The sequence below is a fragment of the Streptomyces sp. MNU76 genome, assembly GCF_020982545.1.
GTDB lineage: Bacteria > Actinomycetota > Actinomycetes > Streptomycetales > Streptomycetaceae > Streptomyces.
Map to the genome: position 1 here is coordinate 114,109 of NZ_JAJKLK010000024.1, position 115,343 is coordinate 229,451.

The following is a 115,343-nucleotide window of genomic DNA, read 5'->3' on the forward strand; positions in this document are numbered from 1 at the left end:
CCCGGAGATCTCGTCCACGACCGAGGCCATGGTGTCGAAAGCGGCCACCAGGCGCCGAAACGTGTCGGTCGCCATATCCCGCTCGAAGTTTTCCGGACTGGTCACCGAGATGACCTCGAAGTATTCGTGGGGCGCATTCGCATTCGCGTCAGCATGTGTCGAGACGCGGTGCACTGCAAAGGAATGCAGGCTTTTGAGGTCGGCGGCAGCGCGGTAGTCGCTTTCCCGCACCCAGGTCTCGAACCGGGCGGGGTCGACGCCCTCGTGGAGCCGGATGCGGTGAACGATGACATGCATGATGTCCTTGCCTCTCTGCTCAGCGCCTGTTTTCCCGGCGGCGACTGCCCAGGCGCAGTTCGCGGGCGATGTTGTTCTTCTGGATCTCGTTCGTCCCGGAGAAGATCCTGGCCGGCAGGGCATCACGCAGCAGGGTTTCCGCCTCGCCGTCCAGGAGGCCCAGCGCGCCGCGCAACTGGATCGCGTCGAGGCCCAGTTGCACCGCGGCCTCGCTGACCGCGAGTTTGGCGAGGGCAGGGCCGACAGTGCTCTCGCTTCCCGCGTCGATTCCGCGCGCCGACCGGTACAGCATCAGCCGGGCCGACTCGTACCGCGCCAGCATGTCGACGACCCGGTGACTCACCGCCTGGAATCCGCCGATGACCGTGCCGAACTGCTCCCGCTGCCGCACGTGATCGATCGTGGAGTCCAGGACCCGCCGCATCACGCCCAGATAGATGCCGAAGAGGCAGGTTCGCTCCCATTTCATCGACGTGGAGAAGACGACCGCGCCCGAGCCCTCCGAACCCAGCACCTGGGCCGCGGGCACCACGCAGTCCGTGAAGCGCACGTCCGCCATCGGCGATCCTCGCAGCCCCACCTTGTCGTAGGTCGGCCCGACGGTCAGGCCCGGAGTGTCGGCGGGCACCAGGAAGGTGGTCAGGCCGAAGAAGCCGCCCCCGGCCCGGGTGGCTGCCTGCACCACGAAGAGGTCCGCCACCGGGGCGTTGGTGATGAAGCACTTGCTCCCGTTGAGCAGGTACTGGTCCCCGTCGCGCAGGGCGGAGGTCTCCAGGCTCAACGCGTCGGAACCGGCCGCCGGCTCTGTGACGGCATGGGCCGCGATCGATTCCCCGGAACACAGGGCCGGCAGCCAGCGGTTCTTCTGCTTCTCGCTGCCGAACTCCACGACGGGCATGACGGCGGCGAACAGGTGTGCTGCCATGGAGAAGGCGAAGCCGGTGTCGCTGCTTCCCTCACCGAGCGCCTCCATCATCGCCGCCGCCGCGACGGCGTCCAGACCGCTGCCGCCGTACTCGACCGGGACGCTGCTCCCGGCCAGTCCCTGCTTGCCGGCCAGCTGCCAGCGGCGGCGGAATTCGTCCGGGTCGGCGGTGGCCGGCCCCGCGAGTTCACGGCGGGCGAACCGCACCACCATGTCGCGCATCTCCCGTGTCTGCGGGTCGAGTTCGGGGTCGAAGTACACGTTCATCGTGGCCTGCCCTGGTATTCCTCAAGGAGAAGGTGGTAGTTGATGCCGCCGGTGCCGAAGGAGCTCACGGCAGCCCGCCGCGGACGTCCGTCCGGGGCCTCCCAGGGCGCGGCATCGGTGCGGATACGCCCGGGAACGCGATCGAGGGCCAGTTCGGGACTGAGGGTGCGCAGACCGGTGTTGGGTGGGACGGTCGCGGTACGCACCGCGTGCAGCGCGCGCAGCAGTCCGGCCCCGCCGGCCGCCGCGAACGTATGGCCGAAGAACGACTTGGCGCTGCCGATGTCCAAGGGGCGCCGACGTGGTACGGCACCGTAGACCTGGGCCACCGCCGCGATCTCCACTCGGTCGCCGACGCGCGTGCCGGTGCCGTGCGCCTCCAGATAGTCGACGTCGGAGGGTTCGAACTCGACCTGGTCGAAAGCCTGGAGCATGGCCGAGGCCTGGCCCGTGATGTCCGGAGCGATCAGCGACCTCGCGTCGTTGGAGGCGCCGATGCCGCGCAGCAGGCCGTGGATCGGGTCGCCGTCCCGGAGCGCGTCGTCGTACCGCTTGAGCAGGAACAACGCGCAGCCGTCTCCGGGTGAGAAACCGTCGGCGGCCTCGTCGAAAGGGGTGATCCGCCCGTGCGACAGCAGGCCGAGCGAGGAGCACAGCACCATGTCGCGGGCGTTGCAGGGCAGTTCCACACCACCGGCCACCGCGTAGTCGACCGCCCCCGAGCGCAGTCTGCCGACAGCCAGGTCCAGCGCGGCGAGTGACGAGGCGCACGCCGCCTCCACCGCCACGGGCACGGCGTCCAGGTCGAACTCGTTGGCGATCAGTGCCGCGACACCGCTGGCCAGGCAGCCGTCGAGCGCGTGTGTGAAGTCCGTGCCGGCCACGGTCCGGTCCCTCACGAGCCGCAGCACTTCCCGTCTGGTCCGGGCGGCCAGCGCGCCGAGGGTGTCCAGGCCCTCGGCCACTTGTTCCAGTACATCGACGCAGAGCAGGGAGTTGAGGCGGCGCTCGTTGTGCAGCCCCAGGTTGCTGCCGACCGCCACCAGACCGGAGCCCGGCGGGCCGCCGGGCGGGTACCCGCGCCGGGCGAAGAGTTCGGCGGCGACGTCGAGCGCCACCCGCTGGGCCGCGTCCAGCGCGGCGTAGCGGCTCGGCGGGAGACGCAGACCGGGCGGCGGCCCGTCCGGCACCGGCACGGACGCACCCTGGTCGGTGTAGGAACGGTCGAGGCTGAGGGCTCCCGGCGCGTAGTAGATGCTCCGGTCGAAGACGTCGTCCGGCACCGGACCGACCATGCTGCGACCGGCCAGCGTGCGTGCCCAGAACGCTTCGGCATCCGGGCAACCGGCGAAGCGTCCGGCGAAACCCACCACGGCGATCGGTATCGGCCCGTCCCTGCTCACCGTCCCGGCCCCGGTGACCGCCCGGAGATCCTCGGCCGACGCACCGCCACCGCTGTGCGGGGTGCCGTACTCCTCCATGACGACATGGGCCACGGTCCCGGTCAGCGACGAACCGACGAGCGCCGCCCGGCGCGGCCCGCCGCCGGACGGCGCCGGCCAGCCCTCGGTCCCGGGCACCGCGCGCAGGGCACCGCCGTGCGGCATCCGCGACCGCGTGCCACCGCCGGGCAGCCTGCGGTGATGCAGCGCCAGCGCGATCTTGCTGAGGCCGGCGAGTCCGGCGTTCGCGAAGGTGTGCCCCAGCCGGTCCCGGACCGAACCGACCGCCACGGAGCCGGGCGCCGCGCCGGTGAACGAGGCAGTGAGCGCCCGCTGCTCGGCGTGCGACTCGCCGGCGACGCCGGACCCCGCCGCTTCGACGTACTGCACCGCCTCGGCCGCCGCCGCACAGGTCGTACGTCCCGCGACGGCCGCCTCCTCCCACAGCCCGTCCCGGTCCGGGTAGCGGAAGGCGCCGGGGCGCCCCTCGTGCCGCAGGACACACGACCGCACGGTGGCGTACACACGGTCGCCGTCCTGTTCGGCGGACGAGAGGCGTTTGAGCAGCAGTGCCCCGACACCCTCGCTGAACGGGCCCGTGTCGCACGGTGCCGTGGCACCGGTGGACTCCTCCTGCCCCAGCCCCTTGGCGGCGAAAGCCCGCGCGACGAAAGGGCCCTCGTGGCGCTGCCCGGTGATGAGCAGGACGGCGTCCGACAGACCGGCACGCAGACTGTCCATGGCGTACGCGAGGCCCAGGTACGACGTGACATCGGCGGACTCCAGCGCCAGCGTCCTCCCACGCAGCTTGAAGGCGGACGCGACCCGCGCCGGGATGGAGCTGACGAGCTCGCTCACCCTGTCGTGCGGCGACGCGCCGAGCCGCCGTATCAGCGCGGCGCGGAACTCCTCGGTGGTGTCCGCGTTCGTGTCCGACGCGTGTCCGCCGTGCTCCGCGAGCGTCCGCCCCAGTTCGACGGCGTAGCGAGCGCCCTCGATCCGCAAGGCGTTGGCGTACTGGCGGTCCAGGCCGAAGCAGGTGCCCACCGTGACATCGACGCGATCCGAGGGGAGCGGTCGCCGGTCATAGCCCGCGTCCTGAAGACACTGGCGGGCCGCCTCCAGAGCCAGGAGCTGCATCCGGGACATCGTCCCCGTCTGAGCGGGTGGAATCCCGAATCCGGCGACATCGACCTCGATGTCGCCGAGTCCGCCCGCGGCGGGAGCGGGGGCGCCGTCGGTCGCCGGGGCGGTCAGCAACCGCCAGTACTGCTCGGCCCCCCGAGCAGCCGGGTACAGCGCCCCGATGCCGACCACCGCGATCGCCTCGGGAATCACCGAGGGACCGCGCCCTTCGGAACGCACACGCGACCCAGAGGCCATGACGAGACTCCCACTCTCTGTTCCGCAGGACGCGGCGCTCAGGCGCCGTCGATGCGCCGCCGACCGCGGAGGGCGGCGCGGCGTGCCGGCCCCTCACACGAGGCCGGCATGCGCCAACGCGGGATCCTGAGCCAGGATCTCCGCGTGCCGGCGCTGGAGCAGTTCCCCGGGCCTGATGCCCAGTTCCTCGTCGAGACGCTGCCGGGCCAGCCGGAACTGCTCCAGGGCGTCGCTCTGGCGCCCGACCTGGTACAACGCCAGCATGAGCAGATCGCAGAAATGTTCCCGCAACGGGAACTGGGCCACCAGCCGGTGCAGTTCGGCGATCGCCCGAGCGTGGTCTCCGAGCATGATGCGAGCCCGCACCTGATCCGCCAGGGCGGAGAGACGTCTTTCCTCGAACAACCGGGCGGCGCTGCGGCAGCGCAGCCCGTCGCCCGCGTCCAGCAGGGCCGGACCACGCCACAGGAGCAGCGCGGAGTCCAGCAGACGAAGTGCCCGTTCGGGGGCGTCGGCCAGCGTCGTCGCGGCCTGGGACGCCAGGTCGAGAAACCGATGCCCGTCGATGTGCTCGCGCGGGACGTCCAGGACGTAGCCGTTGGGTACGGAGCGCAGCACGGTGGTCCCTGAGCCGTACCGCCCGCCATCGCCCCTCAGCACCCTGCGTACCCGGGTGGCATGTGCCTGCATGGCGTTGCGGGGATTGCGGACGGTGTCGCCCGACCAGAGTTCGTCCGCCAGATCCGTATGGGAAACCGCCTGGCCCGCTTCCAGGGCGAGGACGGCGAGCATGGTCCGGACTTTGCTGGATCCCACACCGTGCGGATGACCGTCCGTGAACACGGATATCGGACCGAGAAGATGGATAGCCACAACGTCCCCTCGCATGCTGGTACGTGATTTCATCGGCGATGGCCGACCATGCATCCCTCTCGCGACTACTGACCCGCGGTCAGCGAGTCATTCACAGCCGCTCCATCGTCGCAGGGTGCTCGGAGCAAGGTCATCGGTCGACCGGACCGATTCGGATCTGCACGGAAGAATGAGGCAGCAGGCGTGTGTCGACTCTTCATGGAGGGATGCGCCCCCATCTCAACAGAAGATGTAGACGGACGCGTTCCGCTTGGAGGACTTCGGCGAACAGGCGGGTACCGAGCGCCGCCACCCCTACGTCCTCGCCGAGCTGCACCCGCCCGTACCCGAGGCCGAGCCTGACAGGCAGGGGGACACCCTCGGGGGGCTGCAGCGGATGATCGACGCGGCGCACGGTCGTCGCGCAGTTCCGAGCCGCCTGCCTGGCCCGCCCGGACGAGAGAGATTCCAAGCGGTGGCGGCCGAACTGAAGGCAGAGAGTGCGGAGTTCAGCGGATTGTGTGAGCGGCGGGACATCGAGGAGGCCGGGCAGATCCGCAAGGAGATGAACCACCCGGTGCTCGGGTTGCTGTGCTTCGAGTGCAGCGTGATGCGGCTGCCGGCGCGGCCGGACCCGTCGATCGTGCTGCACACGCCGCTTCAGGAGGCGGACGCCGCGGGCGAGCCGGAGTGGCTGGCGTCGCCAGAGGGGCGGCGCGGGGCGATGTACCCCGTGGGGGGACAGTGGCGGTGCCGCTTCGCCGGGGCGTGGCGTGATCGACAGCAACCACAGCCGTGCCCACCACCCGCCCTCTCGGCGCCTGGCGCCGAGGTGAGCCGGCGCGACCGGCGCCAAGGGCGCCGCGAAGCTCGGCGGCGCCCTTCATGGGGAGGGTGGCGCGGTCGCTCAGGGGGTTCCGACTGCCAGGGCTTTGAACTCTCTGGGGAGGTCCGCGCGCCTGGTGACGTTGAGCTTGCGGTAGACGCGGGTCAGATGCTGTTCCACCGTGCTGATGGTGACGCACAGTTGGTCGGCGATCTCACGGTTGGAGTTGCCCAGGGCGGCCAGGGACGCTACCCGTCGCTCCGCCGCGCTCAGGGGATCGCGTGGAACGGTGCCCGGGTCGGGCGGTCTCTCCTCCCTGCCGCGCGGCGGCAGAGAGGGCTGCAGATGTTCGGCGCCGCACACATCGGCCAGGTGCAGCGCCTGGTACAGCGCTCGCCGTGCCTGTTCCGCCTCACCGATCGCGCGCTGCGCGGAACTCAACGCGGCCAGTGCCCGGGCCAGTTCGAGCCTGTCCCCGGTGAGCCGCAGGACACTGACTGCTTCCAGCAGCAGGCTCGCCCGGCGCCGCGGTTCGGCTATCTCGGCGAGCAGGCACATGGCGACGCCGCGGCTGCGGGATTTGGCGCTGCCGGGGCGGGCCAGCTCCGCGTCCGCGAGTCGGCGGACCTGGTCCCGCTGCCCGAGGCGCAGATGCGCGGCCGCCGCGCCGCTGCGCCAGGGCAGGAAGGACGGCAGATCCATGTCCCAGGCGCGGGCCTGGTCGCCGCAGCGCAGAAAGTCGTCCAGGGCCGCGTGCACCCGGCCCGCGGCCAGGTGGTGATGGCCCCGGGCGTAGAGATACTGCAGGCCGTACCGTGACTCGGAGATCGCGTCCGGTACCGAGTGCCGCAGGTACTCCTCGGCGACGTCGTCCGCCCCCATGGCGGTCGCGGCCAGGACGAGCGTGCTCAGCGGCGCACCGACGGCGACTCCCCAACTGCGGGGCGAGAGGTGGGTCATGGCGGAGCGGGCGAGGGTGCAGGCCTCGTTCAGATCGCCCTGTCGCAGGGCCAGTTCGGCGCGGATCGCGGTGAGCTTCGCCTGCCAGGTGGGCACCTGCCGGGCGGTGGCCTCCTGCAGGAGCTTGGCCGACCAGACGGAGGCCTGGCCGAGCCGGTCCGCGTAGACGAGCGAGAGCAACGCCGACTCCAGCGCGTACAGACTGCTGTCGTCCAGGGGGCAGGAGCGCAGCACCTGTTCGGCGCTCCAGGCGCTGGACTCGTCGCCGCCGTTGCGCAGTGTCGAGCCGAGGACGGTCTCGGCGAGCAGGACGGGTCTGGCGGCCGTGGGTTCCCTGCTGTCGCGGATGCCCGGGCCGTCCTCGGCGGCGGGGAGGAGAGGCACCATCGTGGGGTAGCGGTTCCGCAGCCACTCCCTGTTTTCCGTGAACAGGCCGTGGGGGCCCGGGACCTTCGGGCCCAGCGCGCGGATCACCTCGGCGGCCTCGTCGAAGCGCCCGTGCCACAGCAGGGCACGGGAGAGCGGCACGGCCAGCTGGGCGGGCAGGACGCCCGTCAGCAGCGCTTCGGACAGCGGCCCCAGACGGGGCATCACCATGGAGGGGTTGAGCTGCCACTCCAGCCGCGCGAGCATCATCGTCGTGAGCGCCTGCTCGCGTGCGTCGTCGGAGCCGGACAGCGCCAGTTCCAGGCACTCCAGGGCGAAGCCGACGTCGCCGCTTTGGCGCGCCTGCTCGGAGGCGTCCATCAGCACGGGGACTGCCCAGCAGGGTGGCACGTGTCGCGCGGCGACGAGATGCCGGGCGACCGTGGGTGTCGGAAGTCCCTCATGGTGGAGTAATTCCGCGATGTCGAGTCGCTGTTGGGTGAGAACGCCCCAGGGGATGTCGTCCAGGACGGCCGACCGTGCCGCCGGATGACGGAATCGGTTGCCGTCGACGAGCCCGGCGGCCTCCATGTGCCGCAGCGCGTTCGCCACCGAGGACGGACCGAGTTGGAGCAGGCGGCCTATGCGGTCGGGGGAGGAGCAGGAGTCCAGCAACGCCATCGTGCGGGCCACGCCGAGGACGTCCGGCTCCCGGCCGTGCAGACAGGCGAGCACCGCTTGCGCGAACTCCTCTCCCGCGGGCGGGACTTCGGACCCGGCGTCGCCGTCACCGGCACCGTCCACCAGCCGGTCGCGGTGGTCCCTCAGCAGAGCGTGGACGAGCAAGGGGTTGCCGCCGCTGAGGGAGTGGTAGGCGGGGCCGAGGGCCTGTGCCTCCTCCGTGCCTAGGGCCTTCTTCGTGAGCTCGGTCGTGCCCTCCGGGGACAGGGGAGCCAACCGGACACGCCGGTAGAAGGGATGGCGGAGCAGTTCGGTGCTCAACAGCGGGGGACAGTGGCGGGCACTGTCCGGGCGGCTGAGCACCAGCATCACGGGCGCGGATCTGGTGTGCGGGAGCAGTTGGAGCAGACAGCTCAGGGAAGCGGAGTCGGTGTGTTGAACGTCGTCGACGCAGAGCAGCAGGCCGCCCGCCCCGGCCGCGTGCAGCAGCGCACGGCACAGGCCGCGGGCGACATGGGCCTGCAGGGCGGCCGACTCATGACGGGCGGGCGGATCGGAGGCGAAGCTGTTCTCCAGGACGGTCATCTGCGTACGCAGCTGGGCGGGCAGCGAAACGTCCCGGACGAGTTGATGGACGATACCGAACGGGACGTCTCGCTCCTCTTGCCGGCCGACTGCTCGCAAGACCTCGGAACCGGTCGCGGACGCCTCCTCGGCAAAGGCATAGAGCAACTCGGACTTGCCGATGCCTACGGAGCCGCTGACGAGGACGACGTGTCCATTGCCGCGACGGCTGGCCGCGAGGAATTCGTGTAACGTGAACAGTTCATCTTTGCGGTCGATCAGTATCATGCGTGTACTCTTTGCAGCACGTCGGAATTCTATTCGTAAACCGGCGAGTAAATTTCCGGAGGCCTGAAGTTTCTTTGCAGAGTCTTAGTAGAGCCCCTCGGGAGCCGACGAAGTGGTCTGTAGTGGAGTCACATTTGCGACTCCGTCGGACGGCCATCTCGAGCCGGTGTCGTAACGCAGCGCCTGGTCGCGTTCGAGGATGTTGGGAAGGAACAGGTCTTCGTGCAGCACGGTCAGTCGAACCTGTCCTACGGTGCCGTATTCCACCGCCGTTGACCAGTCCTCTTTGCGTACGACATTCATTGTCACCTGCGGGTAATTCGGAACATAGGGCATGAGTTCGGCGTTCTGCTCGACGGGCAGGCCCGCCGCGTTGCCGAAAGTGTTGCCGTAGCTGCGACCGCAGATGCCGTCGTCCATCGCGGCCTCGAAGCCGCGGTACATGTCCGGGCTCAACTGCGTGCCGCTCAGCCGCACCCCCCGCAGCGGTGCGACCAGGTCGGGATGGCGGCGCACCAGCGCCTGGAAGAGCGCGGGGGTGGTGTTGAGGTAGTCGATCCGGCCGTGGGTGAGCACGTCGGCGACCTGCTCCAGCAGGTGGGTGGTGTACTCGGCCGCGTCCGCCAGTCGGCCGGCCCGGATGAGTCGCTTGACCCAGCGCGGGTCCATGTCGACGGCGTACACCTGTCCGGCGTACAGATCCGACACCTCCCACACGCCGTTGCCGATCAGATGCGGTCCCGTGGGGGTCGCCTGGAGCCAGGTCCGCCCCTGGGCGAACCCCTCGGTGACGAAGGACCAGCGGCGCCACGCTCCGCGGTGCAGCAGCATGGCGGGCGTGTAGAAGACCCGGCAGGGCGTGCCGGTGGTGCCGCCGGTGTCCCAGACGCGGCCGGTCAGCGGGCGCGGCACGGCGAGCGGTACGAGGTCCGTCGGGTCCTGGGAGCGCAGGATGTCCACCGGAAACGGGCCGAACGCTGCGAGCTGCTCATAGCGGGTGATGTCCCGTGCGTCGAAGTCGAGTCGGGCGGCGCGCCGCAGCCAGTACGGGCTGCCCGTCTCCGGGTGGAAGTGCCGCGCCACCACTTTCCGGGTCCATGCGTCGAGGTCGGTTTCGAGCCAGCCCTCGATCAGCGTGTCGCACTCCGTGCCCCGCACGGCGGGCGACACGTCGGCCGGCGCGCTCACCGGGCCCGCGCCGGCGAAAGGTCTATGCCGAACTCGTACACACTGGTCAGCACCTGCTGGATGTGCTCCGGCTTGTCGACGTGCACCACCGGGAACGGGAACCTGAGAATGCCGTCCGGGATCGAGCCGCCCATGACGAGGCCGAGGCGCACGCCCTGGTCCTTCATCTCGTCGCAGACGTCCACCAGGCTGATCGGGTCCGTGGGGTTCCGGTCGAACAGATCCCGTACGTCCTCCGCCGTGGTCAGGGTCTTGCGCTCCAGGCAGGAGACCAGCGGCAGTTCGGGCGCCCTGAACGGCATCGCGTCGATGTACGGCGCCATGAACTCGCGGAAGTGACCGCGCAGCGGCGAGTGCACGGCGATCGGCCGGTCCGGCAAGGGGGCGACGGTGCCCGGCGGAAGGTCGGCCGCCAGCGCGTCCAGCGCCCTCCGCTCGCCCGACAGCATCAGGATCCGCATGGCCCCGTCGGCCGTCGGCCCGAAGTCCCCGGACAGATGCACCCCGGCCCGGCCCTCGCCCCGGTACGCCGCCACCAGATCGGCCTCGGCCGGCGCGAACGCCAGCGCGAGGCCCTGCTCCGGCTCCTCGGCGGACAGTTCGGGTGTGTGACGGGCGTGCGCCAGCATCTCGAACAGTTCCCGCCGCCCGATCGAGCCCGCCAGGCAACTCGCCGTCATGGCGCCGAGGCTCAGTCCGCCCAGCACCGCCGGGCTGAGCCCGTGCTCCGCCAGCACGTCGTGGATGCCGAGGGCGAGTGCCGTCTCACGGATCGTCCCGGCGCTCTGCCGCTCCTCCTGGGGCTCCGGCAGCTCCCCCTCGAGGATCTGGCCCACCGTGAGACCTGTCCACTGCGAGACCTGCTCGTACAGGTCCCACATCACGGGATGGGCCCCGTACATCTCCAGACCATGCACTTCCGTGCCGACTCCGCCGCCGAACAGAAAGCCCAATGTCATGGCCGACTCCCGCGTATCTCGAACAAGAAAAGACGTGAACAGGACATGGTGCACTCGGTGTGTCAACTGTGCGACAAGGCGGTCGAGACCACTGATGTGCAGCTACCGTACCCATCGCCCGGCCCCGCGAAAAGAGTCATCTGACTCTGTCTCGAGCCGCCGTCGGGTGTCGCGGGCCGCGCTATCGAAACGCTATGCGGGACTGTCAGAGTTCTTCCGTGGCCCGAGTAATTCCTCTTGCCCGGATGGCCGGGAAGCCGGAAATGGAAGAAATGCCGAACAAGGACGACGGGGATCCCCGCACGCCGATTGCGGTCGTCGGATACTCCTGCCGACTGCCCGGCGCGCCCGACCCGGAGACGTTCTGGCGGCTGCTCGCGACGGGCCGGCACGCCATCACCGAGGCGCCGTCCGACCGCTGGGACGCCGACGCGATCATGTCGGCCGGGGCGGCACCGGACGCCGAACGCGTGCGGTGGGGTGGCTTCCTCGACCGGGCCGACCTCTTCGACGCCTCCTTCTTCGGGATCTCCCCCCGCGAGGCCACCGCCATGGACCCCCAACAGCGCCTGGTGCTGGAACTCGGCTGGGAGGCCCTGGAACACGCCGGCATCGTCCCCGGCACCCTGGCCGACAGCCCGACCGCCGTCTTCGTCGGCGCCGCCACCGACGACTACGCGACCCTGCGCGCCCGCCTGGGTGCCGCCGGCATCACCCGTCACACGGCCGTCGGCACCCAGCGCACCATGATCGCCAACCGGCTCTCCCACGCCCTCGACCTGCGGGGGCCGAGCCAGACCGTCGACAGCGGCCAGTCCTCTTCTCTGGTCGCCGTCCAACTGGCCTGCGAGAGCCTGCGCGCCGGCGACTGCACGGCCGCCCTGGCCGGCGGCGTCAACCTCAACCTCGCCCTGGACGGCGCGCTCGTCGCCGCCGGCTCCGGCGCCCTCTCGCCGGACGGGCGATGCCACACCTTCGACGAATGCGCCAACGGCTATGTACGCGGCGAGGGCGGAGCCCTGGTCGTCCTCAAGACCCTCGACCGGGCCATGGCCGACGACGACCCCATCCGCTGCCTGATCCTCGGCGGCGCCGTGAACAACGCCGGCAGCGCCTCCTCAGGGCTGACCGTCCCCGACGAGAGCGCCCAGCGCGAGGTGATCCGGCTCGCCCACCGGCGCGCCGGGACCCGCCCCGACCAGGTGCAGTACGTCGAACTGCACGGCACCGGAACGAAGGCCGGCGACCCCGTCGAGGCCGCGGCACTCGGCGCGGCCCTCGGCACCGCGAGGACACCCGGCAGGCCCCTGGCCGTCGGCTCCGCCAAGACCAACGTGGGCCATCTGGAGGCCGCCGCCGGTGTCGTGGGCCTGCTCAAGGTCATCCTGTCCATCGAGTACCAGGCCCTTCCCCAGCCTCAACTTCACCGCCCTGCCCCCCTCGGTGCCCCTGGACCGCCTCAATCTGACGGTCCAGCGAACTCGCGCCCTGGCCCCACGACGACCTGCCGAGGACCGCGGGAGTGAGCTCGTTCGGCATGGGCGGCACCAACTGCCATCTGGTGCTGTCGGACTGGCGCGGCCGGGCACTCCCGCGGCCCCGACCCGTCGTACGCCCGCTGCCCGCCCCCGTCGCCCTCTCGGGCCGCGACGAGTCCGCCCTGCGCGCCCAGGCGGCACGCCTGCTCGGCCACCTCGCCGACCGCCCCGAACTCGGGACCGGCGAGATCGCGTACTCCTGCGCCACGACCCGTACCCACTTCGCGCGGCGCGCGGTCGCCCTCGCCACCGATCGCGACGACCTCCTCGCGTCGATCGCGGCCCTGGCCGAAGGCCGCCCCGCGCCGCGCCTGGTGGAGGGCACCGCACGCGAGGGCGGCCTCGCGTTCCTGTTCACCGGGCAGGGCAGTCAGCGACCCGGCATGGGCGCGGCGCTGCACGCCACCTTCCCCGTCTTCGCGGACGCCTTCGACGCGGCGTGCGAGGAGATGGACCGCCACCTCGACCGGCCACTGCGGGACCTGGTCCTCGACAGCGGAGGCACCCCCGACGCGGCCCTGCTCGACCGGACCCGCTACACCCAGCCGGCGCTCTTCGCCTTCGAGACCGCCCTCTACCGGCTGCTCGAACACTGGGGTCTGACTCCGGACGCCGTACTGGGCCACTCCGTCGGCGAACTGGTCGCGGCACACGCGGCCGGCGTACTGGACCTGCCGGACGCCTGCTCGCTCGTCGCGGCCCGAGGCCGTCTGATGGACGAACTGCCGGGCGGCGGCGCCATGGTGTCGGTCCAGGCGTCCGAGGAGGAACTCGGCCCCGAACTGGCCGAGTTCGCAGGCCGGGTCGCCGTGGCCGCACTCAACGGACCGGCCTCGACCGTGCTCTCCGGCGACGAGAGTGCCGTACTGCGCCTCGCCGGACGCTGGCGCGACCGCGGCCGCAGGACCAGACGACTGCGGGTGAGCCACGCCTTCCACTCACCCCACATGGACGGCATGCTCGACGAGTTCCGCCAGGTCGCCGAGAGTCTCACCTACCGCACACCGCACCTCCCCGTGGTCTCCAACCTGACCGGCCGGACCGCCACCGAGGACGAACTCCGCTCTCCCGACCACTGGGTCCGCCACGCCCGCGACGCGGTCCGCTTCCTCGACGGGGTCAGGACCCTGCACGCCCGCGGCATCGTCCTCCACCTGGAGATCGGGCCGGACGCGGTGCTCTCCACCATGGCCCGCGACTGCGCGCCCGACGGCGCCGACCAGCTCTTCGTCCCCGCCCTGCGGAAGGACCGCGACGAAGGGGCCACTCTCTGCTCGGCGCTCGCGGAGCTCCACGTGGGCGGCGCCACCGGGACCCTGAACCAGCTCTTCGCCGGCTCCCGAGCATGCCGCGTCGCCCTGCCCACCTACGCCTTCCAACGGCAGCGCTACTGGCTCGGCTCCCCCGGCGCATCGCTCCCGGAGGGCCCGGCCGCGCGGGAACTCCCGTCGCCGGAACCCGAGATGGCCTCCCCGACCGACCCCGGCGACCGCCGAACCGCATCGGCGGAGCTGGTGCGCGCACACGTGGCCCACGTCCTCGGCCACGACTCGCCCGACGCCGTGCGGATCGGCACCTCCTTCAAGGAACTCGGCTTCAGCTCGCTCATGGGCGTCGAACTGAGCGACCTCCTCAGCAGATCGACCGGCACACGCCAGCCCAGCACCCTGATCTACGACCACCCGACACCCGAGGCCCTGATCCGGCACCTCGGGAACGCGCCGGACGGCGACATCCCGGCCCCGGAGGCCCTCACCCAGGCGGGTGTGGGGAGCCGGTGGCGGTGGTGGGGATGGCGTGTCGGTTGCCGGGTGGGGTGGTGTCGCCTGCGGGCTGTGGGAGTTGGTGGCTGAGGGTCGGGACGGTGTGTCGGGGTTTCCGGTGGACCGGGGTTGGGATGTGGAGGGGTTGTTCGATCCGGATCCGGATCGGCCGGGGACGTCGTATACGCGGCATGGCGGGTTTTTGCATGATGCGGCGGAGTTCGATGCGGAGTTCTTCGGGATCTCGCCGCGTGAGGCGTTGGCGATGGATCCGCAGCAGCGGTTGTTGCTGGAGTCGTCGTGGGAGGCGGTGGAGTCGGCGGGCATCGATCCGCACGCGTTGCGGGGCAGCCGCACCGGCGTCTTCGCCGGCACCTTCACCTTCCGGGATTCCGACAACGGCGTCACGCTGCCCGACTCCTCCGAGGGGCGTCGGCTGACCGGTGGTGCCGCGAGTGTGTTGTCGGGTCGGGTGGCGTTTTCGTTGGGGCTTGAGGGTCCTGCGGTGACGGTGGATACGGCGTGTTCGTCGTCGTTGGTGGCGGTGCATCTGGCGGTGTCGGCGTTGCGGGCGGGGAGTGTTCGCTGGCGTTGGCGGGTGGGGTGACGGTGATGTCGTCGCCGGGGACGTTTGTGGAGTTTTCGCGGCAGCGTGGGTTGTCGGTGGATGGGCGGTGTCGGTCGTTCGCGGCGTCGGCGGGTGGGACGGGGTGGGCGGAGGGGTGGGGCTGCTGGTGTTGGAGCGGCTTTCGGATGCCCGTCGTCTTGGGCATCGGGTGTTGGCGGTGGTGCGGGGGAGTGCGGTCAATCAGGACGGTGCGAGTAATGGGTTGACGGCGCCGAGTGGGCGGGCGCAGGAGCGGGTGATCCGGGCGGCGTTGTCGGCGTCGGGTGTGGCTGCTGTTGATGTGGATGTGGTGGAGGCGCACGGGACTGGGACGCGGTTGGGTGATCCGATCGAGGCGCAGGCGTTGCTGGCGACGTATGGGCGGGAGCGGTCGGCTGGGCGGCCGTTGTGGTTGGGGTCGTTGAAGTCGAACATCGGGCATGCGCAGGCGGCTGCGGGTGTGGCTGGTGTGATCAAGATGGTGATGGCGCTTCAACAACGTGCGTTGCCGCGGACGTTGCATGTGGATGAGCCGACGCCGCTCGTGGACTGGGCCTCGGGTGGGGTCGAGTTGCTGACCGAGCAGCGGGAGTGGGAGGCGGTGGCGGGGCGTCCGCGCCGGGCGGGGTGTCCTCGTTCGGGATCAGTGGCACCAACGCCCACCTCGTCCTGGAGGAAGCGCCTCCCGCCCCGGAACCGGAAGCGACCCCCGAGCCGGCGCCCGGAACGGTCCTGTGGGCGTTGTCCGGCCGGACCGAGCAGGCTCTGCGCGCGCAGGCGCGGCGGCTGCGTGAGCATCTGAGCGTGACGCCCCGGGCGGGACTCGCCGACGTGGGCTTCTCGCTGGCCACCACGCGCGCCGCGCTGGAGCACCGGGCGGTGCTGGTCGGCGACGACCCGGACCGGATGCTCGTGGATCTGGCGGCGCTCGCGGACGGCGACCCGCCGTCCCGTGTGCCGTACGGCGTGCCGAGCGGAGGGAAGACGGCGTTCCTCTTCACCGGGCAGGGCAGCCAGCGCGTCGGCATGGGACGTGAACTCCACGCGCGGTTCCCGGTGTTCGCCGAGGCACTGGACGAGGTCTTCGAGGCGTTCGGCGACCGCCTCGGGCGGCCGCTGCGCGATGTCGTCCTCGCCGGGGCGGACTCCCCGGACGCCGCCCTGCTGGACCGGACCGTGTTCACCCAGGCCGGGCTGTTCGCCGTGGAGGTGGCCCTCTTCCGGCTCGTCGAACACCTCGGAATACGGCCGGACCGGGTGGCCGGACACTCGGTCGGCGAACTGGCGGCGGCCCACGCCGTCGGAATGATGTCGCTGCCGGACGCGGTGACCCTGGTCGCCGAGCGCGGCCGTCTCATGGAGGCGCTGCCCGAGGGCGGCGCGATGGTCTCGGTCCGGGCGCCGGAGGAGGAGGTCGCCGCACTGCTGCGCGGCCGGGAGACGCGGGTGGCGATCGCCGCCGTCAACGGCCCGCTCTCCTGCGTGCTCTCCGGCGACGAGGACGCGGTCGTGGAGATCGCCGGTGAGCTGTCGGCGCGCGGTCGCAGGACCAGGCGGCTGCGGGTCAGCCATGCCTTTCACTCGCCCCGCATGGATCCCATGCTGGAGGAGTTCCGCCGGGCGGCTCAGGGGCTCGACCTGTCGGCGCCCGCCGTACCGCTGCTGTCGGACATGACGGGACAGCCCGTCACCGGGCCGGCCGACGGCAGCCCGGCCGACGCGGACTACTGGGCGCGGCACGTCCGGGAGACGGTGCGGTTCGCCGATGTCGTACGCGCGCTACGGGCGGACGGAGTGACGACGTTCGTCGAGATCGGACCCGACGCCGTCCTGACCGCCATGGGCCGCGACTGTCTCCCCGACGACGAGGCTGAGGACGCCCGGGTGGAGTTCGTTCCCCTGCTGCGGCGTGACCACCCCGAGGAGCGGACCCTCGCGGAGGCACTCGCCCGGCTCCACGTCCGAGGCGTCGGCCCCGACTGGGCGGCGCTGTTCGCCGGCACGGGCGCCTCCCGCGTCGACCTGCCGACGTACGCCTTCCAGCGCAGGCGCTACTGGGCGAGCGCCGGACCGGTCACCGCCGGGAACGCTCCCGCGCTCGGCCTCGCCACCGGCGGGCATCCCCTCCTCGGTGCCGCGGTGCGGCCCGCGGACTCCGACACGCTGGTGCTCACCGGGCGGCTGTCCCTGGACACCCATCCCTGGCTCGCCGACCACACCGTCCTCGGCACCGTCCTCTTCCCCGGTGCGGGGCTCGTGGAACTGGCCCTGCACGCGGCCCGCCGCACCGGCTGCGACCTGCTGGAGGAGCTGACCCTGCAGGCACCGCTCGCGCTGCCGGACGAAGGAGCCGTCGAGCTCCAGGTCCAGGTGGCGGGGGCCGACTCCGACGGGCGGCGGTCCGTCACCGTGCACACCCGGCCCGCGCCGGCCGCGGCCCGCGACCAGGAGGACGGCGAGACGGACGGCGGCGACTGGACGCTGCACGCCGTCGGGGTGCTCGCCCCGGCCGCCGGGGCGGTGGCCGATACCGACCACTTCGCGAACTGGCCGCCCGACGCCGAAGCGGTGGACCTGACCGAGTGGTACGACGCGCTCGCCGCACAGGGCTTCGGCTACGGCCCCGCCTTCCGCGGGCTGCGTGCCGCGTGGCGACGCGGCACGGAGGTCTTCGCCGAACTGGCCCTCCCCGAGGAACAGGCCACCGCCGCGGCCGGGTACGGACTGCACCCCGCACTGCTCGACGCCGCGCTGCACGCCATCGAACTGGGCGCCCTGCCCGGCGGCGACGAGACCCGGCTGCCCTTCGCATGGAGCGGGGTACGTCTGGACACGGCCGGGGCCACTGCGGCACGCGTCCGGTTGGCACCCGCCGGACCCGACGCGGTCACTCTGGCCTTCGCCGACGCGGCGGGTCGTACGGTGGCGTCGGTGGGCGCGCTGTCGCGGCGGCCGGTCTCCGCCGAGCGACTCCGCGCGGCCCAGGGCGGGGGAGGCGACCCGCTGTACCGGGTGGAGTGGACTTCGCTGCCCGGCATCGCCGGTCCGGGCTCCGGCGCGATCCCCGAGCGGTGGGCGGTCGTCGGCGACGCGGCCGACGCGGCCCGCATGGCCGGAACACCGACGGCCGCCGGTGCCGAGGTCCCGACCCATCCGGACCTTCCGGCGCTCGCCGAGGACATCGACCGTACGGCGGCCGTCCCGGCCGTCGTCCTGGCACCGCTGACCGGCTCCTCCCCGGACGGTACGGACGCGGCACGGGCCGCCGGGCGTGCGCTGGCCCTGGCCCAGGGCTGGCTGGCCGACGAGCGTTTCGCCGCCACCCGTCTGGTCGTCGTCACCCGGGGAGCGGTCGCCGCGGGGCCCGACGAGGACGTGTCCGACCTCGCGCACAGCGCTGTCTGGGGGCTCGTCCGCTCGGCACAGACCGAGCACCCCGACCGGATCACCCTGCTCGACCTCGACGACGAACCCGCCTCACGGCGGGTCATGGCGGCGGCCCTCGTCGCCGCGGAGGCCTCGGGCGAAGCCCAACTCGCCGTCCGCGCCGGGCGCGTACTCGTCCCCCGCATGACACGTGCCACGACGCCCGCGCCCCCGGGGCCCGGTGAGGGGCCGTGGCCGGCGGACGGCACCGTACTGATCACCGGTGCGACCGGCGCCCTGGGCGCCGCCGTGGCCCGCCACCTGGTCACCGAGCACGGCGCACGCGACCTGCTGCTCGTCGGCCGACGGGGCGACGCCGCCCCCGGCGCCCTCGAACTCCGCCAGGAACTGGGCGGGTTGGGGGCCAGGGCCACCCTCGCCGCCTGTGACGTCGCCGACCGCGCGGCGCTCGCGGAACTGCTCGCCACGGTGCCCGCAGACCGTCCGCTGACGGCCGTCGTCCACGCCGCCGGTGTCCTGGACGACCGTGTCTTCGACGCCCTCACTCCTGAGAGCCTCGAAGCGGTCCTCCGACCGAAGGCGGACGCCGCCCGGCACCTCAGCGACCTCACCCGCGATCTCGACCTGGCCGCCTTCGTCCTCTTCTCCTCCGTGCAGGGCCTGCTCGGCGGCGCGGGACAGGCCAACTACGCGGCGGCCAACACCTACCTGGACGCCCTGGCACAACATCGGCGGGCAGGCGGTCTCGTGGCCACCTCACTGGCCTGGGGCCCGTGGGCGGAGGGCGGCATGGCCGCCGGGCTCGGCGAGACCGACCGCCGCCGGTTCGCCCGCGTGGGCATCCACGCGCTCACCCCCGGCCAGGGTCTGCGACTCCTCGACACCGCGCTGGCCTCCGGCGACGCCTGCTCGGTGCCGCTCGCCCTCGACACCGCCGCGCTACGGGCCGCCGGCACCGGCGTACCGCCGTTGCTGCGAGGGCTCGTCCCGGCGCGCATCCGTGAAGCGGCGGGCTCCGGCCCGAGCACGTCCGGCGAAGCGCCGGGCGCCCGGCTCGTGGCCCGGCTCGTCGAACTCGACGCCGCCGCTCAGGAGAAGCAGCTGCTCGCCCTGGTGCGGACCGAGGCCGCAGCCGTCCTGAACTACGACCGCGCGGAGACGGTCGACGCGCGCCGGAGCTTCAAGGAACTCGGCGCCGACTCCCTCAGCGCCGTGGAACTGCGCAACCGGCTCGGCAGGGCGACCGGACTACGGCTGTCCGCGACCGTCGTCTTCGACCATCCGACCCCCACCGCACTGGCCGGACGGCTCCGGGCCGAACTCTTCCCCGCCGCAGGCCCGGACGTCACGGAGAGCGGGGAGGACCGGGCACACGACACGGTCCCCGACGGACCGGATCCCGCGGCCGACGCGGAGGAACTGGCCGCCGAGGAACAACTGATCGACGCCATGGATGTGGCGGAACTGGTCCGGATGGCCCGCGAAGGCATCGAGTCCTGAACAGCACTGGGAGAAGAAAGCTCATGACCCGAACGCCGTCGTCCTCGTCACCTTCTTCGTCAGCTTCCTCCGACGCGACCGTCGTGGAGGCGCTCAGGGACGCCCTCAAGGAAACCGCCCGGCTGCGCCGCGAGAACCGGCAACTCCAGGCGGGTGTGGGGGAGCCGGTGGCGGTGGTGGGGATGGCGTGTCGGTTGCCGGGTGGGGTGGTGTCGCCTGCGGGGTTGTGGGAGTTGGTGGCTGAGGGTCGGGACGGTGTGTCGGGGTTTCCGGTGGACCGGGGTTGGGATGTGGAGGGGTTGTTCGATCCGGATCCGGATCGGCCGGGGACGTCGTATACGCGGCATGGCGGGTTTTTGCATGATGCGGCGGAGTTCGATGCGGAGTTCTTCGGGATCTCGCCGCGTGAGGCGTTGGCGATGGATCCGCAGCAGCGGTTGTTGCTGGAGTCGTCGTGGGAGGCGGTGGAGTCGGCGGGCATCGATCCGCACGCGTTGCGGGGCAGCCGCACCGGCGTCTTCGCCGGAATCATGTACCACGACTACGGACCCGCACTGCACGTACCCGCCGGAGGCGTGGACGGCCAGCGGCTGACCGGCGGTGCCGGCAGCGTTCTGTCGGGTCGGGTGGCGTTTTCGTTGGGGCTTGAGGGTCCTGCGGTGACGGTGGATACGGCGTGTTCGTCGTCGTTGGTGGCGGTGCATCTGGCGGTGTCGGCGTTGCGGGCGGGGAGTGTTCGCTGGCGTTGGCGGGTGGGGTGACGGTGATGTCGTCGCCGGGGACGTTTGTGGAGTTTTCGCGGCAGCGTGGGTTGTCGGTGGATGGGCGGTGTCGGTCGTTCGCGGCGTCGGCGGGTGGGACGGGGTGGGCGGAGGGGTGGGGCTGCTGGTGTTGAGCGGCTTTCGGATGCCCGTCGTCTTGGGCATCGGGTGTTGGCGGTGGTGCGGGGGAGTGCGGTCAATCAGGACGGTGCGAGTAATGGGTTGACGGCGCCGAGTGGGCGGGCGCAGGAGCGGGTGATCCGGGCGGCGTTGTCGGCGTCGGGTGTGGCTGCTGTTGATGTGGATGTGGTGGAGGCGCACGGGACTGGGACGCGGTTGGGTGATCCGATCGAGGCGCAGGCGTTGCTGGCGACGTATGGGCGGGAGCGGTCGGCTGGGCGGCCGTTGTGGTTGGGGTCGTTGAAGTCGAACATCGGGCATGCGCAGGCGGCTGCGGGTGTGGCTGGTGTGATCAAGATGGTGATGGCGCTTCAACAACGTGCGTTGCCGCGGACGTTGCATGTGGATGAGCCGACGCCGCTCGTGGACTGGGCCTCGGGTGGGGTCGAGTTGCTGACCGAGCAGCGGGAGTGGGAGGCGGTGGCGGGGCGTCCGCGCCGGGCGGGGTGTCCTCGTTCGGGATCAGTGGCACCAACGCCCACCTCGTCCTGGAGGAAGCGCCTCCCGCCCCGGAACCGGAAGCGACCCCGAGCCGGCGCCGGAGACCCACCCCGACACCTCCCCGGTGCCGCTGGTGCTCTCCGGCCGTACCCCGGACGCGCTGCGCGACCAGGCACGTCGCCTGCTGCCCCTGCTGCGGGACACCGCCGGGCCCGCCGCCCGCGACCTCGCCCACTCCCTGCTGACGTCCCGCTCGCTGTTCGACCACCGTGCCGTGGTCGGCGGGGACCGGCGGGCATGGGAGGAAGGGCTCGCGGCACTGGCCGAGGGCACGCCCGGCGCGGATGTGGCGCACGGCGAGGCCTCCGCCACCGGGCCGGTCGTGTTCGTCTTCCCGGGGCAGGGTTCGCAGTGGGTCGGTATGGCGGGGGAGTTGCTGGCGGAGTCGGCGGTGTTCGCGGCTCGGATGGAGGAGTGCGAGCGGGCTCTGGCGCCGTTCGTGGACTGGTCGTTGCTGGACGCCGTGCGCTCGGGGCGGGAGTGGGACCGGGTCGATGTGGTCCAGCCCGCCCTCTTCGCGGTGATGGTGTCGCTCGCGGAGGTGTGGCGGTCGTTCGGTGTGGTGCCGGACGCGGTCGTGGGTCACAGCCAGGGTGAGATCGCCGCCGCCGTCGTGGCCGGCGCGCTGTCCCTGGAGGACGGGGCCAAGGTCGTGGCCCTGCGCAGCAAGGCGCTGGGTGTGCTGGCCGGACGCGGCGGCATGGTCTCCGTGGCCCTCGCGCACGACCGCCTGGCCGACCTGCTCGCCGACCGCCCCGGACTGTCGGTCGCCGCCGTCAACGCCCCCTCCGCCGGGGTGGTGTCCGGCGACCCCGACGCCCTGGCCGCGCTGCTCGCGGAGTGCGAGGCCCAGGGCGTACGGGCCCGGCGCATCGACGTCGACTACGCCTCGCACTCCGCCCACGTGGAGGAGATACGCGAGACGCTTCTGGAGGCCCTGACCGGACTGCGGCCGACACCCGCCCACGTGCCGTTGTACTCCACCGTCGAGGGCGGCTGGCTGGACACCGCTCGGATGGACGCCGACTACTGGTACCGCAACCTGCGGGCCACCGTCGGCTTCGCACCCGCCGTCCGCACCCTCGCCGAGTCCGGGTACACGGGTTTCATCGAGGTCAGCCCGCACCCCGTGCTCACCATGGGCATCGAGGAGACCGTCCACGAGACCGGCTGCGAGGCCGTCGTGCTCGGTTCGCTCCGGCGCGACGAGGGCGGGCTGCGGCGCCTGCACCACGCGCTCGGCGAAGCCTTCGTCCGAGGGCTCCCCGTCGACTGGAAGCCGGCCCTCGCCGGCACCGGTGCCCGCCTCGTGGACCTGCCCACCTATCCGTTCCAGCGCCGCCGCTACTGGCTGGAGACCCCGCGGGCGTCGGACCCGGCCGCCCCGGCCGACGACGGACTGTGGCGGGAGATCGAGACCCAGGACTCCGCTGCCCTCGCCGACACCCTGGGGGTCGACCCCGGGGCGGTGGACGAGGTGGTGCCCGCCCTGTCCGCGTGGCGCTCCGAACGGATACGAGGGCGGCGTGCCGACAGCTGGCGTCACCGTGTGGGGTGGCGTCCGCTGACGCTCGCGCCGAGGGCGTCGCTGTCCGGGCGGTGGCTCGTCGTGCTTCCGGCGGCCGACAGCGGTGCCGATGTCCTGGCCGCGCTGACGGCGGCCGGGGCCGCACCGGTCCCCGTCGTCGTCTCCGGCCCCGACCAGGACCGGGAATCCCTGGCGACCTCCCTGCGTGCCGCGTCGGGCGCGGAGCCCGTGGCCGGCGTGTTCTCGTTGCTGGCCGAGGAGACGCGCCCGCACCCCGCCCAGCCCGACGTGCCCGCTGGGCTGTCCCTGACCCTCGCCCTCGTCCAGGCGCTCGGCGACACCGGGACGGACGCCCCGCTGTGGTGCGCGACCCGGGCCCTGGCGGCCGTGGGCGGCGGCGAGCGGCCGGGAGCGAGTGCGCAGGCCGCGGTCGCCGGACTGGGCCGGACGGTCGCGCTGGAACGGCCCGGCCACTGGGGCGGCCTCGTCGACCTGCCCGCGGCGCTGGACGAGCGGGCCGCGGACCGGCTGGGCGCGGTCCTCGCCACCGTCACCGACGAGGACCAGGTCGCCGTGCGCTCCTCCGGCGTGTACGGCCGCCGCCTGCTCCCGGTCGGTCCCGGCCGTCCGGCCGAGGCCCGCCACAGCCCGAGCGGCACCGTACTCATCACCGGCGGCACAGGAGGGATCGGGGCCCAGGTCGCCCGCGAACTCGCCGAGCGGGGAGCCGCCCACCTGCTGCTGCTCAGCCGCCGCGGACCCGACGCCCCCGGCGTGGACGCACTGCGCGACGAACTCACCGCGCTCGGCGCGCGGGTGACCGTCGCCGCCTGTGACGTCGCCGACCGCGCGCAGCTGACGGCGGTCGTCGCCGCGATCCCCGAGGAGGAGCCGCTCACCACGGTCGTGCACGCCGCCGGGGTCCTCGACGACGGCACCCTCGACGCCCTCGACCCGGCCCGCCTCGCCACCCTGATGCGCGTCAAGGTCACCGCCGCGCGCGCCCTGCACGAGGTCACCGACGGCATCGGTCTCGCCGACTTCGTCGTGTTCTCCTCCTTCATGGGCGTCCTCGGCAGCGCCGGCCAGGGAAACTACGCCGCCGCCAACGCCGCGCTCGACGCCCTGGTCGCCGAACGCCGCGCCGCCGGACTGCCCGGCACGTCCGTCGCCTGGGGCGCCTGGGCCGGCGGCGGCATGGTCGACGACCGGATCGCCGACCGCCTCCGCCGCCTCGGCATCACCCCCATGGAACCCCGGGCGGCCGTCCGGGCCATGACCGCCGCCCTCGCGGACCACGACGAACTCTGCGTCGTCGCCGACGTGGACTGGCAGCGCTTCCGCGAGGCCGTCGGGCTGCGCGCCACGGCACTGCTGAGCAGCCTGCCCGGAGCCGTCGGCGCGCGGACCCCGGCACCGGCCGGACCCGCCGAGCAGGACGGGCAGGTGCGCGGGGAGCTCGCCGCGCTCCCCGCCGCCGAGCGGTCCCGTCACATCACCGACCTCGTGCGCACGCACGCCGCGACGGTGCTGCGCCACGGCGCGGCCACCGACATCGCCCCCGGCCGGGCCTTCGCCGAACTCGGCTTCGACTCCCTCACCGCCGTGGAACTGCGCAACCGGCTCGGCACGGCCACCGGACTGCGGCTGCCCACCACCCTGCTCTTCGACCACCCCACACCCCAGGCACTTGCCGCCCATCTCCTCGCCGAACTCGCCCCGTCGGACCCCCCGGCCGAGGAGGCCGGCGCGGCTCTCCCCGGAACAACGGCCGCCGTCGACGGCGACCCGATCGCCATCATCGGCATCGGCTGCCGCTTCCCCGGCGCCGTCCACGGCCCGGACGCCTTCTGGCAGCTGCTCAGCGAGGGACGGGACGTCATCGCCGACTGGCCGGCGGACCGCGGCTGGGACACCGACCGGCTCTACGACCCCGACCCGGACCGCCCCGGCACCACCTACAGCCGGCGCGGCGGGTTCCTCCACGACGCCGGAGGCTTCGACGCCGCCTTCTTCGGGATCTCGCCCCGCGAGGCCCTGGCCATGGACCCGCAGCAGAGGCTGCTCCTGGAGACCTGCTGGGAGACCGTCGAACACGCCGGTATCGACCCGACCGCCCTGCGCGGCCGCCCGGTCGGCGTGTTCGTCGGCACCAACGGCCAGGACTACCCCGGCGTCCTCGACGGCGCGCCCGGCGTCTCCGAGGGCCACGTCATGACGGGCAACACCGCCAGTGTGATGTCGGGCCGGATCTCGTACGAACTGGGCCTCGACGGGCCCGCGCTGACCGTGGACACCGCATGCTCCTCCTCGCTGGTGACCCTGCACCTGGCGGCCCAGGCCCTGCGCCGGGGCGAGTGCGCGCAGGCCCTCGCCGGCGGTGTCACCCTCATGACCACGCCCAAGCTGTTCGTCGAGTTCAGCCGCCAGCGCGGACTGGCCCCGGACGGCCGCTGCAAGGCGTTCGCGGCCGGCGCCGACGGCACGGGCTGGGCCGAGGGTGTCGGCATGCTCCTCCTGGAACGCCTCTCGGACGCCCGCCGCGCAGGCCACCGGGTGCTCGCGGTACTCGGCGGCACCGCCGTCAACCAGGACGGTGCCAGCAACGGCCTGACCGCGCCCAGCGGGCCCGCGCAGCAGCGCGTCATCCGGGCCGCGCTCGCCGACGCCCGGCTCACGGCCGCGGAGATCGACGCTGTGGAGGCGCACGGCACCGGCACCCGGCTCGGCGACCCCATCGAGGCCCAGGCCCTCCAGGCCGTGTACGGGGCCGGACGGACCGCCGACGAGCCGCTGTGGCTGGGCTCGGTCAAGTCCAACATAGGCCACACCCAGGCCGCCGCCGGTGTCGCGGGCGTCATCAAGATGGTGCTCGCCATCGGCCACGGCGAACTGCCCCGGACCCTGCACGCCGACGAACCCAGCACCCACATCGACTGGGACACGGCGGGCCTACGGCTCCTCGGCGAGCCCACGCCGTGGCCCCGGACCGGCCGCCCGCGCCGCGCCGGCGTCTCCTCGTTCGGCATCAGCGGAACCAACGCCCACGTGATCGTGGAACAGGCACCCGACGCGGGCGAGGCGGGTGGCACGGGCGAGGAGGACGGCACGGCCGGAGAGACCGCGACCGGCGGCGCGGGGGAGACGCGACCGTCCACGGCCCGGACGCTGCCGCTGCTCCTGTCCGCCCGGACGCCCGCCGCGCTGCGCGCCAGGCGGCCCGACTGCTCGCCCACCTCGACACGAGCCCCGGCACGCCGCTGCCCGACGTGGCCCTGGCGCTCGTACGCGGACGGGCAGCGCTGGAGCACCGGGCCGCCGTGCCCGGGGGCGACGAGACGGCCGCACGTCGCGCGCTGGGGGCCCTGGCCGCCGGGACATCCGACCCGGATCTGGTCACCGGCCTGGCGGCACCCGGGCGTACCGCGCTGCTCTTCCCCGGTCAGGGAAGCCAGCGGGCCGCCGCCGGAGCCGCGCTGTACCGAGACGAGCCGGTGTTCGCCGACGCGCTGGACGACGTGCTCGCCCACTTCGCCCCCCACCTCGACCTGCCGCTGCGCGACATCCTGTTCGCCGCCGAGGGCGACGAGCGGGCCCCGCTGCTGCACCGCACCCGGTACACCCAGCCCGCGCTGTTCGCGCTCGAGGTGGCGCTGTTCCGCCTGCTGGACCACTGGGGAGTCGTCCCGGACCTGCTCATCGGCCACTCGGTCGGCGAGCTCGCCGCCGCGCACGTCGCCGGGGTGCTGGACCTCCCCGACGCCTGCGCCCTGGTCGCCGCCCGCGGCCGTCTGATGGACGAACTGTCCGGCGGCGGCGCCATGGTGGCGGTCGAGGTCGGCGAGAACGACGTGCTCCGTGTGCTCGGCGGACTCGGCCTCCTCGGAGGGGCCGCCGACGGCCCGGTCGGCATCGCGGCCGTCAACGGACCGGCGGCCACCGTCATCAGCGGTGACGAGGACGCCGTCCTGGGCGCGGCCGAGGAGTTCCGCCGCCAGGGCCGCCGGACCCGGCGGCTCACCGTGAGCCACGCGTTCCACTCCGCCCGGATGGACGGCATGCTCGACGCCTTCCGCGAGGTGGCCGAGAGCCTGACGTACGCCGAGCCCCGCATCCCCGTGATCTCCAACCTCACCGGTGAGCCCGCCTCCGCCGCCGAGTTGTGCTCCCCGGAGTACTGGGTGCGGCACGTGCGCGGCGCGGTGCGGTTCATGGACGGCGTACGGCGTCTGGTGGCCGAGGGCGCGACGACGTTCCTGGAGGCCGGGCCGGGGGGAGTGCTCTCCGCCCTGGTGCCGGCCTGTCTGCCGGAGGACGAGCCCGGTGTGGCGGCGGTTCCGCTGCTGCCCAAGGGACAGCCGGAGGGTGCCTCGGTCGTCGCGGCCCTCGCCCGCCTGCACGTCCGTGCGGTCGCCGTCGACTGGACCGCGGGGCACGAGGACACCGCCGCCCCGCATGTCGACCTGCCCACCTACCCGTTCCAGCACGAGCGGTTCTGGCCGCGCCCGGCCGCGGGGAAGGACGCGGACCGCGCCACCACGGACTCGGACCCCTTCTGGGACCTGGTCGGCACGGCCGACACACCGTCGGTCGCCTCGCTGCTGGGACTCGACGAGCGGGCGCCGCTCGGTGACGTACTGCCCGCGCTGTCCGCCTGGCGCGCGCGCCGGGACCAGGAGGCGGCCGCCGCCCGGCACCACTACCGCGTCGCATGGCAGCCGCTGGCCCTGCCCGCCCGCGTCCGGTTGTCCGGCTCGTGGCTCCTCGCGGTGCCGGACGACCCGGCGGTCACGGAGACGGCCGCCGCCGTGGAACGAGCCCTCGTGGAGCACGGCGCCGAGACGACCGTCGTCCGGATCGCCGTCGGCGCCGGCCGCGCGGAACTGGCCGAACGGCTCCCCGCCGGGGCCACCGGTGTGCTCTCCCTGCTGGCCCTGACCGACCTTCCGCACCCGGACCACGCGCCGCTCGGCGCGGGGCTCGCCCTCACCCTGACCCTGCTCCAGGCCCTCGGCGACACCGGCGGCCGCGCCCGGCTGTGGTGCGTCACGTCCGGCGCGGTCGGGGCGGGCCAGGACACGCCGCCGCCGTCGCCCGCCCAGGCCCGGGTGTGGGGACTCGGCAGGGTCGCCGCCCTGGAACACCCCGACCGCTGGGGCGGCCTGGTCGACCTCCCCGAACGGCTCGACCCCGCCGCCCTGCGCGGGCTGTGCGCGTGCCTGGGGGGCGTGGGCGGCGCCGACGCCGGTCACGGCGACGGTACGACGGACGGGCTCGCCGGTGAGGACCAGATCGCGGTCCGCCCGTCCGGCCTGCTCGGCCGGCGGCTGGTAGGCGCTCCGGAGGGTCTCCCGGCCGCCGGCGGCCGGGTCATCCCCGACGACGATGCCGCCGCCACCGGCGACGATGTCACCCCCGACCGCCAGGTCACCCCCGGCGCCGTACCAGCCTCCACCGGCTGGCGCCCCCAGGGAACCGTTCTCGTCACCGGCGGCACCGGCGGTATCGGCCGACACATCGCCCGCTGGCTGGCCCGGGAAGGTGCCGAGCACCTCGTGCTGGCCGGCCGGCGGGGAACGGCCGCCCCCGGCGCGGCGGCCCTCGTCGCCGAGCTGGAGCAGACGGGAGCCCGGGTCACCGTGGCTGCCTGCGACCTCGCCGACCGGGACGCGACGGCCGCGCTCGTCGAGCGGCTCCGGGCGGCCGGCGACACACCGCGCGCGGTCTTCCACGCCGCGGGCACCGTCTCCGACACTCCCACCGAGCAGTGCACCCCCGCACAACTCGACGCCGAACTGGCGGCCAAGGCCGACGGAGCCGACCACCTCGACGCACTCCTCGCCGACGAACCGCTCGACGCCTTCGTCCTGTTCTCCTCCATCGCGGGCACCTGGGGCAGCGGCGGCCAGGCCGCGTACGCCGCCGCCAACGCGCACCTGGACGCCCTCGCCGCCCGGCGCAGGGCCCACGGGCGCACCGCGCTCTCCGTCGCGTGGGGCCCCTGGGAGGGCACCGGCATGGCCGAGGGCGACGCCGGCGCCGGACTGCGCCGGCACGGCCTCGCCGGCCTGCGGCCCGAAACGGCGCTGACCGCACTCCGCCAGGCGCTGGACAACGGGCGCACCGAGGTCGTCGTCGCCGATGTGGACTGGCGGCGGTTCGTCCCCGTCTTCACCTCCGGACGCCCCAGCAGGCTCCTGGGCGCGCTGCCCGAGACCGCCGGGGCGGCCGGGGCCGCCGAACCCTTCGAGGGCGGGCCCGCGGCCGGCACCGCCGTACCCGAGGACCACGCCGCCCGGTGGCGCGACCGGCTGACGGCCCTCCCCGACGCGGAGGGCGACCGGCTCCTCGTCGAACTGATCACCACCGAGGCGGCGGCGATCCTCGGCCACGAGTCGGCCCAGCGGGTCGACCCCGAACGCCCGCTGCGCGACATCGGCTTCGACTCCATCACGGCCGTCGAACTGCGCAACCGGCTCGTCGCCGCCACCGGCTTCCGCCTGCCGGTCACCGGCCTCTTCGACCACCCCACGGCGACCGGCCTCGCCCGGCACATCCGTGAGGGCCTCACGGGCGCCGCACGGCCCCCCGCCGTCCCGGACACCACCGCACCCCGGCCCCGCACGCCACCGATCCCGCCGACGACCCGCTCGCCGTGGTCGCGATGGCCTGCCGCTTCCCCGCGGGCGTGCGTGCCCCGGAGGACCTGTGGCGGCTGGTGGCCGACGAGGTGGACGCCATCGGCGCCTTCCCCACCGACCGGGGCTGGGACCTGGACTCCCTGTACGACCCCGACCCGGACCGGCCGGGCACCTTCTACAGCTCCGGCGGCGGATTCCTCGACGGGGCGGGCGACTTCGACGCCGGCTTCTTCGGGATCTCGCCCCGCGAGGCGCTGGCCATGGACCCGCAGCAGCGGCTCCTCCTGGAGACCTCCTGGGAGGTGCTCGAACGCGCCGGGATCGACCCGCTGTCGGTCCGCGGCAGCCGCGGCGGCGTCTTCGTCGGCGTGGCCTCCCAGGGCTACGGCACCGGGCCGGGCACGTCGTCCGACGGCGTCGAAGGGCATCTGCTGAGCGGCAACGTCACCAGCGTGGCGTCCGGCCGGATCGCGTACACGCTCGGCATCGAGGGCCCGGCCGTCACCCTCGACACGGCCTGCTCCTCCTCACTGGTCGCCCTGCACCTCGCCGGTCAGGCGCTGCGCGCCGGTGACTGCTCCTTCGCGCTCGTCGGCGGCGCCGCCGTGATGGCGGCCCCGGACGTGTTCGTGGAGTTCAGCAAGCAGGGCGGTCTCTCGCCCGACGGCCACTGCCGCTCGTTCGCCGACGGCGCCGACGGCACCGGCTGGGGCGAGGGCGCCGGCATGATCCTGGTCGAGCGGCTGTCCGACGCCCGGCGCCTCGGCCACCCCGTGCTCGCCCTGGTCCGCGGTACGGCGGTCAACCAGGACGGCGCCAGCAACGGCCTCACCGCCCCGAGCGGCCTCGCCCAGCAGCGAGTGATCCGCGAGGCGCTCGCCCACGCCCGTCTCACCACGGCTGACGTCGACATGGTCGAGGCGCACGGCACCGGCACCGTCCTCGGCGACCCCGTCGAGGCACAGGCACTGCTGGCCACCTACGGCCAGGGCCGCCCGGCGGACCGGCCGCTCTGGCTGGGGTCGCTGAAGTCCAACCTCGGCCACACCCAGGCCGCGGCGGGCGTCGCGGGACTGATGAAGACCGTCCTGGCCATGGGGCACGCGACGCTGCCCAGGACCCTGCACGCCGACGACCCCACCTCCCGGGTCGACTGGTCCGGCGGAGCCGTCCGGCTCCTCGACCGGGCCCGCCCCTGGACGGCCCCGGCCGCCCCGGCGCGCCGGAGTCTCGGCGTTCGGCATGAGCGGCACCAACGCCCATGTGGTCCTGGAGGAGGCGCCCCCGGAGCCGGCCGTCCCGGAGCCGCCGACCGACGCTCAGGACACCGGCGCCCGGCCCGACGACCACGCGTCGCCCGCGCTGCCCTGGCTCCTCTCCGCCCGCTCGCAGCCGGCCCTGCGCGAACAGGCCGCGCGGCTGCACGCCCACCTCACCGACCGACCCGAACTGCGGCCGGCCGACGTCGCCCACGCGTTGGCGACCACCAGGTCCGCCCTCCCGCACCGGGCCGTCGTCGTCGGCACCGGCCGCCGTGAACTGTTGGACGCGCTGGCCGCCCTCGCGGACCGGTCGGCCGCGTCCGGAGCCGTCGAGGGACAGGCCCGCGGCGGCGGCCGTACCGTCTTCGTCTTTCCCGGTCAGGGTTCGCAGTGGGCGGGGATGGGGTCGGGTCTGCTGGATGCGGCTCCGGTCTTCGCGGAGCGCGTGGCGCAGTGCGAGCGGGCGCTGTCGCCGTACGTGGACTGGTCGTTGACCGATGTGCTGCGCGGCGAGCCGGGTGCACCGTCGCTGGACCGGGTGGATGTGGTTCAGCCCGCGTTGTGGGCGGTGATGGTGTCGTTGGCCGCGCTGTGGCGGTCCTGCGGTGTCGAGCCGTCGGCGGTGGTCGGGCACAGCCAGGGGGAGATCGCGGCCGCCGTGGTGGCGGGGGCGTTGTCCCTGGACGACGGGGCCAAGGTCGTCGCCCTGCGCAGCCGGGCCCTCGTGGCGCTGGCCGGGGCCGGCGGCATGGTCTCCATCGCCGTCTCCGAGGACCGGGCCCGCGCCCTCCTGGCCCCCCACGGCGACCGTGCCTGCGTGGCCGCCGTGAACGGCCCCGACGCGGTGGTGGTGGCCGGCCGGCCGGACGCGCTCACGGACCTCCTCGCGGCCTGCGAGAGGGACGGCGTACGGGCCCGGCGCATCCCCGTCGACTACGCGGCCCACTCGGACCAGGTGGCCCGGGTCCGCGACGACCTGATCGACGCGCTGGCCGACGTGACGCCCCGCACGGGCGGGACACCGCTGTACTCCACGGTCACCGGCGAACCCCTCGACGGATCGCTGCTGACGGCGGACTACTGGTACCGGAACCTGCGTGAACCCGTCGAGTTCGCGCGGGCCACCGCACGACTGCTGGACGCCGGATTCGACCTCTTCGTCGAGACGAGCCCGCACCCCGTGCTCACCGCCGGAGTCGAGGGAACCGCCGAACGGGCGGGCCGGACCGTCACCACCGTCGGGACGCTGCGTCGCGACGACGGCGATCCCGCGCGGCTCCTCGCCTCGCTCGCCGAGGCCTGGACCACCGGAGCCCCGGTGGCCTGGCCGGACGTCGTGGCCGAGGCCGCGCCCGGCGCCCGACCCGTCCCCCTGCCCACCTACGCCTTCCAGCGGACCCGGTTCTGGCTGCCCACCCCGGGCCGGACCGCCTCGGCGGCCGGCGCGGGCGGCGGCGCCGCACAGGACCGCTTCTGGGCGGCGGTGGACAGCGGCGACCCGGCCGGGCTGGCCGCCGCTCTCGGCGCGGACGCCGACGCCACGCCGGAGGGCTTCGCCCCGGCGCTGCGCGAGGTGCTGCCGGTGCTGTCCGGCTGGCGTCGCGCCCGGCTCGACCGGGACGCCGTACGGTCCCTCGGCTATCGGGTCCGCTGGCAGCAGGTGCCCGACCCGCCCGCCGCGCCGCTCGACGGCGACTGGCTTCTCGTCGTACCGAAGCAGCACACCGACGACCCGCTCGTCGGTGCGTGCCAGGACGCGCTGCGGCTCGGCGGCGCGCGGGCCCGTACCGTCACCGTCGACGCGGGCGACGCGGCCCGTACGGCGCAGGACGTCGCCGACGCCGTCGCGGACGCGGCCGGGCCGGTCTCCGGCGTGCTGTCCCTGCTGTCCCTGGACGAGCGTGCGGCGGCGGAAGGGGCCCCGGTGCTCGCCGGGACCGCCGCCACCCTCGAACTGCTCAAGGCCCTGGACGCCCTCGGCATCGACGCCCCGCTGTGGTGCGTGACCGGCGGCGCGGTCGCCGTCCGTCCCGACGAGCGGCTCACCCGTCCGGGCGGGGCCCAGCTGTGGGGGCTCGGCCGGGTCGTCGGCCTGGAGCAGCCCCGGCGCTGGGGCGGCATCGCCGACCTGCCGCCGAGCCCCGGCCCCGACGAGGCGCGCCGCCTCGCCGCCTTCCTCGCGGGCGGCCACGAGGAGGACCACCTCGCCGTACGGCCCACCGGCGCTCACGCGCGCCGACTCGTCCACGCCCCGGCCCCCGACGCCTCGACGGGCCGCGACTGGACGCCGGCCGGAGGCACCGCCCTGATCACCGGCGACACCGGGGTGCTGGGCGCGGACATCGCCCGCTGGCTGGCCGGTCGTGGCGCCCGCCAGGTCGTCCTGGCCGGGGACCGGAGCGCGGATCAGGTGGCCGTGGCCGCCCTGCGCGACGAACTCGCCGGACTGGGAGCCGAGTTGACCGTTCCCGACGGTGGGGACCCCTTGGCCGGCCCGCCCGGCGGGGCACCCCTGACCGTTGCCGTCCACCTCGCCCGCGCCCATGACCCCGGCGCCTCCCTCGCCGAACTCACCCCCGAGGACCTGGCGGGCGCCCTGCGTTCCGCCCTCGGCCCGGTGGCCGACCTCGACGCGCTGCTCGACGGCCACCCGGCACCGGACTCCGTCGCCCTCGCCGTGCTGTTCCCGCTGAGCGGTGTCTGGGGGGCCGCCCGGCGGGGCGCCGCCACCAGCGCGTACGCCGCCCTCGAAGCGCTGGTCCGCGACCGCCGCGACCGGGGGAACCGCTGCGTCACCCTCGCCCTCGGCGGCCAGGAACCCGCGCCCGCCGGATCCGACGCGGTGGAGCGCCCCCTGGACGCGGGCACGGTCCTCGCGGCCCTGCAGCAGTCGCTGGACCACGACGAACCCGCCGCGATCCTCGCCGACGTCCGCTGGGACCGCGTCGTGGCCGCCGTGCCCGACCCCCGAGCGCTGCGGCTGCTCAGCGAACTGCCCGAGGCGGCCTCCGCCCCGGGCGACACCACGCGCGACGACGAGGACGACGCGGCCGCCGAACTCGCCCGCCGGCTCGAACCGTTGGACGAACCCGCGCGACGCCGTCTGCTGCTCGACCTGGTGTGCGACCACGCGGCCGCGGTCCTCGGCCACACCGGCCGCCAGGCCGTTCCGGCCGACCAGGCGTTCTCCGCCGTCGGGTTCGACTCGATGCTCGCCGTGTCCTTCCGCAACCGGCTGCGCACGGCGACCGGCGTCCCCGTCGCCGCGACGGTGGTGTTCGACCATCCCACCCCCACCGCCCTCGCCGACCACCTGTACGACGGGTTGTGCGCCCGTCCCGGACCGGCCGTTCCCGCGCTCGCCGAACTCCGGGCGCTGGAGGCGGCCCTGACCTCCGCCGACCCCCGCGCCCAGGGCGCCGACGAGCTCGGCGCGCGCCTGCAGGACCTCGTACGGACCTGGGCCCGGCGCACGGCGCCCGACACCGGCCCGGCGGACACCGACGCGATCGGTTCGGCCAGCGCCGACGAACTGTTCGACCTGCTCGACAACAACTTCGGAATGGCCTGAGGAGCACCGCGAAGATGCCGGACGAACAGAAGCTTCTTGAGTACCTCAGGCGGGCGACCGCTGACCTCGGGCAGGCGCGCCAGCGGCTGCGCGAGGAGGAGGACGCCAGGCACGAGCCCATCGCGATCGTCTCGATGAGCTGCCGCTACCCCGGTGGCGCCGACGACCCCGAGCAGCTGTGGGACCTCGTGTCCTCCGGCACCGACGCCATCTCCGAATGGCCGGCCGACCGGGGCTGGGACACGGCCGCCCTCTACGACCCGGACCCCGACCGGCCGGGCACCTCCTACACCCGGCACGGCGGATTCCTGCACCGGGCGGGGGAGTTCGACGCCGCGTTCTTCGGCATGTCGCCCCGCGAGGCCCTCGCCACCGACCCGCAGCAGCGGCTCCTCCTGGAGACCTCCTGGGAGACGCTGGAACGCGCGGGCCTCGACCCGGCGGCCCTGAAGGGCACCGCGACCGGCGTCTTCGTCGGCGCCATGACCAACGGCTACGGCGACGGCTCCCGAGACCGGTCCGACGTCCAGGGTCTGCTCCACACCGGCACCGCCGGCAGTGTGATCTCCGGCCGGATCTCCTACACCCTGGGCCTGGAGGGCCCGGCGGTGACGGTCGACACCGCGTGCTCGTCCTCGCTGGTCGCCCTGCATCTCGCCATACGGGCGCTGCGCTCCGGCGAGTGCTCCCTCGCCCTCGCGTGCGGTGTCACCGTCATGCCGCACCCCGACCCCTTCGTCGCGTTCAGCCGCCAGCGCGCCCTGGCACCCGACGGCCGCTGCAAGGCCTTCGCGGCCGGCGCCGACGGCACCTCGTGGTCCGAGGGCGCGGGTGTGCTGCTGCTGGAGCGGTTGTCGGACGCGCGGCGCCATGGTCGGCGGGTGCTGGCGGTGGTGCGGGGCAGCGCGGTGAACCAGGACGGGGCCAGCAACGGTCTGACGGCACCGAACGGTCCTTCGCAGCAGCGGGTGATCCGGGCGGCGCTGGCGGACGCCCGGCTGCTGCCGGGTGATGTGGACGCGGTGGAGGCGCATGGTACGGGAACCCGGCTCGGGGACCCGATCGAGGCGCAGGCGCTGCTCGCGACGTACGGGCAGGACCGTGAAGAGCCGTTGTGGCTGGGGTCGTTGAAGTCGAACATCGGGCACTCCTCGGCGGCCGCCGGGGTGGGTGGCGTGATCAAGATGGTGCAGGCGATGCGGCACGGGATGCTGCCCCGGACGCTGCACGTGGACGCGCCCTCCCCGCAGGTCGACTGGTCCTCCGGCGCTGTCCGGCTGCTGACCGAGGAGCGTTCCTGGCCCACCGGCCCCGAGCGCCCCCGCCGCGCCGCCGTGTCCGGATTCGGTGTGAGCGGCACCAACGCCCACGTGATCCTGGAGGAGGCACCCCCGGCGGAGGACTCCGCCCCCGCCGGGACCACCGAGCCCGACGAGACCGCCGGGACCACCGAACCCGACGACACCACCCGGGCCACGGCGTCCGGTGACCCGATGCCCCTGCCGCTGGTGCCCTGGGTGCTCTCCGCCCGCAGCGAGGAGGCGCTGACCGAGCGGGCGCGGCAGTTGCTCCCCCTCGTCGAGCTGCTCGACGCGGACCCCGGCCTCCGACCCGGCGCCGTCGCACGGGCCCTCGCCACCGGCCGGTCGGCGTTCGAGCACCGCGCGGTGGTGGTCGCGGGCGACCCGGACGGCTTCCGTACGGGACTCACCGGCCTGGTGACCGGCGGCGAGGCCGCGGGTGTGGTCCGCGGTGTCGCGGGACCCGCGGGCCGCACCGTGTTCGTCTTCCCCGGCCAGGGCTCCCAGTGGACCGGCATGGCACTCGGCCTGCTCGACTCCTCGCCGGTCTTCGCCGCCCGGATGGCCGACTGCGAACGCGTCCTCGCCCCGCACGTGGAATGGTCGCTCGCCGCCGTCCTGCGCGGCGACGCCGGCACCCCGCCGCTGGACCGCGTCGACGTGGTGCAGCCCGCGCTGTGGGCCGTGATGGTCTCCCTGGCCGCGCTGTGGCGCTCGGCCGGTGTGGAACCGGACGCCGTGCTCGGCCACTCGCAGGGCGAGATCGCCGCCGCGGTGGTGGCCGGAGCCCTGTCCCTGGAGGACGGCGCCAAGGTCGTCGCCCTGCGCAGCCAGGCACTGACCGCCCTCGCCGGCCGGGGCGGTATGGCCTCCGTGCCGCTGCCGCCCGAGGACCTGACCGACCGTCTCCGGCAGTGGGACGGCAGGCTCTTCGTGGCCGCCGCCAACGGTCCGGCCGCCACGGTGCTGTCGGGCGACACCGAGGCGATCGACGGCGTGGTGGCCGAGCTCCAGGCCGAGGACGTACGGGCCCGCCGCATCCCCGTCGACTACGCCTCCCACTCCGCGCACGTCGAGGAGATCCGCGAACGGCTCCTGGAGTGCCTCGCGGACATCGAGCCGACGACCGGCCGGGTGCCGTTCTTCTCCACCGTGGACCTGAACTGGCAGGACTCCGGCGCGCTGGACGCCGAGTACTGGTACCGCAACCTGCGGCAGACCGTGCGGTTCGAGGAGGCCACCCGCACCCTGCTCGCCCAGGGCTTCCGCTTCTTCGTCGAGTCCAGCGCCCACCCGGTGCTCACCGTGGGCATCAGCCAGACCGCTGAGGCCGAGGAGTCCGAGGCCGTCGCCGTCGGCACCCTCCGCCGCGACCAGGGCGGCCTGGACCGGTTCCTGCTCTCCCTCGCCGAGGCCCACACCGGCGGACTGGCGCCGGACTGGGACACCCTGCTCGCCGGGCACCCGGGCGACACCGTCGACCTGCCCACGTACCCCTTCCAGCGGCGCAGGTACTGGCTGGAACGGCCTTCGGCCGACGCCGAGAACACCGCCGCCACCGACCCGGCGGACGCCGCCTTCTGGGAGAGCGTCGGCGGACAGGATCTCCCGGCGCTCACCACGACGCTCGGCGTCCGCCCCGAGGATCCGCTGACCGTCGTCCTGCCCGCCCTGGCCGACTGGCGCAGGCGGCGCGACGAACGCGCGACCGTGGACTCCTGGCGCTACCGGGTCGACTGGCGGCCCCTCGCCGACGCCCCGGCCGGCCGCACCGCCGCCGCCCCGACCGGCACCTGGCTCGTGGCGGTCACCGACGGCACGGAGGGCGACCCGGCGCGGGACGCCGTGGTCCGGGCGCTGCGCGAGGCCGGCGCCGTCCCCGTGCCCGTCGTCCTGACCGAGGCCCACGCCGACCGGGCCACGCTGACCGCGCACCTGTCCGAGGCGAGCACCGGCCCCGTCCACGGCGTCCTCTCCCTCGTCGCCCTCGACGAGCGCCCCCCCGAGCCACCCCCACCTTCCCCTCGGCCTCGCGCTCACCCTGACCCTCGTGCAGGCCCTGGGCGACGCCGGCGTCACCGCCCCGCTCTGGTGCGCCACCCGGGGGGCGGTCACGACGGGCCGCGACGACGCGGTGACCAGTCCCCGACAGCACATGGTCTGGGGCCTCGGCCGGTGTGCCGCGCTGGAGCATCCGCAGCGCTGGGGTGGTCTGGTCGACCTGCCCGACACGCTCGACGAGCGGGCCGCCGCCCGGCTGTGCGGCATCCTGGCCGGCCGGGACGACGAGGACCAGGTCGCCGTACGGCACTTTGGCGCGTACGGCCGGCGGCTGGTCCGCGCCCGGCCCGCCGACCCCGCCCGCGCGGACGCCTGGCAGCCGCGCGGCACGGTCCTGGTCACCGGCGGCACCGGCGGCGTGGGCGCGCACCTCGCCCGCTGGCTGGCCAAGGGCGGCGCCGAGCACCTCGTGCTGGTCGGCCGCCGGGGCGCCGACACCCCCGGCGCGGCCGACCTGACCGCCGAGCTGACCGCGCTCGGCACCCGGGTCACCGTCGCCGCCTGCGACGTCGCCGACCGCGACCGGCTCGCCGAGCTGGTGGCCGGGCTCGAACAGGACGGCTCCCGGATCAGAACCGTCATCCACGCCGCCGGCACGGGCCTGCTCGTGCCGCTGTCCGACACCGACCCCGACGAGTTCGCCGACATCCTCTACGCCAAGGTCGCCGGCGCGGAGAACCTCGACGCCGTCTTCGACCGGGACGACCTGGACTCCTTCGTCCTGTTCTCCTCCATCTCCGGCGTCTGGGGCAGCGGCGACCACGGCGCGTACGCCGCCGCCAACGCCCACCTCGACGCGCTCGCGGACCGGCGCCGCACCCGGGGCCGCACCGCCACCTCCGTGGTGTGGGGCATCTGGGACCCCGAGGGCGGCGCGGGCATGGCCGCCAACCTCGTCGAGGAGCAGCTGCGCAGCCGGGGCATCCCCTTCATGGCCCCCCAGGTCGCGCTGACCGGGCTCCAGCAGGTCCTGACCGACGACGAGACCGTCGTCCTCGTCACCGCCGTCGACTGGGACCGCTTCGCGCCCGTGTTCACCTCGGCCCGGCCCAGCCCGCTCATCGGCGACCTGCCCGAGGTCCGCCGCGCGCTCGCCGAGGAGACCGCGCCCGGCCAGGACGGCGACGACACCGCCTCCTCGCTGCGCGACCGCATCGCGGACCTGCCCCCCGCCGACCGCGACCGCCTGCTCACCGACCTCGTACGCGCCCACGCGGCCGCCGTGCTCGGCCACGGCTCCGCCGACGCCATCGCCCCCGAACGCGCCTTCCGTGAACTGGGCTTCGACTCGCTGACTGCCGTGGAGATGCGCAACCGGCTCAACGCGGCCACCGGTCTGCGACTCCCGCTCACCGTCCTCTTCGACTACGCCTCCGCCGACGCGCTCGCCCGGCATCTGCGCGGGGAACTCCTCGGCCCCGACACCGCCGCCCCGGCCGGACCGGCCGTCCCCGCACACGTGCCCGCCGACGCCGACGACCCGATCGCCATCGTCGGCATGAGCTGCCGCTACCCCGGCGACGTCCGCACCCCGGAGGACCTCTGGCGGATCGTCGCCGAGGGCCGGGACGTCATCTCCGCACTGCCCGCCGACCGCGGCTGGGACCTGGACGGCCTCTACGACACCGACCCCGACCGGCCCGGTACGACCTACAGCTCCGAAGGCGGGTTCCTCTACGACGCCGGGCAGTTCGACCCCGCCTTCTTCGGGATCTCGCCGCGCGAGGCGCTGGCCATGGACCCGCAGCAGCGGCTGCTCCTGGAGACGTCCTGGGAGGCCCTGGAGCGGGCCGGCATCGACCCCGCGTCCCTGCGCGGCGACCAGGTCGGCGTGTTCGCGGGCGCCGCCTACCAGGGCTACGGCGGCCTGAGCGACGTACCCGAGGAGGTCGAGGGACACCTCATCGCCGGCATCTCCACCAGCATCCTGTCCGGCCGGATCGCCTACACCCTCGGCCTCGAAGGACCGGCGGTCACCGTCGACACGGCCTGCTCGTCCTCGCTGGTCGCCGTTCACCTCGCGGCCCAGGCCCTGCGCTCCGGCGAGTGCTCCCTGGCGCTCGCGGGCGGTGTGACCGTCATGGGCACCCCGCTGTCCTTCACCGGCTTCAGCCGGCAGCGCGGTCTCGCCGCGGACGGCCGCTGCAAGTCCTTCGGCGCCGACGCCGACGGCTTCGGCATGGCCGAAGGCGTCGGACTGCTGCTCCTGGAGCGGCTGTCGGACGCCCGCCGCAACGGCCACCGTGTGCTCGCCCTCGTGCGGGGCTCGGCCGTCAACCAGGACGGGGCCAGCAACGGGCTGACCGCCCCCAGCGGCCTGGCGCAGCAGCGGGTCATCCGCAGCGCGCTGGCCGGCGCGGGCGTCGCCCCGGCCGAGGTCGACGTCGTCGAGGCGCACGGTACGGGCACCCGGCTCGGTGACCCGATCGAGGCGCAGGCGCTGCTCGCGACGTACGGCCAGGACCGCCCTGCGGACCGGCCGCTGCTGCTCGGCTCGCTGAAGTCCAACATCGGGCACAGCCAGGCCGCCGCCGGTGTCGCCGGGATCATCAAGATGGTCCAGGCGATGCGCCACGAGGAACTGCCCCGCACCCTGCACGCCGAGGAGCCGACCCCCAACGTCGACTGGTCCGTGGGCGCCGTGGAACTCCTGACGGAGCCCCGGCCGTGGACCCGGGGCAGCCACCCGCGCCGCGCCGGCGTCTCCTCCTTCGGTCTCAGCGGCACCAACGCCCACGTGATCATCGAGGAGCCGTACGGCGAGGAGCCGGGGGAGGCGCCCGAGGGCAACGCCCCCGGGGCCGCCGTGCCGTGGCTGCTCTCCGGCCGGACCCCGGAAGCGCTGCGCGAGCAGGCCGCGCGGCTGCACGCCCATCTGACGGACCGTCCGGAACTGCGGCCCCACGACGTCGGCCTCACCCTGGCCACCGCCAGGTCCGCCTTCGAACACCGTGCCGTCGTCGTCGGCGCCGACCACACCACCCTGCTCACCGGCCTGGCCGCACTCGCCGCCGGACAGAACGACCCCGCCGTGGTCCACGGCACCGCGGCCACCCCGGGCCGTACCGTCTTCGTCTTCCCCGGTCAGGGGTCGCAGTGGGCGGGCATGGCGGTGGGGCTGCTGGACTCGGCCCCGGTCTTCGCGGAGCGGGTGGCCGAGTGCGAGCGGGCACTGTCGCCGTACGTGGACTGGTCGTTGACCGATGTGCTGCGCGGTGAGCCCGACAGCCCGCCGCTCGACCGGGTCGACGTGGTCCAGCCGGTGCTGTTCTCGGTGATGGTGTCGTTGGCCGCGCTGTGGCGGTCGTACGGTGTCGAGCCGTCGGCGGTGATCGGGCACAGCCAGGGGGAGATCGCCGCCGCCGTGGTGGCGGGGGCGCTGTCCCTGGAGGACGGCGCCAGGATCGTCGCCCTGCGCAGCCGGATCCTGACCACGCTGGTCGACCGGGGCGCGATGCTCTTCGTCGCCCTCCCCGACGACCAGGTGCGCGAGCGGATGGCGCCCTGGGACGACCGGCTGTCCGTCGCCGCCGTGAACGGGCCCGCCGCCGTGACCGTCTCCGGCGACCCGGAGGCCCTGGAGGAGTTCGGCGACCGGCTGTCCGAGGACGGCGTCATGCGGTGGATGATCCCGGGCGTCACCTTCGCCGGGCACTCGCCCCAGGTGGACGGGTTGCGCCGGGAACTGCTGGACGCGCTCGCCGGGGTGACACCGCGCCGGACCGATGTCGCCTTCTACTCCACCGTCACCGGGGGCGCCCTCGACACCACGGCCCTGGACACCGAGTACTGGTACCGCAACCTCCGCGAGCCCGTGGAGTTCCACCACGCGGTCGCCGCGCTGATCGACGCCGGCCATGACACCTTCGTCGAGGTCAGCCCGCACCCGGTGCTGGCGGTGTGGGTGGAGAAGAGCCTGGAGGCGGCGGAGGTCGCCGGGCTCGTCACGGGCACGCTGCACACCGACGACGGCGGCCCCGGCCGGTTCCTGACCGCGCTCGCCGGACCGCACGTCCACGGTGTCCCGGTCAACTGGCGGGCCGTGTTCGCGGGCACCGACGCCCGCCCCGTCGAACTGCCCACCTACGCCTTCCAGCGCCGGCGGTACTGGCTGGAGCCGACGGCGGCGTCCGCTGCCGGGGAAGGCGGTGCCCAGCCCGCCGACACGGCCTTCTGGGACGCCGTCGAACGGCACGACCTGCCCGCCGTCGCCGCCGCGCTGAACCTGCCGGACGAGGACGCGACGGCCCGTGCCTCCCTCGACGGGGTGCTCCCCGCGCTCGCCGACTGGCAGCGCGGCCGCCGCGGCCGCACCACCATCGACGGCTGGCGCTACCACGTCACCTTCAAGCCCCTGCACCTCACCCCGGCACCCCGCCCTCACCGGCACCTGGTGGGTCGTCGTACCGGCCGGCGCCGCCGGCCACCCCGTGGTCGAGGGAACGCTGCGCGCCCTCGAACGGCACGGCGCCACCGCCGTACCGGTCGAGATCGGCACCGCCGGCACCGACCGGGCCGGCCTGGCCGCCCTGCTGGGCGCCGAGACCGCCCCGGACGGCGGCGTGCTCTCGCTGCTCGCCCTCGCCGAGCAGCCGTACACCGACGGGACGGCTCTGCCGACCGGGCTCGCCCTCACCACCACCCTCCTCCAGGCGCTCGGCGACGCCGGGATCAACGCCCCCCTGTGGTCCGCGACCTGCGGCGCGGTGTCCGTCGGACGCTCCGACGCCCTCACCGCACCCGCCCAGGCGACCCTGTGGGGACTCGGCGCCGTGGCCGGCGTGGAGTACCCGGAACGCTGGGCCGGAATGCTCGACCTGCCCTCCGACCTGGACGAACGCGCCGGCGCCAGGCTGGCCGCCGTACTGGCGGGTCTCGACGGCGAGGACCAGATCGCGATCCGGCCCTCGGGCGTCTACGGCCGCAGGCTCGTCCGGGCCCGGCCGGCCGAGGAGACGACGGCGGACGCCTTCGAGCCCGACGGCACGGTACTGATCACCGGCGGCACCGGCGCCCTCGGCGCCCATGTCGCCCGCCGGCTCGCCCGCTCCGGCGCCCGGCACCTGCTGCTCGCCGGCCGCCGCGGCCCCGACACGCCCGGTGCGGCGGAACTGGTCGCCGAACTCGCCGGCCTCGGCGCCGAGACGACGGTCGCCGCCTGCGACGCCGCCGACCGGGACGCCCTCGCCGCCCTGCTCGCGGACATCCCCGACGACCGCCCCCTGCGCACCGTCGTGCACGCCGCCGGCCTCCTGGACGACGGCGTCCTCGACACCCTCACCCCCGAGCGGGCCGCCGGGGTCCTGCGCCCCAAGATGGACGCCGCCCTCAACCTGGACGCCCTCACCCGCGACCTGGACCTCACCGCGTTCGTCCTGTTCTCCTCGCTCGCCGGCACCCTCGGCGGCACCGGACAGGGCAGCTACGCCGCGGCCAACGCGTTCCTGGACGCCCTCGCCGAGCAGCGGCGCTCACTCGGCCTGCCGGCCACCTCCGTGGCCTGGGGCCTGTGGGCGGGGGACAGCGCCGCCGACTCGGCCCGGGAACGGCTGGTGCGCAACGGACTGCCGCCGATGGACCCGGAGCTGGCGGTCACCGCCCTGGAACAGGCCATGGGCCGGGCCGAACCCAGACTGGTGCTCTGCGACTTCGCCTGGGACCGCTTCGCGCCGGCCTACACCGCCCTGCGGCCCAGCGCCACCCTGCGCGACCTGCCCGACGCCCGCGACATCCTGGCCGCCGGCGGCGCCGACCGGCAGGAGACGGAGGCGGACTCCCTCGCCGCCCGCCTCACGGCCCTGTCCGCACAGGAGCAGCAGGAGGAACTCGTCCGCCTGGTCGCCACCGAGGTCGCCGCCGTCCTCGGCTACCCCGACCCCGCCGGCATCGACCCCGACCGGGTCTTCAAGGACCTCGGCTTCGACTCGCTCACCGCGGTCGACCTGCGCAACCGGCTCTCCGAGGCCACCGGACTGCGCCTGTCGGTCACCCTGGTTTTCGACCACCCCACCGTCACCGCCTTGGTGGACCACGTACGGTCCGAACTCGGCGGTACGGCGCCGGTACCGGCCACCGCAGCCGCGGCGGTCTCCGCATCGGCGCCGGCCGCGGTGGCCGACGACGACGCCATCGCCGTCGTCGCCATGAGCTGCCGCTACCCCGGCGGCGTCACCACCCCGGAGGACCTGTGGCGGCTGGTGACGTCGGGCTCCGACGCCATCACCGAGTTCCCCACCGGCCGGGGCTGGGACCTCGACGAGCTGTACGACCCCGACCCGGAGAAGGTCGGCCGGACGTACGCCCGCCACGGCGGCTTCCTGCACGACGCGGACCACTTCGACCCGGCGTTCTTCGGGATCTCCCCGCGTGAGGCGCTGGCGATCGACCCGCAGCAGCGGCTGCTCCTGGAGATCTCCTGGGAGGCGTTCGAACGGGCCGGTATCGACCCGGCGTCGCTGAAGGGCAGCCGGGCCGGGGTCTTCGTGGGCTCCAGCTACCGCGACTACGGCTCCCGCGTCCAGCAGCCCACCGAGGAGATCGAGGGCTACCTCGGCATCGGCAGCGCGGGCAGCGTCGCCTCCGGCCGGATCGCCTACACCCTCGGCCTCGAAGGGCCGGCGGTCACCGTCGACACGGCCTGCTCGTCCTCGCTGGTCGCCGTGCACCTCGCGGCCCAGGCGCTGCGCGGCGGCGAGTGCTCGCTCGCCCTCGCGGGCGGTGTCACGGTGATGTCCACCCCCGGCGCGTTCATCGAGTTCAGCAGGCAGCGCGGGCTCGCCGCCGACGGCCGCTGCAAGCCCTTCGCCGCCGCGGCCGACGGCACCGCCTGGGCCGAGGGCGCCGGCATGGTCGTCCTGGAACGGCTCTCCGACGCCCGGCGCAACGGCCACCCGGTGCTCGCCCTGGTGCGGGGCTCGGCGGTCAACCAGGACGGTGCCAGCAACGGCCTCACCGCCCCCAACGGCCCTTCCCAGCAGCGCGTCATCCGCCAGGCCCTCGCCTCCGCAGGGCTCGACAGCGCGGATGTCGACGCGGTGGAGGCGCACGGTACGGGCACCCGGCTCGGTGACCCGATCGAGGCGCAGGCGCTGCTCGCGACGTACGGCCAGGACCGCCCCGCGGACCGGCCGCTGCTGCTCGGCTCGCTGAAGTCCAACATCGGGCACGCCCAGGCCGCCGCCGGCATCGCGGGCCTGCAGAAGATGGTGCTGGCCATGCGGCACGGAGTTCTCCCGCGCACCCTCAACGTCGACGCGCCGACCCCGTTCGTCGACTGGTCGGCGGGCGCCGTGTCGCTGCTCACCGATGACACCCCCTGGCCCGACCACGGGCAACCGCGCCGGGCCGCGATCTCGTCCTTCGGCGTCAGCGGCACCAACGCGCACACGATCCTGGAACACGTCCCGGACGAGCACATGCCGGACGGCGTGACGGCTCCGGTGGGCGCCGACGAGCGGCCCGCCGGGGAGCAGGACGAGACCGAGACCGGGGACGGCGACGGCGCGGCCGCCGTGGTGCCGTGGCTGCTGTCGGCGCGCAGCCGGGTCGCCCTGCGGGCCCAGGCCGGGCGGCTCCTGGAGCACGTCGACGCCCGTCCCGCCCTGCGTCCGGCTGACGTCGCGCTCACGCTTGCCACGGGCCGCAGCGCCTTCGAGCACCGGGGCGCCGTCGTGGGCGACAACCGCGAGGCGCTGCTCGACGGCCTCAAGGCGCTCGCCACCGCCGACGGCGCGCCCGGCGTCACCCAGGGCACGGCCATGGCGGGCCGGACCGCGTTCCTCTTCGCCGGGCAGGGCAGCCAGCGTGCCGGAGCGGGCGCCGAACTGTACGCCCGCCACCCGGTCTTCGCGGACGCCTTCGACGCGATCTGCGCCGAGTTCGCCCCGCTGCTCGACCGGCCGCTGCGGGAGGTGGCCTTCGCTCCCGCCGGGTCGCCCGAGGCGGCCCTGCTGGACCGCACGGAGTACACGCAGCCGGTGCTCTTCGCGGTCGAGGTCGCCCTCTTCCGTCTGGTCGAGCACTGGGGCGTGGTGCCGGACCTGCTGCTCGGGCACTCGATCGGCGAACTGGCGGCCGCGCATGTGGCCGGGGTGCTGTCGGCGCCCGACGCCGCCACGCTGGTCGCGGCCCGCGGCCGGCTGATGCAGGCCCTGCCCGAGGGCGGCGCCATGGTCGCGCTGACCGCCTCCGAGGAGGACGCCGCCGGGCTGCTCGCCTCCCACGAGGGCCGAGTCGCGGTGGCCGCCGTCAACGGTCCTGCCTCCGTCGTCGTCTCCGGCGACGAGGACGCCGTCCTGGACATCGCCGAGCGGTGGCGCGAACGCGGCGGCAAGGCCCGGCGGCTCACCGTCAGTCACGCGTTCCACTCGCCGCACATGGACGGCATGCTCGACGAGTTCCGGCGGGTCGCCGAGGGCCTGGACCTCCGGGCGCCGCTCATCCCCCTGGTCTCCGACGTCACCGGTGAACTGGCCACCCCCGAGCAACTGACGTCGCCCGAGTACTGGGTGCGGCACGTCCGTGAGGCGGTGCGCTTCCACGACGGCATGCGGCGGCTCGCCGCCGAGGGCGCCGTCACCTACCTCGAACTCGGCCCCGACGGCTCGCTGACCGCCATGGGACGCGACTGCCTCACCGAGAACCCGGCGGACCTCGCGGACCCGTCGGCCGCGGGCGCCCTGGTGCCGCTGCTGCGCAAGGACCGGCCGGAGTCCCGTGCCGTGACCGACGCACTCGCCCACCTCCACGTCCGGGGTACGGCGGTGGACTGGCCGACGGTGCTGGACGCCGGCGCCACCGGCACGACCGGGCGTGTCGACCTGCCCACGTACGCCTTCCAGCGCGAGCGCTACTGGCTGGAGGCCACCGCACCGGCCGGCGGCATGGCAGCCGCCGGGCTCCTCCCGGCCGACCACCCGCTGCTGGGCGCGGCCGTCCCGCTCGCCGACACCGACGGGGTCCTGTTCACCAGCCGGCTGTCGGTACGCACCCACCCGTGGCTGGCCGACCACGGCGTCTACGGCACCGCCCTCCTCCCGGCCACCGCCCTGCTCGAACTGGCGGTACGGGCGGGTGACCAGGTCGGCTGCGGTCAGGTCGAGGAACTCACCCTGGAGGCCCCGCTGGTGATCCCCGCGCGGGGCGCGGTGGTCCTCCAGCTCTCCGTCGGCGCGCCGGACGCCTCGGGCGCCCGGCCGGTCAGCGTCCACACCCGCGCCGAGGACGCCTCGTCCGCCGACCTGCCGTGGACCTGCCACGCCCGGGGACTGCTGGTCCCCGCCACCGAGGAGGCACCGGGCGACCCCGTGGTGTGGCCGCCGGCCGGCGCGGAGCCCGTGGACCTGGACGGGCTGTACGAGCGGTTCGCCGAAGGCGGTTTCGGATACGGGCCCGCGTTCCAGGGGCTGCGCGAGGTGTGGCGGCTCGGGGACGAGGTGTACGCGGAGGCGAGCCTGCCGTCCGAACAGCAGGCCGAGGCCGCGCGGTTCGGGCTGCATCCCGCGCTCCTCGACAGCGCCCTGCACGCGCTGATCTTCGGTGTCCTCGAAGGCACCGAGCAGGGGTGGCTGCCGTTCTCCTGGAACGGCATACGCCTGCACGCCTCCGGGGCCCGCGCCCTGCGCATCCGACTGACCCCCGCGGGCAACAGCGCGGTCTCGGTCCAGGCCACCGACACGGCCGGGCAACCGGTCGCCTCCATCCGGTCCCTCGTGCTCCGCCCGGTCTCCCCGGACCAGGTACGCGCCGCCCGGACCGCGCACCACGACGACCTGTACCGCCTCGAATGGCCCACACTGCCCCAGCCGACCGCCACTGCCGGCTCCGACACCTGGGCCGTCATCGGCGCCGAGGCACCCGACTGGACGGCTCACGGCATCCCCCGCTCCGCCACCGACCTCAAGGCGCTCTCCCGGGAGATCGCCGAGGGAGCCGTCCGGCCCACGGCCGTCCTCGCCCACGTCCCCGCCGCACCGGAAGGGCAGGGCAGGGCCGACGCCGTACGGCATGTCACCGGCCGGACCCTCACCCTCGTACAGGACTGGCTGGCCGACGACACGTTCGCCGACGCCAAGCTGGTGCTCGTCACCCGGGGCGGCGTCCCGACGAGCGCCGACGGCGACGCGCCGGACCTGACCCACGCCGCCGTATGGGGGCTGGCGCGGTCCGCGCAGACCGAGAACCCCGGCCGTCTCGTCCTCGCCGACATCGACGGGACGGAGGCCTCCAGAGACGCTCTCGTCGCTGCCGTCGCGTCCGGCGAACCCCAACTGGCGTTGCGCGAGGGCCGTGCGCACATCGCCCGGCTGGCCCGCGTACCCGCCGCCGAGCAGTCCCGGACACCCGACTGGGGACGCCCCGGCACGGTCCTGATCACCGGCGGCACCGGCGCCATCGGCTCCGTGCTCGCCCATCACCTGGTCGCCGAACACGGCGTGAAGCGCCTGCTGCTCACCAGCCGCCGGGGCCCCGCCGCCGAGGGCGCCGCCGACCTGGTCGTCGGCCTCGCCGCACTCGGCGCCCACGCGGAGGTCGTGGCCTGTGACGCCGCCGACCGGGACGCACTGGCCCGGCTGCTCGGCTCGCTGCCGGACGCCCACCCGCTGACCGCCGTCGTGCACGCGGCGGGGACCATCGCCGACGGGGTCGTGGACGCGATGACGCCGGCCCGGCTGGACACCGCCCTGCGGCCCAAGGTCGACGCGGCCTGGAACCTCCACGAGCTGACCGAGGGCATGGACCTGTCGGCGTTCGTGGTGTTCTCCTCCATCGCCGGGATCTTCGGCGGCATGGGCCAGGGCAACTACGCGGCGGCCAACGCCTTCCTGGACGCGCTGGCCCACCACCGCCGGGCGAACGGCCTGCCGGCCGCGTCGCTCGCCTGGGGCCTGTGGGCCAACAAGGGCGGCATGAGCGGAGGCCTCGACGAGGCCGACTTCCGGCGCATCGCCCGCGGCGGCATCGTCGCCTTCTCCCCGGCCGAGGGCGCGGCCCTGTTCGACTCGGCCAACGCCACGGGCGAGCCCGTCGTCCTGCCGCTGCGGCTGGACACCGGGGCCCTGGCCGCCCAGACCGGCACCGGCGGCGTCCCGGCGCTGCTGCGCGGACTCATGCGCCCGCCCGCCCGCCGTAGCGCGGCGGTCGGCGAGGCGGCCCCCGACGCGGCCGACACCCTGCGCCGCACCCTGGCCGGCCAGCCCGAGCAGCGGCGCGAACGGACCCTGCTCGACCTGGTGCGCGGGCACGCCGCCACCGTGCTCGGCTTCCCCGGCCCCGCCTCGGTGGACGCCGAACGCGGCCTGCTGGAACTGGGCTTCGACTCGCTGACCGCGGTCGAACTGCGCAACCGGCTCGGCGCCGCCACCGGCCTCAGGCTGCCCGCCACCCTGCTCTTCGACCACCCCACTTCAGCGGCCATCGCCCGCCAACTGTCCGTCGAACTCGCCCCCGAGAGCGCCGGACCCGATCTCGCCGCCGACACCGCGGGTCTGGCCGAACTGGGCCTGCTGGAAGGCGCCCTGGACAACGGCACGGCCAGGCCCGAGCTGCTCGGCCGGCTCGAGGAACTGATCAGCAGGCTGCGCCCGGGAACCGGTGGCGCGGCGCAGGACCGCCTGGAGGAGCGGATGGACACGGCCAGCGACGACGAGCTCTTCGAGTTCATCGACAACGAACTCGGCATGTCGTGACCCCCTGCCCCCATCCGCGCGACGGCGGCTCCCCACGCCCGGCCCTCCCGCACGAAGGCCCCGAAGGTGACGGTGCACAGTGACTGACGGCACGCTCAACGACGACAAGCTCCGCGACTACCTCAAGCGGGTCGCGGCCGACCTGCACCGCACCCGGCGCCGACTGCAGGAGGTGGAGGCCCGGCAGCAGGAACCCGTGGCCATCGTCGGCATGGGCTGCCGCTACCCGGGCGGCGTCGCCTCCCCCGAGGAGCTGTGGCAGCTCGTCGCGTCCGGCACCGACGCCGTCGCCGGCTTCCCCGCCGACCGCGGCTGGGACCTCGGCGCCCTGCACGACCCCGGCCGGGAGCGCCCCGGCACGACCTACGCCGCCGAAGGCGGATTCCTCACCGACGCCGCCGACTTCGACCCCGGCTTCTTCGGCATCTCGCCCCGCGAGGCGCTCGCCATGGACCCGCAGCAGCGGCTGCTGCTGGAGACCACCTGGGAGGCCTTCGAACGAGCGGGCCTCGACCCGGGCGCGCTGCGCGGCAGCGATACCGGGGTCTTCGTCGGCGTGATGTACCAGGACTACGGACTACGGCTGCGCCAGGTCCCGGACGACATCCAGGGGTACATCGGCAACGGCAACTCCGACAGCGTGGCCTCCGGCCGTCTCTCCTACACCTTCGGCCTGGAGGGCCCGGCGGTGACGGTGGACACGGCCTGCTCGTCCTCCCTCGTCGCCCTGCACCTGGCCGCCCAGGCCTTGCGCCGGCGCGAGTGCGGGCTGGCGCTGGCCGGCGGCGCCATGATCATGTCGACGCCGGTGCCGTTCGTCGAGATGAGCCGGCAGGGCGGGCTCGCCGCCGACGGCCGCTGCAAGTCCTTCGCCGCCGGGGCCGACGGCACCGGCTGGGGCGAGGGCGTCGGCATGCTCCTGCTGGAGCGGCTGTCCGACGCCCGCCGCAACGGTCACCCCGTGCTGGCCCTGGTCCGCGGCACCGCCGTCAACCAGGACGGCGCGAGCAGCCGTCTGACCGCCCCCAACGGGCCCGCCCAGCAGCGGGTCATCCGACGGGCGCTCGCCGACGCCGGGCTCACCCCCGCCGACGTCGACGTGGTCGAGGCGCACGGCACGGGTACGCCACTCGGCGACCCCATCGAGGCACAGGCCCTGCTGGCCACCTACGGGCAGGACCGGCCCGCCGACCGGCCCCTGCTGCTCGGCTCGCTGAAGTCCAACATGGGCCACACCCAGGCCGCGGCGGGCGTCGGCGGTGTCATCAAGATGGTGATGGCGATGAGCCGGGGCGTCGTGCCGCCCACCCTGCACGCCGAGCGGCCCACCCCCACGGTCGACTGGTCCTCGGGCGCGGTGGAACTGGTCACCGAGGCGGTGCCCTGGCCGGAGACCGGCGCACCGCGCCGGGCGTCCGTGTCGTCCTTCGGGATCAGCGGCACCAACGGACACGTCGTCCTCGAACAGGCCGGACCCGAGCCCGAGCCCGAGCCCGAGTCGGCCACGGCTCCGGGGCCCGACACCGTCGACGAGCCCGACACCATCGACGGGTCCGGCCTTCCGACCGCCTTCCCCTGGCCCGTCTCCGCCCGCAGCCGCGAGGCCCTGCGCGCCCAGGCCCGCCGCCTCGCCGCCCACCTCGACACGCACCCCGGACAGCGGCCCCTCGACATCGGCCACGCCCTGGCCACCACCCGGGCCGCCCTCGAACACCGTGCCGTCGTGGTCGCCGCCGACGAGGAGGGGTTCCTGCGAGGCCTGCGGGCCCTGGCCGAGGACACCCCCGAGCCCGGACTGGTCCGCGGGACCGGCGTCCCCGGAGCCGACACCGTGTTCGTCTTCCCCGGCCAGGGCTCGCAGTGGACCGGCATGGCGGCCGAACTCCTCGACACCGCCCCCGTCTTCGCGGAGCGGATCGCCGACTGCGCACGCGCCCTGGCCCCCCACACCGACTGGTCCCTGACCGACGTACTGCGCGACGCCCCCGGCACCCCGCCATTGGACCGCGTCGACGTGGTCCAGCCCGCGCTGTGGGCCGTGATGGTGTCGCTGGCCGCGCTGTGGCGGTCGTACGGTGTCGAGCCGTCCGCGGTCGCCGGGCACAGCCAGGGCGAGATCGCCGCCGCCGTGGTCGCCGGCGTGCTGTCCCTGGAGGACGGCGCCAAGGTCGTCGCGCTGCGCAGCAGGGCCATCGTCGCGCTCGCCGGGGCCGGCGGCATGGCGTCCGTGCCGCTGCCGGTCGACGAGGTCCGTGCCCTGCTGAGCGACGGGGACGGCCGGCTGTCCGTCGCGGCCGTCAACGGGCCCGCCTCCGTTGTCGTCTCCGGCGACCGGTCGGCGCTGGACGACCTGATCGACCGGCTCGCCGCCCGCGACCTCAGAGTCCGGCGGATCCCCGTCGACTACGCCTCGCACAGCGCCCACGTCGAGCGCATCCACGACGAACTGCTCCGGCTGCTGGCCGACATCACCCCCCGCCCCTCCGACATCCCCTTCTACTCGACCGTCACCGCCGAACCGCTCGACACCACCGGTCTCGACGCCGGCTACTGGTACCGCAACCTGCGCCGGACCGTCGAGTTCGAACAGACCACCCGCGCCCTGCTGGCCGCCGGCCACCACGTCCTCGTCGAGGTCAGCCCCCACCCGGTGCTCACCGTCCCGATGGAGGAGACCGCCCAGGCGGCCGGGGCCGACGAGGCCGTGGTCATCGGCACGCTGCGCCGGGACGACGGCGGCCGGGCCAGGTTCCTCTCCGCCGTCGGCGAGCTGTACGTCCACGGCGTACGCGTCGACTGGCGTGCCGCCTACGCCGGATGGCGCACCCGCCGGGCCGACCTGCCGACGTACGCGTTCCAGCGCCGCCGGTACTGGCTGGAGGACTCCGCCGCGCCCCAGGGCGACATGGCCTCGGCCGGGCTCGCCGCCGCCGACCACCCGCTGCTCGGCGCGGTCGTCGCCCTCGCCGACGGGGACGGACTGCTCCTCACCGGTCGTCTCTCCACCCGCACCCACCCCTGGCTCGCCGACCACGCCGTCCGCGACGCCACCCTGCTGCCCGGCACCGCCTTCCTGGAGCTGGCGGTCCGCGCGGGCGATCACGTCGGCTGCGGCCAGGTCGAGGAACTCACCCTGGAGGCCCCGCTCGTCCTGCCCCCGGAGGGCGGCGTCGCCGTGCAACTCGCCGTCGGCGCCCCGGACCGCGACGGGCGTCGCCCGCTGAGCCTGCACGCCCGCCCGGACGGCACCGACGACCTGCCGTGGACGTGCCACGCCCGGGGGCTGCTGGGTCCCGCCACCGAGGAGGCGGCCCCGGGCGATCCCGAGGTGTGGCCGCCGGCGGGCGCGGAGCCGGTGGAGCTGGACGGGCTCTACGAGCGCTTCGCGGAGGGCGGCTTCGCGTACGGGCCGGCGTTCCAGGGGCTGCGGGCGGCGTGGCGGCTGGGCGAGGAGGTGTTCGCGGAGGCGAGCCTGCCGTCGGAGCTGCAGGCCGAGGCCGCGCGGTTCGGGCTGCATCCCGCGCTCCTGGACGGCGCCCTGCACGCGACCGGCCTCGGCGAGGCCGCCGAGGGCCGGATGCCGTTCGTCTGGAGCGGCGCCGTCCTCCACGCACAGGGCGCGACCGGCCTGCGGATGCGCATCACCCCCGCCGGCCCCGACACGGTGACACTGCGCGCCCTCGACCAGGCCGGACGGCCCGTCCTGACCGTGGCGGGCCTGGCCCTGCGGCCGGTCGGCGCCGGGAGTTTCACGGCTCCGGCCGCCGGACGCCACCACGACTCCCTGTTCCGCCTCGACTGGACGCCGCTCCGCCCGGTGCCCGGCCCCACGGCGGCCTCCTGGGCGGTCCTGGGCCCCACCGAAGACACTCCGGGAGTCGCCCACCACGCGGACCTCGCCGCGCTCCGCGACGCCGACGGACCTCTGCCGGAGTTCGTCCTCGCCGACCTCGGCGTGGCCCCGGACGATCAGGCCGACGGGCTCGCCGACACCACCCGCACCGCGGTGCACGACGCCCTCGCCCTCGTCCAGGGCTGGCTCGCCGACGACCGGTTCACCGGGGCACGGCTCGTCCTCGTCACCCGGGGCGCGATCGCCGCCCGGCCCGGCGAGGACGTACCCAACCTGCCGCACAGCGCGGTGTGGGGGCTGGTGCGCTCCGCGCAGACCGAGCACCCGGACCGCCTCCACCTCGTCGACCTCGACCCGGACGCCGACCTGCCGGCCGCCCTCGCCGCCGTGCTCACCGCCACCGGCGAGACGCAGTTCGCGGTGCGCGGCTCCGAGGTCCTCGTCCCCAGGCTGGCCAGGACCCCCGTACGGGACGACGACGCGGCCCCGCCCCTGGACCCCGAGGGCACCGTCCTGATCACCGGCGGCACCGGTCTGCTCGGCGCCCGCGTCGCCCGTCACCTCGTCACCGGACACGGCGTACGGCACCTGCTGCTGACCAGTCGCAGCGGCCCGGACGCCCCCGGTGCGGCCGAACTGCGCGAGGAACTGGCCGCGCTCGGCGCGCAGGTGAGCGTCGTCGCCTGCGACGCGGCCGACGCGGAGCGGCTCGCCGAGGTCCTGGCCGGCGTACGGCATCCGCTGACGGCCGTCGTCCACGCCGCCGGAGTGCTCGACGACGGCGTGGTCTCCTCGCTCACCCCCGAGCGGGTCGACGCCGTCCTGCGGCCCAAGACCGACGCGGCACTCAACCTGCACCGGCTCACCGCCGGCCTGGACCTCGCGGCGTTCGTGCTGTTCTCCTCCGCCGCCGGTACCTTCGGCGGCCCCGGACAGGGCAACTACGCCGCCGCCAACGCCTTCCTGGACGCCCTGGCCCACCACCGCCGGGCCCAGGGCCTGGCCGGGCGGTCCGTCGCCTGGACGCTGTGGGAGCGGCGCAGCGCCATGACCGGGCACCTCGGCGACGACGAGGTCCGCCGTATCGCCCGCTCGGGCCTGCCGCCGCTGACCGACGCGCAGGGCCTCGCCCTCCTCGACTCCGCGCTCACCGTCGACGAACCGCTGCTGGTGGCGCTCCGGCTGGACACGGCCGCGCTGCGCGCCCGCGCCGAGAGCGAACCCGTACCCCGGCTGCTGCACGGCGTGGTCCGGCTGCCCGCCCGCCGCCAGGCCGCCCCGGCCTCCGCCACCGACGGTGACCGGGGCCCCTGGCCGAGCGGCTCGCCGCCCTGGACGCCCCCGGCCGTCGCCGCGAGCTCCTCGACCTGGTCCGGGGCAGGTCGCCGCAGTGCTCGGCCACCCGTCGCCCGAGGCCGTCGAGGCGGGCCGCGCCTTCCGGGACCTCGGCTTCGACTCGCTGGCCGCTGTCGACCTCCGCAACCGCCTCGGCAACGCCACCGGACTGCGGCTGCCCGCCACCCTCGTCTTCGACCACCCGACCCCCGAGGTCCTCGCGGCCCACCTCGGCGGCGAACTGCTCGGCGCGGACACCGGCCGCGTGCCGACCGCCGTCCCGGCCGCCGGCGGCGGGGGAGCGGCGACCGACGACGACCCGATCGCCGTCGTCGCCATGGGCTGCCGCTACCCCGGCGGCGTCCGCTCGCCGGAGGACCTGTGGCACCTGGTCTCCACCGGCACCGACGGCATCGCCGCCTTCCCGGCCGACCGCGGCTGGGACCTGGACGCCCTCTACGACCCCGACAGCGAACGCCACGGCACCTCGTACGCGCGCGAAGGCGGCTTCCTGTACGACGCGGCGGAGTTCGACGCGGGCTTCTTCGGCATCTCGCCCCGCGAGGCGCTTGCGATGGACCCGCAGCAGCGGCTCCTGCTGGAGACCTCCTGGGAGACGCTGGAGCGCGCGGGCCTCGACCCGGCGGCCCTGAAGGGCACCGCGACCGGCGTCTTCGTCGGTGTCATGCACCAGGACTACGCCGCCCGGCTCCTGCCCCACATCCCCGAGGAGGTCGAGGGCTTCCTGGGCGCCGGTAACTCGGGCAGCGTCGTCTCCGGCCGCGTCGCCTACGTCCTGGGCCTGGAGGGCCCGGCGGTGACCGTCGACACGGCGTGCTCGTCCTCGCTGGTCGCCCTGCATCTCGCGGTGCGCGCGCTGCGCTCCGGCGAGTGCGGACTCGCCCTGGCCGGTGGCGTCACCGTCATGTCCAGCCCCGAACTCTTCGTCGAGTTCAGCCGCCAGCGCGGCCTGGCCTCCGACGGCCGCTCCAAACCCTTCGCCGCGGCCGCCGACGGCGTCGGCTTCGGCGAGGGCGTGGGCATGGTGCTGCTGGAGCGGTTGTCCGACGCCCGCCGCAACGGTCACCGGGTGCTGGCCCTCGTGCGGGGCAGCGCGGTCAACCAGGACGGGGCCAGCAACGGGCTCACCGCGCCCAACGGTCCCTCGCAGCAGCGCGTGATCCGCGCCGCGCTCGCCGACGCCCGGCTCTCACCCGGTGACGTGGACGTCGTCGAGGCGCACGGCACCGGGACCCGGCTCGGGGACCCGATCGAGGCGCAGGCGGTGCTGGCCACCTACGGTCAGGACCGTGAACAGCCGCTGTGGCTGGGGTCGTTGAAGTCGAACATCGGACACACCTCGGCGGCCGCCGGCGTGGGCGGTGTCATCAAGATGGTGGAGGCGATGCGGCACGGGGTGCTGCCCCGGACGCTGCACGTGGACGCCCCGACCCCGCAGGTCGACTGGTCCGCCGGCGCGGTGGAACTGCTGACCGAGGAACGCTCCTGGCCCGCCGGCCCCGACCGGCCCCGCCGCGCCGGAGTCTCCTCCTTCGGCATGAGCGGCACCAACGCCCACCTGGTCCTGGAGCACGTCGACGAGGACGCCACGGAGCCAGCGCCTCCCGCGGAACCCGCCGTCCCCTGGGTCCTCTCCGGCCACACCCCCGAAGCACTGCGCGCCCAGGCCGAACGGCTCGCCGACCACGCCGACACCCACCCCGGGCACGGCGCCGCCGCCATCGGGCTGGCCCTCGCCACCACCCGCACCCGGCACGACCACCGGGCCGTCCTCGTCGGCGACCGCGAGCAACTGACCGCCGGACTGCGGGCCCTGGCGGCCGACGCACCCCTCGCCACCGTGGCCCGGGGCACCGCCACCGCCGTCGGGCGCACCGTGTTCGTCTTCCCCGGCCAGGGCGCCCAGTGGACCGGCATGGCACTGGACCTGCTCGACTCCTCGCCGGTCTTCGCCGCCCGCATGGCCGCCTGCGAGCGCGCCCTCGCCCCGCACGTCGACTGGTCCCTGACCGGGGTCCTGGCCTCCGCCACGGACCTGGAGCGGGTGGACGTGGTCCAGCCCGCGCTCTGGGCCGTCATGGTGTCACTGGCCGAGACCTGGCGGTCCTACGGGGTCGAACCGGACGCCGTACTCGGCCACAGCCAGGGCGAGATCGCGGCGGCGGTCGTCGCCGGGGCGCTCACCCTGGAGGACGGCGCCAAGGTCGTCGCCCTGCGCAGCAGGCTGCTGCGCGCCGTCGCCGGGAACGGCGGCATGGCCTCGGTGGCGCTGCCCGCCGACCGCACCCGCGAACTGCTGGCCGGCTGGGGCGAGAGGATCTCGGTCGCCGCCGTGAACGGCCCGCGCTCCACCGTGGTCGCGGGCGAGACCGTGGCCCTGACCGAACTCCTCGCCTCCTGCGAGAAGGACGGCGTACGCGCCCGCCGCATCGAGGTCGACTACGCGTCCCACTCCGCCGAGATGGACCCCCTGCGCGCCGAACTGCTCGACGTCCTCGCCGACATCACCCCCGCCACGGCAGGCACCCGGATGTTCTCCACCCTGGAGGCCGACTGGATCGAGGGGCCCGAACTCACCGCCGACTACTGGTTCCGCAACCTGCGGGGCACGGTCGAGTTCGAGCCCGCCGTACGGGCCCTGACCGGCGCCGGATACACCACCTTCGTCGAGTCGAGCCCGCACCCCGTGCTCGCCCCGGCCGTCCAGGAGGTCCTGGAGGACGGCGCCGTCACGGGCGTGGTCGTCGGCTCGCTGCGCCGCGACGACGGCGGCCGGGACCGGCTGCTGCTGTCGCTGGGCGAGGCCCACGTCCAGGGCGTGCCCGTCGACTGGCCTGCGGCCCTCGGCCGCACGAGTCGGCCGGTGGACCTGCCGACCTACGCCTTCCAGCGCACCCGCCACTGGCTCGACGCCCCCGTCCGCACCGGAGACGTCGCCGCCGCCGGGCTGGGCGCCACGGACCACCCGCTGCTGGGCGCCCGCGTCGATCTGGCCGACTCCGGGGAGCGGCTCCTCACCGGGCGGCTGTCGTCCAGGACGCACCCGTGGCTGGCCGACCACGTCGTCTCCGGGACGAACCTGCTGCCCGGCACCGCCTTCCTGGAACTCGCCCTGCGCGCCGCCGACGAGGCCGACAGCGCCCTCGTCGACGAACTCACCCTCCAGGCCCCGCTGATCCTCCCCGAGCGGGACGCCGTCCACGTCCAACTGCGCCTCGGCCCGCCCGACGACAGCGGCAGGCGCCCCCTCGGCCTGTACTCCCGGGCCGAGACCGACCCCGGCGCGGACTGGACACCGCACGCCACCGGCACCCTCGCCCCCGGCGACGGAGCCGACGGCCCGCCCGCGCCCGCCACCTGGCCGCCGGCCGGCACCGAGCCGGTCGACCTGGACGGCGTCTACGACCGTTTCGCCGAGGCCGGCTACCGCTACGGCCCCGCCTTCCAGGGGCTGCGCGCCGCCTGGCGCGACGGCACCGACGTCTACGCCGAGGTCGCGCTCGAACGGCAGTCGGACAGCGACGGTTACCTCGTCCACCCGGCCCTGCTGGACGGCGCCCTCCAGGCGTCCGCACTCCTCGACGACCGGCCCGGCCCCGCCCGGCTGCCCTTCTCCTGGAACGGCGTCACCGCCCACGCCACCGGGGCCGCCGCACTGCGCGTCCGGATCGGCCCGGCCGGGCCCGACGCCGTGAGCCTGGACGCCTGGGACCCGACCGGGCAGCCGGTGCTGTCCGCCGAGTCGCTGGTGCTGCGCCCGCTCTCCCCGGACCTGCTGGCGGCGGCCGTGGCGGGCCGGGACGGCCTGTACCGCCTGGACTGGACGCCGGCTCCTGGCGCCGGGGCCACCGCCCCGCTCACCGGCTGGGCGGACCTCGACGACACCGGCTCCGGCGCGCAGCCCACGGCGGTCGTCTGGACCTGCCCCACCGCCACCGGGCCCGCCGAGGCCGCCCGCGTCCGGGACAGCGCGACCGCCACCCTCGCCGTCGTCCAGCGGTGGCCGTCAGACCCCCGCTCCGGCGACGCCCCCCTCGTGGTCGTCACCCGCCACGCGGTCGCGACCGGGCCCGGCGGACACCTCGCCGACCCGGCACAGGCCGCCGCATGGGGACTGGTCCGGGCCGCCCAGACCGAACACCCGGACCGCTTCGTCCTGCTGGACCTGGACGATACCGCCGAATCGGCGGACGCCCTGCCCCGCCTGCTCGGCCTCGCCCTCGCCACACGGGAACCACAGCTCGCCGCCCGCGCGGGCAACCCGCTCGTACCCCGGCTCGCCCGGGCAGGGCGGCCCGGCACGCTGACACCGCCGGCCGGCGCAGCGGCCTGGCGGCTGGACACCACCGGAGCGGGCACCCTCGACGCCCTCGCGCTCGTACCGTCCTCCGAGGCGGATGCCCCCCTGGCCCCCGGCGAGGTCCGGGTGGCCGTCCGCGCCGCCGGCCTGAACTTCCGGGACATCGCGGTCTGCCTCGGCCTCGCCCCCGACCAGCGGATCCTCGGCAGCGAAGGGGCGGGCACCGTCCTGGAGACCGGCCCCGGCGTGAGCGACCTCGCCCCCGGCGACCGCGTGTTCGGTGTCTTCGGCGGCGCCTTCGGCCCCGTCGCGGTCGCCGACCGGCGCACCCTCGCCCCGATCCCGCCCGGCTGGTCCTACGCCCGGGCCGCCACCGTGCCCATCGCCTTCCTCACCGCCCACTACGGCCTGTTCGACCTCGGAGGCCTGAAGGCGGGGGAGACGGTCGTGGTGCACTCCGCGGCCGGCGGTGTCGGCATGGCCGCCGTCCAGCTCGCCCGGCACGCCGGGGCCGAGGTGTACGGCACCGCGAGCCCCGGCAAGTGGGACGTCCTGCGCGGCCTCGGCCTCGACGACGCCCACATCGCCTCCTCCCGCACCCTCGACTTCGCCGACCGCTTCCTCGACGCGACCGGCGGACGCGGCGCCGACGTCGTACTGGACTGCCTGGCACGGGAGTTCGTCGACGCCTCCCTGCGGCTGCTGCCGCGCGGCGGACGCTTCCTGGAGATGGGCAAGACCGACATCCGCGACGCCGACACCGTGGCCGCCGCCCACCCCGGGGTCCGCTACCGGGCGTACGACCTGGCGGAGGCGGGCCCGGAGCGGATCGCGCAGACGCTCGACCTGATCCTCGACCTGTTCCGGCAGGGCGCGCTCACCCCGCTGCCGCTCACCTGCTGGGACGTACGGCGGGCCCCCGAGGCGTTCCGGTACGTCGGCCAGGCCCGGCACACCGGCAAGAACGTGCTGCTGCCGCCCACCGCCCTCGACCCCGACGGCACCGCCCTCGTCACCGGCGGCACCGGCACCCTCGGCCGTCTGGTGGCCCGTCACCTCGTCGCCGAACACGGGATACGGCACCTGCTGCTGACCAGCCGCAGCGGCCCCGACGCCCCCGGTGCGGCCGAGCTGCGCGACGAACTGGCAGCGCTCGGCGCCGAGGTGAGCGTCGTCGCCTGCGACAGCGCCGACCGTGACCGGCTCGCCGAGGTCCTGGCCGGCGTGACCCGCCCGCTCACGGCCGTCGTGCACGCCGCCGGACTTCTCGACGACGCCGTGGTCTCCTCCCTCACCACCGAGCAGTTGGAGCGCGTCCTGCGTCCGAAGACGGACGCGGCGGTGAACCTGCACGAGCTGACCCGGGACCACGACCTCGCCGCCTTCGTCCTGTTCTCCTCCGCCGCGGCCCTGCTCGGCGGTGGCGGACAGGCCAACTACGCGGCCGCCAACGCCGCCCTGGACGCGCTCGCCGAACGCCGCCGCGCCGAGGGCCTGCCGGGCCTCTCCATCGGCTGGGGCATGTGGGAGGAACGCAGCGGCATGACGGGCCATCTCGGCGACGTGGACCTGCGGCGCATGAGCCGCAGTGGGGTCACCCCCCTGACCTCCGAGGAAGGGCTGGCCCTCTTCGACGCGGCCCTCCGCTCCGAGGACGCCTATCTGCTGGCCGCGCGACTGGACACCGCCGCGCTGCGCGCCGGCGGCGGACAGGACGTCCCGGCGCTGCTCCGCGGACTGGTCCGGGCGCCGCGCCGGCGGGCCGCCGCGGCGAACGGCGACGGCGGCGGCCGGGCCGCGGGCCTCGCCGAACGGCTCGCCGGGTTGTCCGAGGCGGACGCCCACGCCGCGCTGCTGGACCTGGTGCGTGGCCACGCGGCGGCCGTCCTCGGCCACCCCTCGCCCGAACTGGTCCAGCCCACCCGGGCGTTCAAGGAACTCGGCTTCGACTCCCTCACCGGCGTCGAGCTGCGCAACCGGCTGTCGTCCGTGACCGGCGTCCGGCTGCCGGCGGGCATGGTCTTCGACCACCCCACCCCCGACGTACTGGCCCGCCACCTCGCGGCCACCACCGGCCGGCCGGGCCCGGCCAAGGCGTCCGCGCCGCTCGCGGAGCTGGACCGGTTCGCGGAGCTGGTCGCCGGCCTCGCGCCGGACGCCCCCGACCGCGACCGGCTCTCCCAGCGGCTGCGCGAGGTGCTGGCCCGCCTCGAAGCCACCGAACCCACCGGACAGGTCACCGCGGACCACATCGAGTCCGCCACGCACGACGAGATCTTCGACCTCATCGACAACCAGCTGGGCATCTCGTGACGCCCCGGATCCACGTACAGCCGTTTCCAGGAGAAGGCGAGAACGCACAGTGAGCGACCGGACCGAGCAGAAGCTCCGCGACTACCTCAACCGCGTCACCATCGACCTCCAGCAGACCCGGCGACGGCTGCGGGACGTCGAGGAGCGCAGCCGTGAGCCCATCGCCGTCGTCGCGATGAGCTGCCACTTCCCCGGCGGGGTGCACAGTCCGGAGGACCTGTGGGAGCTGGTGGCGGACGGCCGCGACACCTACACCCAGATCCCCGCCGACCGGGGCTGGGACGCCGCCGGGCTGGCCGGCTCCGGCGTCCCCGTCACCGGGGCCTTCCTGGACGAGGCCGGTGGCTTCGACCCGGCCTTCTTCGGCATCTCCCCCCGCGAGGCGCTCGCCATGGACCCCCAGCAGCGGCTGATGCTCCAGACCTGCTGGGAGGCCGTCGAACGGGGCGGCATCGACCCCGTGTCGCTGCGCGGCAGCCGTACCGGCGTGTTCGCCGCCTCCATCGACCAGGGCTACATGTCGCTGGCCGACGGCGCGCCCGAGGGCGTCCAGGGCTTCCTGATGACCGGCAACGCGATCAGCGTCATGTCCGGGCGCGTCTCCTACGTCATGGGCCTGGAGGGGCCCTCGGTCACCGTCGACACCGCCTGCTCCGCCTCGCTGGTGGCACTGCACCTCGCGGCGCAGTCCCTGCGCAACGACGAGTGCTCGCTCGCGCTCGTCGGCGGCGTCAACGTGATGGCCCTGCCGGGCGCCTTCGTGGAGATCTCCCGCCAGGGCGGCCTCGCCGCCGACGGCCGCAGCAAGCCCTTCGCGGCGGCGGCCGACGGCACCGGCTGGGGCGAGGGCGTCGGCGTGCTGCTCGTGGAGCGCCTCTCCGACGCCCGCGCCAACGGCCACCCGGTCCTCGCGGTGCTGCGGGGCAGCGCCATCAACCAGGACGGCGCCAGCAACGGCCTGACCGCCCCCAACGGTCCCTCGCAGCAGCGTGTGATCCGCGCCGCGCTCGCCGACGCCCAGCTGACACCGGCCGACGTCGACGCCGTCGAGGCGCACGGCACCGGCACCCGGCTCGGCGACCCCATCGAGGCCGACGCCCTGCTCGCCGCCTACGGCCAGGACCGCGCCGAGGACCAGCCGCTGTGGCTCGGCTCCATCAAGTCCAACATCGGCCACACCCAGGCCGCGGCGGGCCTTGCCGGTGTCATCAAGGTCGTCATGGCGATCCGGCACGGCGTCCTGCCGCAGACCCTGCACGTGGACGCGCCCACCCCGCACGTCGACTGGAGCTCCGGCGGCGTGCGGCTGCTCACCGAACGCCGCGACTGGTCCGTCGCCGACCGCCCGCGCCGCGCGGGCGTCTCCTCGTTCGGCATGAGCGGCACCAACGCGCACGTCATCATCGAGCAGGCACCTGAGCCCGAGCAGCGGCCCGCCGACGAGCAGGCGCCCGAAGGCGGCCGGCAGAGCGCGGCCGAGTCGATACCGGGTGACGAGACACGTACCGCGCCTGACGCCGGGTCCGGTTCCGTGTCGGGCGCTGCACCCCTGCCGGCCGCCGTGCCCTGGCCGCTGTCCGGCCGCAGCCCCGAGGCGCTGCGCGACCAGGCCGCCCGGCTCGCCTCCTGGCTCGCCGACCGGCCCGGACTCCGCCCGGCCGATGTCGGCCACTCGCTCGCGACCACCCGCTCCGCCTTCGAGCACCGGGCCGTCGTCGTGGCCGACCGGCCCGAGGGCTTCCTGCGCGGGCTCGCCGCCGTCGCCGCGGGCACCAGCGCCGCCGAGACGGTCACCGGCCGCACCGGCGCGGGCGACGGCAGAACCGTCTTCGTCTTCCCCGGCCAGGGTTCCCAATGGGCCGGTATGGCCCGGGAGTTGCTGGACGAGTCACCGGTGTTCGCCGCCCGCATGGCCGCGTGCGAACAGGCCCTCGCCCCGCACCTGGACTGGTCGCTGTCGGCGGTCGTGCGCGGCGAGCCCGACGCGGCGCCGCTGGACCGCATCGACGTCGTCCAGCCGGTGCTGTTCGCCGTGATGGTCTCCCTCGCCGCCGTGTGGCGGTCGTACGGGGTCGAACCCGACGCCGTCGTGGGCCACTCCCAGGGCGAGATCGCCGCCGCGTACGTCGCCGGCGCCCTGTCGCTCGACGACGCCGCCCGCATCGTCGCCGTACGCAGCCGCGCCCAGCTGGAACTGTCCGGCACCGGCGGCATGGCCTCCGTGGCGCTGCCCGCCGACACCCTGCGGGACCGCCTGCGCGCCTGGGAGGGCCGCCTGTCGGTCGCCGCCGTCAACGGCCCGGCCTCCGCGGTCGTCTCCGGGGACCCCGAGGCCCTGGAGGAGTTCCTCCGCCAGTGCGAGGAACGCGAGGTGCGGACCCGGCGGGTCGCCGCCGACGTGGCGGGCCACTCCGCGCACATGGACCGGCTGCGCGACGGCATGCTCGACGCGCTCGCCGGCGTCCGGCCCACCGCCGCCACGATCCCGTTCTGCTCGACGGTGACCGGCGGATCCCTCGACACGACCGGCCTGGACGCCGACTACTGGTTCCGGAACATGCGGCAGACCGTCGAGTTCGACGCCGCCGTGCGCGACCTCGTCGGGCGCGGCCACAGCGTCTTCGTCGAGATCAGCCCGCACCCCGTGCTCACCGTGCCGACGCAGGACACCCTCGACGACCTCGCCGACCCCGACGCGGCGGTCCCGGCCCCGCCGACCCTGGTCACCGGTACCCTGCGCCGCGACGAGGGCGGCCTGCACCGGGTGCTCACCGCCCTCGCCCAGGTGCACGTGCACGGCGTGCCGGTGGACTGGGCGGCCGTGTTCGCCGCTCACCGGCCCGAGCGGGTCGAACTGCCGACGTACGCCTTCCAGAACCGGCGCTTCTGGCTGGAGCCGCAGACCCGTCCCGGCACCGCGCCGGAGACCGCCGACCCCGCGGAGGCCGCCTTCTGGGCCGCCGTGGAACGCGAGGACGTCGCCGCGGTCGCCGCCACGCTCGGGGTCGAGGCCGCCAGCTGGAGCGACGTCCTGCCCGCCCTCTCCGCCTGGCGCCGCGACCGCCGTGACCGGGCCGTCCTCGACGGCTGGCGCTACCACATCTCCTGGCAGCGGCTCACGGTCAAGGCCGCCGGACCGCTGCGGGGCCGCTGGCCGGTCCTCGTCCCGGACGGCCACACCGCCGACGCGGCGGTGACCCGTGCCGTCGAGGCCCTGCGCGAGCGCGGCGCCGACCCCGAACTCGTCGTCCTCGACCAGACCCACACCGACCGGTCCCGGCTCACCGACCACCTGCGCGAGCTGCTGGCCACCGGGCCCCACGCGGAGACCGCCCCCGCCGGAGTGCTGTCCCTGCTGGCCCTCGACGAGCGGCCGCACGAGGGCCTGCCCGCGCTGCCCGTCGGCCTGGCGCTCACCACCGCCCTCGTCCAGGCACTGGACGACCTCGGGGTCCGGACCACGGTGTGGTGCGTCACCTCGGGCGCCGTCCCGGTGCACGCGTCCGAGCCGGTGCCCCACCCGGTCCAGGCCCTCGTCTGGGGCTTCGGCCGCACGGCGGCGCTGGAGCACCCGAGCCTGTGGGGCGGTCTGATCGACCTGCCCGAGCAGTGCGACGAACGCGCCGGACACCTGCTCGCCGACCTGCTGGCCGGGGCCGGCGACGAGGACCAGCTCGCCGTACGGTCCTCCGGGGCGCACGCCCGCCGACTGGTCCGCGCCACCGCCTCCACCCCCGCGCCCTCGGCTCCCTGGCGGCCCTCCGGCACGGTCCTCGTCACCGGCGGCACGGGCGGGCTCGGCGCGCACGCCGCCCGCTGGCTCGCCCGAGGCGGCGCCGACCACCTGGTCCTCGTCAGCCGCCGGGGCGCAGACGCCCCCGGCGCCGACGAGTTGGCGGCCGAACTCACCGCCCTGGGCACCGGGGTGACCCTGGCCGCCTGCGACATCACCGACCGCGAGGCGCTCGCCGCGCTCGTCGACCGGGTCGCCGCCGAGGGCCACCCCGTCCGCGCCGTCCTGCACACCGCCGCGGCCGCCCAGCTGTTCCCCGTACGCGACGAGAACCCGGCGAGCATGGCCGCCACCCTGGCCGCCAAGGTCCAGGGCGCCGCCAACCTCGACGCCGTCCTCGCCGACACCGACCTCGACGCGTTCGTCCTGTACTCCTCCGTCTCCGGTGTGTGGGGCAGCGCGGACCACGCCGCCTACGCGGCGGGCAACGCCTACCTCGACGCCCTCGCCGCCCACCGACGGGGCCGGGGCCTCGCCGCCACCTCCGTCGTCTGGGGCATCTGGAGTGCCGAGGGCGGCGGCCTCGCCACCAGCGACCTCGAACGCGCCCTCCTCGAACGCGGCATCCCCTTCATGGACCCGCGGCTGGCCGTCGGCGGGCTCCAGCGCGTCCTGGACGACGACGAGACCGTCGTCGTGGTCGCCGACGTCGACTGGGCCCGCTTCGTGCCCGTCTTCACCTCCGTACGGCCCAGCCCCCTCATCGCCGACCTCCCCGACGTCCGCGCCCTGGCCACCGCCGAGGACCGGACCGACCCCGACCCGGACGACGCCGACGGCGCCTCCGCGCTGCGCCGCACCCTCGCCGGACTGGCCGAACCGGAGGTCCGCCGGACCCTGCTGGAACTCGTCCGCACCAACGCCGCCGCGGTCCTCGGCCACGACTCCGCCGACGCCGTCCTGCCCGACCGGGCCTTCCGTGAACTGGGCTTCGACTCACTGATCGCCGTCGAACTGCGCAACCGGCTCAACCAGGTCACCGGCCTGCGGCTGCGCGCCACCGTCGTCTTCGACTACTCCTGCGCCGCGCTCCTCGCCGAGCACCTGCGCAACGAGCTCCTCGGCGACACCGCCCCGGCCGCGGCCACGGCGGCCGTCGTCCCCGTCGCGGACCCCGACGAGCCCATCGCCATCGTCGCGATGAGCTGCCGCTTCCCCGGGGGCATCGACACCCCCGAGCGGCTGTGGCAACTGCTCGTCGACGGCGGCGAGGTGCTCTCCGGCATGCCCGCCGACCGCGGCTGGCCCCTGGACCGCCTCTACCACCCCGACCCCGACCACCCGGGCACCTCCTACGTCCGCGAGGGCAGCTTCCTGCACGACGCGGGCGACTTCGACCCGGCCTTCTTCGGTATCTCGCCGCGCGAGGCCGTCGCCATGGACCCGCAGCAGCGGCTGCTCCTGGAGACCTCCTGGGAGGCGTTCGAACGGGCGGGCATCGACCCGGCGTCCCTGCGCACCACCCCGACCGGTGTCTTCGCCGGCGTCAACTACCAGGACTACACCTCGCTCGCCGGCTCCTCGCCGGAGGGCGGCGAAGGACATCTGGTCGCGGGCGGAGCCGCCAGCGTGGTCTCCGGGCGCGTCGCCTACACCCTCGGTCTGGAGGGCCCGGCGGTCACCGTCGACACCGCCTGCTCCTCCTCGCTGGTGGCGACGCACCTCGCGGCGCAGGCGCTGCGCGGCGGCGACTGCTCGCTCGCCCTCGCCGGCGGTGTCGCCGTGATGGCCACCCCGGGCGTCTTCGTCGGCTTCTCCCGGCAGCGCGGCCTCGCCGCCGACGGCCGCTGCAAGGCGTTCGGCGCCTCCGCGGACGGCATGGGCCTCGCCGAAGGCGTCGGCGTGGTGCTCCTGGAGCGGCTCTCGGACGCCCGCCGCAACGGTCACCCGGTGCTCGCCGTGCTGCGCGGCAGCGCCGTCAACCAGGACGGCGCCAGCAACGGCCTGTCCGCCCCCAACGGCCTCGCCCAGCAGCGGGTCATCCGCCAGGCCCTCACCAACGCCGGGCTGACCGCGGCCGACGTCGACGTCGTCGAGGCGCACGGCACGGGCACCACCCTCGGTGACCCCATCGAGGCGGACGCCCTCCTCGCCACCTACGGGCAGGACCGTCCGCACGGCCGCCCGCTCCGGCTCGGCGCACTCAAGTCCAACATCGGCCACACCCAGGCCGCCTCCGGAGTCGCCGGAATGATCAAGACCGTGCTCTCGCTGCGGCACGGCGTCCTCCCGCGCACCCTGCACGCCGACGAGCCCTCCCCGCACGTCGACTGGGCCTCCGGCGAGGTGGAGCTGCTCACCGAGGCACGCGACTGGCCCGACACCGGCGCACCCCGCCGCGCGGGCATCTCCTCCTTCGGCTTCAGCGGCACCAACGTCCACGCCATCCTCGAACAGGCACCGCCCGCCTCCGACGTGGACGCAGAGGCAGACGCAGACGCAGGCGCCGGACCGGAGCAGCGGCACGCGCCCACCGCGCCGGTCGTGCCCTGGGTGCTGTCCGCGAGGTCGCCGCGGGCCCTGGCCCACCAGGCCCAGCGGCTGCGCAGCCACCTCGCAGGCGGCGGCGCCCCCGACCCGCTGGACACCGGCTACTCCCTGGCGACAGGCCGTACCCCCTTCGAACACCGCGCGGTGCTCCTCGGTACCGGCGGCGACGCCCCGTTGGCCGCCCTCGACGGGCTGGCCGGCGGCGAGGACACCCCGGGGCTGATCCGCGGCGTGGCCGACACCGACGGCCGCCGGGTGTTCGTCTTCCCGGGCCAGGGCGCGCAGTGGGCCGGGATGGCGGTGGAACTGCTGGACACCTCCCCGGTGTTCGCCGCCTCCATGGCCGCCTGCGAGCAGGCACTGACGCCGTACGTCGACTGGTCGCTCGACGCCGTGCTGCGCGGCGCCCCGGACACGCCACCCTTCGAACGGGTCGACGTGGTCCAGCCCGCACTGTGGGCCGTGATGGTCTCGCTGGCCGCGCAGTGGCGCTCCTGGGGCGTCGAGCCCGACGCCGTCCTTGGCCACAGCCAGGGCGAGATCGCCGCCGCCGTGGTCGCCGGGGCCCTCTCCCTGGACGACGGCGCCAAGGTCGTCGCCCTGCGCAGCCGTGCCATCCTCGCCCTCGCCGGGCACGGCGGCATGGTCTCCGTGGCCGTCCCGCGCGAGCGCGCCGTGGAACTCGTCGCCCGGTGGTCAGGGCGGCTCTCCCTCGCCGCCGTCAACGGACCGTCCGCCGTCGTCGTCTCCGGTGACACGGAGGCCCTGACCGAGCTGATCGCCGTCTGCGAGGAGGACGGCGTACGGGCCCGCACGATCGCGGTGGACTACGCCTCCCACTCCGCGCACGTCGAGCGCATCCGCGCGGAGGTGCTCGACGCACTGGACGGCATCACGCCCCTGGCGGGCCGGGTGCCGCTCTACTCCACCCTCACCGGCGACTGGCTCGACACGACGGAGATGGACGCCGGGTACTGGTACCGGAACCTGCGCGAGACCGTCGAGTTCGACGGTGCCGTGCGCGCCCTCGCCGACCAGCGCCACCAGGTCTTCGTCGAGGTCTCGCCGCACCCGGTGCTCACGACGTCCGTGCAGGAGACCGTCGAGTCCGCCACAGCCGCAGAGTCCGCCGAGGCCCCGCGGACCGTGGTGACCGGCACGCTGCGCCGTGACGAGGGCGGCCTCGCCCGCGCGCTCACCTCGGCCGCCGAACTGTGGGTGCGCGGCGTCCCGGTGCTGTGGCCGGTCCTCTTCGAAGGCACCGGCGCCCGCCGCACAGACCTGCCCACATACCCCTTCGAACACCGGCGCTACTGGCTCCAGTCCGACGGGCCGGCCGCCCCGTCGGGCACGACGGACGAGGCGGACGCGATGGACGCCGTGGACTCGGCGTTCTGGCGGCTCGTCGAGCGCGGTGACGCCGCCGAGGCCGCCGGTGACCTGGCGGTGGACGCCGAGACGCTCGGCACGGTGCTGCCCGCCCTGAACGCCTGGCGCCGCAGGCAGCGCGAGGGCGCCGCCGTCGACACCTGGCGCTACCGCGTCGACTGGCAGCCGGTCCCCGACCCGCCCGCCGCGCCCCTGTCCGGCACCTGGCTCGTGGTCCTGCCCGAAGGGCACGACGACGCACCGGGCGCCCCGCTCGCGCGGGACTCCGTGACGGCCCTCACCGAAGCCGGGGCCGACGTCGTGACCGTGCGGCTCACCGACGCGGACGCCGACCGCGCCACGCTGGGGGAGCGGCTCACCACCGCCCTGGACGGCCGCACCCCGCACGGCATCCTGTCGCTGCTGGCGATCGCCGGACGACCGCACCCCGACCACCCCGCCGTCTCCGCCGGTTCGGCCCTCACCCTCGTCCTCGTCCAGGCGCTCGGCGACCTCGGCGTCGAAGCCCCGCTGTGGTGCGCCACCCACGGCGCCGTCTCCACCGGCGACAGCGACCCGCTCACCGCCCCCGACCAGGCACTGATCTGGGGCACCGGCATGGTCGCCGCGCTGGAGCACCCCACCCGCTGGGGCGGTCTGGTCGACCTGCCGCCGACCCTCAACTCCCTGTCCCGCGAGCGGCTCCGCGCGGTCCTCGCCGGTGCCACCGGTGAGGACCAGCTCGCCGTCCGCTCCGTCGGACTGCTCGGCCGACGCCTGGTCCGCGCCCCCGCCCGCCCGGCACCCGGCCCGCGTGGAAGCCCCGGGGCACCGTCCTCGTCACCGGCGGCACGGGCGCCCTCGGCCCCCACCTCGCGCGCTGGCTCGCCCGCGGCGGCGCCGAGCACCTCGTCCTTCCCGGGCGGCGCGGCGCCGACGTCCCCGGCGCCGACGAACTGCGGGCCGAACTCGCCGAACTGGGCACCCGGCTGTCCCTGCCCGCCTGCGACGTCGCCGACCGCGCCCAGGTCGCCCGCCTGCTGACCGGGCTGGAGGAACAGGGCACCCCCGTCACCGCCGTGTTCCACGCCGCCGCCTACATCCAGTTGGCCTCCCTGGACGACACCCCGCTCGACGCCTTCGCCGAGGTCGTCGCCGCCAAGGCGGAGGGGGCCCGGCACCTGGACGAACTGCTCGACCGCGAACTCGACGCGTTCGTGCTGTTCTCCTCCGTCGCAGGCGTCTGGGGCAGCAGCAACCACGCCGCCTACACCGCCGGCAACGCCTACCTCGACGCCCTCGCCGAACACCGCAGGGCCCGGGGCCTGAGCGCCACCACCGTCGACTGGGGCGTCTGGTCGGCCGCCAACCCCTGGGCCGTCCGCGAGACCGTCGACGAGTCCGACTTCTACCGGGTGCAGAAGCAGGGCCTGCCGCTCATCGAGCCCGACCTCGCGCTCGCCGGACTCCAGCAGGCACTCGACGACGACGAGACGGTCATCGCCCTCGCCGACGTCGACTGGGAACAGTTCGCCGCGGTCTTCGGCTCCGTACGCCCCAGCCGTCTGCTCACCGGCGTACCGGAGGCCAGGCGCCAGCTGGAGGAGGCCGCGACTCCCGGCGCGAGTGCCGCCACACCGGCCGCCGACGTGCTGCGCGAGCGCCTGACCGGGCTGGCCGGGGCCGAGCAGCGCCGCGTCACCCTGGACCTCGTCCGCACCCACGCCGCGGCCGTCCTCGGTCATGACTCGCCGGAGGAGCTGCGGCCGGGCAGGGCGTTCCAGGAACTCGGCTTCGATTCGCTGACCGCCGTCGAACTGCGCAACCGGCTCCGCACCGCCACCGGCCTCCCGCTGCCCGCCACCCTCGTCTTCGACTACCCGTCCGCGGCCGTGCTCGCCGAGCACATCCGCGCCGAGGTGCTCGGCGAGCACCGGACGCCCGCCACACGCGAGCCCGCGCCCGCCGGCACCGCGGCGGCCGACGAGCCGATCGCGATCGTCGCGATGAGCTGCCGCTTCCCCGGCGGGGTGCAGACCCCCGAACAGCTGTGGCGGCTGCTGGAGGAGGGCGGCGACGTCGTCTCGGAGTTCCCGACCGACCGCGGCTGGCCGCTGGAGTCCATGTTCGACCCCGACCCGGACCAGCCCGGCACCAGCTATGTGCGGCACGGCGGATTCCTCTACGACGCCGGTGACTTCGACGCCGACTTCTTCGGCATCTCGCCGCGCGAGGCGGTCGCGATGGACCCGCAGCAGCGACTGCTCCTTGAGACCTCCTGGGAGACCTTCGAACGCGCCGGTCTCGACCCGGACCGCCTGCGCGGCACCGACACCGGCGTCTTCACCGGCGTCAACTACCAGGACTACGGCGCCTCCGTGGCCCAGACCCAGGAGAACGAGGGCCACCTCCTCACCGGCAGCGCGGCCAGCGTGATCTCCGGCCGGATCTCCTACACCCTCGGCCTGGAGGGCCCCGCCGTCACCGTCGACACCGCCTGCTCCGCCTCCCTCGTCGCGGTGCACCTGGCCGCCCAGGCGCTGCGCGCCGGGGACTGCTCACTCGCCCTGGCCGGCGGTGTCGCGGTGATGTCCAGCCCGGGCGCCATCATCAGCTTCGCCCGCCAGCGCGGCCTCGCCGCCGACGGCCGCTGCAAGGCGTTCTCCGACGCCGCCGACGGCATGGGCATGGCCGAGGGCGTCGGCGTGATCCTCCTCGAACGGCTCTCCGAGGCACAGCGGCACGGGCACCCCGTGCTGGCCGTCCTGCGCGGCAGCGCCATCAACCAGGACGGCGCCAGCAACGGCCTGACCGCCCCCAACGGCCCCTCCCAGCAGCGGGTCATCCGCGCCGCCCTCGCCAACGCCCGGCTCTCGGCGGCCGACATCGACGTCGTCGAGACCCACGGCACCGGCACCACGCTCGGCGACCCCATCGAGGCCCAGGCCCTGCTCGCCACGTACGGCCAGGAACGCTCCGACGGGCGCCCCTTGTTGATCGGCTCCCTGAAGTCCAACATCGGCCACACCCAGGCTGCCGCGGGCGTCGCCGGTGTGATCAAGACCGTCCTGGCGCTCCGGTACGGGCAGGTGCCGCGCACCCTGCACGTCGACCGGCCCTCGACCCAGGTCGACTGGACGGCCGGTGCCGTGGAGGTGGCCACCGACACGACCCCGTGGCCGGCGACGGGCCGCCCGCGCCGTGCCGGGATCTCCGCGTTCGGCATGAGCGGCACCAACGTGCACGCGATCGTGGAGCAGGCTCCCGAGGAGGCTCCTGAGCAGAGCCCGCAGGAGACACCCGACGAGGCGCCGGCCCGGAACGTCGCCTGGCCGCTCTCCGCCAAGTCCCCGGACGCCCTGCGCGGCCAGGCCGAGCGGCTGACCGCCCACCTGGCCGACACGCCGGGCCTCCCGCCCGCCGGCATCGGCCGGGCCCTGACCACCCGCACGGCGTTCGAACACCGCGCCGTACTGGTCGGCGACACCACCCGGCTGCCCGCCGCGCTGACCGCCCTCGCCGACGACGGCACCGCCCCCGACCTGGTCCGCGGCGTCGCCGGCACCGTGGGCCGCACGGTCTTCGTCTTCCCCGGCCAGGGTTCCCAATGGGCCGGTATGGCAAGGGAGTTGCTGGACGAGTCGCCGGTGTTCGCGGCCCGGATGGAGGAGTGCGAACGGGCACTGGCACCCTTCGTCGACTGGTCGCTGCTCGACGCCGTGCGCTCGGGCAGTGCCTGGGACCAGGTGGACGTCGTCCAGCCCGCGCTGTTCGCGGTGATGGTGTCGCTGGCCGAGGTCTGGCGGTCGTTCGGTGTCGTACCGGACGCCGTCGTCGGCCACTCCCAGGGCGAGATCGCCGCCGCCGTCGTGGCGGGCGCGCTGTCCCTGGAGGACGGCGCCCAGGTGGTCGCCCTGCGCAGCAAGACCCTCGACGCGCTGGCCGGTCGCGGCGGCATGGCCTCCCTGTCCCTCCCCGCCGACCGGGCCGAGGCCGCCCTCGCCCCCTGGGCCGGCGCCCTGTCGGTCGCCGCGCTGAACGGCCCCGCCACCACCGTGGTCGCGGGCGACTCCCAGGCCCTGGCGGCCCTGCTCGCGCAGTGCGAGGCCCAGGGCGTACGGGCCCGGCGCATCGACGTCGACTACGCCTCGCACTCCGAGCACGTCGAGGAGATCCACGGCATCCTCATGGACGCCCTGGCGGGCATCAAGCCGCTGCCGAGCGAGGTCCCGCTGTACTCCACGGTGGACGGCGGCTGGCTCGACACCACCGGCATGCACGCCGGTTACTGGTATCGCAACCTGCGGCAGACCGTCGGCTTCGACCCCGCCGTCCGCGTCCTGGCCGCCGAGGGATTCACCTCCTTCGTCGAGGTCAGCCCGCACCCCGTGCTCACCATGGCCATCGAGGAGACCACCGAGACCGCCGGACGCGAGGCCGTCGTCCTCGGCACCCTGCGCCGCGACGAGGGAGGCCTGCGACGCGTCCTGCTGTCGGCGGCCGAACTGTGGGTGCGCGGAGGCGCGGTCGACTGGACCGCCGCGTTCCCCGGCGAGAGCACGGCCGAGCTGCCGACGTACGCCTTCCAGCGGCGCCGCTACTGGATCCAGCCGCCCGCGGCGACGCCCCGCGGGCCCGGTGCCACCGGGCACCCGCTGCTCGGCACGGCCGTCGAGGTCGCCGACACCGGGGACCTCGTGCTCAGCGGCAGCCTGTCGACACGCACCCACCCCTGGCTCGCGGACCACGCGGTCTCCGGCGTGGTCCTGCTGCCCGGTACCGGTTTCGTGGAACTGGCCGTACGCGCCGGCGACGAGGCGGACTGCCCCCGGGTCGAGGAACTGACACTCCAGGCACCGCTGGTGTTCGACCGGGACGCCGCCGTCCAGATCCAGGTGCGGGTCGGCGCGCCCGACGACTCCGGGCGGCGCACCTTCGGCGTGTTCTCCCGGGCCGAGGACGGCGCCGGCACTCCGTGGACCGGGCACGCCACCGGTGTCCTCGCCCCGGCCGGGTCCACCGATGGGGCGGCCCACCCGTACGGCGCGGCATGGCCGCCGGCCGGGGCGGAACCCGTGTCCGTCGACGGCCTCTACGAGCGGTTCGCGGACGCCGGCTACGGATACGGCCCCGCCTTCCACGGCCTGCGCGCCGCCTGGCGCCTCGGCCAGGACGTCTACGTGGAGGTCCGGCTGCCGGAGGACCAGCACACGGGGGCCGCCGGCTTCGGGCTGCACCCCGCGCTGCTGGACGCGGCCCTGCACGGTCTGTGGCTGGCCGCACCGGACGGAGCCGACCAGAACGACGTGCCCGGCACCGCCAGGCTGCCCTTCTCCTGGGAAGGTGTCCGCCTGCACGCCTCCGGCGCGACCGAACTGCGCGTGCGGCTGAGCTACGACGACACCGGTTCGGTGGCGCTGTCCGCCGCCGACCCGGCCGGCCGGCCGGTCGCCGACGTCGAGGCGCTCGCCATCCGGCCCATCGCCGTCGACGCCCTGCGCGGCGCCGCGGCGCAGGGACGCGACTCGCTGTTCACCCTGGGCTGGACCGCCCTGTCCGCCACCACCGAGCCGCCCGTCGGCCGGTGGGTCGCCCTCGGCACCGGGCAACTGCTGCCCGAGACCCACGAGAACCTCGACGCGCTCACCGCCGCCGTGGACGGGGGCGCCGCCGTGCCCGACGTGGTCGTCACGCTCTGCCCGCCCGGCGGGAACAGCGCGGACGCGGCCCGTACCGCGCTCGCCGGCACTCTGCGCCTGCTGCAGACCTGGCTGGCCGACGACCGCTGGGCCGACACCCGCCTGGTCCTCGTCACCCGGGGCGGTGTCGCCACCGCACGCGGCGAGGACATCGGCGACCTGGCGGCCGCCGCCGTGTGGGGGCTCGTGCGCTCCGCGCAGTCCGAACACCCCGACCGGTTCGTCCTCGTCGACGCCGAGGACCCGGCCGAGGCGCTCAAGGCCCTGCCCGCCGCGCTGTCCGCGACGGAACCCCAGCTCGCGGTACGCGACGGACGGACCCTGGCACCTCGCCTGACCAGGACCCCGCCGCCGGATGCCGAGGCCGCGGCCGGCAAGCCGTGGGACCCCGAGGGCACGGTGCTCGTCACGGGCGCCTTCGGTGTCCTCGGCGGCCTGGTCGCCCGTCACCTGGTCACCGAGCACGGGGTACGCCACCTGCTGCTGACCGGGCGGCGCGGCGCCGACACCCCCGAGGCGACCGCCCTGGTCGACGAACTCACTGACCTGGGCGCCCGGGTGGAGACCGCCGCCTGCGACACGGCCGACCGAGACGCCCTGGCCGGGCTCCTCGCGGGTGTCCCCGACACCCACCCGCTCACCGCCGTGGTCCACTCGGCCGGCGTCCTCGACGACGGGGTCATCGGCTCACTCACCCCCGAGCGCCTCGACCGCGTCCTGCGCCCCAAGGCGGACGCCGCGCTCCACCTGCACGAGCTGACCCGCGACCTGCCGCTGGCCGCGTTCGTGCTCTTCTCGTCCGCCTCCGGCACCGTCGGCAGCTCCGGGCAGGGCAACTACGCGGCGGCCAACGCCTTCCTGGACGCGCTCGCCCAGCACCGTCGCGCCCAGGGCCTGCCCGCACAGTCGATCGCCTGGGGCATGTGGGCGGAGAGGTCAGCGCTGACCGGCACCCTCGACGAGGTCGACCTGCGGCGCATCGCCCGGGGCGGCGTGGGGGCACTCACCTCCGACGAGGGCCTCGCCCTGTTCGACACCGCGCTCGAACGGGACGACGCCGTCCTGGTCCCGGTCCGGCTCGACCTGGCCCGGCTGCGCGCCAGGGCGGGCACCGGCGCCGTACCCGCCCTCTTCCGCGTCCTGGTACGCGACGCCGCCCGCCGCACGGCCGCCACCGGCGGCGCCGTCGACGGGGCGGACGCCCTGCGCGGGCGGCTCGCGGGCCTGGCCGCCGACGACGCCCGCGCTGTCCTCGCCGACCTGGTGTGCGCGCACGCCGCCGACGTGCTCGGGCACGCCGGAGCCTCGGCCGTCGACCCCGAACGCGCCTTCCGGCAGCTCGGCTTCGACTCGCTGACCGCGGTGGAACTGCGCAACCGCCTCAACGCTGCGACCGGACTGCGGCTCCCCGCCACCCTGGTGTTCGACTACCCGAGCCCGGCGGCCGTCGCCGGGTACTGCGCCGACCGTCTCGCCCCGGCCGGCCCCCCGCGGGCCGCGGCGCCGGCCCCGGCCGACGACGAGATCACCCGCGCGCTGTCCACGATCCCGCTGGACAAACTGCGCGACTCCGGCCTGCTGGAGGCACTGCTGCGCCTGGCCGGACCGGACCGGGACGGCGGCACACCGGAGCCGTCCGAACGGACGGCCGACATCCAGGAGATGGACGTGGACGGCCTCGTACGGCTGGCACTGGGGAGCGAGAGTGCCTGACCGCGTACCGGCCCGGAACGGGATGTGAGGAGAGGGATGTCCACGGACAAGGTGGTCGAGGCGCTGCGCGCCTCCCTGCTGGAGAACGAGCGGCTGCGCGGCGAGAGCACACGGCTGCGCGACGAGTCCCGGGAACCGGTCGCGATCGTCGCCATGAGCTGCCGCTTCCCGGGAGGGGTCCGCACCCCGGAGGACCTGTGGCGGCTGCTCGCCGAAGAACGCGACGCGGTCAGCGAGTTCCCCGCCGACCGCGGTTGGGATGCCGCCGCGCTGTACGACCCCGACCCCGACACCCCGGGTACCTCCAACACCCGGGAGGGCGGCTTCCTGCACGACGCCTGCGGCTTCGACGCCGGCTTCTTCGGGATCTCGCCCCGTGAGGCCCTGGCCATGGACCCCCAGCAGCGACTCCTGCTGGAGACCTGCTGGGAGGCCGTCGAGCGCGGTGGCATCGACCCGCTGTCCCTGCGCGGCAGCCGCACCGGCGTCTACGCGGGCGTCATGTACAACGAGTACGGCGCCCGGCTGGCCCGAATACCGCAGGACGTCGAGGCGTTCATCGGCACCGGCACCGTGCCCAGCGTCGTCACCGGCCGGATCGCCTACACCCTCGGCCTGGAGGGCCCGGCCGTCACGATCGACACCGCGTGCTCGTCGTCGCTGGTCGCCCTCCACCTGGCCTGCCAGGCGCTGCGGGCGGGGGAGATCTCCCTCGCCCTGGCGGGCGGCGTCACGGTGATGTCCACCCCGAGCCTGTACGTCGGGTTCAGCCGCCAGCGCGGCCTCGCGCCCGACGGCCGCAGCAAGTCGTTCGCCGCGGCCGCCGACGGCGCCGGCTTCGGCGAGGGCGTCGGCGTGCTGCTCCTCGAACGGCTCTCGGACGCCCGGCGCAACGGGCACCCCGTGCTCGCGCTGGTCCGGGGTTCGGCGGTCAACCAGGACGGCGCCAGCAACGGCATGACCGCCCCCAACGGCCCCTCCCAGCAACGGGTGATCCAGCAGGCCCTGGCGGCGGCCGGCCTCTCGCCGGCCGAGGTCGACGCGGTGGAGGCCCACGGCACGGGGACCCGCCTCGGCGACCCCATCGAGGCTCAGGCGCTGCTGGCCACCTACGGCCAGGCCCGCCCGGCGGACCGGCCGCTGCTGCTCGGCTCGCTCAAGTCCAACCTCACCCACACCCAGGCCGCCGCCGGGGTCGGCGGCGTCATGAAGATGGTGCTCGCGATGCGCCACGGCCTGCTGCCCCGCACCCTGCACATCGACCGTCCCACCCCGCAGGTCGACTGGACCGAGGGCAACATCGCCCTGCTCACCACGGCCACCCCCTGGCCGGAGACCGATCACCCCCGCCGGGCCGGCGTCTCCTCCTTCGGCGCCAGCGGCACCAACGCCCACACCGTTCTGGAGGCGGCGCCCGCCGACCCGATACACCCCGGACACCGGGGAAACGGCCCCCGCCCCAGTCGCCTGGCTGCTCTCGGGCAAGGGCGAGGCGGCGCTGCGCGGCCAGGCCGCCGCCCTCCACACCCACCTCACCGACGACCCCGAGGCGCGTCCTGCGGACGTCGGCCTCTCGCTGGCCAACGGCAGGTCCCGCTTCGCCGACCGCGCCGTCGTCGTCGGCGACGACCGTCCCGCCCTGCTGTCCGGCCTGGCCGCGCTCGCCGACGGACGACCCCATCCGGCGGTCGTCACCGCCCGCGCCCAGCCAGGCCGCAAGGCCGTCTTCGTCTTCCCCGGCCTCGGCTCGCAGTGGCCCGGCATGGCCGCCGAACTGCTCGACGAGTCACCCGCGTTCGCGGCCCGGATGGCGGACTGCGCACAGGCACTCGCCCCGCACATCGACTGGTCGGTCACCGACGTCCTGCGCGGCGCGCCGGGCGCGCCGTCGCTGGACCGGGTGGACGTCCTCCAGCCCGTGCTGTTCTCCGTGATGGTGTCGCTGGCCGCGCTGTGGCGGTCGTACGGCGTCGAGCCCGCCGCCGTTGTCGGCCACAGCCAGGGCGAGGTGGCCGCCGCCTGTGTCGCGGGCGCTCTCACCCTGGAGGACGGGGCCCGCGTGGTGGCGCTGCGCAGCCGGGCGCTGGCCGGGCTCGCCGGTGGCGGCGGCATGGCCACCGTCGTGCTCTCCGCGGCCGAACTCGCTCCGTACCTGGAACGCCGCTCGGGCAAGGTCACGGTCGCCGCCGTCAACGGGCCACGCGTGCTCGTCGTCGCCGGGCCCGGCGACGAGGTCGGCGCCCTCGTCGACGAACTCTCCGCCGAGGGCGTCATGGCCTGGCGCATCCCGGTGGACTACGCCTCCCACTCGGACGACGTGAGCACCGTACGGGACCGGCTGCGCGAGGACCTGTCCTCGCTCGTTCCCAAGGCCCCGGCCGTGCCCCTGGTGTCCACGGTGGACGCCGACTGGATCGGTGCCGGCGACCTCACCCACGCGTACTGGTACCGCAACCTCCGCCAGACCGTCCGCTTCCACGACGCGATACGCCTCCTCCTCGACGCCGGGCACCGCACCTTCGTCGAGGTGAGCCCCCACCCGCTGCTCACCTACGGCATCGGCGACACCGCGGCCGACGCCGGCGCGGACGACGCCGTGGTGCTGGGCACCCTGCGGCGCGACGAGGGCGGTCTGCACCGGATGCTGCTGGCGCTCGGCGAGGCGCACGCGAACGGTGTGGCCGTCGACTGGCGGCGCGCGTTCGACGGCACCGGTGCACGCCGCACCGACCTGCCCACGTACGCCTTCCAGCGCACCCACTACTGGCTCGACGTGCCCGTGCACGTGGGGGACCCCGAGTCGGCGGGCCAGACGGAGACGGGGCACCCGCTGCTGACCGCCGCCGTGGATCTGCCGGACGGCGACGGTGTGCTCTTCACGGGGCGCCTCTCGCCGCGCACCCATCCGTGGCTGGCGGACCACGCGGTCTCCGGCACGGTGCTGCTGCCCGGCGTCGCCTTCGTGGAGATGGCCGCCCACGCCGCCGTCCACGTCGGCTGCACCACCGTCGAGGAACTCACCCTGGCCGCACCCCTGGTCCTCGCCGCCGACGAGTCCCGACGGCTCCGCCTGACCGTGGACGGGCCCGACCCCGAGGGCCGCCGGGCCGTGGCGCTGTACTCCCGCCCCGACGACCCCGAGTCCACCGAACCGTGGATCCGCCACGCGGGGGGCACCCTGGCCGAGACGCCCGCCTCCGTACCGGGTGACGCCGGCCGGTGGCCGCCCGGCGACGGCGCCGAACGCCTCGACCTCGACCACCTGTACGCGGACTTCGAGGCGGCCGGGGTCCACTACGGCCCGCTCTTCCAGGGCCTGCGCGCCGCCTGGCGGGTCGGCGACGAGATCCACGCCGAGGTGGCTCTGCCCGAGTCGGTGCCGGGGACCCGCGAGAGCGGCTTCGCCGTCCACCCGGCCCTGCTCGACGCCGCGCTGCAGACGGTGGCCCTGCGCCCCGACGGCACCCGGGGCACGGACCCGGGCCGCACGGGAGCCGTGCCGCTGCCCTTCTCGTGGCACGACGTGACGATCGCCCCCGCGGCCGACCCGGTCCTGCGGGTGGTTCTGAGCCCTGCCCCACAGGGTGGTGACGCCGTGTCGGTACGGATCACCGACCGCACCGGGCGCCCGGTCGTCACCGTCGGCGCGCTGACCCTGCGGGCGGCGGCGGGTGCTCCGGCCGCCGCCGAGCGGTCCCTGTTCCGCCTCGACTGGACCCGGCTGCCCGGCACCCGACCGTCCACCGGCACCTGGGCCACGCTCGGCACCTCCGGCGGCGGCCTCCTGCCGGCCGGCTTCCGGGCCGAGGCGTGCCCCGCCCTCGCCGACGTGCCCACCACGTCCGAAGCCGTGCTGGCCCTGTGCCCGCCCGCCGAGGGCGCGGGCCCCGAAGCGGCCCGCGCCACCGTGGGCGCCGTACTGAACCTGCTCCAACGCTGGCTGGCGGAGCCGAAGTTCACCGAAACCCCCCTCGTGCTGCTCACTCGTGGCGCGGTCGACCTCGACGGCGCCCCCGCGGACCTCGGGGGTGCCGCCGCCTGGGGGCTGCTGCGCACCGCCCAGCTGGAGCACCCCGGCCGCTTCGTCCTGCTGGACACCGACGGCGGCGACGGCCTCGAAGCGGCCCTCGCCACCGCCCTGGCCGAGGGCGAGCCCCAACTGGCTCTGCGCGACGGCACCTTGTACGCACCCCGCCTGGTCCGCCCGTCCGTCGCCGACCGGCCCGCCGGCTTCGACCCGGAGGGCACCGTCCTCGTCACCGGCGGCACAGGCACCCTGGGCGGACTGGTGGCCCGTCACCTGGTCAGCACTCATGGCGTACGGCATCTGCTGCTGCTCGGCCGCCGGGGCGCCGCCGCCGAAGGCACGGCCTCTCTCATCGAGGAGCTGAGCGCGGCGGGAGCCGAGGTCACCGTCGCGGCGTGCGACGTGGCCGACCGGGAGGCGCTCGCGGGCTGCCTCGCGGCGATCCCCCCGGAGCACCCGCTGCGCGCCGTGGTGCACACGGCCGGTGTGCTGGACGACGGGCTGTTGACCGCCCTCACCCCCGAGCGGCTGTCGGCCGTCCTGCGCCCCAAGGCCGACGGCGCCTGGAACCTGCACGAGCTGACCAGGGATCAGGATCTGACGGCGTTCGTCCTGTTCTCCTCCTCCGCCGGTGTCTTCGGCAGTCCGGGCCAGTCCGCCTACGCCGCCGCCAACGCCTTCACCGACGCCCTGGCCGCCGCCCGCCACCGGGCAGGGCTGCCCGGCACCTCCCTGGCCTGGGGCCTGTGGGAGCAGCGCACCGCTCTCACCGACGGCCTCGGCGACACGGACCTGCGGCGGATGGCACGCAGCGGGGTGCGCGCCCTACCGACCGAGGAGGGCCTGGCTCTGTTCGACGCCGCACTGGCGGGCGACGACCCCGTCCTCGTCCCGGTGGGCCTCGATCTGCGGGCCCGGCCCGGCGGCCCGGTGCCCCACCTGCTGCGGTCGCTGATCCGGACCCCCGCCGTACGCCGGCGTGGGCCGCAGACCGACGCGTCGCTGCGGCCCCGGCTGGCCGCTGTGCCGGAGGCCGAACAGGGCGAGATCCTGCTGCGGCTGGTGCGGACCCAGGCGGCCGAGGTGCTCGGCCACGCCGACCCGGACGCGCTGTCCGAGGGCGACGCCTTCCTGGAGAGCGGGTTCGACTCGCTGACCGCCGTCGAGTTGCGCAACCGTCTCGCCGCCGTGCTCGACCTGCGGCTGCGCCCCACCGCCGTACTCGACTCGGGAACCCCCGCCCGGCTGGCCGAGCACCTGCGGGCGGAACTGACCCGGAGCACCGCTCCCGGAGCCGGGCGACAGGCCGGTGAACCGTCGCACGACCCGGTCAGCGCCCTGTTCCGGCAGGCGTGCGAGGTGGGCCGGATCCACGAGGGCATCCAGATCCTCCAGCAGGCCGCGAGGCTCCGCCCCGACTTCGGGTCCGGCCCCGAGCTGCTGAGCTCGCCCGGACGGCGTCCGGAGCTGCTGCGGCTGCACGTCCGCGACGACGCGCCCGAACTGGTCTGCTTCGCCTCGGTGGTGGCGCTCGGCGGAGCCCACCAGTACAGCCGCTTCGCGTCCGCCTTCGAGGGCCGTTACGGCGTCAGCGCGCTGGACGCGCCGGGCTTCGCCCCCGACGAGCCGCTGCCCGCCGACATGTCCGCCCTGCTGGACTTCCAGACCGAGGTTCTCCTGCGGCGCCTCGGTGACCGGCCGAAGGTGCTGCTCGGCTCCTCGTCGGGCGGCACCCTCGCCCACGCCGCCGCCGCCCGCCTGGAAGCGCTCGGGGCCGGCCCGGCCGCCGTGGTGCTGCTGGACACCTATCTGTCCGGGGACGAGGCGATGACCCAGTTCGACGACGTGCTGGTCAGCGGCATGTTCGAGCGCGAGGACCGCGCCGCCCCGATGGACGGCACCCGGCTGACCGCCATGGGCCGCTACTTCCAGCTCCTGGACGACTGGGAGCCGCCCTCCGTCGCGGCGCCCGTGCTGCTGGTGCGCGCATCGAGCCCCCTGGCGGAGCCGGCACCGGACAGCGACGTCGACTGGCGTGCCTCATGGCCGTCCGCGCATTCCGTCCTGGACGTTCCGGGAAATCACTGGTCGATGATGGAAAAGCATCTCAAAACGACGGTCGAAGCCGTCGATGGATGGCTCGGCAGAACTGTGAAAAACGAAGGGGAGTGAAATGTCGGAAAACAATGCTGGTGGTGCCGAAAAGGCGCCTCACCTCACTGTCCTGGGCGCAGGCGTCATGGGTGTCGGCATCACCACGCTGGCGGTCGGACACGGTGTGGCGGTGACGCTCGTCGACGTCGACCAGGCCAAACGTGCGGAGGCGGAGGCCCGCATCGCCCACGAACTGCGGCTCGCGCGGCTGATGGGCGCACTACCGGACGACCTTCCCCCCGGGGAACTCGTCATCAGTGATTCCGTGTCCGACGCGGCCGGATCGACCGCTGTCATCGAGGCCGTCACGGAAATAGCGGAAATCAAGGAGAAAGTGATCGCGGAGGTTTCCGCGGTCGTTTCCCCTGGTACTGTCCTGGTGTCCAACACATCGTCCATTCCCATTGACGAACTGGCCTCGGCCGCCGTGCGTCCGGCGGAACTCGTCGGCACGCATTTCATGAACCCGTCCTATCTGATCCGCACGGTCGAGGTCATCCGCGGCGCCCGCACCGGCGAGGCCGCCATGGACTCCGTACGGGCCCTGCTCACCACCCTGCGCCGTCAGCCCGTCGTGGTCCGGGACGCCCCCGGCTTCGTGACCAGCCGGGTCCTGCACCCGATGATCAACGACGCGGCCCGGGTGGTGCAGGAGGGGACCGCGACCGCCGAGGACGTCGACGCCCTGATGCAGGGCTGCCTGGGGCACGCCACGGGTCCGCTGCGCACCGCGGACCTCATCGGCATCGACAACCTCGTCGACTCGCTGAACGTGCTGTACGAGCGCACCGGTGACAGCGGCTGCCGTCCGTGCGACCTGCTGCTGGAGAAGGTGCGGGCGGGCGACATCGGCCGGAAGTCCGGCCGTGGTTTCTACGAATACGAGGGATGAAAGTCATGACCATGCCATCCGAGGGCACCGTGGAGAAGGAACTCCTCGACTTCCTGCACGTCCGCACCAAGACCGTCTGGGAGGAGGACACCGACCTCTTCGCGGCCGGCGGGCTCTCGTCCCTGTTCGCCATGGAACTCGTCGTCCACCTGGAGAAGTCCTACGGCATCGCGATCCGAGGCGCCGACCTGCGGCTGGACAACTTCCGTACCGTCACGGGAATGGCGGCACTGGTCCGCCGTCTGCGCGCGGCAGCCGGGGACGGCGGTGAGTGAGCCCCTCGCCGAGGCGACGGCCTCGGTCACCGGCCTCGTCGGTGACCGGGCCGGTGACTGGGACCGCTCGGGTCTGCTCCCCGCCGAGCTGCTGAGAAAGCTCGGCGCCGCCGGGCAGTTGTGCACCGGTGTGCCCACCGAGTACGGCGGCCTCGGCTGGGACAGCCGCACCGGCGGCGAGTTCACCGCCCATGTCGGCAGCCTGTGCAGCTCCCTGCGCAGCGTCATGACCTCCCAGGGCATGGCCGCCTGGACCGTCGAACGGCTCGGTGACGAGGCGCAGCGCCGCGCGCTGCTGCCCCGCCTCACCTCGGGCGAACTGGCCGCCGTCGGCTTCAGCGAGAGCCAGGCCGGCAGCGATCTGTCGGGCATCGACACCCGGATCACCGTCGACGGCGACACCGTCGTGGTCGACGGCCACAAGGTGTGGATGACGGCCGCCCACTACGCCGACCTGCTCATCGTCTTCGGACGGATGGGCGACGGCGCCGCCGCCGTGGTCGTGCCCGCCCGGGCCCCGGGCGTCGACGTACGGCGGGTGGCCGACCCCCTGGGCTGCCGCGCCGCCGGACACGCCGAGGTCCGCCTCGACTCCGTACGCCTCCCCGCCGACAGCGTGCTGGGCGGCGAGGGCCTGTCCCTGCCGCTGCTCGTGACCACCGCCCTGGCCTACGGGCGGATGTCGGTCGCCTGGGGATGCGTCGGAATCCTGCGCGCGTGCCTGGCCGCGACGACCCGGCACGCCGCGTCCCGCGAACAGTTCGGGCAGCCGCTGGCCCGCCACCAGCTCGTCGCCAAGCACCTCGCCGACCTCTTCGTCGCGGAACAGGTCGCCTCCCGCGCCTGCGAACACGCCAGTCACCGCTGGGACAGCGGGTCCCCCGACATGGTCGTCGCCACCATCCTCGCCAAGCACGTCAGTGCCGGCCACGCCGCCCGCGGGGCCGCCTGCGCCGTACAGGTCATGGCGTCGGCGGGAGCCCAGGACGGCCATCCGGTGGCCCGCGCCTACCGGGACGCCAAACTCATGGAGATCATCGAGGGCAGCAACGAGATGTGCGAACTCCTGCTCGCCCAGCACGCGTTGACAAGTGTGGAGCCGACATGAGCGACAAGACCGGCGCCGACGCGCCGGCCCTCGTGAAGTGCCTGATCTGGGACCTGGACAACACCCTCTGGCAGGGCACTCTGCTGGAGGACGCGGAGGTACGGCTGCCCGACGCGATACGGGCGGCGATCGTCGAACTCGACTCGCGGGGCGTCCTGCAGTCCGTCTGCAGCCGCAACGACCACGACCTGGCCTGGGCCCGTCTCGAAGAGCTGGGCGTCGCCGAGTACTTCGTGCTGCCCGAGATCGGCTGGGGACCCAAGTCCGAAGCGGTCCGGCGGATCGCCGACGGACTGAACTTCGCCCACCGGACCATCGCCTTCATCGACGACCAGCCAGCCGAACGGGCCGAGGTCGCCTACCACCTCCCCGACGTCCGCTGCTACCCGGCCGAGGAGGCGTCCGCCCTCACCGGCCTGCCCGAGTTCAGCCCCGCCGTGAGCACGGTGGACTCCCGGCGCCGGCGTGAGATGTACCAGGCCGGCTTCCGCAGGGAGACCGAACGGTCCGCCTACGAGGGCCCCGACGAGGAGTTCCTCCGCTCCCTCGACCTGGTCATGCGCATCGGACGGGCCACCGAGGAGGAGATCACCCGGGTCGAGGAACTCACCCTGCGCACCAGCCAGATGAACGCCACCGGAGTGCACTACTCCGACCGGACGCTGCGCGAGCTGTCTGCGGACCCCGGCCATGAGGTCCTGGTCACCACCCTCACCGACCGGTTCGGACCGCACGGGGCGGTCGGCGTCACGCTGGTCGAGAAGCACCCGGCGGTATGGCATCTGAAGCTGCTCGCCACCTCCTGCCGCGTGGTGTCCTTCGGTGCCGGATCGGTCATCCTGAACTGGCTCGTGGACCAGGCCGCCGCGGCCGGCGTCCATCTCGTGGCCGACTTCCGGCGGACGGACCGCAACCGCATGATGGAGGTCGCCTACCGGTTCGCGGGCTTCGACGAGGAACCCTGCGCCTGCCGTGACGCCGTGCGGACTGCGCCGGCACGGGCGGCGGAGAGACCGGCACAGGCGGCGGAGGGAGCGGAACAGCAGGAGACGACGGAAGTCGAACGGCTGCACCTCGTCGCCGCACCCCGGCCCCCCTCCACGACCGTCCGGCTGATCGCCCCCGACCTGACGGCGCGACCCGCCGCGGACACCTCGGTCGTGGCCCCGGCGTGAGGGCCTCCCGGCCGAAGACAGCTCACGGCGGGCTCCCGGACCACCTCGTCCGGGAGCCCGCCGAACTCGTGCGACATGGGTGTGGCCGGTACGCCGAGAGCGCACCGGCCATGACCCCTCCGTCCCCGGCCCACGGGGGGGGGCCGGCGCCGGTGCGCGCCGGCCACGCGCTCTCAGGCGGGCTGTCGGCGCCTGAGGGGCTCCCACCAGTCCCGGTTGTCGCGATACCAGGCGACGGTCTCGGCCAGCCCGGACTCGAAGTCGCGCCGCGGTCGGTAGCCCAACTCGGTCCGCAACCTGGTGCAGTCGATCGCATAGCGCCTGTCGTGGCCCTTGCGGTCCGGTACCTGCCGTACGCGCGCCCAGGTCGCGCCCACTGCCGCGAGCAGCCGCGCGGTCAGTTCCCGGTTGCTCAGCTCGATACCGCCGCTGATGTTGTAGACACGGCCCGCGACACCGCCGGCGCGGACCAGCTCGATGGCCGCGCAGTGGTCCTCGACGTGCAGCCAGTCGCGCCGGTTGAGCCCGTCGCCGTACAGCGGGACGTCACCACCGTCGAGCAGAGTCGTGAGGAACAGCGGGATGATCTTCTCGGGGAACTGCCGCGGCCCGTAGTTGTTGCTGCACCGGGTGACCCGCACGTCGAGGCCGTGGGTGCGGTGGTACGACAGGGCCAGAAGGTCCGAGGCCGCCTTGGAGGCGGCGTAGGGGGAGTTGGGGTCGAGGGGGTCCCGCTCGGTGCGGGAGCCGCTCTCCACCGAGCCGTAGACCTCGTCCGTGGACACGTGCACGAAGCGGTCGACGCCGTGTCGCAGCGCGGCGTCCAGCAGGGTCTGGGTGCCCGTGACGTTGGTGCGCACGAAAGCGCCGGCGGAGGCGATCGAGCGGTCCACATGGGACTCGGCGGCGAAGTGCACCACCTGGTCGGCCTGTTGCATCAGCTTGTCTACGAGGGGGGCGTCGCAGATGTCGCCCCGGACGAACGTCAGCCGGGGATCGCCGAGATCGAGATTGTCCAGGCTCCCGGCGTAGGTCAGGCTGTCCAGCACCGTGACCTGGGACACCCCGCTGCGCTGTGCGGTGTCGCCCGCGAGCAGCATCCGTACATAAGCGGAGCCGATGAAACCGGCGGCGCCGGTGACCAGCAGATTCACAGCCCCTCCGAAGGAAGCGGAGGCAGCACGCCCGCCTTGCACAGGCGCGCCCGCTCCATGACGTACTCGCCGTAGGGGGAATTGCCCATGCTCGCGCCCAGCGCTTGGCAGTCGTCCGGGTCGATGTATCCCATGTGCATGGCGATCTCCTCGATGCAGGCCAGGCGGGTGCCCTGCCTGCGCTGCGTGTCCCTCACGAAAGTGCCCGCTTCGAGCAGGGATTCATGAGTGCCGGTGTCCAGCCACGTGACGCCCCTGCTGAGCCACACCAGTTCGGCGGTGCCCATCTTCAGGTAGACGCGCAGCAGGTCGGTGATCTCCAGTTCGCCCCGTGGGGACGGCTCCAGGCCTCTGGCGATGTCCGTGACCTGGGCGTCGAAGAAGTACAACCCCGGGATGGCGAGCTTCGAGCGCGGATTGAGGGGCTTCTCCTCGATGGAGACGAGTTCGCCCTGCGCGTCGATCTCGGCGACTCCGAACCGCTCCGGGTCGGCCACCTCGTGGCCGAACAGCACACAGCCACCCATCTTGAGCGCGGTACGCCGCAGCATGGCGGGCAGGTTGGCGCCGTGGAAGAGATTGTCGCCGAGGACCAGCGCGCACTGCTCGCCGCGGATGTGGTTCTCCCCCACCAGGAAGGCGTCGGCGATGCCGCGCGGCTCGTCCTGCGTGGCGTAGTCGAGGGACAGCCCCAGCTGCCGGCCGTCGCCCAGAAGCACCTGGAAGGCGGGGAGGTCGGCAGGACGCGTGATGATGAGGATGTCCCGGATGCCCGCCAGCATGAGCATGGAGAGCGGGTAGTAGATCATCGGCTTGTCGTAGACCGGCGCGAGTTGTTTGGAACCCGCGAACGTGAGGGGCTGCAGGCGGGTGCCGTTGCCGCCCGCCAGAATGATCCCCTTCATGCGCTCCTCGCTCCCTCGTGATCGGTGTTCGGGCATCGTCGGGGGCCCGTCCTGAGCCGTTCCCATGCGCGTCTTGGGGGAGCGGGCCCGACGACCAGAGCGGGGGCCTTCCAGCAGGGTCGTTGCATGTTCGGGACCGGTCCGGTTCGCCGGTCCCGTACATGACGTGACGTCATGTCCCGTCCAAAGCACGGATGTTCTTGCGGAAGCAGAACAGGCACGGCGCCGGTGATCATGTGGTTGTCGAAGACTCATGGAGTGGGACAGCTGTGCCACGGCGGCACGTGTCTCGGTGCGTGCGTCTGCTCAGATCGACGGCCCACGCCGCAGGACGATCCGCATCGTTCTCCCCGGGTCCGTCACTCCGCCGGACGGGCGTCAGGCCGGGGTCAGCGTCAGGTACCGCTGCTGCCAGAGTTCGTACAGCTCGGCACGTACCTCGTCGGGGACGACGCCGGCCTCCTTCGCCAGCTCGCCGACGGTGCGCGCGCCGTCCACGACGCTGAGCAGCGTGAACAGCTCCTCCGACACCCTGGTCACCGGAGCCCCGTAGTAGTCCAGGGAGATCTCGTGCCAGGCGGGACCCGCTGCGGTGGCCCCGGTGCCGAGCCGGCGCGCCAGCCTGGTCACCGGCCGCAACCGGGGAACGAGTGCGTCCAGGTCGGCCGACGGGTCCGCCGAACGCCGACGCACCAGGAAGTCCTCGACCACCAGGTAGTCCAGATCGGTGGTGAGGAAGCACGCCACCACGTCGTCGATGGTCTGCACGATCGGCTCTGCGTTGTTGTTGAAGGACGTGTTGAGCAGCACCGGTGTCCCGGTGCGCTCGCCGAAGGCCGCGACGAGCCGGTGGAACCGTTCGTTCGCGACCGGGTCGACGACCTGCACGCGCGCGGTGCCGTCGATGTGGGTGACCGCGCCCAGTTCCGTCCGGCGCTCCTCGCGGACGGGAACCACGTAGGACATGAAGTCGTAGTTCGCCTCGGTGGCGGGCAGGTCGAAGTAGTCGGCGGCGGCGTCGGCGGTGACCACGGGCGCGAACGGCCGGTAGCTCTCCCGCTGCTTCACCATCGCGTTGATCCTGGTCTGGTTCTCCGCCGGCCGGGCGTCCGCGATGATGCTCCGGTTGCCCAGCGCCCGCGGGCCGAACTCCGAACGTCCTTGCGCCCAGCCCAGGACCGCGCCGTCGGCCAGCAGTCCGGCCGCGACCGGCACGATGTCCTCGTGTTGCTCGAAGCCGAGCACCACACCCCACGCGCACAGGCGGTCGCGGACCTCCACCTCGGTACCCAGCGCGGGGCCTGAGCTCGCGGTGCGGGACCGGCGGACCGGCCGGGCCGCACCGCCCAGCTGGTCGGCCGCGAGGAAAGCGGCGCCCTCGCTCGCGCCGGCGTCGTGCGACGCCGGGTGCACGAACACCTCGCGGAACAGTCCGGAGCGCAGGATGTTGCCGTTCAGGGTGGAGTTGTGGGCCACGCCGCCGCCGAAACACAGCCGGGACAAGCCGGTCGACTCGGCCCAGTGCGTCAGCACGTGCATCACGATCTTCTCCAGCGCCTCCTGGGTCGCGGCGGCGAAGTCCTTGTGCTGCTGGGTGAACGGCTCGCCCTTGCGGCGCGGCGTGATGCCCCTCGCGAGCATCGACGGGCCGACCAGGTCGGGCACCGACATGTTCGGCATCAGGTTGTAATCGCCGTTGTCGCCCAACAGGTACAGCGAGCTGACCGCGTCGCGGAAGGTCGCCGGGTCGCCGTAGGGTGCCAGGCCCATCACCTTGTACTCGTCGCCGAAGCCGTAGCCGAGCAGCTGGGTGGCGTTGAGGTAGAGCATGCCCAGTGACTTGAAGACCGGGTAGTCGGCCAGCTTCTCAAGCCGCCCCTCGCCCGCCCGGTAGACGGTGCCAGAGTTCTCCTCGCCGCGGCCGTCCAGGACCAGTACCAGCGACTCCGGCATCCCGGACCGGGCCACCGCCGCTATCGCGTGCGCGTCGTGGTGCGGGGTGAAGACGAGCTTGTCGTCGCCGAGATCCCAGTCGAACTCCTCGGCGAACCACTGCTTGATCAGCTGGCGGCAGTACACCGTGGGCACCTTCGGGTGGATGGTGTAGAAGAAGTTGAGCGTGGTGTCGACGAAGTCCTCACGGAAGTAGTACGCCACGCCGTCGAGCTGGTCGACCGTCACCCCCGCCACATCCAGGCACGCGCGGATCGCGTTGACCGGGAACTTGGTGGTCTTCTTGATCCGGTTGAACCGTTCCTCCTCGACGGCGGCGATCACCTCGCCGTCCCGCACCAGACACGCAGCCGAGTCGTGGAACAACTGGTCCGGCATGAGGGGCACCAGATCCGAGTCCCGCGCGGAGAAGTTTCCGCTCAACCCGAGCACCAACATCGTGACCACCCCAACTCGTCGTTGACTTGCCAATCGCCTGCGGTCAGGCTGCGGCCCCTGCCGGACCACGACACTGAGTGGCTGCGGGCCCTGGGGGGTTCTGCAGCAGCCTAGGCGGGACGGATAGCGGATGAATATCGCCGACGGCTGGACCGGACGCGCCCGGTCAGGACGACATTCCGTTGCGCGGCAGCGCAAGCCGATACCGCAGGTTCAGGGCTCCCGGTGGCGTCCGTGGCCGGCAGGGTGGCCATGAAGGCGATCCGCACGGCCCCGCTCACGTGGCTGCGGAGCTCGGCCTCACCGAGTTCGACAAGCAGTTCGGCGCGCCATACCCGGCGCGAGCTCAGCCGGCGTAGTCGCCCACGTACCGGTCGAGTAGCCGATCGAGGTGGCCGGCGCCGCCCGGCAGGACGGCGGTCGGCAGCAGGGCCCGCAACCGGGCGGTGGAGACCGTCGTGCGCACCGGCGGGGCGTCGACGACCTCGAACCGGGCCGGCAGGCCCATCCGATCCCGCACCCCGGCGGCGATCGCGGTCACCGGAACCGGTGTGCCAGAGGCGACGTGCACCACCTCGCCGTGCACGCCGGCCGCCAGCAGACCGTCCACAAGGGACACGACATCGCGCACGTCGACCAGATCCCGGTAGGTGTCCCGGTACAGTCGGACGGTTCCCGAACGCACCTGTTCGACGAACGCGGGCAGCAGTTGGTGCGGCCGCTGTCGTGCGCCGACGACGTGCGCCAGCCGCAGCACGAGCCAGTTCGCGCCCGAGGCCGCCACCTGCCGCTCCAGCCCGAGTTTGTGCCACCCGTAGGGCGAACTCGGCGAGACGGGTTCCCGTTCCTCCACGATGTGGTCGGTCGAGCCGTACATCGCGTGCGACGCGGTCGACAGCACCACCACGGTCAGGTTCTCTCGCCGGCAGCGCCGCGTCACATCGACCATGAGTGCCCGCTCCCGGGCGAACTCCGCCGGATCGGTCACCCGTACGCTGGACACACCGGCGGCCACCACCACGGCGTGCGGGTGCCGGTCGGCGAGCGTGCTGAGGTGGCTTGCGATGAAGCCCCGGCCGATGACGAGCATCAGTGTCCTCCTGACACGGTGACGACGCGAGCGGATGCCCTGATGGCGTCAAGAAGTCCGGCGGTGCACAGGGTGTCGGCGTTGGACGTCGCTGCCGAGTTCGGCACGCCGGCCCGGCGGGCTCGGACCTCGGCGGTGAAAGCGGCAGCCGATCGGGCGAACTGGTCGGCGGCCGGCGTCACGATCTCCTCGGCATGGTCCTGTTCATCGATGCGCAGCACCGGCTGGTGGGTCGCGGGTGGGGTGAACGCGCGCTCCAGCAGCAGCTGGGCGGACGAGCCCCACAGCCGGTAGCGGGAACCGTAGCCGTGCCGGAAGCCGAACTCGGCGGTCACGACCACGTCGCCGGTCGTGAGCAGCGCGCTGCCGGACACGTCGACTCCGGTGACCGGATCCACGTGCAGCACCGCGCCGACGACCTCGATCTCATTGCCGAACAACAGTTGTGCCGCCCGGATCGGGTAGACACCGGCGTCCAGCAACGCCCCGCCGCCCAGTTCGGGCCGGTAACGCACGTCGGCGGCGGGAAGCGGCGGGAAGCAGAACGAGCTGGTGAAGTTCCGAGGCTCGCCGATGCGACCGGCGGTCACCAGGTTCCGCACGACGGCGTGCACCGGGTGGTGCAGGAACGTGAAGTTCTCCCGCAGCACGAGGTTGTTCACTTCGGCCAGCCGCACCAGGTCAGCGGTGTCGGCGGCGCACGTCGTCAGCGGTTTCTCCGCCAGGACGTGCTTTCCGGCCGCGAGCGCGGCCGCAGCCCACTCGTGATGGAGGGAGTTCGGCAGTGGGACGTACACGGCGTCGATGTCGGCGCGCTCCAACAGCGCCGCGTACCCTTCGATCGGCTCGCCGCCGAACCGCTCGGTGAACGCCTCGGCCCTCGACCGGTCCCGGCTCGCGATGGCCGCGACCGACACCCCGGCCGTACCGGTCAGAGCGGGGAGCATGCGCCGCCAGGCGATGGACGCCGCCCCCAGCACACCGATCCGCACCGTCGCCGTCGGGTCGAAGTCCGCCCCGGGGGCGGGTTCCGCGAGAGGCCGGACCATCAGGCGCCCCCACCCGGCGCGACCGCACTGGCGCCATCGAGGTGAGCGACGAGGCTGTGCAGGCACGCCACCAGACTGCGGGCCTGCACGTTCACGTAGTGGCTGTGCCGTAGCAACCCGACGATCTGGGCCATGGTCATCCACCGGTGCCGGGCCGGTCCGGCACCGTGCGCCACCACCGGGTCGACCTCGACGATCACGTGCCGGGTACGGGCGTGGAAGAACCGGCCGCCCTCCTCGGAGAGCTCGGTGTCGAACCGGATCCGGTCGGCCGGCGCGGCCAGCACGTCGTCCAGGAAGGGCGGCCTGGCCTCGGGCGGCAGGTGCTCATAGCTTTCCGGCGTGCACTGCACCGTCGGTGCCAGCTCGACGAAGTCCACGAGCCCCGGCTCCGCCTGGACGCCGACCAGTATGTGCAACACCCCGGAGAACCGGGCGACCAGGAACGCCACGACGCCGAGCCCGTGCGGGGCGAGGACCGGCTGCGTCCAGCTGTCGATCTCGCGGCCCCCGCCGTCCACCGCGACCGCGCGGACGTCGAAGAAGACGCCCGTGTCATGAGTGATCCGGTCGGGCTTCCGGCGCCAGCCGCGCACCTCGCGCAGCGGGATCGGGGTGGCCTCGACCTCGCGGCGGGACCGCAGGTCGGTGATCCAGCTCAGGATCTCGCCGTCGGTGTGCAGCGCGCCCCACTCCGTTCCGATCGACCGCAGGAGGGCCGCCCGGAACCCGGACGCGCCACAGTCCAGCTCGCCCACGAGGTTCGGTCCGGAGAAGGACAGGCAGGACAGCACCGTGCGCGTGTTCATGTTGACCAGGTGGTCCTCGGTGAGCAGCGCGTGCACCTGACCCAGTGACAGCCAGCAGAAGCCGGGCAGCACCTCGACGTCCCCGGTGGTCTCCACGACGATGTTGCGGTTGCGTTTGCGGTAGAACCACGAGCCTTGCTCGGACTGCAGCACGTCGGCGAGCACCGCCTGCGGTGGCGCGGACAGGAACATGTCCACATAGGGCACCGGGCGGCCGCGGTGTACCGCGGTGTAGTTGCTCTGCGTGGCCTGCACGGTCGGGGACAGTTGCACCACGTTGCAGTTGCCCGGCTCCATCTTGGCCTGCATCAGGCAGTGCAGCACCCCGTCGAACTCCTTGACCAGGATGCCCAGCACGCCGGTCTCCGGCTGATTGATGATCGGCTGCGACCAGCTCGCCACCGGGCCGTGAGCGGCGGCCACCGACACGCCCTCGACGGCGAAGAACTTTCCGCTGTCGTGCACCAGGTTGCCGGTGTCGTCAGCGAAACGCCAGCCGACCAGGTCGGCGAAGTCGATACCGGTGACCGTGGTGGTCCTGGCCACGGCCAGCCGTTCGGCGAACCAGGACCGGAAGTCCGGTGTGGCCGTCACGGTGCCCTGGGTGGACAGTGCTGATCGGACGACACGCAGCGCCGCCGACGGGTCGTGGGTCCGAAGCAGACCACCGGGCGTGACCGGGGATGCGGTCATTCGGACTCCTTCGTGGATACCCCGACCTTCAGGCCGGGAAGAGAACGGACTTCTGCGGAGCAGCACAGGAAACGGGGTTCACCCGGAGGACGAACGGGCGTCGTGTGCCTTCGGTCAGCCGCTCCGGGGCGAAACGACGCTGCGGACCGGCCTAGGGGGTGTTTCGAAAGTCCTGTGCGGTGCCCGCGGTGTCCGGTGCGTGCTCTCGGCGTGCCGGACGAAAGCCCTCGTACTGGACGTACTTGGGGTTTCGGCCGGTGCGGCGAGAGTGCGTGCCGGGCGCCGTGGGTGCTGTGCGGGACTTTCGAAACACCCCCTAGCACCGGGCCGGCGGGTACGAAGGCTGTGGCGCTCGTGCAAGACCGATGGCCGGTGCCGGCATTCCGGTCACCGCTGTGAAAGCGGGTCGACAACGGGCCGTGCGGCAGAAGGTGCGACTCGCGAGGGTCGGATCTCCCTGCCAAAGCCAGGAGAGCGGTCAAGGTTCCTCCGGTTCCCGGCTGGGGAAGGGCTGCCACCGGCAGCCGTCAGCGCCAGGTGACGGCGTGCTTCTCGATGACGTCCGCGGCGGCGGCCACGCCTCGATCAGCGCGCACCGCCGCCGCCAGCGCCGCCGCCCGAGTGGCGATCGCCGGATCGCCAATGGCGGTTCGCACGGCGGCGGTCAGCCGGTCGCCGGTCAACCGGGAGAACGGCACCGGCGGCGGTGCGACGCCCAGCGTGGCCATTCGGCTCGCCCACACCGGCTGGTCCGCAAAGCAAGGTACGACGACCTGTGGCACGCCGGCGGACACCACGGCCGCGGTGGTGCCCTGGCCGCCGTGGTGCAGTACGGCGGCGGCGCGGGGCAGCAGCCAGACGAAATCGGCGCTCTCGGTCCGGATCGCCTCGACGCCGGCGGGCAGCGGGTCGTCCGGGCCGCCGACGACCACCAGCCGGTGTCCGGTCGCCGCCGCAGCCGCCACGCTCGCCGCGAGGAGGCCGGGACCGTCCACCGCCCAGGAGCTGCCGAAGGTGGCCACCAGCGGCGGACCGCCGCGTTCGACGAACTCGGTGACCTCCGCCGGATTGTCCCAACGCGCGTTGTCCGACCAGTACCCGGTGATGTGACAGTGCTCCGGCCAGTCCGTGGGCGGCGCGACCACGTGCGGGCTGAACTGGTACAGCAGCGGCCGGGTGACCCCGTCGTCACGGAAGGGTGAGCGGAGCCCGAGTCGCGGCAGCCCGGCGGCGGTCCGGCCGCGGTTCACGCTGGGCCGGTACACCAGCCACTCCAGCGCGCCCATGGCCCGGTGGGTGAACCGGTTGTAACCGCCGCCCAGCGACAGCTCCGGCGCGCCCAGCGCGGGCCACGCGGCGGTCTCGGTCACCGGCCAGGACGCGACCGAACACCACGGCACGTCGGGCCGGGCCAGCGCGCCGATCCGGGTCAGCGTGGTGTTGACGACCATGTCCGCGCCCTCGCCGGCGGCCACCATCTCGTCGATGAGGGCCTGCTGCTGGGCACCGGTCATCCGTGGCGCCGCCATGGCCATCCGGTACATCGACGGCCCACGCCGCAGGGCGGCCCGCACCTTCGGGTCGCGCAGCACCGACTCGGCGAAGCCGGCGGGCAGCGCTTGGAGAGCCCGGAAGCCGAGACCGGCCCGGTCGGCCATGCTCCTGAACTCCGCCCCGGCTGCCAGTACCACCTCGTGCCCACGAGCCTTCAGCTCGACGCCGAGCACCACGAACGGCTGCACGTCACCGCGCGAACCAATGGTCAGCAGGACGATCCGCATCGTTCTCCTCGAGTCCGTCACTCCGCCGGACGGGCGTCAGACCGGGGTCAGCGTCAGGTACCGCTGCTGCCAGTGGTCCTCGCCCGTCGATGGGCTGACAGGCCGCTCGCCATCGAGCGGTCCCGGCCAGGCCGAGCCTAGGCGGGACGGATAGCGTCCGAATATCGCCGGACAGCGGACCCGGCAACCACGACACTCCAGGCATCTGGTGTTCGCCGCGAAGTGCTCGCTCGTCTCGCCCCACTCGTTCCGTGTGGTCGTGCCCGTCAGTGGAATCCAGCAGGCTGCCGTACTCCCGCACCCCGGGCCATTGCGTCTTCACATCGCCGACCGGCTGTGTGAGAAGGCATCCATCCGGCAGACCGCCAACGCACGACGCTCGGCTGGGAAACCCCAGCCGAGCGCCTCACTGAGCTACTGGACCCAGCCAGCTGACCAGCAGTGTTGCAACGATCCCTCGAATTCGCCCTCGACCGGGGCCCGGCGCCGTCAGGCGTCTTTGCGCCGGGCGAGCGTGATGCCGTCGGCCATGGTGAGCATGCTCAGGTCCACCCGCTCGTCCGCGTGCAGGCGGGCGTTGAGTTCACGGATACCCGCGGTGTCGGCGTCCGTGAACTGCGGATCGGTGACCCGGCCGAAGAAGAGCGTGTTGTCCACGACGACGAGGCCGCCGGGTGCGAGCAGTTCCAGGGACAGCTCGTAGTAGCGAAGGTAGTTGGCCTTGTCCGCGTCGATGAACACCAGGTCGAAGACGCCCTGGCCCTCGTCGGCGAGCAGCTTCTCCAGGGTCTTTGCCGCGTCGCCCACCCGGAGGTCGATCAGGCCGTCCACCCCGGCCCGCTTCCAGAACTCCGCGCCGATCGACGGCCAGCGGTCGGTGATGTCGCATGTCACCAGTCGTCCGTCGGCCGGCAGGGCGCGGGCCATGCACAGGGTGCTGTAGCCGGTGAAGGTGCCGATCTCCAGGACCGCGGCCGCCCGGGTGAGCCGGACCAACAGCGCGAGGAACTGCCCTTCCTCCGCGGGTACTTGAAGGGCGACGCCGCCGGGCAGCTCGGCGGTCGCTTCGCGCAGTTCCAGCAGGAGGTCGTCCTCGCGCAGCGAGGTCTGCCTGACGTACTCGAGAAGCCGTGGCGTCATGCCGATCTGCTCAGCCATGGGGGATCTCCGTCCCGGTGGGAGTCGGTGTGAGCGGCACGCCGGGCGGCGGGGGAGCGCCGGACGGCGAGCCGTGCGTGCTCGGGTACGGCCCGCCTCGGCGTCGTTCCGCGCGGTCAGCGCCCGGCGTGCCCGGGGGTGGGGGAAATCTGGGGGCCGTGGCCGCCCACGCCCTCGTCGTCCGCGCCGTGCCACAGCCTGGCGTCGTAGGGAATGTCGGACACCGCGATGATGGCTGGATCTCCGGTCGATGGGCGGGCCGACATGGTGTCGGCCGGTTCACCGACGAGCGCGCGGACATGGAGGCGCAGCCGTTCCACATCGTCGGCCAGTCTGGTGAGCGCGGGAGGCTCGCCGAATCCGGAGGACCGCAGTGAGCCGACGCAGTGCGCCAGCCGGTCCACGGTACCGAGCAGTTCTCTGATGGCGGCTGGGGGCATCGAGCTTCCTCCGAGTCTGCCTAATGAGTGCCCGCGCCGAAGACCGGGAGCGAGCTCAGGCGATCGCGGACCGTGCTGTGCACCGCGTCCGGATGATCGTTGAGAAAGAAGTGACCGCCCTTGAACACCTGCGTGGTGAACGGCCCCTCCGTGTACTCGCGCCACGCCTCGACCTCCGCCACGGCCGCACGCGGGTCGGCGTCCCCCGTCAGCGCCACCACCGGGCAGCGCAGTGGCGGCCCGGGCACATGTACATAGGTCTCCGCCGCGCGATAGTCGCCGCGTATGGCGGGCATGACCATCTGGAGGATCTCCGGGTCGGCCAGTGCCATGGCGCCGGATCCGCCCAGCAGCTCCAACTCCCGCAGAATTCCCCGGTCGTCGCGCTGGTGGATGTACTCACTGCGCTCGAAGCGCGGCGCCCGGCGCCCGGAGAGGAACACGGTGACCGGGCTGTTCGCCCCGCCCTCCCGCTCCAGTCGGCGTGCCACCTCGTAGGCGAGGGTGGCGCCCATGCTGTGCCCGAACAGCGCCAGCGGCCGGTCGTCGGCCGATGCGGTCAGGACCGACACCAGCCGGTCGACCAGCTCCGGAACGTTGTCGACGCACTTCTCGGCCCGCCGGTCCTGACGGCCCGGGTACTGCACGGCCAGCACCTCCGCCGTGGGCGGCAGAGCGTTCGCCATGGCGTGGTAGGCACTCGCCGATCCGCCGGCGTGCGGGAAACAGACGAGTCGTGCCCGGGCCCGGGGGGCGGCCACGAAGCACCGGAGCCACAGGTCCGGTTCCTCGGCGCTTCGATCCATCGTCCGTCCTTCGCCCTGGTAGGTCATGTGCCTGCCGGCAACGTAACGGAGGTTAGGCAGCCCGAATCGGTGGCGGCCACCCCTAGCCACCCCCTACGACCCCCAGAGATCCTTCCAGCCACCCCAGATCCGCTGCCTCGGCGCGGGGAGCAGCCGGTAGAAAGTGCTGCATGAGATCTTCCGGACGGGTATCAGGCAGGCTCATGGCAACAAGTGATCTTCATGTGGCCTATCCGGAGAACCGGCACATCGTGGCCGGCATGCGTCCCCAGTCCGACGACGACTGGCTCATCGTGGCCGGCGACGTCGGTGAGATTACCGAGGACTTCACGTGGGCGCTGACCCTGTTGCGAGAACGATTCGACACTGTGATCTGGGCACCGGGGAACCACGAACTCTGGACCCCTCCCAGCGACCCCGTTCAGTTACGCGGGGAGGAACGCTACCGCCATCTCGTGGACATCTGCCGCGGGCTCGGCGTCCTCACCCCCGAGGACCCGTACCCCGTGTGGGACGGACCGGGCGGCCCCGTCACCGTCGCACCCCTCTTCGTCCTCTACGACTACAGTTTCCGCACTCCCACCGCCGCGACCAAGGAGCAGGCGCTCGCGCAGGCCTACGAGGCCGGTGTGGTGTGCACCGACGAGATGCTCCTGCACCCCGACCCGTACCCGAGCCGCGAGGCGTGGTGCCACGCCCGGCTGGTGGAGACCGAGCGCCGGCTCGCCGAGCGCGATCCCGAGCTGCCGACCGTACTGGTCAACCACTTTCCCCTGGTACGGGATCCGACAAGGGTCCTGTACCACCCGGAGTTCGCCCAGTGGTGCGGAACCGAACAGACCGCCAAGTGGCATGTGCGGTTCGACGCCAAGGTCGTGGTCTACGGGCATCTGCACATCCCCCGCACCACCTGGCACGACGGAGTCCGCTTCGAGGAGGTCTCGGTCGGCTACCCCCGCGAGCACCGGCAGCGCGGCATGCCCCGAGGCGTCCTGCGCCAGATCCTTCCGGCGGTGACCGCGTGATCGACCAGTTGCTGCCCGCCACGGTCGCCTCCGCCTGGGCCCGGGAGGACCTGCCCGACACCCGCCTGTTCCCCGAGGAGGAAGCGGCACTCGGCGACGCCGTCGACAAACGCCGCCGCGAGTACACCACCGTACGGGCCTGCGCCCGCAGGGCCTTCACCCAACTCGGCATGGCACCGGCCCCCGTCGTCCCCGGTCGCCGCGGGGCGCCGCGGTGGCCGGACGGGCTGGTCGGAAGCATGACGCACTGCGCCGGCTACCGTGCCGCCGCCCTCGCCCGGGCGTCCGACGCCCTCGCCCTGGGGATCGACGCCGAGCCCCACCAGCCCCTGCCGGAGGGGGTCCTCGACGTCGTGGCCCGGTCCGAGGAACGCTCCTGGATCGCGGGGCAGGGCGGTGGTACCGGAGTGTGGTGGGACCGGCTGCTGTTCGGCGCCAAGGAAGCCGTCTTCAAGGTCTGGTACCCACTCACGGGCCGCGAACTGGACTTCGACGAGGCCGTCGTCGACTTCCGTCCCCGGGAAGTCGCCCCGGGACACGCGTCGGGTGTCTTCGACGCCCGGCTGCTGGTGCCCGGTCCACGCATGCTCACGGAACTCTCCGGCCGCTGGCTGGTACGGGACGGCCTGTCCGTCACCGCGATCGTCCTGCCCGCTCGGTCACCCGTACACGGGTGACCGCTGCGGAAAGGGTTCCACCCACTGTCGCGTCGCGTGGTGCGCGCCCAGCGTGCCACGGGGGACCTCGCGATCGACGGAATCGCATCATGTTTTCGTAGGGGTGAGGCAGTTATGGAGTTCTTGTTGCTAGGTCCCCTGGTCATCCGGTCGGGCGGGAACGAGTTGCGAGTGCCCGCCGCGAGGCAGCGGGTGATTCTCGCCGCCCTTGTGCTCAACGCGAACCGAGTGGTCCCGGTGGACAACATCGCGAGCTTTGTCTGGGACGGCACCCCGCCGCCCAGCGCCGTCGCCACGATCCGCACCTATGTCATGCGGTTACGTCAGGTCCTGGGCAGGGCCGGGAGGGCGCGGATCACCACCCGAGCGCCGGGCTATCTGATCGAACTGGAGGAGGACGAGACCGACCTCGGACGGTTCACCGCCCACCGGAAGACCGCCGACGCCCTCGTCCAGGCGGGCCGCACCGCGGAGGCCGCCGAGGAACTCCGCAAAGCGCTCGCCCTGTGGCGGCACGACCCGCTGGTGGACGTACCCTCGCGCACCCTTCAGGACATGGAGGTCTCTCATCTGCAGCGGCTCCATCTGCAGACCCGCATCTGGTGCGTGGACCTCGAGCTCGAACTGCAGCGCCATGCCGAGATCCTGCCCGAGCTGTGGCAGATGGTGCGGGAACATCCGCTCCACGAGGGGCTCATCGGCCGTCTCATGCTGGCGCTGTTCCGCTCGGGCCAGCAGCCGGAGGCCCTCGACCTGTTCCAGCGGACCCGCGCCGCGCTCATCGACCAGCTCGGCACCGAGCCCGGCTCCGAACTACGCGCCGTCCAGCGGCGCATCCTGCGCGCCGAGGACGAGCCGCCGCGGCATCGGGCCGCCTTCGAGGAGCGCCCCGAGGTACACGGCGGCCCCGGCCGGCCCTGGCCCGGCTGGCCGCCCCCCGCCCAACTGCCCCAGGGCGTCACGGACTTCACTGCCCGAGGCCGGGAGACCGCCGCGCTGGGACGGCTGCTGCGCGGCAAGGCGCCCGCCGCGGGCCCGGCCACCACGGTCGTGATCAACGGTGCCGCCGGCATCGGCAAGACCGCGCTGGCACTGCACGCGGCCCACTCCGTCCGCGGTGACTTCGCCGACGGACAGGTCTACGCGGACCTGGAGGGCAGCACGGGGAACCCCGCACAACCCGCCGAGGTCCTGGCCCGGTTGCTCGTCGGCCTCGGGGTGCCCGATGTCGCGGTGCCGAGGACGATGGTCAACCGCACCTCCCTCTTCCGGTCCCTGGTCGCCGACCGCCGCATGCTCATCGTGCTCGACGACGCCATGAGCACCGCCCAGGTCCGCCCCCTCATCCCCGGCAGCGGCGGAAGCCGGGTGATCGTCACCAGCCGCCACCGGCTCGCCGACCTCGAAGGGGTCCACGACGTCACCCTGGACGCGCTCGACGCGGAAGCCTCGCTGCAACTGCTGGAACGATTCGTCGGCCGTTCCCGCATGGACGCCGAACGTGCCGCCGCACACCGGCTCGTCGAAGCGTGCGCCGGTGTGCCGCTGGCCCTGCGCATCGTCGGCACCCGGCTGCGCTCACGACCCCGCCGCAGCCTCGGAGCCCTGGCCCACCGCCTGCTCGAACAGCGGCGCCTGCTCGACGAACTGCACATCGGCGATCTGTCGGTCCGCACCGGACTCGACGCGGGATACGCCGCCCTGCGCGGCCGGTCCGTGCACGGCATCGATCTCGCGGCGGCGTTCCGCAGACTGGGCGCGGGCAACATGCCGTACGTCCGCGGCGAGACCGCGGCGGTGCTGCTGGGCTGCTCCCAGGAGAACGCCGAGGACGTGCTCGACGTGCTGGTCGACGCACACCTGCTGCGGGAGCACGACCACTTCCGCTACCACCTCGACGCCCTGGTGCGCGCGTACGCCCGTGAACGCGCCGACGCCGAGGAGGGTCCGGAGTACCAGGTGGAGACACTGCGCTGCCTGCTGCGGTGGTACCTGCACACCCTCTTCCGCAGCGTCCGCCCAGGCCGGACGGGGGAGCCGGAAGGGACGTACCTACTGCGCCCGCCGACCGTGAACTGGACGGACGACGACCGCGCCGGACTCGTCGAGGCCCTCGCCGAGGCGGAGCGGACCGGCGTCGACCTGGTCGGCCGCCGACTGGTCGGTGAACTACGGGTACGGCTGCCACCGGTCGTGGCGCCCCGGGCCGCGTCCGGGTGAACCCTGGGCGGCCACGGACCGCCGCCCGGCCCGTCCCCACCCAGACGTCGCCGCCGTCCCTCTCCCCAGCCGTACGCCGTCCCTCTCCCCAGCCGTACGCCGTCCCCTCCCCAACCTCCCGCAGCCTCTCCGTGCTGCCGCCCTCGGCCCGTCCGCGCCCGCCCGCGGACCGCCCAGTGACGACACTTCAGGAGCCCTCATGGACCCCTTGACCGAAGCGGTGCTCGCCGGCGCGCCTCCCGACCGGCTGGCGAAGGAACCCCTGCCCACCGAGTACACCGCCGCCCATCTGCGCGCCGAGGACGTGGACGTGTTCGGCGACGCCGCCGACCGGGACGTACGCCGCACCCTCCGGGTCGGGCCCGTACCCATGCCCGAACTGGCCGTGGACGAAGTGCTGATCGCCGTGATGGCCAGCAGCATCAACTACAACACCGTCTGGTCGGCGACCTTCGAACCCGTACCGACCTTCACCTTCCTGCGCAGACTGGGCCGTCAGGGCGGATCCGCCGCCAGGCACGACCTGCCCCAACACGTCGTCGGATCCGACGCGGCCGGGGTCATCGTCCGGACGGGTGCCGGGGTACGGCGCTGGCAGGTGGGTGAGCACGTCGTCGTCAGCTGCGTCCAGGTGGACGACCAGGAACCCGCCACCCACGCCGACGGCATGCTCGGTGCCGAGCAGCGCATCTGGGGTTTCGAGACGAACTTCGGCGGACTGGCCCACTACGCGGTGGTCCGGGCCAGCCAACTGCTCCCCAAGCCGGCCCACCTCACCTGGGAGGAAGCCGCCTCGACGATGCTGTGCGCCGCCACCTCCTACCGGATGCTCGTCAGCGACCGGGGCGCCCGGATCAAACAGGGCGACATCGCGCTGATCTGGGGCGCCACCGGCGGACTCGGCGCCTACGCCGTCCAGCTGGTGAAGAACGCCGGCGGCATCGCCGTGGGTGTCGTCAGCACGGAGGAGAAGAGCCGACGGGCGCGGGCGCTCGGCTGCGACGTCGTCATCAACCGCGCCGACATCGGCCTGGACGGCGATCTCGCGGACGACCCGGACGCGAGCATAGAGGCCGGCAAACGCCTCGGCAGGATCATCCGCGCCGAGACCGGCGAGGACCCGCACGTCGTGTTCGACTACATAGGCAGGGCCACGTTCGCCATCTCGGTCTTCGTCGTCCGCCGCGGCGGCACCGTGGTCACCTGCGGATCCAGCACCGGCTATCAACACCGTTTCGACAACCGGTACTTGTGGATGCACCTCAAACGGATCGTGGGCAGCCACGCCGCGAACCTCCAGGAACAGGCCGAGTGCAACCGGCTGTTCCGCCTCGGCCACCTCGTTCCGGTGCTCTCCGCCGTCCACCCGCTCGCCGAGGTGGCGGAGGCCGCCCGGCTCGTCCAGACCAACCGGCACACCGGCAAGGTCGGCGTCCTGTGTCTTGCGCCCCGGCCCGGTCTCGGGGTGACCGACCGGGCCCTGCGGGACCGCGTGGGCGAGGACCGGCTGAACCTGCTGCGCGACGCCGCTCCGGCGACCCCCGCGGTCGTCGCCGGACGAGGGGGGACCGGGCGATGAACGACATCCAGAAGGTCGGAGTCGTGGGCTGCGGTGTCATGGGCTCGGGCATCGCGCACGTCTGCGCCCTCGCCGGAGTCGACGTCGTGGTCGCGGCATCCTCGCCCGAATCGCTCGTCAGGGGCAGGGCGCGGCTCACCGGCTCGCTCGACCGGGCGCTGGGCAAGGGTCGGATCACCGACCGGGACCACGAGAACGCCCTGGCCCGGGTGTCGTACACCAGTGACCTGGCCGAACTGGCCGACCGGCAGCTGGTCATCGAGTCGATCAGCGAGGACGAGCAGGCCAAGCGCGACCTGTTCGCCAGGCTGGACCAGGTGCTCCAGGACCCCGAGACCGTCCTCGCCTCCAACACCTCCTCCCTCTCGGTCCTCAGACTGGCCCGGGCCACCGCCGACGGCGGCCGGGTGCTGGGCGTCCACTTCTTCAACCCGGTGCCCGCCCTGCCGCTGGTCGAGCTGGTCCCCACTCTCCTCACCCGGGAGAAGACCGCGGTACGGGCCGAGGAATTCGTGACGGACACGCTCGGCAAGCGCGTCATCCGGTCCCCGGACCGCGCCGGCTTCACGGTCAACGCCCTGCTCATTCCGTACCTCTTGGCCGCCGTACGCATGGTGGAGGCGGGCCACGCGTCGGCGGAGACGGTGGACGACGCCATGACGCTGGGCTGCTCCCACCCGATGGGCCCGCTGCGGCTCGCCGACCTGATCGGGCTCGACGTGGTCACCTCCATCGCCGAGGCCCTCCACGACGAGTTCCGCGAGCCCCAGTACGCCCCGCCACCGCTCCTGCGGCGCCTGGTAGAGGCCGGCATGCTGGGCCGCAAGACGGGCAGGGGGCTCTACGACTACGCCCCTTGACCGCCCGCCCGGAGCATCTGGCTCGCGGCGAGCTCGCGGTAGAGGGCACTGCCGGCCAGCAATTCCTCGTGGCGTCCGGCGGCGGCTGTGCGGCCGTCCTGGAGCACCACGATGTGGTCGGCGTGCTGCACGGTGGACAGACGGTGGGCGATGACCAGCAGGGCGCACTCCTGGGCGATGTCCTTCATGACGGTGGTGAGTGCCGCTTCGTTGATCGCGTCCAGGTGGGAGGTGGGCTCGTCCAGGAGGAGCAGCGCGGGGCCGGCCAGCAACGCGCGGGCGAGGGCGACCCGTTGACGTTCGCCGCCGGAGAGGTTGCCCCCGCGTTCACCGATGACGGCGGCAAGGCCCCCGGGCAGCCGCTCGACGACCTCTTCCAGCCGGGCCAGTTCGACGACGCGACGGATCTCCGCTTCCGTGGCGTCGGGTACGGCGTAGGTGATGTTGTCGCGCAGGGTGCCGTGGACGACATGGGTGTTCTGGTCGACCACGGCGATGCCCTGGCGACAGGCACCACGGGTGAGTTCGGTCGCGGGGGCCCGTCGAAGAGCAAGGTGCCCGCATCCGGCTCGTAGAACCTCGCGGCCAGGGCGAACACCGTGCTCTTGCCGGCGCCGGACCTGCCCACCAGGGCCACGTGCCGGCGCTGCGGGACGGCGAACGAGACACCGCGCAGGACCGGCCGCTCCGGGGCGTAGCCGAAGTGGACGTCGCGCAGGGCGAGGACGGGCTGTTCGCGGGTGCCGGACGGCCCGGTCGGCCGCCCTCATCTCCAGCCGGAGCAGCCGGCCCACCAGCCCGTGCCGGAGTTGCCGCACGACACCTTCGCCCATCCGTTCCAGAGCAGCGGGGAGGCCGTCGCCGCGGCATCGAGCAGGGCCCGGCGGGCCATTCGCTCGGCCTCGGGGGTCACCCAGTCGAACAGGCGCGGGGCCATGCCCCAGCCGAGACCCGTCGTGACGGACGGGGGCAGCGGGCCACGTAGGCCACCGGCGGCGTCGGCGAGCCACTTCCCGTACGGCCGGGAGTCGGCGAGAGCGCCCAGTGTGCCGCCGATCGGCCATTGCCACAGCGCCCGGAACCCGCGCAACTGGCGCAGGGCGAACAGCGGACGGGTGCGCAGCAGCCGGTGGTAGTACGCCTCGGAGCACCATGCCACGTGGTCGCCGCCGATGCCGGTCAGGTGCAGTCGGCTGCCGCGTGCGGCGAGGCCGGGAAGGTGGTGCAGCACCCGGGAGCGGTCCATGACGCCGATGGTGGGTTCGTCGAGGAGGTCGTCGATGCCGAGCAGGTCGTCGTAGACCAGCGGCGAGGCGTCGGCGTCCCAGACCACGTGTTCGACGTCCGGCAGGTGCCCCATCGCGCGCTTCGCCCAGGACAGGTCGGTGTCCGCCGGATCCCGTCCCGGCCAGGTACTGGCCACCACGCGGGCGGGGGAGCGGTCGGCCAGGAAGCAGAGGGAGGTGGAGTCCAGGCCCCCGGAGAGGTCGCAGCTCAGCACGCCGCCCTGACGGGTGCGTGCACCGACGGCCTCCTCCAGTGCCGTCCGGATCAGGGGCGCCGCTCCGGCAAGCGGCCGGACCGGCTCCGGCGGTGTCCACCACCGGGTGTGCCGTACGGTGCGGCCGTCCGCGGCGACGACCACGGCGTCCTGCGGAGGAACGGCGGTGACCGCACGCCACATCGATGTCTCGGCCCAGGGGGCTGAGCCCGTGCGCTGTCGGTCGGCACAGGGCTCATCGGGAACCCGGGCCGGGAAGCGGATGCAGCAACAGGTAGCTGCAGAGCGTGGGGTCAAGGCAAGAGCCCTTGCAAAGGTCGGATATGCCTTATGCGCGCTCCTGGGCCAGCAGTTGCCAACCCCCGGCACCGCCACCACCGGCGCCGCCACCAGGCGCGGGGCCCGCGTGTGCTGCCCTGGCTGGGAAGCCGAAGGACGACGGGGCCGCCCTCGGAGACCGCAACCGGAACCACCTGCGGCGTCGGGGCGCTCGCGGGCGCGGCCCCGGAGGGCGCCGCGATGGCGTCGGACCGGCCACGGGAAGGGGAGTGCCGGCGCTGTGGCCGCTGGCGCCGGCTGTGCGGCCGGTGCGGGCTGTGCCCTCAGCTGCTGCACCTGCAACGACGACGACGGCGGCCCGGACGAGGGAGAGCCCTGGCAGTTCGGTGAGGGCAATCGCGGCGGCGGCTCGGGACAGAACGGCTCCGGGGGTGACGGCTGGTTCGGAGGTTCGGGCGGCGGCAACTCGGGCGGATCCTCCGGTGGTTCGGGCGGTTCCGGCGGCTCCGGCGGGTCGAGTGGCTCCGGCGGTTCCGGTGGTGGTTCGGGTGACGGCTGCGGCGGCGGTGGTGGCGGCTGCTGCAACCCGTGCAAGTGCTGCTGCGACTGCTGCGACTGAACGGCCGACGACCCGGGCGAGCCCCGGACCTGGAGGGAGCCGGGTCCGGGGGCCGCTCGTCACGTCGATCGTGAAGGTCACCGACGGTGGCTTGATCGTCTACGCCTACTCGACGGCGACAGCGACGCCAGGCCCAAAGTGGGCATCAACCTCGCGCACCGGAGCGGCGGTTGGCCCGTCGCCTACCGAGAGGGACCGTGGTGTCGACCGTGCCGACCCCGCCTCTCGTGCACATGGCGGCCCAGCAGCGCGCCGCCGAACACCACGAAGCCGACGCCGATGAGCCAGGACTGGATGATCAGAACGGTGCCGACCGCCCCGTAGGTGATCGCGTTGCTCACGATCAGCGGTGAGAACACCTGGTCCGAGAACCAGCGCAGGCCGCCCAGGCCCGCCACCGTGGCCAACGCGCCCGGGAAGAGGGCACCCCACGGCACCCGCTCACCCAGCAGGAAGTGCTGGCCCCACCAGAAGAACAGCACCCCGAACAGCAAGGCGAGGATGACGCGTACGGCCGACTGTGCGAGCCCGTCCCGCAGTACCGCCCCGCTCCGCGTCTCGGCCAACAGATATCCCAGGAGCGCGGCCAGCCACACGACGCGGCGCCACGCATGGTGCCAGGGACCGGCGGGTACCTCCCAGATCCTCTCGTAGCCGTTCTGCACACTCGCGGCGAAGCTGACGCCGAACAGCGCGACGAGCAGCCCACTGAGGAGGCTGGTCGCGCTCAGCACCTTGCGCGGTGCGGCGAACAGGTCGAGCACCACGTCGGCCGGGCGCCCGGACAGGCTCATCGCGTCGATCACCCACAGGGCGAAGCTCCGCTCCTGGAAGGGCAGCGCCGCCGCCACGACGATCAACAGGGGAACCAGCGTCACCAGGCCGAACGCGGAGAAGCCCATGGCCCGGTGCAGCAGTTCCAGTTCGCTGCCGTGCCGCCAGAGCCGTCCGGCGGCCGAGTCGTGCCAGCGGGACCGCAGTCGGTGGTGGTGGGGCGGCCGCGGCTCCCGCGCGGAGCCGGAGCCGGAGGGGGCCATCACGTGCGCCTCACTTCCCGGCGCGCCCGGACGGGCGGGACGGGGCCATGGCCCAGCGGATGGTCCGCGTCACGGCCTGGCCGGTGGGGCGTACGGCGAGGTTCTCGACGACCGGCACGCGGGGCAGCCACAGCATGCCGCGGGCCCAGTGCGGGAGCAGTGCGACGGCGTTCACGGCCAGGGCGCCGTAGAAGGGCCGTACCACGAGGGGCAGGGGAGGCTGGAACAGCAGGAAGCGGGCGGCGGCCCTGGCCTCGGGCGTGGCCCGCAGCTCGGGCCGGTAGGCGCACAGGCGCTCGGACAGCTCGTGGCGGTCACGCGGCGGGTCGGTCACCCCGAGCGCCTCTGCGACGCGCGCGGTGTCGGCGACATAGGCGTCGTAGCCGACGGCATCCAGGGGACGGGCTCCGTAGCGTTCGTGGGCCCGCAGGAAGCTCTCCGTCTCGGCGGCGTGCACCCAGCCGAGCAGATGCGGATCGGCCGCGTGGTAGGGGACCCCCTCGGCGGTGGCCCCCCGGATCCGCTCGTGGATGCCGCGGACGCGATCGACCGCCCGCTGGGCGTCCGCGGCGGTGCCGTAGGTGGTCATGGCCAGGAACGTGCTGGTGCGCTGCAGCCGGCCCCACGGGTCGCCGCGGTAGCCGGAGTGCCCGGCCACCGCCGCCATGGCGAGCGGGTGGAGGGACTGCAGCAGCAGTGCGCTCAACCCGCCGATGAACATCGAGGCGTCACCGTGAACCGTGCCGATCGGGCGGTCGGGCCCGAACCAGCGCGGCCCGGGGGTGTCGTGTATGCGGGCCCGCACCGCCGGTCCGTCGGGTCCGGCGACACGGCGGAACAGGGCCTGGCTCAGTTGGTCACGGACTACGGTCAGCACGCTCGGCCTCCCCTCTCCTACTGCCCAGTGTCCGGCATACCATCCTCAAACCGGCATAAGGGTGCATTCCGTCAACGGGTGGGCGTGTGTCGAGGGGGAGTGGCAGCCGACCCATGCGACGGGGAGGGCAGGGGGCTAACGTCGCGCGCATGGTCGAACACGACGCTCCCCGTCTCGATGCGCCCCGTCCACATGCCCCCCATCTCGATGATCTCCGCCCCGGTGATCTCCGTGCCACCCGCGAGGCCTACGACGCCGCCGCCGTCACCTACGCCCAGCTGTTCCACGACTCACTGCGCGATCTCCCTCTGGACCGCGCGATGTTGGGTGTCTTCGCCGAGGTGGTCCGCGCGGCCGGGGACGGCAGGGTCGCGGACCTGGGGTGCGGGCCCGGCCATGTCACCGCTCACCTGGCCGGGTCGGGGCTGGAGGCGTTCGGCGTCGACGCCTCTCCCGCGATGATCGAGTTGGCTCGGCAGGCCCATCCCGAGCTGCGGTTCGAGGTGGGTTCGATGACCGCGTTGGACATCCGCGACGGCGAGCTCGACGGCGTACTCGCACGATGGTCCGTCATCCACACTCCACCCAGCCAACTTCCCGTCATCCTGGGCGAGTTCCATCGGGTGCTCGCGCCCGGCGGCCATCTGCTGATCGGCTTCTCGGCGACCGACGGCCCGGCCCACCCGACGCAGGTCTTCGACCACGCCGTCGCGCCGGCCTACCGGTGGTCGCCCGATCATCTCGCCGCGCTGCTGCGCGAGTCCGGGCTGACCGAGACGGCCCGGCTGGTGCGCGAGCCGCAGCCCACCGACCGGCGGCAGTTCAAGGGGGTCCACCTGCTCGCCCGCAAGGCCCCGGCACCGCCCGCCTGACAGAGGCGGCGGGCCTCCAGCGGGGCCCGTGTTCGGCCGGATGCGGTCTGTGCACGGTGGGGCGTACCCCAGTAGTTTGTGCGACCGTCGCCGTCCTGGGGGGTCTCGTGAACGGTCTCCGCGCGGTCATGGTCTGTCTCGTGCTCACGTGCGTCGCGGCGACGTCACCGGCCGTCGCGGCAGCACCCGCTGTCGCCTCACCCGTGACATCACCCGCCGTGGCTGCGAAGCCGGCCTGGTCGGCGCTGGCGGTGCCGGCGGCGGCCCCACCGGTGGCCGTGGCCGATCTCGCCGCCCGGGGGCCCCGCGAGGCCTGGGCGACCGGCTCCGAGCAGACCGCCGACGGCCCGCGGCCCACGTTGTACCGGTGGGACGGCACGGCATGGAGCCGTGACACCACCTTCCCCGGCGCCGACGCGACGGGCCGGCTCGGCAAGGTGCGGTTCGTCGGCGACGAGGTGTGGATCCTCCACGTACGCGACGGGGCGGGGGAGATCCTGCGCCGGTCGGCGGCGGGCGCGTGGAGTGCCGTACCGCTGCCGCGGGAGCTGCGCGTCCACCAGGACTTCACCGCCGTACCCGGCGCGGCATGGGTGGTCGGCGAGGACGACACCGGCCTGAAGGTGCTGCGGTACGACGGCTCCGGCTGGACCGCGCAGCCCACCCCGGACGGTGTGCTCTACCTGATGGGGATCACCACGCGTGCCGCCGACGACGCCTGGGCCTGGGCGGACACCACCACCGGCACCACCGTCCTGCGCTGGGACGGTACGGCCTGGCGGGACGCGAACGTGCCCCTGCCGCCGGACAGCAACGTGCACACGGTCCTGCTCGAACCGTCGGGGCGGGTCACGATCGGCGGCACCCGGTACGCCGACGGCGTGCCCGGTACCTACCTGATGACCTTCGACGGACACTCCTGGCACACCAGCCACCCACCGCTGGGCGACACTCACACCGCGGGCATGGTGCGCGGCCCGGACGGCGCACTGTGGCTGCCGGTGCGCAGCGACCGCGCGTTCCGGTCGACGTACGCGCGGGTGGACGGTCGCCGCACCACCTACTCCTACGGCCCCGAGCGCACGAACGCGATCGACGTCCGACCGCGGGCCCTGGCGAAGGCCGGGACCTCGCTGCTGGCCTTCGGGACCGTCGAGATCTACGGCTCGAAACCGAACCTGATGAGCGAGCGGCTGGGAGGCTGACCATGGCACGCCGACTTCTCGTCACCGCTCTCGCCGTCACCATGGCCTTCCTGACCCTCATGACCGGGGCCGCGGCGGACACCCTGTCCTGGAGACACGTTCCGGTCCCGGCACAGGTGCGCCCGCAGGCCGGACTGAACGAGGCCGTGGCGCTCGGACCGGACCACGCGTGGGCCGTGGGCGCCGACGGCGTCGGCCGGGAGGCGCCGGGCTTCCCGCTGGTACTGCGCTGGGACGGAACCGCGTGGCAGCGCCACACGCTGTCCGGCGTCGGGTGGCAGGGAGAACTGCTCTCCATCGCCGCCGTCTCGTCGGCCGAGGCCTGGGCGGTCGGCCGCGACGCGGCGGGCGGCGCCCGCCTGCTCCGCCACGACGGCACCGTCTGGCGCGAGAGCCGCCCCCCGAGCGGTGTCGTCCTGACCAGGGCCGTCGCCGGCGCCGGCGAGACCTGGCTGACCGGTTCCCAGGACGGCGCGCAGGTACTGCTGCGCCGGGACGGGCGCGGCTGGCAGGACGTGCCGGTACCGCCGGGATCGGTGTACGGGCTGCACATCCTGGCGGCCGACGACGTCTGGGCCGCGGGCGCCACCGGCTCGGGCGCTGCCGTGTCGCACTGGGACGGGCGGACGTGGCAGCAGACGATCGTGGACGGGTTCCCGCGCTCGGCCGTCGGCAGTGTGCTGGCGGTCTCGCCGACGGAGGTGTGGGCGGGCGGCACCGCCGGATTCATCGGTGGCCCGGCCGGCCGCCCGATACCGCCGCTGCTGGTCCGCTTCGACGGGCAGACATGGAACCGGGTGACCGTCCCCACCGACTTCGGCGGGATCACCTCACTCACGCCCACCAGGTCCGGTGCGCTGGGCTGGGTCGCGGTGTCCCGTTCGCAGAAGTGGGGCCCGCCGGGGAGTAGCCCGCCGCTCGTCTCGGGCCCCGACTTCCTGCACTGGGACGGTCAGGCGTTCACCGGGTACGACGAGCCGACGGTGGCGGGGGAGGGCGAGTCCTCGGTGCTGCGCCTGGCGCCGGTGCCGGGCACCGGGTCGGTGTGGTCGGTCGGCCGGGCCGCCGGACCCGAGGGCACCTTCGCGCCCCGCGTCCTGCGCTTCGGCTGAACTCCACCACGAGACCCGGTCACGCTGTCACACCCGAGTTCTGCCTGCCAGAGGCTGCGGGGCGAAGGAGCGCAGCAGGTCCGCACCGGGCCGGACCATGCCGTAGCTGCCCTCGGGGACCTCGTTCCAGGCGCCGGGCAGATCGCCCAGGGGTTCGGAGACGATGAGGCGGGTCTCGTCGGAGACCTCGCGCAGGAAGGCCAGGTCGGGGTGGAGCGAGCGCAGCGTCTCCACGCGGGTGCTGTAGAACAGCGAGCGGGACGTCTTCTGGCTGGAGTAACGGAAGGCCCACACCGACTCGCCGTCCGTGACGGCCACCGTCATCTGCAGCGGGTACTCCACCCCGTGCTCGTGACCGACCTGTTCCACCAGTCCCGCCATCCGCGCGACGGCACCCGGAGGGTCCTCCTCCAGGCCGTAGGTCAGCGCCAGCCGGAACATCAGCTCGGAGTCGGTGGACCCCTCGATGCCGGCGAAGAGCTCCGGGTCCACGGCCAGGGAGAGGTCCCGCCGGACCAGATGGAAGTCGGCGATCGCACCGTTGTGCATCCACATCCAGCGGCCGTGCCGGAACGGATGGCTGTTGCTCTGCTGCACCGCCGTACCGGTCGAGGCCCGGATGTGGGCGAAGAACAGCGGGGATTCGACATGGTCGGCGATCTCCCGCAGGTTGCGGTTGCTCCACGCCGGACCGATGTCGCGGAAGATCGCCGGGGTCCGCAGACCCGGCGAGTACCAGCCGATGCCGAACCCGTCACCGTTGGTGGTCTCCACGCCCAGTCGTGAGTGCAGACTCTGGTCGATGAGGGAGTGCGCGGGTCTGTAAAGAATGGTGTCGAGGAGGATGGGCGTTCCCGAGTAGGCGAGCCACCGGCACATCGACCAACCACCTCCTGCCGAGCGGGTAACCAGCATTCCCATGGTGGTGCGGCCGTCCGTTGATCGCCACACGACGGGACACGTGACGAACGTACGACGGGACATGCGCCGGGGCGTACGGCGGGGCACGCGCGGAACGGGTGGGCGCGGTCGGTGTCCTCGCGCCGGACCGGGAGGGCGCGGTCGGTGTCCCCGCGCCGGCGCATGCGGCATCGCTGCGCGCACCCTCAGCTCCGATAACCCCGCAGCTTCCGGTACAGCGTGGCGCGGGCGATGCCCAGGGCCGCCGCCGTGCGGGCCTTGTTGCCACCGTTGCGGCGCAGGGCCTCCAGGATGGCGGAGCGCTCGGCGTGCTCCATGGGGCTGAGCCGCCTGGCTGCCGGGCCCTCACGCACGTGGTCCGGCAGTTCGGCCCGGCGGACGGGCCCCGAAACACGCCGTTGCTCGGCCAACGCCCGGACGACGTGCACGAGTTCGGTGACGTTGCCGGGCCACGGGTGCCGTTCCAGGGCGCGCAGGGCGTCCAGTGTCCAGGTGAGCGGAGGCTGCCCGGGCGCCGGCTTCGGAGCAAGGGCCGTCAGCAACTCCCTGATGTCCTCGGGGCGTTCACGCAACGCGGGCAGACCGACCGAGCGGGCGGCCAGGGTGTCCAGGAGCCGCTGGAGGCAGGGACCCGGGGGCGCCCCGGGCGTGTAGGTGGCCAGCAGGGGGGCGCCCGGGTGTGCTTCGAGGAGTGAGTTGAGCGTCGCGGTGTCGGGCTGCGTGAGACGCTCCACATGGCGGATGAGGAGTGCGTGCCCCTCCTTCAACACCTCGACTGCGGAGCCGAGTTCGCCCTCCGCCGCGTCGACGACCAGCGACTCGGGGGTGAGTTCGTGGGCAAGTGCCGTTTTTCCGGTGCCTCGTTCGCCCACCAGCAGCAAAGGCTCCGGTGACCGGGCCAGCTCCGTGGCCCGACCGACCGCGTGCCGCCACGGCACCGAGCTCCCGGCCAGCGCCACGGCCCTCCGGTCGCCCTGCCCGGCCCGCCCGCCTCGCCCGACCGGCGTGACGGCGTCGGCGCGGAGCGGCTCCAGGACGGCCACCGCGCCGATGACCGACCCACGGTGCGAGACCGGGGTGACCGTCGCGGAACACCGGACGTCCTCCGGCAGCCGGACTCGCCACGCGTCCGAGGCCGCACTGTTCCCGAACAGGGCCTCGCCCCGCGCCGGTTCACCCCAAAGGCGGGTGCCGCCCTGTCCTCCCTCCCGCAGCAGCGCGACCACACCCCGCTCCAGCGCCTCCAGCCCCTCCGGTGACAACAGCCGACCCGCGGCCTCGCTCACCAGCCGGCTGCGGCCGTCGAGGGCGACCACCGCCCGCCCCCGCTCCCGCGCGGCCCGCAGATACGCGTCCAGCAGCACCCGCTCGGCCGGCCGCGACCGCGCAAGGAGCTCCGCCTCCACGGCACCGGCGGCCGCCTCGGCGAGGGAGGCCCACGGATGCGGGGAGCACGCGGCGCACAACTCGGAGGTGACCGTCACGGTGCCCACGGTGCGCCCGGTCTCCGGCCCGAGCACGGGCACGCTGACCGCGGACATGTCCTGCCACAGATCGAGGAAGTGTTCCGGGCCGTGCACCTCGGCGCGCCGGCGGGTGCGCAGCGCCAGTGCCGCGCTGTTGTGGCCGACCACCTGCTCGGAGAGGTCCTCGTGGCACGGATCGCCGGGCGTGCGCCCGGTCGCCCACAGGACGCGCAACCGCTCGTCGGTCAGCAGGAGCGCCGTTCTCCCGATGCCCACGGCCGGGGCGAGCCGTTCGAGCACGGGCAGGGCCGCCGCCAACAGGTCCGACTCGTCCGCGAGTACGCCGCCGAGGCCATCGCCGTCAGGCACTGAGCCGCCGCACTCATCGTCAGACCTCACGACGTCATGCCGTACGCCGAAGAAGCGGGCGCGCTTCCACGCGGCGACGATCTCCTCCGGCACCCCGTCCGGCAGCCGACGGCCTTCGAGGAACGACTCACGGGCCCTGCGCAGCGACGCCATGGCAGGGTCGACGGGGAGATGCTCTGCGGTGGTCACGACCCACTCACCGTACCCGCCATGGTTGAAGGAGCAACAACCACCCCGAACACCACCCCGAACACCACCCCGACCAACCACCCCGAGCGCACCGCACGCACTGTCTCGTATTGAGACACCCACGCTCCCGCACCGCCCTCCATGATCTTGAACGGTCGGTGCCTGTCCTCATTCCCTGGAGCGTCTCCCGTGCACACCGTCGAGCCGGTCGCAGAGCCGGATGTCGTGACCGACGTCCTGATCGTGGGCAGTGGCCCGGCGGGTGCCTCCGCCGCGCTCGCCCTGAGCACGTACGGCGTCCCGAACATCGTGGTCACCCGCTACGCGAGTCTCGCCGACACGCCCCGGGCCCACATCACCAATCAGCGCACCATGGAGGTGCTGCGGGACCTCGGCGTCGAGGACGAGGTCGTCGCGAAGGCGACCCCGCAGCGGCTGATGGGCGACACGACCTTCT

Annotated in this window: 42 protein-coding genes and 11 pseudogenes (2 of these 53 only partly in view); 30 read left to right on the forward strand and 23 right to left on the reverse strand. The window is 73.8% G+C overall.

Annotated elements, in window-relative coordinates; all coding sequences use genetic code 11:
* From E4N62_RS38995 to E4N62_RS39010, 4 genes are all read right to left on the reverse strand, one after another.
* Positions 1-297, reverse strand: the 5' portion of a protein-coding gene (locus E4N62_RS38995; RefSeq protein ID WP_230222292.1) for a RedY protein. Its footprint begins 33 nt before the window's first position; the window shows 297 of its 330 coding nt (coding positions 1-297); it begins with the start codon at positions 295-297; its stop codon lies beyond the left edge, outside the window.
* A gap of 19 nt (positions 298-316) precedes the next feature.
* Positions 317-1,489 carry an L-prolyl-[peptidyl-carrier protein] dehydrogenase gene (redW, locus tag E4N62_RS39000; RefSeq protein WP_230222294.1) on the reverse strand — a complete coding sequence of 391 codons (1,173 nt, stop codon included), beginning with the start codon at positions 1,487-1,489 and terminating at the stop codon, positions 317-319.
* Positions 1,486-4,269, reverse strand: a complete 2,784-nt coding sequence (locus E4N62_RS39005) for a polyketide synthase (RefSeq protein WP_230222296.1) — start codon at positions 4,267-4,269, stop codon at positions 1,486-1,488. Before E4N62_RS39005 ends, redW begins: the two co-directional genes overlap by 4 nt.
* Positions 4,270-4,407: 138 nt before the next feature.
* Positions 4,408-5,130 carry a BTAD domain-containing putative transcriptional regulator gene (locus tag E4N62_RS39010; protein WP_230222298.1) on the reverse strand — a complete coding sequence of 241 codons (723 nt, stop codon included), beginning with the start codon at positions 5,128-5,130 and terminating at the stop codon, positions 4,408-4,410.
* A 328-nt stretch (positions 5,131-5,458) separates the two neighbouring features.
* On the opposite strand from E4N62_RS39010, the pseudogene E4N62_RS39015 reads away from it, so the two are divergent.
* Positions 5,459-5,908, forward strand: a pseudogene (locus tag E4N62_RS39015) (hypothetical protein); the annotation flags it as partial.
* A 165-nt stretch (positions 5,909-6,073) separates the two neighbouring features.
* Here the strand turns inward: E4N62_RS39015 and E4N62_RS39020 are convergent.
* The 3 genes from E4N62_RS39020 to E4N62_RS39030 form a co-directional block, all read right to left on the reverse strand.
* A complete protein-coding gene (locus tag E4N62_RS39020) occupies positions 6,074-8,851 on the reverse strand; it encodes an AAA family ATPase (protein ID WP_230222300.1) in 2,778 nt (925 codons plus the stop codon).
* 84 nt (positions 8,852-8,935) lie between these two features.
* Complete coding sequence (locus tag E4N62_RS39025) at positions 8,936-10,039, reverse strand: arylcarboxylate reductase (protein WP_374117176.1); 1,104 nt, start codon at positions 10,037-10,039, stop codon at positions 8,936-8,938.
* A complete protein-coding gene (locus tag E4N62_RS39030) occupies positions 10,036-10,998 on the reverse strand; it encodes an ACP S-malonyltransferase (protein ID WP_230222302.1) in 963 nt (320 codons plus the stop codon). Before E4N62_RS39030 ends, E4N62_RS39025 begins: the two co-directional genes overlap by 4 nt.
* A gap of 263 nt (positions 10,999-11,261) precedes the next feature.
* On the opposite strand from E4N62_RS39030, the gene E4N62_RS39035 reads away from it, so the two are divergent.
* From E4N62_RS39035 to E4N62_RS39115, 19 genes and pseudogenes are all read left to right on the forward strand, one after another.
* Positions 11,262-12,524, forward strand: a complete 1,263-nt coding sequence (locus E4N62_RS39035) for a polyketide synthase (protein WP_230222304.1) — start codon at positions 11,262-11,264, stop codon at positions 12,522-12,524.
* Positions 12,521-14,389, forward strand: a complete 1,869-nt coding sequence (locus E4N62_RS39040; RefSeq protein WP_230222306.1) for an acyltransferase domain-containing protein — start codon at positions 12,521-12,523, stop codon at positions 14,387-14,389. Before E4N62_RS39035 ends, E4N62_RS39040 begins: the two co-directional genes overlap by 4 nt.
* A 28-nt stretch (positions 14,390-14,417) precedes the next feature.
* Positions 14,418-15,133: pseudogene (locus E4N62_RS39045) on the forward strand (beta-ketoacyl synthase N-terminal-like domain-containing protein).
* Positions 15,088-15,372 (forward strand): annotated as a pseudogene (locus E4N62_RS48955) (hypothetical protein); the annotation flags it as partial. The pseudogenes E4N62_RS39045 and E4N62_RS48955, both read left to right, overlap by 46 nt.
* 161 nt (positions 15,373-15,533) lie before the next feature.
* Positions 15,534-19,793 carry a type I polyketide synthase gene (locus tag E4N62_RS39055; protein ID WP_230222308.1) on the forward strand — a complete coding sequence of 1,420 codons (4,260 nt, stop codon included), beginning with the start codon at positions 15,534-15,536 and terminating at the stop codon, positions 19,791-19,793.
* An 83-nt stretch (positions 19,794-19,876) separates the two neighbouring features.
* Positions 19,877-34,237 (forward strand): annotated as a pseudogene (locus E4N62_RS39060) (type I polyketide synthase).
* Between the two features lie 14 nt (positions 34,238-34,251).
* A complete protein-coding gene (locus E4N62_RS49845; RefSeq protein WP_374117177.1) occupies positions 34,252-38,874 on the forward strand; it encodes a type I polyketide synthase in 4,623 nt (1,540 codons plus the stop codon).
* Positions 38,849-41,851 (forward strand): annotated as a pseudogene (locus E4N62_RS49850) (beta-ketoacyl synthase N-terminal-like domain-containing protein); the annotation flags it as partial. The gene E4N62_RS49845 and the pseudogene E4N62_RS49850, both read left to right, overlap by 26 nt.
* A 556-nt stretch (positions 41,852-42,407) precedes the next feature.
* Entirely contained in the window at positions 42,408-49,286 is a 6,879-nt protein-coding gene (locus E4N62_RS49855; protein ID WP_374117178.1) for an SDR family NAD(P)-dependent oxidoreductase, read from the forward strand.
* A 133-nt stretch (positions 49,287-49,419) separates the two neighbouring features.
* Positions 49,420-54,114: pseudogene (locus E4N62_RS49860) on the forward strand (SDR family NAD(P)-dependent oxidoreductase); the annotation flags it as partial.
* 415 nt (positions 54,115-54,529) lie between these two features.
* A complete protein-coding gene (locus tag E4N62_RS49865) occupies positions 54,530-61,108 on the forward strand; it encodes an SDR family NAD(P)-dependent oxidoreductase (protein ID WP_374117179.1) in 6,579 nt (2,192 codons plus the stop codon).
* 64 nt (positions 61,109-61,172) lie between these two features.
* Positions 61,173-69,506, forward strand: a pseudogene (locus E4N62_RS48960) (type I polyketide synthase); the annotation flags it as partial.
* 140 nt (positions 69,507-69,646) lie between these two features.
* Positions 69,647-70,060: pseudogene (locus E4N62_RS49870) on the forward strand (SDR family oxidoreductase); the annotation flags it as partial.
* 114 nt (positions 70,061-70,174) lie between these two features.
* Positions 70,175-76,171 carry an SDR family NAD(P)-dependent oxidoreductase gene (locus E4N62_RS48965; protein WP_374117199.1) on the forward strand — a complete coding sequence of 1,999 codons (5,997 nt, stop codon included), beginning with the start codon at positions 70,175-70,177 and terminating at the stop codon, positions 76,169-76,171.
* Positions 76,172-76,222: 51 nt separating this feature from the next.
* A pseudogene (locus E4N62_RS39095) lies at positions 76,223-82,370 on the forward strand (type I polyketide synthase).
* A gap of 1 nt (position 82,371) precedes the next feature.
* Complete coding sequence (locus E4N62_RS39100) at positions 82,372-83,244, forward strand: 3-hydroxyacyl-CoA dehydrogenase family protein (protein WP_230222313.1); 873 nt, start codon at positions 82,372-82,374, stop codon at positions 83,242-83,244.
* The gene (locus E4N62_RS39105) at positions 83,241-83,519 is read left to right on the forward strand and encodes an acyl carrier protein (protein ID WP_180303649.1); all 279 of its coding nucleotides are present in this window, start codon (positions 83,241-83,243) and stop codon (positions 83,517-83,519) included. The genes E4N62_RS39100 and E4N62_RS39105 overlap by 4 nt, the downstream gene beginning before the upstream one ends.
* A complete protein-coding gene (locus E4N62_RS39110) occupies positions 83,512-84,627 on the forward strand; it encodes an acyl-CoA dehydrogenase family protein (RefSeq protein ID WP_230222315.1) in 1,116 nt (371 codons plus the stop codon). The genes E4N62_RS39105 and E4N62_RS39110 overlap by 8 nt, the downstream gene beginning before the upstream one ends.
* Positions 84,624-85,802, forward strand: coding sequence for an HAD family hydrolase (locus E4N62_RS39115; RefSeq protein ID WP_230222317.1), 1,179 nt, complete (start codon positions 84,624-84,626; stop codon positions 85,800-85,802). Before E4N62_RS39110 ends, E4N62_RS39115 begins: the two co-directional genes overlap by 4 nt.
* A gap of 173 nt (positions 85,803-85,975) precedes the next feature.
* On the opposite strand, the gene rfbB is transcribed toward E4N62_RS39115, so the two are convergent.
* The 10 genes from rfbB to E4N62_RS39165 all read right to left on the reverse strand — a co-directional run bounded on the left by rfbB (position 85,976) and on the right by E4N62_RS39165 (position 98,078).
* On the reverse strand, positions 85,976-86,956 hold the full coding sequence (gene rfbB / locus E4N62_RS39120; RefSeq protein ID WP_230222319.1) for a dTDP-glucose 4,6-dehydratase: 981 nt from the start codon (positions 86,954-86,956) through the stop codon (positions 85,976-85,978).
* A complete protein-coding gene (rfbA, locus tag E4N62_RS39125) occupies positions 86,953-87,861 on the reverse strand; it encodes a glucose-1-phosphate thymidylyltransferase RfbA (RefSeq protein ID WP_230222321.1) in 909 nt (302 codons plus the stop codon). Before rfbA ends, rfbB begins: the two co-directional genes overlap by 4 nt.
* 378 nt (positions 87,862-88,239) lie before the next feature.
* Positions 88,240-90,192: a carbamoyltransferase C-terminal domain-containing protein gene (locus tag E4N62_RS39130; protein WP_230222323.1), complete on the reverse strand. Its 1,953-nt coding sequence runs from the start codon at positions 90,190-90,192 to the stop codon at positions 88,240-88,242.
* A gap of 406 nt (positions 90,193-90,598) precedes the next feature.
* Positions 90,599-91,342, reverse strand: coding sequence for an NAD(P)-dependent oxidoreductase (locus E4N62_RS39135; RefSeq protein ID WP_230222325.1), 744 nt, complete (start codon positions 91,340-91,342; stop codon positions 90,599-90,601).
* Positions 91,342-92,391, reverse strand: coding sequence for a Gfo/Idh/MocA family protein (locus E4N62_RS39140; RefSeq protein WP_230222327.1), 1,050 nt, complete (start codon positions 92,389-92,391; stop codon positions 91,342-91,344). Before E4N62_RS39140 ends, E4N62_RS39135 begins: the two co-directional genes overlap by 1 nt.
* Complete coding sequence (locus E4N62_RS39145; RefSeq protein ID WP_230222329.1) at positions 92,391-93,893, reverse strand: NDP-hexose 2,3-dehydratase family protein; 1,503 nt, start codon at positions 93,891-93,893, stop codon at positions 92,391-92,393. Before E4N62_RS39145 ends, E4N62_RS39140 begins: the two co-directional genes overlap by 1 nt.
* Before the next feature lie 527 nt (positions 93,894-94,420).
* Positions 94,421-95,674: a glycosyltransferase gene (locus E4N62_RS39150; protein WP_230222331.1), complete on the reverse strand. Its 1,254-nt coding sequence runs from the start codon at positions 95,672-95,674 to the stop codon at positions 94,421-94,423.
* 489 nt (positions 95,675-96,163) lie between these two features.
* On the reverse strand, positions 96,164-96,832 hold the full coding sequence (locus tag E4N62_RS39155; RefSeq protein ID WP_230222333.1) for an O-methyltransferase: 669 nt from the start codon (positions 96,830-96,832) through the stop codon (positions 96,164-96,166).
* Positions 96,833-96,948: 116 nt separating this feature from the next.
* On the reverse strand, positions 96,949-97,272 hold the full coding sequence (locus tag E4N62_RS39160; RefSeq protein ID WP_230222335.1) for a hypothetical protein: 324 nt from the start codon (positions 97,270-97,272) through the stop codon (positions 96,949-96,951).
* Between the two features lie 20 nt (positions 97,273-97,292).
* The gene (locus E4N62_RS39165) at positions 97,293-98,078 is read right to left on the reverse strand and encodes an alpha/beta fold hydrolase (protein WP_308186123.1); all 786 of its coding nucleotides are present in this window, start codon (positions 98,076-98,078) and stop codon (positions 97,293-97,295) included.
* Positions 98,079-98,281: 203 nt separating this feature from the next.
* On the opposite strand from E4N62_RS39165, the gene E4N62_RS39170 reads away from it, so the two are divergent.
* From E4N62_RS39170 to E4N62_RS39190, 5 genes are all read left to right on the forward strand, one after another.
* Positions 98,282-99,103, forward strand: a complete 822-nt coding sequence (locus E4N62_RS39170) for a metallophosphoesterase (protein WP_374117182.1) — start codon at positions 98,282-98,284, stop codon at positions 99,101-99,103.
* Positions 99,100-99,780 (forward strand): 4'-phosphopantetheinyl transferase superfamily protein, encoded by a 681-nt coding sequence (locus tag E4N62_RS39175; protein WP_230222339.1) that lies wholly within the window; start codon positions 99,100-99,102, stop codon positions 99,778-99,780. Before E4N62_RS39170 ends, E4N62_RS39175 begins: the two co-directional genes overlap by 4 nt.
* Before the next feature lie 171 nt (positions 99,781-99,951).
* A complete protein-coding gene (locus E4N62_RS39180; protein WP_308186124.1) occupies positions 99,952-102,000 on the forward strand; it encodes a BTAD domain-containing putative transcriptional regulator in 2,049 nt (682 codons plus the stop codon).
* Between the two features lie 199 nt (positions 102,001-102,199).
* A complete protein-coding gene (gene ccrA / locus E4N62_RS39185; RefSeq protein ID WP_230222344.1) occupies positions 102,200-103,579 on the forward strand; it encodes a crotonyl-CoA carboxylase/reductase in 1,380 nt (459 codons plus the stop codon).
* Positions 103,576-104,439 (forward strand): 3-hydroxybutyryl-CoA dehydrogenase, encoded by an 864-nt coding sequence (locus E4N62_RS39190; RefSeq protein WP_230222346.1) that lies wholly within the window; start codon positions 103,576-103,578, stop codon positions 104,437-104,439. The genes ccrA and E4N62_RS39190 overlap by 4 nt, the downstream gene beginning before the upstream one ends.
* Here E4N62_RS39190 and E4N62_RS39195 read toward each other — a convergent pair.
* Both E4N62_RS39195 and E4N62_RS39200 read right to left on the reverse strand, forming a co-directional pair.
* Positions 104,427-105,076 (reverse strand): annotated as a pseudogene (locus tag E4N62_RS39195) (ATP-binding cassette domain-containing protein). The gene E4N62_RS39190 and the pseudogene E4N62_RS39195 sit on opposite strands and share 13 nt — an antisense overlap.
* Positions 105,077-105,283: 207 nt before the next feature.
* Positions 105,284-106,141, reverse strand: a pseudogene (locus E4N62_RS39200) (lasso peptide isopeptide bond-forming cyclase); the annotation flags it as partial.
* A gap of 358 nt (positions 106,142-106,499) precedes the next feature.
* On the opposite strand from E4N62_RS39200, the gene E4N62_RS39205 reads away from it, so the two are divergent.
* Positions 106,500-106,838: a hypothetical protein gene (locus E4N62_RS39205; protein WP_230222348.1), complete on the forward strand. Its 339-nt coding sequence runs from the start codon at positions 106,500-106,502 to the stop codon at positions 106,836-106,838.
* 182 nt (positions 106,839-107,020) lie between these two features.
* On the opposite strand, the gene E4N62_RS39210 is transcribed toward E4N62_RS39205, so the two are convergent.
* Positions 107,021-107,875 carry a YhjD/YihY/BrkB family envelope integrity protein gene (locus E4N62_RS39210; RefSeq protein ID WP_268270354.1) on the reverse strand — a complete coding sequence of 285 codons (855 nt, stop codon included), beginning with the start codon at positions 107,873-107,875 and terminating at the stop codon, positions 107,021-107,023.
* A gap of 10 nt (positions 107,876-107,885) precedes the next feature.
* Positions 107,886-108,752, reverse strand: coding sequence for an oxygenase MpaB family protein (locus E4N62_RS39215; RefSeq protein WP_230222352.1), 867 nt, complete (start codon positions 108,750-108,752; stop codon positions 107,886-107,888).
* A gap of 149 nt (positions 108,753-108,901) precedes the next feature.
* Here E4N62_RS39215 and E4N62_RS39220 point away from each other — a divergent pair, with 149 nt between their 5' ends.
* From E4N62_RS39220 to E4N62_RS39230, 3 genes are all read left to right on the forward strand, one after another.
* Positions 108,902-109,624: a class I SAM-dependent methyltransferase gene (locus tag E4N62_RS39220; protein ID WP_230222355.1), complete on the forward strand. Its 723-nt coding sequence runs from the start codon at positions 108,902-108,904 to the stop codon at positions 109,622-109,624.
* Between the two features lie 107 nt (positions 109,625-109,731).
* The gene (locus E4N62_RS39225; RefSeq protein ID WP_230222357.1) at positions 109,732-110,829 is read left to right on the forward strand and encodes a hypothetical protein; all 1,098 of its coding nucleotides are present in this window, start codon (positions 109,732-109,734) and stop codon (positions 110,827-110,829) included.
* A gap of 2 nt (positions 110,830-110,831) precedes the next feature.
* Positions 110,832-111,941 (forward strand): hypothetical protein, encoded by a 1,110-nt coding sequence (locus E4N62_RS39230; protein WP_230222359.1) that lies wholly within the window; start codon positions 110,832-110,834, stop codon positions 111,939-111,941.
* 27 nt (positions 111,942-111,968) lie between these two features.
* Here E4N62_RS39230 and E4N62_RS39235 read toward each other — a convergent pair whose 3' ends face one another.
* Together E4N62_RS39235 and E4N62_RS39240 are read right to left on the reverse strand one after the other, a co-directional pair.
* Positions 111,969-112,820, reverse strand: coding sequence for a class II glutamine amidotransferase (locus tag E4N62_RS39235; protein ID WP_230222361.1), 852 nt, complete (start codon positions 112,818-112,820; stop codon positions 111,969-111,971).
* A gap of 227 nt (positions 112,821-113,047) precedes the next feature.
* Positions 113,048-114,850: a helix-turn-helix domain-containing protein gene (locus E4N62_RS39240; RefSeq protein WP_230222863.1), complete on the reverse strand. Its 1,803-nt coding sequence runs from the start codon at positions 114,848-114,850 to the stop codon at positions 113,048-113,050.
* A gap of 225 nt (positions 114,851-115,075) precedes the next feature.
* Between E4N62_RS39240 and E4N62_RS39245 the strand changes: the two genes are divergently transcribed.
* Positions 115,076-115,343 carry the 5' portion of an FAD-dependent monooxygenase gene (locus E4N62_RS39245; protein ID WP_230222363.1) on the forward strand. 1,511 nt of this gene lie beyond the right edge of the window, so only the first 268 of its 1,779 coding nucleotides appear in the window; the start codon lies at positions 115,076-115,078; its stop codon lies off the right edge, out of view.

Excerpts from the sequence above, each read along its gene's own strand:
- E4N62_RS39035 (WP_230222304.1), top strand. The coding sequence starts at position 11,262 with ATGGAAGAAATGCCGAACAAGGACGACGGGGATCCCCGCACGCCGATT.
- E4N62_RS39100 (WP_230222313.1), top strand. The coding sequence starts at position 82,372 with ATGTCGGAAAACAATGCTGGTGGTGCCGAAAAGGCGCCTCACCTCACT.
- E4N62_RS39210 (WP_268270354.1), bottom strand. The coding sequence starts at position 107,875 with ATGGCCCCCTCCGGCTCCGGCTCCGCGCGGGAGCCGCGGCCGCCCCAC.
- E4N62_RS39240 (WP_230222863.1), bottom strand. The coding sequence starts at position 114,850 with ATGGCGTCGCTGCGCAGGGCCCGTGAGTCGTTCCTCGAAGGCCGTCGG.
- E4N62_RS39145 (WP_230222329.1), bottom strand. The coding sequence starts at position 93,893 with ATGACCGCATCCCCGGTCACGCCCGGTGGTCTGCTTCGGACCCACGAC.
- E4N62_RS39140 (WP_230222327.1), bottom strand. The coding sequence starts at position 92,391 with ATGGTCCGGCCTCTCGCGGAACCCGCCCCCGGGGCGGACTTCGACCCG.
- rfbA (WP_230222321.1), bottom strand. The coding sequence starts at position 87,861 with ATGAAGGGGATCATTCTGGCGGGCGGCAACGGCACCCGCCTGCAGCCC.
- E4N62_RS39160 (WP_230222335.1), bottom strand. The coding sequence starts at position 97,272 with ATGCCCCCAGCCGCCATCAGAGAACTGCTCGGTACCGTGGACCGGCTG.
- E4N62_RS39170 (WP_374117182.1), top strand. The coding sequence starts at position 98,282 with ATGGCAACAAGTGATCTTCATGTGGCCTATCCGGAGAACCGGCACATC.
- E4N62_RS39230 (WP_230222359.1), top strand. The coding sequence starts at position 110,832 with ATGGCACGCCGACTTCTCGTCACCGCTCTCGCCGTCACCATGGCCTTC.
- E4N62_RS39130 (WP_230222323.1), bottom strand. The coding sequence starts at position 90,192 with ATGCCGGACCAGTTGTTCCACGACTCGGCTGCGTGTCTGGTGCGGGAC.
- E4N62_RS39150 (WP_230222331.1), bottom strand. The coding sequence starts at position 95,674 with ATGCGGATCGTCCTGCTGACCATTGGTTCGCGCGGTGACGTGCAGCCG.
- E4N62_RS39165 (WP_308186123.1), bottom strand. The coding sequence starts at position 98,078 with ATGGATCGAAGCGCCGAGGAACCGGACCTGTGGCTCCGGTGCTTCGTG.
- E4N62_RS39235 (WP_230222361.1), bottom strand. The coding sequence starts at position 112,820 with ATGTGCCGGTGGCTCGCCTACTCGGGAACGCCCATCCTCCTCGACACC.
- E4N62_RS39030 (WP_230222302.1), bottom strand. The coding sequence starts at position 10,998 with ATGACATTGGGCTTTCTGTTCGGCGGCGGAGTCGGCACGGAAGTGCAT.
- redW (WP_230222294.1), bottom strand. The coding sequence starts at position 1,489 with ATGAACGTGTACTTCGACCCCGAACTCGACCCGCAGACACGGGAGATG.
- ccrA (WP_230222344.1), top strand. The coding sequence starts at position 102,200 with ATGGACCCCTTGACCGAAGCGGTGCTCGCCGGCGCGCCTCCCGACCGG.
- E4N62_RS39135 (WP_230222325.1), bottom strand. The coding sequence starts at position 91,342 with ATGCTCGTCATCGGCCGGGGCTTCATCGCAAGCCACCTCAGCACGCTC.
- E4N62_RS39105 (WP_180303649.1), top strand. The coding sequence starts at position 83,241 with ATGAAAGTCATGACCATGCCATCCGAGGGCACCGTGGAGAAGGAACTC.
- E4N62_RS39220 (WP_230222355.1), top strand. The coding sequence starts at position 108,902 with ATGGTCGAACACGACGCTCCCCGTCTCGATGCGCCCCGTCCACATGCC.
- E4N62_RS49855 (WP_374117178.1), top strand. The coding sequence starts at position 42,408 with ATGCTCGACCTGCCCTCCGACCTGGACGAACGCGCCGGCGCCAGGCTG.
- E4N62_RS39155 (WP_230222333.1), bottom strand. The coding sequence starts at position 96,832 with ATGGCTGAGCAGATCGGCATGACGCCACGGCTTCTCGAGTACGTCAGG.
- E4N62_RS49845 (WP_374117177.1), top strand. The coding sequence starts at position 34,252 with ATGCCGGACGAACAGAAGCTTCTTGAGTACCTCAGGCGGGCGACCGCT.
- E4N62_RS39190 (WP_230222346.1), top strand. The coding sequence starts at position 103,576 with ATGAACGACATCCAGAAGGTCGGAGTCGTGGGCTGCGGTGTCATGGGC.
- E4N62_RS39115 (WP_230222317.1), top strand. The coding sequence starts at position 84,624 with ATGAGCGACAAGACCGGCGCCGACGCGCCGGCCCTCGTGAAGTGCCTG.
- E4N62_RS39020 (WP_230222300.1), bottom strand. The coding sequence starts at position 8,851 with ATGATACTGATCGACCGCAAAGATGAACTGTTCACGTTACACGAATTC.